Here is a 113236-nt window from a genome sequence, read left to right on the forward strand (position 1 = left end):
TTGGCGACCTCTTCGGCCGTCACCCGCCGCCCGATCTTCACCCCGGTCCTTCCGCTGCTCTTGTGTGCCCTGGGTCACCGGAAGTATAGTGACTACTAGCGGGCGCTAGTACAGGTCAGAGGCCATTTTTGAATGTCGTGACACGAGGGAGTGGCGATCATGGCGGATCGCGTCTCGGCCTCGTTCGCGCGACGGTCACCAGGTGAGCAGCGCGGCCTCGGCGGGCTCGTCCTCGGGTGTCGGCACCGCCTTGAGCGGGCGGCGCTTCGTGGACTCGCCGACCAGGCGTGGCGAGGGGGCGATGCCCCACAGATCGTCGATGAGTCCGCGCAGCGCTTCACGGCGCAACCGGTAGAAGTAGTTCCGGCCGTGCTTGCGCACCTCGATCAACCCGGCCTGGGTGAGGATCTTGGTGTGGTAGGAGATCGTCGGTTTGGACACCGGGAGGGTGTCCTCCAGCGTGCTGCACGCCAGCTCGTCCACGTCGGCGATCTGCTGGACGATGCTCCAGCGGATCGGATCGCCTAACGCTTTGAAGACTTCCGCCGTGCTGATCGGCTCGTGAGGCATGGCAGGTCCCTCCTGTCCGACCGAGGTCGACCTTTCGCTAATTATCAACCTACCGTACGGTTTCGTCGATACGGGATGCGATCCGGCGCACGCGGGCGGTGTGCCGGTTCGACGCGTATGCTGCCGTTTTCACCTGGTGCGAAAGGAGCGCGGGATGGCGGCAGGTTCCGGCGACGCGGTGCTGGTGACCGAGCCCGCCGCCGGCGTGCGGCTGCTGACGCTCAACCGGCCCGGCGTGCGCAACGCGATGACCGGCGAGATGACCGCGGCCTGGGACAAGGCCATCGACGCGATCGCGGACGACCGTGAGACGCGGGTGCTGGTGGTGACCGGTGAAGGCAGCTCGTTCTGTTCGGGCGCGGATCTCTCGTGGCTGGACCAGGGTGCGGCCCAGGACCTGACGGCCGACCGGCTGCGGGACCGGATGCTGCCGTTCTACCGGAGCTGGCTGCGGCCGCGGTCGCTGCCGTTCCCGGTGATCGCCGCGGTGAACGGGCCCGCCGTCGGTGCCGGGGTGTGCCTCGCGCTGGCCTGCGATCTGCGGCACGCGAGCACGGACGCGCGGTTCAGCACGCCGTTCATCTACCTGGGAACGCACGGTGGGCTTGGCGCCACCTGGCTGCTGCCCGAGGCGATCGGTGTCTCCAGGGCGCGTGAAATGCTTTACACCGGGCGGGAAGTGGCGCCGGAGGAGGCGCTGAACTGGGGCCTGGTCACGGCCGTGGCCGATGAAAACATCGTCGAGTACTCCGTCGAGGTCGCCACCCGGATGGCCGAGGCCGCGCCGATCGCGTTGCGGCTGACCAAGACCGGCCTCGAACAGGCGGCGGCGGGCCTCGAGGCGGCGCTGCAGTGGGAGGCCGTGGCGCAGCCGATCACGATGACGACGGCCGACCTGCACGAAGGCATCCAGGCGAAGCGGCAGCATCGCGCGCCTCGCTTCGAAGGACGCTGATTCCCGGTCGCCGCGTTCGTGGCCGAGCCGAAAGCTGCCGAGCCGCCGAGCCGCGAGCCGCGAGCCGCGAGCCGCGCCGATTTCGCCCCAAGCTCCGTCTCCGGCACTGTTGAGTGCTGCCCGGTTTCCCCCTAAACTGCTCACGATACGAGAAGTTTAAAAATATGGATTGGTGGCGGCGAGTGCGCGGCAACGGGGACACGCTTTTCATCGACGGCGCATGGTGCGGGGCCGACGACGGTGGCACGTTCGAGGTCACCGATCCCAGCCGCGGCACGGTGATCGGCCACGCCGCGGACGCCGGCGCCGCCGAGACCGGCCGCGCGATCGAGGCGGCCGCGAAGGCGTTCACCACCTGGAGCCGCGAGACGGCGTACGGCCGGGCGGCCGTCCTGCGCAAGGCGCACGCGCTGATGCTCGAACGCCACGAGGAACTGGCCCGGTTGATGACCCGCGAACAAGGCAAACCGCTCAAGGCGGCGCGCAACGAGGTCCGCTACGCCGCCGACTTCCTCGAATGGTTCGCCGAGGAGGCCAAGCGTGTCTACGGCAGCACGATTCCCTCGGCGCGCGCCGACCAGCGCTTCGTCGTCATGCGCCAGCCGGCCGGTGTGGTCGCCGCGATCACGCCCTGGAACTACCCGATCTCGATGATCACCCGCAAGGTCGCCCCCGCCATCGCGGCCGGCTGCGCGATCGTGCTCAAACCCGCGGAACAGACGCCACTGTGTGCCGCCGCGGTGTTCGAGATCCTCGCCGAGGCCGGCCTGCCCGCGGGCGTCGCCAACCTGGTCACCACGAACCGGCCGGAGCCGGTGGGGGACCGGCTGGTCGGGTCACCGGTGGTCCGCAAACTCACCTTCACCGGCTCGACCGAGGTCGGCAAGATGCTCGGCGGCCGCGCGACCGCTTCGACGATGAAACGGATCTCGATGGAACTGGGCGGGCACGCGCCGTTCCTGGTCTTCCCCGACGCCGATCCCGAGCACGCCGCCAAGGGTGCGGCGCTGGTCAAGTTCCTCAACACCGGCCAGGCCTGCATCTGCCCCAACCGGATCTACGTGCACCGCTCGATCATGGGCCCGTTCGCCGACGCGCTGGTGGCCAGGGTGAAGCGGATGCGTGTCGGCCCCGGTGACGAGGACGGCGTCCAGATCGGCCCGCTGGTCGACGACGCCGCGCTGGCGAAGGTGGGCGACCAGGTCGAGGACGCGGTCGGCAAGGGCGCCCGGCTACTGGCGGGTGGCGAGCGCGTGACCGGCGGCGAACTGGGCAACGGCCGGTTCTTCGCGCCGACCGTGCTCGCCGACGTCACCCCGGACATGCTCATCTACCGCGAGGAAACCTTCGGGCCGGTGGCCGCGCTCATCCCGTTCGACGAGGAGGACGAGGTGATCGAGGCGGCCAACGACACCGAGTACGGCCTCGCTTCCTACGTCTACACCCACGATCTCGGCCGCGCGGTCCGTGTCGCCGAGGCGCTGCGGTTCGGCATCGTCGGCATCAACGACATCAACCCCACGGCCGCGGCCGCGCCGTTCGGCGGCGTCGGGGTGAGCGGCACCGGGCGCGAGGGCGGCGCCGAGGGAATCGAGGAATACCTCGACGTCAAGCTTGTCGGGCTCGCGGTGCGCTGAATTTCCGCGCGGAAGGAACGATTCCATGAAATTGACGGCGGGACAGAACCTGGTGAGCCTCGTCGACAGCACGTCGGTGATCGTCGTACGGGCACCGGCGGGCGAGGTGCGGATCACCTGCGGTGGCCGGGAGATGGTGCCGCAGGGCAGCACCGCGGTCTCGGTGCTCTCACCTGTGCCGGGACAAGGCGGCGCGCAGCTGGGAAAGCGTTACGCCGACGAGGAACTGGGGCTGGAACTGTTGTGCGTCAAGGGCGGTAGCGAACAGCTGGCGGCCGACGGAGCTCCGCTGGCGCCGAAAACGGCGAAACCGCTGCCCGCGTCCGACTGAAATATCGAATTATTTACAAGTATAAACGCCGGGCGTAGGCTGACCTCGAACGTGCTGGGCGTTCGCCTAGCACGTTTTTCCCGAGCCTGGCCGGAATCCGAGCGCACCGCGAGGAGACAGCGTGAAGAAGGTCGTCAGGAAGACGGGCGATCACGGGATCGGCCAGATGGTCCACGTCGTGCACATGACCGACGACGTGCCGGAGCTGCAGGCGTTCTACGAGAACGTCTTCGGCGGTTTCGTCTACCTGGGGGTGGACGAACCGACCTACCTCGACGTCGAGGACCGCTACGCGTCGTTGCTCATGATCGGCGACCTGTGCGTCGAGGTGATGGCGCCGAAGCCGCCCGTCAACGCCACCAAACCGGTCGGCAAGTTCTACACGAAGTACGGGCGGCACCTGCATTCGGTGGGCTACAAGGTCGACGACCTTCCCGGACTGGCGTACCGGCTGATCGAGAAGGGCGTCTACGTCGCCAAACCGGGCGGCGGCAGGCTGGAAAACCCCGACGCCGAGACGATGTACTTCTTTCCCAGCCCGCGCGACACCGCGGGCCTGATGGTCGAGCTGACGAAATTCGACATGCCCGGCGACCCGCGTATCGAGGCCACCTGGTCCTCGCTGGCGAAACTGTGGCGCACGCATCCGCTGACGATCAAGCGGTTCTCCTCGGTCACCCTCGGTGTGCGAGACCTCGACTCGGCCGTGAAAACCTACGCCGACATCATGCAGGGCGAACCACTGCGGTCCGGTGTGGACAGTGAGCTGGACGCCGAGTACATCACGCTCCGCCTCGGCGACTGCCTGCTCCGCATCGCCGAACCACGCGACGAGTCCTCCGACCTCGGTAAACACGTCGCGCGGTGGGGCAACATGATCTACAGCCTGCATTTCCAGGTCGCCGACCTCGGCTCGGCCTCGTCCTGGCTCGATCGCCACGACGTTCGCACCCGGCGCATCAGTGCCAGGACCATCGTCACCGACGAGCGGGACACCTTCGGCGCACCCATCTACTTCAGCACCGCGGACACGAGGGAGAACGGTGATGGAGCCTGAGCTCTCGTCCGACCGGAAACTGTTCCAGGCGACGGCAAGAGAGTTCCTGGACAAGGAATACCCGCTCGAACGGATCCGCGGGATGGAGGGCAGCGGGCCTGCCTTCGACCGGGGCTGGTGGCGGCAGGCGGCGGAACTGGGCTGGACGTCGCTGCTCGTGCCCGAGGAACTGGGCGGCGGCAGCGTGTCCGGCCGGTCGGTCTCCGACCTGACGCTGCTCGCCGAGGTGCTCGGCGCCGGCGTCGCGCCCGGCCCGATGCTGCCGGTGAACGTGGTACTGGCCGGTCTGGTCGAGGTGACCGGACACGAGGACCTGATCGCGGCGCTCGTCTCGGGGGAGCGGCTGGCCACCTGGGCGGTGTACGAGCCGGGGCGGCCGTGGGAACCGCTCGCACCGGCCTTGACCGCCACACCCGTCGACGGCGGTTTCCGGCTCGACGGGGACAAGGACCGCGTCGAGTCCATTGGGGAATGCGATCTGCTGCTGGTCAGCGCCATGACGCCGGACGGTGTCGCCCAGTTCCTGGTGCCCGCCGACGCAGGCGGGGTGTCAGTGACTCCACAATGGAGCTTCGACCTTTCGCGCCGGTTCGGTGCGGTTCGTTTCGACGGAGTCCAGGTCGGCGCCCACGACATCGTGCGCGGGGCGGCGGTACTACGGCGGCAGGCGCAGATCGCGCAGCTGATCCAGTGTGCCGAGGTCTGCGGCGGGCTCGACCGGGTCGTCGCGTTCACCACGCAGTGGGCTTTCGACCGCTACAGCTTCGGCCGTCCCATCGCGTCCTACCAGGCGCTCAAGCACCGGTTCGCCGACATGCGGACCTGGCTCGAAGCGTGTTACGCGACCACCGCCGCGGCCGCCGACGCCGTGCAGGACCGTGCGCCGGACGCGGCGGAGCTGGTCAGTGTCGCGAAATCGTTCGTCGGTGACCATTCGGTGCGGATTCTCCAGGACTGTGTGCAGATCCACGGCGGCATCGGCGTCACCTGGGAGCACGATCTGCACCTGTTCCTGCGCCGCGCCACGCTGAACCAGTCGCTGTACGGGACGCCGCAGGACCACCGCCTGCGGCTGGCCGAACTGGCCGGAGTCTGAAAGAGACCACGATGACCGAAACCGTCGAAGAGTTCCGGCGCCGCGCCAGAACCTGGCTCGCCGCGACCATGCCGCGGCTCGAGGACGCGCACTCCACCGACGACGACGAAGCGCACTGGCGGCGGGCACGGGAACTGCAGCGCATGCTCTACGCGGGCGGCTTCGCGGGCATCTGTTTCCCGCAGGAGTACGGCGGTCTCGGGCTCGGCCCGGAGTACCAGCGGGCGTTCACCGAGGAGTCGGCAGGCTATGAGATGCCGCTCAACCTCAACATCCCGACGTTCAGTATCTGCGCGCCGACGCTGCTGGACATGGGCAGCGAGGACCAGAAGCGCACGCACCTGCCCGCGGTGATCCGCGGCGACGAGATCCTGTGCCAGTTCCTGTCCGAGCCCAGCGGCGGCTCCGACCTCGCCGGGCTGCTCACCAGGGCCGAACGCGACGGCGACACCTGGATCCTCAACGGGGCGAAGACGTGGAGCTCGTCGGCCTACGCCGCGGACTACGCGCTGTGCCTTGCCCGGACCGATCCGGAGGTGCCCAAGCACGAGGGGCTGACGATGTTCCTGGTGCCGACGAAGGCGCCGGGCATCACGCTGAACCGGATCCGGATGGTCAACGGATCGACCGAGTTCTGCGAGGAGTTCTTCGACAACGTGGTGCTTCCGGCGGAGGCCGTCGTCGGGGAGGTCAACGGCGGCTGGGCGGTGGCGTCGCGCCAGCTCTACCACGAACGCAACGCGGTCGGCGGTGGTTCGCCCTACGTCAGCGGCCGCGGCCTGCCCCCGACGACGGTGTACTCCACGCCGGTCGAGGTCGCGCGCGCCACCGGAAGCGGCGCCGATCCGCTTGTGCGGGAGCGGATCGGCGAATGGCTCGCCACGTCGAAGGTGCTGGATCAGCTCGTGGCGCGGGTGTCGCACGGGGTCGCGGCGGGTCATCTGCCGCCCACGGCGACTTCGCTGCTGCGCCTGCTCAACGCGCAGGCCTCGCAGTTGTCCGCCGACCTGGCGATGCGGATCGCCGGTGGATACGCCGCGGTCGGCCAGGGCCCGCAGATGGGCACCACCGGCCGCGCGGCCGTGGGCTACCTGATGCGGCAGAGCGCGAGCCTCGGTGGCGGCAGCACCGAGATGTCCCGCAACGTGATCAGCGAACGGATGCTCGGGATGCCACGGGAGTACGCGGCCGACAGGGGAGTGCCGTTCAAGGACATCAGCCGGACACGGGGAGCGCGATGAACCTGGCCATGATTCTCGACATGGTCGCCGAGGGCATGCCGGAACGGGTGCTCATCGGGGACAAACGCGACGGGCTGACCGCGGCCGCAGTGCGCGCCAAGGCGATCGCCGGAGCCGAGCGGGTGCAGGCCGCCGGCGCCGACCGGCTCGTCCATCTCGGCCCCAACGGCCCGGGCTTTCCCCTCGCGCTGTTCTCGGCGGTGTTCGCCGGCGTGCCGTTCCTGCCGGTGAACTACCGGCTCAGCGAGGACCAGCTCGGCGACATCCTGTCGCGTTCGGACAATCCGCTGGTCGTCACGGACACGCCGGAGCGGGTCGCGGGCGGGACCGTGCTCGGGCTGGACGAGTTCCTCGCACTGTCGCCTTCGGACAGTGAATCCGCCGCGGCACACACCGTCGATCCGGATTCGGTCGCCGTGCTGCTCATGACCAGCGGGACGACGGCGGCGCCGAAGAGCGCGGTCCTGCGGCACCGCAACCTCGCGTCCTACCTGTTCGGCTCGGTCGAGTTCGCCTCGGCCGAACCGGATGACGCGACACTGGTGAGCGTGCCGCCCTACCACATCGCGGCCGTGGCCAACATCCTGTCGAACCTCTACGCCGGCCGCCGCATCGTCTACCTGGACCGGTTCACCGCGCCCGGCTGGCTGGATCTCGTTGCCGGGCAGGGCATCACGCACGCGATGGTGGTGCCGACGATGCTGGTCCGCATCGTCGGTGAACTGAAATCGCGTGGCACGCGAGGACCGGCGAGCCTGCGCTCGATCTCCTACGGAGGGGCGAAGATCTCGGCGGCGATCGTCGAGGACGCGCTGCGCCTGCTGCCCTCGGCGGGATTCGTCAACGCCTACGGGCTCACCGAGACCGCGTCCTCGGTCGCGGTGCTCGGCCCGGAAGACCACCGGGAGGCGCTGGCCGCCACCGATCCCGCCGTGCGGGCCAGGCTGGGCTCGGTGGGCCGGGCGTTGCCCTCGGTGGAGATCGAGGTGCACGACGAGGACGGGAAACCGGTCGAGCCCGGCGTCGTCGGGGAGATCGTCGTGCGTGGCCCCCAGGTCTCCGGTGAGTACGTGGAAAAGGGCACCCAGGTCCGGCCGGACGGCTGGTTTCCCACGCGCGATCAGGGATATCTGGACGAGGAGGGCTATCTGTTCGTGCGCGGCCGCGCCGACGACACGATCATCCGGGGCGGCGAGAACATCGCACCGGCCGAGATCGAGGAAGTCCTCGCCGGGCATCCCGCGGTGCTCGACTGCGTCGTCGCGGGGATTCCCGACATCGAGTGGGGGCACCGCATCGGCGCGTTCATCGTGCTACGGCAAGGAGAAACGGCCGAGCCGGACGTGCTGCGCACCTGGGTCCGCGAGCGCCTTCGCGGATCGAAGACGCCGGAGGAGATCGTGTTCGTCGACGAGCTGCCGACCTCGGCGACGGGCAAGGTGCTGCGCCGTGAACTGATCGCCGCGCATCAGGCGGCACACGGCCAAAAGTCCAGGTAGATCAACTGAGAACGGCTTGAGGTTCGATAGATTTACATCTACTATCCCCACTGGGCTCTCAATGAGGAGAGGTTCGTCGCATGGTCAAGCCGATGCAAGGTGTGCGGGTCCTCGAGGTCGCGCAGTTCACCTTCGTTCCCTCCGCGGGCGCGGTTCTCGCCGACTGGGGCGCGGAGGTCATCAAGATCGAGCACGCCGAGAAGGGCGACGCGCAGCGCGGCCTGGTCAAGGCGCTCGGCCATGACGTGATCTCGCAGGGATCGTCGTTCGCGCCCATCATGGAGGGTCCCAACCGGGGAAAGCGCAGTCTCGGCCTGGCATTGGAAAAGGACGAGGCGAAAGGGGTGCTGCGCGAACTGGTGCGCCGCAGCGATGTCTTCCTGACGAACTTCCTGCCCGGCGCGCGGGCGAAACTCGGCATCGACGTCGAGGACATCCGCAAGATCAACCCCGACATCATCTACACACTGGGCACCGGTTTCGGGCACAGCGGGCCGGAAGCGGACAAGGGTGGCTACGACATGACGGCCTTCTGGGCCCGTGGCGGCAGCGGCGACTCGTCGACCCCGCCGGGCGCGCAGTGGCTGACCCCGATGCCCACCGGCGCCTACGGCGACTCGATCGGCGGGATGACGATCGCGTGCGGCATCTGCGCGGCGCTCTTCTCCCGCGCGCAGACCGGGCACGCCGCCACGGTCGACGTGTCGTTGCTCGGCGTCGGGGCCTGGGCGACGCAGCTCAACGTCAACCTCGCGCTGATGGCGGGTGGCCCGCTGCCCAAGTTTCCGCCGGGAAAGCGCGCCCCCACGGGCAATCCGCTGACCTCGACTTATGTGACCGCGGACGACCGGTGGCTCGTGCTCAACATGCTCCAGCCCGGCCGGTACTGGCCCGAGTTCTGCCGGGTCGTCGGCCGTCCCGAGCTGATCGACGATCCGCGTTTCGACTCCGCGGAGACGCTGATGGCCAACGCGGGTGAGGCGGCCGAGATCGTCGCGGACATCATTTCCGGTCGCACCAAGGACGAATGGACCGCCGCCTTCGCCGGCATGGAAGGGCAGTGGTCGGTCGTCCAGGACACCTGGGAAGTCGGTAACGACGAATCGCTCACCGCGATCGGGCAGATCGCGGCGCTGACCGACGCCGAGGGCGTGCCGCGCAAGCTGGTCGGCACACCCGTGCAGTTCGACCGTGAACCGGCCTCGCTGACGCGTGCGCCGCAGTTCGCCGAGCACACCGACGACATCCTGCGCGAGCTGGGGTTGTCCGACGAGGAGCTGCTCAACCTCAAGATCTCCGGCGCGGTCACCTGAACTCGAACAAAAAGTTGGGAGGCACTGACATGTTGCCAGCGGACGCCAAGGTCATTTCCGTCGATGACCATGTGATCGAACACCCGCGAGTATGGCTGGACCGGCTGCCGTCGAAGTACGCCGACGACGCGCCGCGGATCGAGACGTTGCCCGACGGCAACGACACGTGGATCTACGAGGGCAAACCCGCCGGCAACTTCGCGCTCAACGCGGTGGCGGGCAAGCATCCTCGCGAGTTCGGCATGGACCCGCGCAGCTACCAGGACATGCGGCCCGGCTGCCACGACGTCGCCGAGCGCATCAGGGACATGGACGCCGAGGGCGTCTGGGCGCAACTCGGCTTCCCGAACATGGGCGGGTTCGCGGGCAGCACCTTCTACCAGGGCACCGACCGCGCGCTGGCCGCGGAATGCGTCCGCGCCTACAACGACTTCATCCTCGACGAGTGGTGCGCCTACGCGCCGGACCGGCTCATCCCGCTGGTCATGGTGCCGTTCTGGGACGTCGAGGCCTCGGTGAAGGAGGTCGAGCGGACGGCCGCCAAGGGCGCGCGCTCGGTCAGCTTCCTGGAAGCGCCGCACCGGTTCGGCCTGCCCTCCTACCACACCGACCACTGGGACCCGCTGCTGCGCGTGTGCGAGGAAGCCGGGCTGCCGTTGTCGGTCCACTTCGGATCGGGCGGGGTGCCGCAGGGGCTGGCGCCCGACGGCGACATGTTCATCATGATCGCGCTGTTCGGCGTCAACTCGATGCAGGCCACGGTGGATCTGCTGATGTCGCCGGTGTTCTACAAGTTCCCCAACCTCAAGTTCGTCCTCTCCGAAGGCGGGATCGGCTGGATCCCCTATCTTCTGGAGCGCACGGACTACTCCTGGGAGCGGCACCGGTACTGGTGCGACATCAACGCCGAGCAGCGGCCCTCGGAGCTGTTCGACGACCACATCTTCGGCTGCTTCATCGCCGACCACGCAGGCCTCGAGCTGCGGCATCGCATCGGTGTGAACAATATTCTGTTCGAGAGTGACTACCCGCATTCGGACTCGAACTGGCCGCATACGAGGAAGATGCTGGCCGAGGCGATGACCGACGTCCCCGACGACGAGGCCCGGCTCATCGTCGAGGGCAACGCCCGGCGGATCTTCAACTTCCCGGCCTGACCATGCGCGCGGGATTCGTGGGTGCCGGCCGGATGGGCCGCCCGGTGGTGCGCCGGCGGGAGGTCGCGGCGGGGCCGAGGCGGGCGAGGCGCGCGGGCTGCTCGTCGTGGACGCGCCGGTGAGCGGCGGGCCGGAGCACGGGGCCGCCGGTGAGCTGACCCTGTTCGCCGGTGGCATGGACACCGTGCAGGCCGGGCTGCTGCCGCAACGAGTCTGAACACACCTTGGGAGACGGAGGCCGAGATGGTATTGGGTGAGCGCATGCTCGTGGACGGCGAGCTGGTGACCGCGGGCAACGGCCGTAGCTTCGACAACGTCAACCCGGCGACGGAGCAGACCATCGGCTCGGTTCCGGACGCGGACGCCGCCGACATGGAACGCGCGATCGGCGCCGCCCGGCGCGCGTTCGACACCACGAGCTGGTCCACCGACACCGCGTTCCGGCAGCACTGTCTGCGCCAGTTGCGCGACGCGCTGCGCGAGCACGCCGAAGAACTCCGTCCGATGATCGTCGCCGAGGCGGGCACCCCGGTCGCGCTCACCGCGGCGATCCAGCTCGACGGGCCGATCGGGTATCTCGACCACTACATCGATCTGCTGGCGGGCTACGAGTTCGAGCACGCACTGCCGGACAAGGAGGTCTACGGCGTGCGAACCGAACGCATCGTGCGCCGCGAGGCCGCCGGCGTGGTCGGCGCGATCACGCCGTGGAACTATCCGCTCTATCTCAATCTGTGCAAGACCAGCGCCGCGCTCGCGGCCGGCTGCACCGTGGTGCTCAAACCGGCGCCCGACACCCCGGCCAACGCGCTGGCGCTGGGCGAGATCGTCCGCGAGCACACCGACATCCCGCCCGGCGTGTTCAACGTCGTGACCACCAGCGACAACGGCGTCGCCCAGCTGCTGGCGACGCATCCGGACGTGGACGCCGTCACGCTCACCGGCTCCACCGGCACCGGGCGCAAGGTCATGGCCGCGGCGGCGGGCACCGTGAAGCGGGTGACGCTGGAACTCGGCGGCAAGTCGGCCGCCGTGGTGCTCGACGACGCCGACCTGTCCTCGATCCTGCCCGGCATGGCCATGCAGATCTGCGTCCACGCCGGGCAGGGCTGCGCGACACTGACCAGGTTGCTCGTGCCGAGGTCCACAGTGGACGACGCCGTGGAGATCCTCAAGGACGGCATGTCCGGTATCCCGTGGGGTGATCCGGCCGATCCGGGCAACCTCATGGGGCCGGTCATCAACGCACAGCAGCGCGACAAGGTGCTGTGGTACTACGAGTCGGCGCGCAACGACGGCCAGATCGTGCTCGGCGGGCGGCCCACGACGCGGTTCGAGCGCGGCTACTACGTGGAGCCCACGCTCATCACCGGCGTCGGCCCGAAGTCCCCGGTCGCGCAGGACGAGGTCTTCGGGCCCGCGCTGGTGGTGCTGCCCTTCGACGATGACGACGACGCCGTGCGGATCGCCGACAGCACGATCTACGGCCTGTCCTCGGCGGTCTACAGCGCCGACCGCGAGCGCGCGATGGGCATCGCGCGCCGCTTCCGCGCCGGGACCGTCGGCGTCAACGGCGGGTCGTGGTTCGACACCGACGCCCCGTTCGGCGGCTACAAGCAGAGCGGGCTCGGCCGCGAATGGGGCACCGAGGGCCTCGAAGAATTCCTCGAGACCAAGACGATCGCCATCCCAGCCAAGTGAGAGGTCGAACATGGGACGCGTAGCAGGCAAGGTCGCTTTCATCACCGGTGCGGGCCGCGGCCAGGGCCGCAGCCACGCGGTACGGCTGGCCGAGGAGGGTGCCGACATCATCGCGGTGGACATCTGCCGTGACTTCGAAACGGTCGGCTACCCGATGTCCACACCGGACGATCTCAAGGAGACGGTCAAACTGGTCGAGGACAGAGGCAGACGCATCGTCGCCGTCGAGGCCGACGTGCGCGAGCGGGGCCAGATCATCGACGCGATGGACCGGGGCATCGGGGAACTGGGCAGGCTGGACGTGGTCGTGTCCCAGGCGGGTATCGCGGCGCTGGGTGGCGAGCCCGCGCTGCAGGCGTGGGCGGACGGTGTGGACACCATGCTCGTCGGGACGATCAACACGCTGCACGCGGCCATGTCGCGGGTCGGTGAGGGCGCCTCGCTCATCGCGACCGGGTCCGCGGCGGTGTTCATGGGCACCGGGGGTGTCGCGGAGCCGGGCGCGGATCCCGGCGGGGCCGGGTACGCCTACGCCAAGCGCGCATTGTCGGATTTCGTGCACGAACTGGCCCGTAACCTCGCGCCGCGCAACATCCGGGTCAATGCCGTGCACCCCACCAACTGCAACACCGCGATGCTGCAGAGCCCGGGAATGTACAAGGCTTTCCGGCCGGATCTGGAGAACCCGACACGGGAGGACGCGGAGCCGGCGTTCCCGGCCCAGCAGGCGATGCCGGTGCCGTGGATCGACCCGGTCGACGTCAGCAACGCCGTCGTCTATCTCGCCTCCGACGAGGCCCGCTATGTGACCGGTATGCAGCTGCGGGTCGACGCCGGATCGTATTTGAAGTTCCAGGATTTCCACGCCTGAGGGAGGTTCGGAGATGACGACGGTCGATGACGAGGACCGCAAGGCACACCGGATCGACTTCGACCGGCACTCGAGCACCTACCGGACCGAGTTCGAGTCGATCGCCACCGAACTGCACGCGAAGTGCCCGATCGCGTGGACCGACAAGCACGACGGATACTGGATCGCCAGCGGCAACCGGCAGGTGTTCGACCTCGCCCGCAGCGCGGAGTACCTGTCCAACGACAACGACGTGGAGGGACAGAAGCGCGGCTACCGGGGCATCAGCATTCCCGGCCCGCCGCGCACCACGGGGCAGCCGCGGGGCGGGTTCCTCGAAATGGACCCGCCCGAGCAGCGGCACTACCGGCAGGCGCTGAACCCGTACCTCTCGCCCGCCGCGGTCGACCGCTGGCGGCCGGTGATCGACGAGCTGGCGCGGGCCTGTCTCAATGAGAAGATCGAAAGCGGGCGCATCGACTTCGTCGACGATCTGGCCAACATCGTGCCCGCGGTGCTCACCATGGCGATGCTCGGGATGCGGCTGGAACACTGGTCGGTGCACTGCGAATCCGCGCACGCCAGCGTGTACACGCCACCGGACTCGCCCGACATGCCCCGCGTGATCGGGTTGCTCATCGCGTCGCGGCAGCACCAGGCCGAGCAGATCGCGCAGATCAGGGCCAACCCGCGGCCCGGGCTGATCAACGGGCTCATCAACGCCGAGATCAACGGCGAGAAACCCAGTGATCTCGACGTGCTCGGTGCGGTGGGGCTGCTCATCGGCGGCGGTTTCGACACCACCACCGCGCTCACCGCGCACGCACTGGAATGGCTGTCGGACCATCCTGAGGAGCGGGAGCGGCTCTCGCGGGAACGGGACACGCTGCTGGATCCGGCCACGGAGGAGTTCCTGCGCTTCTTCACTCCGGCGGTCGGCGACGGCCGCACCATCTCCGCCGACTGCGAGATCGCGGGCACCCGGTTCAAGGAAGGCGAGCGGCTGTGGCTGTCCTGGGCGATGGCCAACCGGGACGCCGAGGTGTTCGAGGATCCGCACCGGATCAAACTGGACCGCAAGGGAAACCGGCATGCCAGCTTCGGGCTGGGCGTGCACCGCTGCATCGGGTCGAACGTGGCGCGCGCGACGTTCAAGACGATGCTCACGCACGTGCTGGACCGGATGCCGGACTTCGCCTGCGATTCCGGGCACGCCTCGCACTACCCGACGACCGGCGTGATCAACGGGATGCGCGGCCTGCCCGCGACGTTCACACCGGGCAAGCGGATCGGGCCGGGGCTGGCGGAGACGATCCAGATGCTGCAGGACGTGTGCGACGAGCAGCGGCTCGCCGAACCGGTGACGGTGCGCAAGGCAAGGGCGAAGGTCAAACGTTGATCACGGATGAGATGCGGGCGGCCCAGGGCGCGGAGCTGAGCCGGACGGTGAGTTTCCCGGTGTCCGAATCGGACATCCGCCGGTGGGCGATCGCGGTCTATTTCCCGGAACCGCCACCGCCGATGTTCTGGGACGCGACCGCGGCGGAGCGCACTATCCACAAAGGAATTGTGGCGCCGGAGGAATTCAACCCGTTCGCGTGGATGAGCGCGGACGGGCCCGCGGTTCCCGACGACGGCGGATACGACCCGGACAGCACCGAGAAGGGGCTGGGGCTGCGGCCGCCCGGGTTGCGCAACATGCTCAACGGCGGGGTGGAGGTGGAGTACGGGGTGCGGATGCGGCCCGGTGACGTGATCACGTCGGTGCGCAGGCTCGGTGCGTACTCGGAACGAACAGGAAGGCTGGGCACGATGCTGATGACGGTGTTCGAGGACACCTGGACGAATCAACGGGACGAACGGGTGAAGCTGTCCACGATGACCCTCATCAGGTACTGACCATGACACCTCGAGTTGGTGACGAGATTCCCCCGTTCACCCGCAAGACCGGCTTCGCGAACTGGAACCGGTACGCGGCCGTCAACGATGAGTTCATCCCGATCCACATGGACGACGAGGCCGGGCGGGCGGCGGGCCAGCCCGGTGCTTTCGGCATGGGAAACCTGCAGCTTTCCTACCTGCACACTGTTTTGCGTGACTGGATCGGCCCCGAGGGGACGATCTTGCGGGTAGGATGCGAGTTCCGTGCGCTCAACACCAGGGACATGGTCGTCACGGCACGTGGCCTGGTGACAGGGGTGTCGCGGGAGGACGGACGGACCGTGGTCGACCTCGACGTGTGGACCGAAGCCGAGGACGGCACGCGGCTCGCGCCAGGAACGGCGCGTGTCGCGCTCGCGTGAAGGGAGAGCTTTGGTGGCGGGAAAGGATCTGGCGCGGCTGTTGTTGCGCACGGTCGTCGGTGGCACGATGATCGCGCACGGTGTGAAGCACGGCCGGTCGCTCGAAGGAACCGCGGGCTGGTTCGGTTCGATCGGGTTCAAGCAGCCACGGTTACAGGCCCAGGCGAGCGCGGTCGTCGAGGTCGGTGCCGGTGCGGCGCTGGTGGCTGGTGCGGCGACCCCGCTGGCGGCGTCCGCGGTCGTGGGCACCATGGCCGTGGCCGCGAAGACCGTGCACCAGCCGAACGGGTTCTTCATCACCGCCGAGGGGTACGAGTACGTGCTCAACCTCGCCACCGCCAGCGTCGCACTGGCCGCGCTGGGCCCAGGCCGGTTCAGCGTCGACCGAGTGGTGGGCGCGGACCGCTTCAAGGGACCGAAGGCGGCCGCGCTGGCCGCGGGCCTGGGCGTCGCCGCGGCGGCGGCCCAGCTCAAGACCTTCTGGACCAAACCGCAAGACAAGTAAGCCGGTTCCATCGTCGGCTGGGGGAGGGTCTGGGCTTTGCTTCGCTTCGCCATCGACGCCGGGTACCTTCCGGCCGCGCGGCTCAGCCCGGCTACCCGGCCGCGTGCCGGGCCGCGATGTAGCCGAACGCCATCGTGTTCGCGATGCTCGCGCCGGCGCCGGGGTACGTCCGGCCCATGACCGTCGCCGTCATGTTGCCCGTCGCGTACAGGCCCGGGATCGGCGCACCCGACTCGTCCAGCACTTGTGCGTGTTCGTTCGTGATGACGCCGCCCGAGGTTCCGACATCGCCCGGCACGATCTCCGTCGCGTAGAACGGGGCGGTGTCGATCGGGCCGAGTGCGGGATTCGGTTTGTTCCCGGGGTCGCCGAGCACGTGGTTGTACCGCGACACGCCACGGCCGAACTCGGGATCCTCACCGCGTGCCGCATGCTCGTTGAAGCGGCGGACGGTTTCCGCGAGCGTGGCCGGGTCTGCCCCGATGAGCGGCGCCAAGTCCTCGATCGTGCCGACGGTCTTGATCTTCCCGTCCTTCAGCAGGTGTGCGGGCATCCGCCCCGGCAGGACGGACGCGAGGTCGCGGAGCCGGGGCAGCCCCTGGCCCCACGGATAGCGGCGACGGTATTCGTCGTCGAAGATCAGCCACGCGGGCACGGCGTCATTGGCGTACATCGCGCGGCCGACCTCCACATAGGAGTTCGACTCGTTGCAGAAACGCTTCCCCTGCCTGTTCACGAAAATCGTGCGCGGATACTGCCGGGCGACCGACAACGCGGACGCGCCGAGATCCGCACGCGGGCCGGGGTTCCACACGGCCTCGTCCATGTAGTCGGTCTTCGCGCCCAAGGCGATCACCGCCGCGAGTACCTCCCCGGTGTTTCCCGGGTTGCCGACGGTCCACTCGGCCTCATTCGGTTGCGTCGCGGCCGAGTACTTGCGGCGCATCTCCGCGTTGCGCTCGAAACCGCCCGCCGCGAGCAGCACGCCCCGCTTGCCGCGTACCACTACCGAAGCCCCGTCCCGCTCGGCGCGCACACCGGTCACGCGACCGTCTTCGAGGGCCGAGGGCCGGTTCGTGCCGGTGGGCGGCATGTGGGTCGAGTCGGACACGAACCTGCCCGGTGGCGAGGCGCTGGCGAGACAGTTCGTCCACGGCAAGGGTTTCTTCCTGCGCGAATTCGGTTACGAGCCCGATGACGTGTGGCTGCCCGACTCGTTCGGCTACACCGCGGCGCTGCCGCAGATCGCCCGCGCGGCCGGTTCGCACACGTTCCTGACACAGAAGATCTCGTGGAACGAGACAAACCGGATGCCGCACCACACGTTTTGGTGGGAGGGCATCGACGGCAGCCGGGTGTTCACGCACTTCCCGCCGACCGACACCTACAACTCCGATCTCTCCGGCGCGGATCTGGCGCGCGCCCAACGGCAGTACGCGGAGAAGGGCGTCTCGAACGTCTCGCTGGCGCCGTTCGGGTTCGGCGACGGGGGAGGGGGCCCGACCCGCGAGATGATGGAGGCCGCCGCGCGCACCCGGTCGCTGGAGGGCTCGCCGACGGTCGAGGTCGGCACGCCGAAGCGGTTCTTCGACCTCGCCCGGGCGACGCATCCCGCGCCGAGCACCTGGTCGGGCGAGATGTACCTCGAACTGCACCGCGGCACCTACACCTCGCAGGCGAAGACCAAGCAGGGCAACCGGCGCAGTGAGCACCTGCTGCGCGAGACCGAGTTGTGGAGCGCGACCGCGGCCTGGCGCGGGCTCGCGGACTACCCCTACGATGCGCTCGACGAGGCGTGGCAAACCGTTCTGCTGCAACAGTTCCACGACATCCTGCCGGGTTCCTCGATCGCGTGGGTGCACCAGGAAGCGGAACGCAACTACGCCGCCGTCGCCGCGTCGCTGACCCCGCTGATCGAGCAGGCGCAGCGTGCGCTCGCCGGCCCCGGCACGACGCCGGTCGTGTTCAACGCGGCCCCGGTCGCGGCAGGCGAGGTCCCGGCTCTCGGTGCGGCCGCGGGTTCCCCGGCGCGATCGGTGGCCCCGGTCGCTTCGGAATCCGGGTGGGTGCTCGACAACGGGATCGTGCGCGCCTCCTTCGACGGTGCGGGGCTTCTGATGTCCTTTGTGGATACCGCGAGTGGACGTGAGCTGATCGCGGAGGGTGAGGCGGCGGCGCTGGTGCAGGTGTGCCGCGACACCCCGAACCAATGGGACGCCTGGGACATCAACGAGCATTACCGGCACAACATCACCGAACTGCGCGAGGCCGATGCCGTCGAGACCGGGGACGCGCTCGTGGTGCGGCGCTCGTTCCAGGAGTCGGTGTTCACCCAGACCTTCCGGCTCGCGCAGGGTGCGCCGGAACTGGAGATCGAGACCAGGATCGACTGGCGCGAACAGGAAAAGCTGGTCAAGCTCGCGTTCCCGATCGCGGTGCACGCCGACCGGGCGTCCTCGGAAATCCAGTTCGGGCACGTGCAGCGGCCCACGCACGCGAACACGTCCTGGGACATGGCGCGGTTCGAGACCGCGGCGCACCGCTGGGTGCACGTCGGCGAACCCGGCTTCGGCGCGGCGGTCGCCAACGACTCGACCTACGGGCACGACATCACGCGCCGCTGGGGCTCCTGCGGCAGCACGTTCACGCTCGTGCGCCAGTCGCTGCTGCGGGCGCCCCGGTTCCCGGACCCGCACGCCGACCAGGGCGAGCACGTGCTGCGCACCGCCCTGCGCCCGGCGCCCACCGTGCTGGAGGCGCTGGACACCGGATACCGGCTCAACCTTCCGGTGCGCACCGTGACCGGCGGTGGTCAGGTGGCGCCGCTGGTCACGGTGTCCGCGCCGGAGGTCGTGGTGGAAGCGGTCAAGCTGGCGGAGGACCGCTCCGGTGATCTGATCGTGCGGCTGTACGAGGCGCGCGGCGGCAGGGCGCGGGCGCGGATCGCGGTGTCCGAGCCGGTGGCCCGCGCCTGGACGACCGACCTGCTGGAACGCGAATCCGCCGATCCCGCCGTCCAGTCGTCGGCCTGGGCGGCGGGTGAGCCGATCGACATCGCGTTCCGGCCGTTCGAGATCGTGACGCTGCGGCTGCGCCGGGGATGAACGGCGAAAGGTCACCGGAAAGCGAACCGAACATGTTGCTTGTTCACCATCCCTAGGTTAACGTGACCTAGGTGTGGATCGAGGTCCTGCTGCTGGCGAAGCTCGCGCGCGGGCCCATGCACGGCTACGAGCTGCGCAAGGACATCGAGGCCTCGACCGGTCGTTCCCTGTCGAAGAATTCGCTGTATCCCACGCTGCGCCGCTTCGTCGAGGCGGGCGCGGTGTCGCGCAGCGCGGAGGAGCAGCAGGCCAAACCACCACGGCACGTCTACACGATCACCGAGGTGGGCCGGGAGTTCCTGCACGACATGCTCGCCGACCTGCCCGAGGAGCTCGCGGGCGACGACCGGGAGTTCTACGCACGCGTGGCGAACTTCGGCTGGCTGCGCCCGGACGAGCAGCTCGCCGTGCTCGCCGCCCGCGACAGGGCACTCGAACGTGAACGGGACCGGCTCGCGGCGCTGGCCTCGGCGCAGGCCGATCCCTGGAGTCGCCTGGTACTCGAGGAAGTCGGCCGGGGGCTGGACAGCGCCCGCGCGTGGGCCGCGGGGATCCGGGCGCGCATCACTGATCGAAACGAGTGAGGAGACCGATGACCAGCACCCTGACGTCCGCGCCGAAGATGCCCTTCCCACGGCCGAACGTGCTCGACGTGGCGCCGGTCTACGACGTGCTGCGCCGCGAGGGCCCGCTGGTGCGGGTCACGACGCCGGCCGGTGATCCGGCGTGGCTGGTGACGGCTTTCGCGCAGGCGCGCGAGTTGTTCGCCGACCGCAGGCTCGTGCGCTCCCACCCTGATCCCGGCCGCGCGCCCAAAATGTCGCGCGCCGCGATCCAGGCGGGCCCGTCCGGCACTCCCGAGGAGGAGGAACGCAACCACACCCGGCTGCGGCGGCTGCTGACTCCCGCCTTTTCGGCGAAACGCATGCGGCTTCTCGGCGACCGCATCGAGGAACTGACGCGGCGCTGCCTCGACGACATGCAGGCGGCACACGACCGGAACCCCGGCGACCCGGTGAACCTGCACGAGCTGCTCGCGTTTCCGTTGCCGGTACTGGTGATCTGCGAACTGCTCGGCGTGCCCTACGCCGACCGCGCGCACTTCCGCGACCTGTCGGACCGGATCGGCGTGCTCGACGGCGGGGACGACGCGCAGCGCGCGATGGACGATTTCAAGGCGTACATGGGCGGGCTCGCGGCGGCCAAGCGTGCCGAGCCGGGACAGGACGTCGTGTCGGATCTCGTCGCGGCGCAAGAAGACGACCCGACGTTCAGCGACGACGAGCTGACCCGGCTCGCGGCCGGGCTGCTGTTCGCGGGGCACGAGACCACGTCGAACCGGATCGACCTCGGCGTGCTGTTCCTGCTCAGCGACCCGAGCCGGCGCGACCGGTTCGCGGCCGATCCCGGCGGGCTCGCGCAGCAGACCGTCGAAGAGATCCTGCGGATGTCGGCGCCGGGTGGGCTGGGGCTTTTGCGTTACGCCAGCGAGGACATCGAGGTCGGCGACGTGCGTATCGAGCGCGGCGAGGCGGTGGTCATCTCCGCGGGCGCGGCCAACCGCGACGGTTCGGTGTTCCCCGATCCGGACGCGTTCGACCTGGAACGCAAGCCGAACATCCACCTCGCGTTCGGGCACGGCGGTCACTTCTGCGTCGGGGCGAGCCTGGCGCGCACCGAGTTGCGTACCGTGTTCCCCGCGCTGTTCCGGCGCTTCCCCCGCCTGCGGCTCGCCGCCGGCATCGACGACATCGAGGTCCGGTCGAACCGGCTCACCGGCGGCGTGGAGAACGTGCCCGTCGTGTGGTGACGCGGGGCAGGCCCACCAGGTCGGCCAGCCGGGTGCGGTCCACCTTGCCCATCGCGTTGACCGGCAGGGCATCGACCTGGGACCAGATCTCCGGCACCTTGTACGCCGCCAGCTCCCGGCGGCACAGCTCGCTCAGGGCGGGTTCGTCGAGCGGGGGACCGGCGGTCTCGACGACGGCGGCGACTCGCTGCCCGAGCCGGTCGTCGGGCACCGGGCACACCGCGACCTTCGCGACGTGCGGGTGCTTCGCGATGACCCGTTCGACCTCCAGCGGATAGACGTTCGCCCCGCCGCGGACGATCACCAGCTTCTTGCGGTCCAGCACCGTCAGCCAGCCGTCCGCGTCCACGGTTCCGATGTCACCGGTGGCGATCGGGCCGGGTCCGGCCGGGTGTACTCGGCCCCGCTCCCAGTGTCCGAGCATCGGCGTCCACGCCCAGGGCACCGCCCCGGCCAGCCGCAGTTCCCCGAGTTCGCCCGGCCGAAGGCGAGTGCCCGAATCGTCGTAGGCGGCGACGTCGTACTGCGGCAGTACCCGCCCGCTCGCACCGGGACGGGACAGCGTGCCCGGCGGATCGATCGACACGACAGTGGGCGCCTCGGTCAGGCCGTAGGTGAGGCGAGGCACCAGCCCGTGCGCGGCCGCGAAATCCCGGCACACCGTCTCCGGGGTGTCACCACCACCGCTCCAGACTTCGCACAGCGAACCGAGATCGAGCCCGGGATGTCGCGCGAGGTCGTAGAGCTGGGCCGGTGCGCCGTTCCACACGCTGACCCGCCGCGAGGCGATCCAGTCCGCGACGCCGTGTGTGTCCCGGCGGTCCATCACCACGGCGCAACCCCCGGCCTGCGCGGTGAGCAAAGTGGACAGAACCAGGAGGTTGAGGATCGTCAGCGGGAAACTGTCGCCCTTGCGCAGGTCCGGCCCCCAGCGGCGGGTGGCGACGAGCACCGCGCCCGGCAGGAGCAGGTTGCGCTGGCTGTGCACCACGGCCTTCGGACGTCCGGAAGTGCCGCTGGTGAAAGCGATTCCGGCCGGTGCGTCCGGGTTCAGCCGGATCGGCGGGCGAGGACGAGCGGAGGCGACGAGCGCGGCCCAGCGATCCGGATCGACGCGCCCGGGGGAATGGATGTGGCAGCGTGGCCCGGCGAGCACCACTTTCGGTGCGCACAGATCGTGCAGCGCCTGCTGTTCGGCCGGTGCGAGCGCCTCGCCGATCCCGGCCCAGATCGCGCCGATCCGCTGTGCGCCATGAAAAGCCGCGACGATGGGTAGGTCGTTGGGCAGGCACGCCGCGACGCGATCGCCGGGCCGCACGCCCAGCGACCACAACGCACCGGCCGCCGCGCGCGCCCGCTCGTCGAGTCCGGCGTAGGTCCAGACGCCGGAGGCCGCCTCGATCGCCGGTTCGTGCGGACGCGCTGCCAGCGCCTTGTCGAGCACTCCGGCAATGGTGCTGCTCACGTCGTCTTTGGTACCACCGTGGCTCTATCCTTGTAAACATTGTTCGTATAGGCTCGCCGCGTGCTGGACAGGTTCGGTCTCGACGGCAGGGTGGCGATCGTGACCGGTGCGTCGTCGGGTCTCGGCGCCTCGGTGGCCCGGGCGCTGGCCGCGGCCGGCGCGCGCGTCGCGGTGGTGGCCCGCAGAAAGGACCGCCTGGCGCGGCTGGCCGAGGAGATCGACGGGTTCCCCGTCGCGTGCGATCTCGTGGATCTCGACGGGCTCGGTGCCGCGGTGGAATCGGTGGCAGGGGAGCTGGGACATTCGGAGATCCTGGTCAACGCGGCCGGTTCCATGTTCACCGAGGAGCGCGCCGAAGCCGAACCGCTGGAGGCGATGCGCCGGACGATGGAGCTCAACCTGCTGGCGCCGTTCCGGCTCGCCCAAGGCGTTTTCCCGCACATGCTCAAGGCCGGCCGCGGCTCGATCGTCAACATCTCCTCGATCAGCGGCCGCGTCGGCATACCCGGCATCCCGCAGGCGTCCTACGCGGCGAGCAAGGCCGCGCTGTCGGGGCTGACCGCCGAACTCGCGGTGCAGTGGGCGCGGCATTCGATCCGGGTCAACACGGTGGCGCCCGGGTTCTTCCGCAGCGAGATCACCGCCCCGCTGTATGACAACGAGCGCTCGCGTGAGTACCTCAGGCGCAACACACCACTGCCGGTACAGGGCAGCGCCGAGGACGTCGTCGGCGCCGTGTTGTGGCTCGCGGGCGATGCGGGTTCCTACGTCACGGGCCAGACCATCGTGGTCGACGGCGGGTGGACAGCGCGATGACGACCGCCCCGCACGCGCGCGTCACGCAGCGCCGCATCGCCGAGACCGTCGCGGAGGAACTGCGTGCGCGGATCCTCGCCGCCGCCGACGACTACCGGCTGCCCACGCAGGACCAGCTCGTCAAGGAGTTCGGCGTCAGCTACCCCTCGGTCCGCGAAGCGTTGCGGATCCTGGAAACCGAGGGCCTGGTCACGGTCCGGCGCGGCAACGTCGGAGGCGCGGAGGTGCACCGGCCCACCGAGGCGTCCGCGGCCTACCACCTCGGTCTCGCACTCGAAGGCGCCCGCGTCACGCTCGCCGATCTGGCGGAAAGCCTGCGGAAGCTGGAGCCGATGTGCGCCGCGGACTGCGCCCGGCGGGAGGACCGTGCGGAGGTCGTCGTCCCGGCGCTGACCGCCAACGTCGAGGCGTGCGCCGAAGTCGCCGGGGACGGCGTGGCCTTCACCCGGACCGCGCGGGAATTCCACGATCTCGTCGTGTCGTTCACGCCGACGACCACGATCCGGTACGTGGTGAGCAGTCTGGTGACGCTGTGGTCGGCGCAGGAGCAGGCCTGGGCGGAGACACGCACCCGGCGCGGCGAGTATCCCTCCGAAGCCGAGGCGCGGGAGGCGGTGCGCACGCACCGGCGGATCGTCACCGAGATCGCCGCGGGCCGTGCGGCGAGGGCGGAACGGCTCTACCGCGTCCATCTCGCGGCCACCCAAGCCTTCGTGCTCGACCGGTTCGACGACGCGATCGTCAACGCCTCGATGTCGCGTCAGGCAATGCAGTCTGGGCAGCGGTTTCACATCTGATCGCAGAACCCGCGACGGCACTCGCTACGTTGCGGCCGACGGGGACGGCAGCGTGCCGGATTCGCTGTGGAACCCCACAACGCGGCGGCCAGGACGCGGTGGTCGCGCGCACGCACGCGCCCTAGCGTCGGCGCCATGACCTGGGATTTCTCGATCGAACCCGACTATGCGGCCAAACTGGACTGGGCGCGGGACTTCGTGCGGGAGCGGATTTACCCGCTCGAGGTGCTCGACCTCGATCACGCCTCGTTCCGGAAGCAGGCGGCGCCGCTGCAGGACGAGGTCAAGGCGCACGGGCTGTGGGCCGCGCACCTCGGGCCGGAGCTGGGCGGGCAGGGCTACGGGCAACTGCGCCTGGGCCTGCTGCACGAGATCCTCGGCCGCAGCGAACTGGCCCCGTACGTCTTCGGCTGCCAGGCGCCGGACTCCGGCAACGCCGAGCTGATCGCGATCGCGGGCACCGAGGACCAGCGCGAACGCTGGATGAAGCCACTGCTCGACGGGAGACTGCTCAGCGCGTTCTCGATGACCGAACAAGGCACTGGCTCCGACCCGCGTCAGTTCACCACCCGCGCCGAACTCGACGGCGACGAGTGGGTGCTCAACGGGCGGAAATGGTTCGTGGGCAACGCATCCCGCGCCGACTTCCACATCGTCATGGCCGTCACCGAACCGGACGCGTCGCCACGGGAGCGGATGTCGATGCTCATCGTGCCTGCCGGGACCCCCGGCATCTCGACGCGCGAGCTGGGCCTGATGAACGATCCCGACCACCGCAACCCGGTGTGGTCGCACTGCGAGGTCGGCTACGAGGACGTACGTGTGCCCGCCGAGAACCTGCTCGGCGGCCGTGGGGAGGCGTTCGTGCTCGCGCAGAAACGGCTCGGGCCAGGGCGGATCCACCACTGCATGCGCTGGATCGGCGTATGCCGCCGCGCGTTCGACATGTTGTGCGAGCGCGCGGTCAGTGTCAGCGTGCACGGCGGGCCGCTCGCGCAGAAGCAGACCGTGCAGAACTGGGTCGCCGACTGCGCGGCCGCGATCGAGTCGGCGCGGCTGCTGACGCTGCACACCGCATGGAAGATCGACCAGGTCGGCGCCGAGAACGCGCGCACCGAGATCGCGATGATCAAATACCACGGCGCGACCGTGCTGCACGACGTGATCGACAAAGCCATCCAGGTACACGGCTCGCTCGGCTTCTCCACCGACATGCCGCTGGAGCAGATGTACCGGTGGGCGCGCGCGGCGCGCATCTACGACGGGCCGGACGAGGTGCACCGGGTGACCGTGGCCCGCCGCCTGCTCGCACAGTACGAACCGGTCGACGTGCCCACCGAGCACATCCCGACCCGCCGCGCCGCCGCGGAGGCCGCCCGGTGACCGCGTCGCTGACCGGCTGGCTCGCCGAACGCACCGGCAACCCCGGGCCGTGGACCACGCGGCGCCTGACCGGCGGAAACTCCAACGAGACCTGCCTGGTCTCGACCGGCGAGGTGACGTACGTGCTGCGCCGCCCGCCCGCCCACTCGCTGTCCGCGTCGGCGCACAGCGTCAGCCGCGAGCACCGGCTGCTGACCGCGCTCGACCCCACCGAGGTGCCGGTGCCACATCCGGTCGCGCTGTCCGAGGACCCACCCGCACTCGTCATGGAACACATCCCGGACGCCGTGTCGCTCACCAGCGAGCTACCGGCCACCTACGGCGAGGACGCCGTGACGCGGGTGGCCGACCAGGTGGTCGACGCGCTCGCGGCCGTCCACACGCTCGACTGGCGCGCTGCCGGGCTGACCGGTTTCGGCCGCCCGGAAGGCTTTCTGGAACGGCAGCCGGAACGCTGGTACAAGCAGTGGCGCTCCATCGCCCGCAGGCCGCTGCCGACGCTGGAGCGGCTCGCCGAGTGGCTGGAGCGCGAACGCCGGGAAGGCGGCCCGCCCGCGCTGCTGCATGGAGATTTCCACGTCGACAACTGCCTGTTCTCGGCGCGGGAGCCGAAGCTGCTCGCGGTGATCGACTGGGAGATGGCGACCATCGGTGACCCGCTGCTGGACCTGGGCCTGCTCCTCGCCCTCTGGGGGCAACATCAGGGCATGGCGTGGATCCAGGGCTTTTCCCGCGCCCCGGGCGCGCCGCCCCGCGAGCACCTGCTCGCCCGCTACGAGGACGCGACCGGGCGCCGGGTCCGCGACATCCGCTACTACCAGTGCCTGGCCCTGTTCAAGCTGGCCGCGATCGTCGAGGCGGCATGGTCGCAGTACCTCGACGGGCAACTGGACACCGAATACGCGGCCGGGCTCGAACACGACGTGCCTGCGCTGCTGGCCGACGCGGCCGCGCTCGCCGGTTTGTAGTTCTCCACAACCGGACGCGATTCGCGCTCTGGCCAGACCACCACCGGCCTGGGCACGCTCTGAACCGGCAGCCCGAGCGTCGACAAAGGAGACGGCGTGAGCGAACAGGAACGCACCTTCGGCCTGTGGTACGACTTCCGCAATCCGGCCCAGTGGCACCGCCCGTTCAGCAGGCTTTACCGGGAGGCGCTGGACCAGATCGAGTGGGCGGAGAGCATCGGCTTCGGCTCGGTCTGGCTGACCGAGCATCACTTCTGCGACGACGGCTATACCCCGTCCCCGTTCACCCTCGCCGCGGCGATCGGGGAGCGGACCAGCACGATGCGCATCGGGACCAACCTCATCGTCGCCCCGCTGCACAACCCGGTGCGGCTCGCCGAGGACGCCGCGACGGTCTCGCTGCTCACGGGCGGCCGCTTCGATCTCGGTCTCGGCCAGGGCTACTGGGCGCCCGAATTCGCCGCGTTCGGGCGGAACCTGAAGCACCGGCCCAGCCTGCTGGAGGAAAGCGTCGCGTTGATCCGCAGCGCGTGGTCCGGCTCGGCGGAACCGTTCCAGGGCAAGCGGTTCAGCCTGCCCTCCACCCGCATCACGCCGCTGCCGGAGAGCACCCCGAAGCTGCTCGTCGGCGCGATGGCCGATCCGGCGATCGAGCGCGCCGCCCGTATCGCCGACGGCTTCCTCAGCACCCAGAACGCGCACCAGCAGTCCTATCTGGACGCTTTGGGACGGGTGGGCAAGTCCGCTTCGGACGGTGAGATCTACGCCGGCCAGTGGGCCGTGATCGCCGAGGACCCGGAACGCGAATGGGCCCGCATCGGCGAGCACGCGCTGTACCAGCTCAACAACTACATCGCCTGGGGCGCGTTCGGCCCGCCCGAGGACGTGCCGCAGTTCACCGACGCGGGCCAGATCCTGGCGGCGGGCGCGTTCCAGCTGTGGGAACCGGCGACCGCGATCGACGAGCTGACCGCGCTGCTGAAGGACCGGCCGCAGGTCAAGGACGTGCACTTCTGGGCGCAGCTGCCCGGAGAAACCGTGGACAGCGGTTCCGCGCGGCTGGAACTGCTCGCGAACAAGGTCATCCCCGCCGTACGAGAGCGACTGGCGGTCGAGGTGGCGCGGTGAACTCCCCGCTGCTGCTCACCGATTTCCTCGACCGGGCAAGGGAACTGTTCCCCGGCAAGGAAATCGCGCAGTACACCGACGGGGCGCTCGTGCACCGGTACACCTACCGCGACTACCACGACCGGGTGCTGCGGCTCGCGGGCGCTTTGCGTGAACTGGGCGTGCGGCCCGGCGATCGCGTCGCGACGCTGGCGTGGAACCACTACCGGCACCTCGAGCTGTACTTCGCGGTGCCACTGGCCGGGGCGGTACTGCACACGGTCAACCTGCGGCTCGAACCGGGCGAGATCGGCTACATTCTCGACCACGCCGACGACCGCCTGATCTTCGCCGACACCTCGCTGCTGCCCTCGGTCGAACCCGTTCGACGGCACCGGCCGGTGATCGACGAGGCCGGATACGAGGCGCTGATCGCCTCCGCCGAGCCGTTGACCGAACGCCCGTCGCGGCACGAGGACGACCTGGCCGCGCTGTGCTACACCTCCGGCACCACCGGGCCGCCCAAGGGCGTGGCCTACTCGCACCGGTCGCTGTACCTGCACACGTTCGCGGCCTGCCTCGCCGACGGGCACGCGATCAGCGAACGCGACACCGTGCTGCACGTCGTGCCCATGTTCCACGCCAACGCGTGGGGCATCCCGTTCGCGGCGGCCATGACCGGCGCCAACCAGGTGCTGCCCGGTCCGCATCCGGTGCCCGCCGGGATCGCGCGCATCATCGAGGCCGAGCGCGTCACCTACACCGGCATGGTGCCCACCGTCGCCGTCGACCTGGTGCGCGAGGCCGCGAAGGCCGACCTGAGCAGCCTGCGGGCACTGGTACTCGGCGGTTCGCCGCCCGGCGAGGACCTGGTGCGCGACATCGAGGAACGCCTCGGCGTGCCCGCGTTCCAGGGCTGGGGCATGACCGAAATCTCCCCGATGGGCACGTTCTCCCGTCCGCTGCCCTCGGCCGAGGGCGATCCCGCCGCGCGCCGCCGCTACATCCGCAAACAGGGCAGGCTGCTGCCCGGCCTGCGCTGGCGGCTGGCCGACGACGAGGGCCGCGACGTGCCGCACGACGGCGTAGCCCGCGGCGAACTGCTCATCAAGGGGCCGTGGGTGGCCACCCGCTACTACCGCGACGAGCATCCCGGATGTTTCCACGACGGCTGGCTGCACACCGGCGACATCGCCACCATCGATCCCGACGGATACCTCGAGATCGTCGACCGCGCCAAGGACCTGATCAAAAGCGGCGGCGAGTGGATCAGTTCCGTCGCGCTGGAGCACGCGCTGATGGCCAACCCGGCCGTCGCCGAGGCGGCCGTGATCGCGGTCCCGCACGAACGCTGGCAGGAACGCCCGCTGGCGCTGGTGGTTCTCGACAAACCCGTCGACACCGCCGAACTGCTCGCCGGGCTCGACGTGCCGCGGTGGTGGCTGCCCGACGACGTGGTGGTCGTCGACCAGTTGCCGAGGACCAGCGTCGGCAAGATCGACAAGAGGGCCTTGCGGGAGCGCGCGTACGAGCGGAGGCCCGCATGAGATTCGGCCTGTTCTATGTGCTCGAATGCCCCGACCACGACTTCCGCCGCGCCTACCGCGAGATGCTGGCGCAGATCGGCTACGCCGAACGGCTCGGGTTCGACGAGGTGTGGCTGGCCGAGCACCACGGCAGCGACTACGGTTCGATGCCCTCGCCCCAGGTCGCCGCGGCGGCCGTCGCCGAACGCACCAGCCGGATGCGGATCGGCATCGCGGTCAGCAACCTCACCTTCGACTGGCCGGTGCGCGTCGCCGAGGACTACGCGATGGTCGACGTGCTCTCCGGCGGCAGGCTCGACTTCGGCGCGGGCCGCGGATACCAGCCGGGCGAGTTCCGCAACATGGGCGTCGGGGACCGGCAGGACGTCAGCCGCGCGGTGTTCACCGAGGCGCTGGAGATCATCCGCGGGCTGTGGAGCAAACCGGTGGGGGAGCGGTTTTCCTACCACGGCGAGCATTTCCATATCGACGCGGTGGACTGCAGGCCCGCCCCGGTACAGAAGCCGACCCCGCCGATCTACGTCGCCTCCATCAGCCCGCAGACCTTCGAACTCGCGCAACGCGACAATCTGCTCATCACGCCGACCCTGATGACGCTGCCGGAGCTCAACCGGCTGGTGGTCGGGTTCAAACGCGACCTCATCACGGGCGGCCGCGATCCGCTGTCGCTGGATTTCCCGATGAACTGGCAGATCCACCTCGCCGAGACCGAAGGCCAGGCGCTGGCCGACGTCGCCGGCCCGCTGTCCTGGTACTACCGCAACGTGCTCGACCTCGTGCCGCACGGGCCGCGGGTGCCACGCACGTACGAGCGCTACGCCGAACTCGTCGCCGCGTCCGAGGAAGCGGGCGGGCTGACGCTGGAAGGCCTGCGGGAAAGCGGGGTCGTCTATGCCGGTGACCCCGCGGGGCTGATCGCCGAGATCGAAAACCTGTACCAGGAAACCGGTTTGCAGCACCTCATCTGCTGGATGCGCTTCGGCGGGCTGGCACACGAGAAGGTGCTCAGGTCCATGGAGTTGTTCGCCGAGCACGTCATGCCCAGATTCCGCGACCGCCCGCCCGTCGTGCCCCGGGCACTGCGCGCGGAGGCCGCCGCGATCAGCTGAGAAGTCCCACGCACAGGAAGGCAGTCCACGATGGCATATCTGGAAACCGAGGGAAGCAGGCGCGTCTACTTCGAGCACTACAGCGGTCAGGGCAGGCCCATCGTGCTCGTGCACGGCTGGTGCGCCAACGCGCGCTGCTGGGACACGGTCGCGCCGGCGCTGCGTGCCAACGGAAACGAGGTCGTGCTCATCGACCTGCGGACGTGCGGGCGGTCGGACAACGACTTCGACGACGCCTCCATCGACGCGCTCGGCTCCGACGTGGTCGCCCTGTGCACGCGGCTCGGCCTGCGCTCCCCGGTGATCAACGGGTGGTCGCTCGGCGGGGCCGTCGCGGTCGACGCCGTCGCGAAGCTCGGCGCCGGTGCCGGTGGTCTCGTGCTCACCGGCGGCGCCACCCCGCGCTACACGTCCACATCGGACTGGCCGCACGGCGGCACCACCGAGGACGTGGAAGGCGTGCTCGCCGGGCTGGCCGCCGACCGGGCCACCACGCTGAAGGGCGTGGCGGACGCGGTGTGCGCCAAGCCCGTCAGCCCGGAGGTCGTCGCGTGGATGTGGGGCATGTTCTGCGAAATGGGGCCCGGTGGCGACGCGTCGCTGCGTGACCTCGCCGGTATCGACCAGCGCAAGGCGCTCGGCTCGCTCGCGCTGCCGGTGCTGTTCCTGCACGGCGACCAGGACGGGTTCGTGCCGTTCAGCGGCGCGCAGGCCGCGGCGGAGCTGTGCGTGGACGCCACACTCGTGCCGTTCCCCGGCTGCGGGCACGCGCCGTTTCTGGAGGACCGCGAAACCTACCTCGCCGAACTGACCGCCTTCCTCGCACGATGAGCACCTGGCTGGTCACCGGCGGATCGCGCGGCATCGGCCGGGCGGTGGTCTCCTACGTCGCCGAGGCGGGGGAGAACGTCGCCGCGTTGTCCCGCTCGCCCGCCTCGGAGTTCGGCGAGCGGGTGCTGGAGGTCAAGGCGGACGTGACCGACCCCGAGTCCATCGGCCGCGGGATCGACGCCGTGGTGGACCATTTCGGCTCGCTCGACGTCGTGGTCAACGTCGCCGGCGTGCACCGGGGCGGCCGGATCGACGGGCTGGAGCGGGGTGCGTGGGACGAGGTGCTGTCCACCAACCTCACCGGAGCCTACGAGGTGTGCCGCGCGGCGGTACCGGTGCTGCCCTCCGGCGGCGCGGTCGTGAACGTCGGCGCGGTCGTGGGCCTGCGTGGTTTTCCCGGCGACGTCGCCTACGGCTCGGCGAAGGCGGGACTGAGCGGGCTTACCCAGGTGCTCGCGGTGGAACTCGCGCCACGCGGCATCCGGGTGAACCTCGTGGTGCCGGGCTTTGTGGACACCGACATGACCGCGGGGCTGAGCGAGCGCGCGCGGCAGCGGGTTCTCGACACGATCCCGGCCGGGCGTACCGGAACTCCGCGCGAGATCGCGGAGGTCATCGTCGCGGTGGCCCGCTCGACGTACATGACGGGCGCGACGGTGCCGGTGGACGGCGGGCTGCTCGCCACGTTCGGGGGCGGCAGGTGATGCCGTCGTCGTGACGAGGAGCCGCTTGTTTACCACTTCGTGTTCGCGGTGTGCGACGCACACCAGGCCCATTTTCCTAGCCCCCTTGAGTAACGACAGAGAAGGAGTTCATCCATGGACGTCGGCATGCTGCTCGTCTTCCAGAACTGGTTCGACAACGTCAGCGACGAAGAGGTGTTCACCCGCGAGCTGAAAATGGGGGTGGCGGCCGAGCAGTACGGGTTCGATTCGGTGTGGTCGGCTGAGCACCATTTCGACGACTACTCGATGTGCCCGGACAACCTGCAGATCATGGCCTGGATCGCGGGTCAGACCTCGCGGATCAAACTGGGCACCGGTGCGGTCATCCTGCCGTGGAACGATCCGCTGCGGGTCGTGGAGAAGGTCCAGATGCTCGACCACATGTCCGGTGGCCGGGTGCTGTTCGGCATGGGCCGCGGCCTGGCGAAGATGGAGTACGAAGGCTTCCGCACCGACATGAACGAATCGCGCGGACGATTCGACGAGGCCGCGGAGATGATCATCCGCGGGCTGCGCAACGGATACGTCGAGAACGACGGCCCGTACTACAAGCAGCCGCGGGTCAACGTGCGGCCCGGCCCGAACGGGCGGTCCTGGGACGGGCGGCTGTTCGGCGTCGCGATGTCGCCGGACTCCATCCCGGCGGTCGCCCACCTCGGCGCCCAGATGATGACGTTCATGCAGTACGACTTCCCGCAGCACGCCGAGGCACTCAACCGCTGGCGTGCCCTGCACCGGGAGGAGCACGGCACCGAGCCGGGACCGGCGCTGATCCAGGACTTCGTGTACTGCCACGAGGATCCCGACGAGGCGAAGGCGATCGCGCACGAGCACATCTCGCGGTACTTCCTCTCGGTCATCAAGCACTACGACTTCGCCGGTTCGCACTGGCGGGAGACGAGGGGATACGAGGCCTACCAGGCCGGTGCGGACATGATCCGCGAGGCGGGTATGGAGGCCGCGGCCAGCGCGTACGTCGAGGCCAACGTCTACGGCACGCCCGAGCAGATCGTCGAGAAGTACGCCGAGCGCAGGGAGATCGGCGGGGACTTCATGGCCAACGTCGCGTTCTGTTTCGGCGGCCTGCCGCTGGAGCGGGCCGAGGCCAGCCAGAAGCTCTTCGGCGAGAAGGTCGTGCCGGAACTGCACAAGATGACCGCCCGTACCCCGGCCGCGGTGTGACGAGGAGCCTGTGGTCCCCGGCCCGGGCCGGGGACCACAGGCGGGGAAGGCAGGGACCATGTCGGCGTTGACGGAGAACTTCCGTGACGTCATGGCCGGGGTGTGCACGCCCGTCTCGGTGGTGACCACAATGGACGGAGCGCGACCGCACGGCACCACGGTGAGCGCGTTCTCCTCGCTGTCGATGCGGCCGCCGATGGTGCTCGTCGCGCTGGACCGCGCCTCGGCCCTGCTCGCGCTCGTGCGGGAAACCGGCCGGTTCGGGCTCAACGTGCTCGCCTGCGGCCAGGCCGGACTGGCGAAACGGTTCGCGGGCAAGGGAAACGACAAGTTCGACGGCGTCGACTGGGCACCGGCGAACGGGCTGCCCCGGCTTCCCGGGGTGGCGGGATGGCTCGCCTGTCAGGTCTCCAGCGTGGTCGACGGCGGCGACCACATGGTCGTGATGGGCGCGGTCGAGGCGGCGCAGCGCACGGTCGCGCCACCACTGACCTACCACGCCCGCTCGTTCGGAACACACTGGAGGGGCGAGGAGATCGCGGGCTGAGGTGCGGCTTTGCCCGATCGGGGGCATGGACGTGAGCAGGGGCGGTCAGGCACAGTGGGACCGGCCTGCGTTCACCGGTGAAGGCGGTTTCGATGCGCGACTCGACGATGAGTGTGCCCACATCGCGCGAGGGGCAGTGGCGCGCGCACCGGGAGCGCGAGGTCATCGCGGCGTTCGCCGAAATCACCACCGAGGCGCTGACCACCACGCCGCTGGAGAACCTGCTGGGCCTGCTCGGCAAGCAGCTGTGCCACCTGCTCGGGGTAACCCGCTGCTCGGTGTACCTGCGCGGCGAGGACAACCGGTTCCGCGGCGCGGCCGGGTACTGCGAGCAGGACGGCGACATCTCCGCGGCGGTGCAGGCGCAGGAGGCGGGCATCCCCGGCGACCGGTTCAGCCGCGAGGTGATCGAATCCGCCGCGCCGGTGCTCATCAACGACGTGGCCAGGGACCCGCGCCCGCACCGGCGCACCATGGAGTACTGGCACGTGCGCGCGATGCTCGGCGTGCCGCTGGTGTTCGACGGCAAGGTCATCGGCCTGATCTTCGTGGACAACGTCGAGCAGGACCACGTGTACTCCGACGAGGACGTCGCGCTCGCCGAACTGTTCGCCAGACTCGGTGCGATCTTCCTGCGGCAGGCGATGCTCAACGCGCATCTCAAGCGCAAGGCCGCGCAGGTCGTGCGGCAGAAGAACATGCTCGCCTACCTCGCCGACGTGCACCAGAAGCTCACCAACGCGGTGCTCGACGGCGCGAGCATCCAGACCGTCGTGACGTTGCTCGGCGAGCTGTCCGCGAAACCGGTGGTGCTCTACGACGAGGACTTCCGGGTGCTCGCGTGGGCCGCGCCCCCGGGGCTGAAGATGGCCGAGGCGCCCGCGCTCGCGCCGCGCGTGCGCGAGCTGCCCTCGGTCAAGGAGACGCTGGCGACGCTGAGCGCGAGCCGCCCGTCGGCCGTCGTGCCGCACACGCTGGCGGTCGGGCTCGGCCGCCGGCATCTGATGTGCCGTCTGGTCATCGAGGGGCAGCCCAGCGGGTATCTCGGCATCGTCGAGGTCGGGCGGAGCCTGGAACACCGCGACAGCAAACTCGCCGAGCACGGGGCCACCGTCCTGTCGCTGCAGATCCTCTCGGAGCGCCGCCAGGCCGAGGCCGAGGGCCAGGCGCGTGAGGACTATCTGTCCGATCTGCTGCACAGCACGCGCGACGCGGAGCAACTCGCCCGGCGGGGCCCGCAGTTCGGGGTGGACCTGTCCCGGCCGCACGTGCTGGTGCGGTTCGTCCTCGACGCGGGGTCGCAGAACGTGAGCGTGTCCGCGGGCCGGAAGCTGGTGATCCGGCGGCTCGCCGCGGCTCCCGGCCTGGCGAACCCGGCGGCGGTGAGCCTGCCCGGTGCGGTCATCGCGTTGCTGCGGCTGCCGGAGGGCGGCGGCCCGGAAGACCTGCGGGAAACGATCGGGCAGGTGCGTTCGTCATTGTCGCCACGGCTGCACATTCACACGGCGGTGATTTCGGCGGTGTGCCGGGCGGCGGAGGACTTCCCGCTGGCACACCGGGAATTGCGCGAGATCGACGAGCTGGCCCGATCCTTCGGCTGGCGCGGCGGGGTGCTGACCGCGGACGAACTGGGCCTGTTCCGGGTGATCGCCTCCAGCGGCCGGGTCAAGGAAGCGGTGCATTTCGCCCACGGCTTCCTCGAATCCCTGCGCAGTGATCAGGATGACACGCTACTGGACACCTGGCGGGCGTTCGTGCAGGCAGAGGGCCGCGTGCAGGCCACGGCGACAGAACTGGGCGTGCACGAGAACACCATCCGATACCGCCTCGGCAAGATCAAACGTCTGATCGGGCGTGATCCCTCAGGCCTGGACTGCCTGCTGCAGGCGCGGATGGCGTTTCAGATCCTCGACCTCGCCGGCTGGTGACGAGTTCGCTCGAGAACATTGTTCAAAATAGTTGCGTGAATTACGAGGGCTTGTATTTCGCGGGAATGTTTTGTCACGATGCCGGAGCCTCGATGAGTTGATGCAGGAGGGGAGCTCGCGATGGCGAAGCACCGGATCGACGACCAGTCGAAGAACGGAAGATGGGGAGGCCCCGAACTGGTCCGCCCGGGCGACGACCGCCCGGCGGCCCAGCAGCACCCGGCGCGGCACGACCGCGACCGCGACCGGCGGGATTCCGGGCAGGTGGAGCAGGCCGTCGCGGAGGACGTGACGGCGGGCTGACACAATCTGGGTCCGTCCCGTCACGATCGGTGGGCAGGCACGTCTCGTGGGTGGCCAGACCGCCAGTCGGGGAGGGATCCGGTGACCATCAACGGCGAGCACAGCGGTGATCCGCTCGGGGTGCTCTACCGTCTGCACACCCAGTTACGGCTGCTCACGCCCGTACTGACCGTCGCTCCGGACACCCGTGAGGTGGCGGCCATGCTCGACGGGCTGGCGGAGACCACGGCGGCGGCCAGAACGCTGCTGGCCGCCGCCGAGCCGGCCGCGCTGGCGGCGCTGCAGCGCGCGTTCGTCCATGCCCGCGCGGGCCGGCACAACGAAACGGCCTCGGAGCTGGTTGCCGCCCACGGGCGGTTGTCGGTGCTGCTGCGTCGCGACCGGCCCCGCCGCGCGGGCGCCGCCGACGAGTCCACCAAGCGCTGGCGGCTGGAGGGCTGACCGCCCGGCGCTGGGCATCGCCCAGTGCGGCCTCCCCCGGAGAGAGGGTCCCATCGGTGAGTTTTCGCCGGGGGAGGGGTCTCTATCCGTATGACGACCACACACACCCTCCGCACGGCCGAGGCCGACCTCGTGTACGACGTGCGGGGCAACGCGGGCGGGCGCCCGCTGTTCATGATCGGCCAGCCGATGGACGCCGGCGGGTTCACGACGCTGGCCTCGTATTTCGAAGATCGCACCGTGATCACCTATGACCCGCGCGGCCTCGGCCGCAGCGAGCGCAAGGACGGCCGGGTCGATCACGTGCCCGAGGTACAGGCACGCGACGTGCACGCCATCATCGAGGCACTGGACGCCGGCGCGGTGGACATGTTCGCCAGCAGCGGCGGCGCGGTGACCTCGCTCGCGCTCGTGGCCGCGTATCCGCGGGACGTGAACACGCTCGTGGCGCACGAACCGCCGCTGCTGCGCGTGCTGCCCGACGCCGCGGCCGCCGAGCGCGCGTTCGCCGGTGTCCGCAGCGCCTACGACGCCAAGGGTTTCGGCGCTGGCCTGGCCGCCTTCATCGCGATGACCTCCTGGCAGGGCGAGTTCACCGACGACTATTTCGCCCAGCCGCCGGCCGATCCCGCGATGTTCGGCCTGCCCACCGGTGACGACGGCACGCGGGAGGATCCGCTGCTGTCGGACCGGTCCGACGCCGTCAGCGCCTACCGCCCCGACCTCGGCGCACTGGCCGCCGCGCCGACGCGGATCGTGATCGCCGTGGGCGAGGAGTCGGCGGGCACCCTGACCGGCCGCACCTCGGTGGCCATGGCGGAGCTGCTCGGCCGGCAGGCGACGGTGTTCCCGAGCCACCACGGCGGTTTCCACAACCTTCAGCCCGGCCACCCCGGCCAGCCCGAGGCGTTCGCCCGGAAGCTACGCGAAGTGCTGGGCTGACTTCCGCCGCTCGGGCGGGACGAGCGCGGGAAACCAGATGTCGCTGAGTACCACGGCCGCCTCGTCGGCCGTGGACTCGATCGTGCCCTGCACCGCCCAGCGGGTGAAGAACCGTTCGAGCTGGCTGACCAGCAGCTCGATGCGCAGGTGTGCTTCGTGCCGCCGGCCGGGACCCCAGCTCGCCAGGTAGCGGGGCATCGCGGCGGGCAGTTCGGCCACCGCCTGCCGGGCGATCGCCTTGAAGTCCGGTTCCAGTGCGACCGCCTCGTCCCACGCGGGCAGGATGTCCTGGTTCGCCTCGAACCACGCCACGGCACGGCGCATCCAGCGCGTGAACTCGGCGGGGGAGCCGGAGCCGAGCACCTCGTCGAGATCGGCGTAGACGGCGACCGCGCGCTGCGCCATGGTCTCCGCGCCGATCTTCTGCAGGATGTCGGGTTTGCCGGAGAAGTGCAGGTAGAACGTGGCCCGGCTGCATCCGGTCGCGGCGGTGATGTCGTCGATCGTGACGGCGGCGTACCCGCGCTCGACGAACAGGGTCTTGGCGCATTCCAGCAGGCTGCGACGGGTCTGCTGCTTCTGCCGGTCCCGCAGTGTCATAACGCCAAGCGTACTCACTAGACACAGCGTCAGCGAACGTGTCACAGTGGCGGGGCGCACCGTAGCGAGTGAGGAGGCACATGTGAGTGTCTGCATCATCGGCGCCGGCTGCTCCGGTTTCACCACGGCGAAGCGCCTGCGGGATCACGGCATCCCCTTCGACTGCTTCGAGGAATCGGACGACGTCGGCGGCAACTGGTACTTCGGCAATCCCAACGGCCGCTCCGCCTGTTACGAATCGCTGCACATCGACACCTCCACGACCCGGCTGCAGTTCGAGGACTTCCCGGCGGGCCGGGACTGGCCGCATTTTCCGCACCATTCCCTGATCCACCAGTACTTCCGCGACTATGTCGACCACTTCGGACTCCGCGAATCGATCACGTTCGGCACCGCGGTCCAACACACCGCCCCTCGTCCCGACGGCACCTGGGAAGTCACGCTCAGCACGGGCGAGACCCGCGGCTACGACGCGCTCGTGGTCGCCAACGGACACCACTGGAACCCGCGCTGGCCCGAGTACCCCGGCACGTTCCACGGCACCATGCTGCACAGTCACTCCTACCGCAGCCCCTTCGATCCGGTGGACATGCGGGGCAAACGCGTCGTGGTGGTGGGCATGGGCAACTCGGCGCTGGACATCGCCTCGGAGCTGTCGCACCGCTCGATCGCCCGCCACGTCTGGGTTTCCGCGCGCCGTGGCGTGTGGGTGCTGTCGAAGTACCGCGGCGGCCAGCCCGCCGACAAGATGATGATGCCGCCGTGGATGCCGAAGAAGCTCGGACTCGCGCTGTCCCGCCGCGCCATCAAGAAGATCCTCGGCAACATGGAGGACTACGGGCTGCCGAAACCCGACCACGAGCCGCTGTCCGCGCATCCCTCGGTCAGCGTCGACTTCCTCGCCAAGGCCGGATCCGGTGACCTCTCGTGTGTCGGCGAGATCGAGCGGCTGGACGGCGATGCCGTGGTGTGCAAGGACGGCAGGCGGATCGAGGCCGACGTGATCGTCTGCGCGACCGGCTACCAGATGTCGTTCCCGTTCTTCGACGATCCGGCGTTGCTGCCCGACGCCGAGCACCGGTTCCCGCTGTTCAAACGGATCATCAAGCCCGGCATCGACAATCTCTACTTCGCGGGGCTTGCGCAGGCCTCGCCGACGATCGTCAACCTGGCCGAGCAGCAGAGCAAGCTCATCGCCGAGCACCTGTCCGGACGCTACACGCTGCCCGGCGCCGAGGAGATGAACGCGATCATCGCCAGGGACGAGCAGAAGCATCTCGGGCAGTACTACAGTTCGCGGCGGCACACCATTCAGGTGGATTTCGCCCGCTACGTCAGGGATCTGCACAAGGAGATCCAGGCGGGAGAGAAGCGCGCCGCCGCGAGAACGGCCGCGTGATGGGCGCCTCGGAAGGCGGCTGCGAGCCCCGGTTCGCTCCCGTCCGCGAACTGCTGGACCGCAGGCTGCGCGACGGCGACGAGGTGGGTGCGTCGGTGTGCGTCATCCAGGACGGCGCGACGGTGGTGGACCTGTGGGGTGGTGTCGCGGATCAGGACTCCGGCCGCGCCTGGACTCCGGACACGCTGGTCACCACGTATTCGCTGACCAAGACCATGGCGGCGCTGGTCGTACTGCTGCTCATCGACCGCGGGGCGCTGGACCCGGATGCGCCGGTGGCCCGGTACTGGCCGGAGTTCCGCGCGAAAGACGTGCTTCTGCGTCATGTTCTCGGGCACACGTCGGGTCTGTGCGGCTGGGACGAGACCGTCACGCTGGACGACCTCTACGACACCGCAAGGGCGGCGGCGCTGCTCGCGGGGCAGGAGCCGTGGTGGACACCGGGTGAGGGATCCGGCTATCAGGCGGTCAGCCACGGTCATCTCCTCGGCGAGATCGTGCGGCGCGTGACCGGGAAGTCCCTGGGCACGGTGCTGCGTGCCGAATTCCCCGGCGCGGACTACTGGATCGGCGCGCCCGCGAGTGTGGATTCCCGTGTCGCCACGCTGGTTCCGCCACGAACGTCCGGTGTGGACCACACGGCGCTCGATCCGGTCGCCGTGCGCACCCTGACCAACCCGCTCATACCGCCAGCGGTCACGACGACAAGGCCGTTCCTCGCCGCCGAACTCGGCGGGCTGAACGGTCAGGGCAACGCGCGCTCGGTCGCCCGTCTGCAGTCGGTCGTCTCGCACGGACTGCTGTCCACTGTGGACCAGGTCTTCGATGTGCAGTCCGACGGGGTGGACCGGGTGCTGGGCACGCACGTCCGTTTCGGGCTCGGCTATGCGCTGCCGAGCCCGCGGACTCCGGTGTCCATCCCGGACGGCCGGATCTGCTGGTGGAGCGGCTTCGGCGGATCGATGGTGGTCAACGACCTGGACCGCCGGCTGACGTTCGCCTACGTGATGAACAGGATGGAGCCGGGACTCATCGGCGCCGCCAACGCCAACGCCTACACCGAGGCGCTCTATTCCTGTGTGGACGGTTAGACGGCCCCGGCGATGCGGTCCAGTTCCTCACGGAGGGCGTGCGTCAGTGCGTCCGGGTCCGGGAACCGGTGCGGGTCGGCGATCACCGTGATCGTGACGGTGCCCGCGTAGGTGAACACTTCGAAGTAGACGGTGATGTTGCTGTCGCTGCTCACCCCGATCGGGATGGCCGACCGGACCGGCCGGCCGCCGAAAGTGATCTGCTCGCCGGGGCCGCGGACGTGGCTGACCAGCGTGTGCAGGCGATGCTGGTGATTCATGTACCAGTGATAGGCGCCCAGCGCGGCCAGCGGCCGGAATGCCCAGCCGAGCAACGCGATCGGTGGCGGACCCTGAGCCGACGACTTGTGTGCGCGTACCGCCGCCGCGGTCCGCCGCAGCCGGTCCGCCGTGTCACCGGCGACCGGAACGGACACCAGCAGGGGGCTGACCATGTTGCCACGGGCGGCTTCTCCGGTTTCGTGACCGGAGACGGGTACGCCGATCGCCACGCTGTCGAGCGACTCGCCGTCCTCGAGCAGGGCCCGGTTCAGCGCCGCGGCCACCGCCACCAGTAGCGCGTCGTTGACGGTGGCGTCGTAGCGGTGCGCTGCCGCCCGCAGCGCCGCCGCGGGGAACCGGACGACCGCCAGTCTGCTGCGTCCTCCGGCCGGTCGCAGGAGTGAGCACGACGCCGCGCGGGGCGGGTGCACCCCACCGGCGGCCGTCATCGAAGCGCGCAGCGATCGCAGAGCGGGACCGGCCCGGCGCAGTGCGCGGATCCGGGCGCGCAGCGCGTCGGCGGCCAGCTGTCCTGCGGCCGGGCGTGGCCGGGGAAACGGCACCGGAGGCGTGGGCGCGCCGGGGTCGACCAGGCCCGCCAGGATGGCGAGCCCGCCGACCCCGTCCGCGAGCACGTGATGCAACACGATCACGAGCGCGACCCCGCCGTCGGCGAGCCCGGTGACGAACACCGCCGTCCATCGGGGGCCGGTGCGCGGCAGCGGAGTCCCGATGAGGGATTGCGCGAGGTCGAGCAGTGCGCGTTCGTCCCCGGGTTCCGGGCATCGCGTCGTGTGGAGCCGGTCGGCGACCTCCGATGCCTCGTCGTCGACCCAGATCGGGCCGCCGCAGCCGGGTGGTGTCCGGACCAGCAGCTGCCGGAGCCGGGGGATGGCGGCCGCCCGTTCGGCGAGCAGCCGCAGGGCCCGGGCCAGGTCGAACCCGTCGGTCGCGCCGAAGAGGAGTATCACCCCGAAATGCTCGGGGGCCTTCGCCGAATCCATCGCGAGAAACGCGCGATCCGTCGGGCTCGCCCGGTCGATCACCGGCCCTCCGGCCGCCCCGGCTTCGGCTTGGATCCGCGACGTCATCGCTCCAGCAGACGCCGAACACGGGCGGGCGGAGTAGTGTCCAAAGCCCCCGAATCGTGGCCGTGCTCAGGGAACCAGAACGGTCTTGCCCGGCAGCCGGCCCGACGCGGCGTCGTCGTGCACCGCGGCGAGGTCGGCCAGCGGCCGCCGCTCGGCGACGTGAATCCGCAGTTCTCCCTCGTCGACACGAGCGACGAGCCCGGCCAGCTGACCGGCGTCGCCGTGCAGGAAGACCCGTGCGGTCCGCACGCCGCGATCCGCGGTCTCCGGCGGCGGCGTGGTGGTGCTAGCCAGCACTCCGCCGTCGTTCACCAGATCCAACAGCCCTCCGGTCTCCTCGGGCGAGGTGGTGACCAGGTTGAGCACGACGTCGAACCGTTCGCCGAGGTCGCCGACCGCGGTCGTGGTGTAGTCGACGATCCGGTCGGCGCCGTACTCGCGCAGGCGCTGGGCGCTGCGCGCGCTCGCCGTCGCGGTGACCGTCGCCCCGGCCTGCTTCGCGAGCTGGACCGCGTAGCCGCCGACGGCGCCACCGGCACCGTTGATCAGAATCGACTGCCCTGCCTGGAGCCCGGCGTTCTCGAACAGCGCCTGCCAGGCCGTGAGCCCGGCCGCGGGCAGCGCCGCCGCGTCGGCAGGCTCGCCCGTGCGCGGGGCGGCGGCCAGCGCCTCGGCCGGGACGGTCACGTATTCGGCGGTGGCCCCGGCGCTGGTCATCGGCAGGAGCGCCACGACGGCGGCACCCTCCCGCCAGCCCTCGACCCCGGCGCCGACACCGGCGATCGTGCCCGCGACGTCGATGCCCGGCACGGCAGGGAACGTCTGCGGGAACACCTCATGCAGGAAACCGGCCCGGATCGCTGCGTCGACCGGGTTGAACGAGGTGCCCACCACCTTGACGAGCACCTCACCCGCGCCGGGCACGGGCTGCTCGGCCTCTTCGTAGTTCAGAACCTCACTGCCGCCGTACTGGTGGTAGCGCACTGCCTTCATCGAGTCCTCCTCGGGTAGTGCTTCGATCTCGAAGCACTTTCGAGCGTAGAACATGCTTCGAGATCGAAGCAAACCGTTCCCCTGTGAAGGCAGTCACGTCGTTACGAAGTCGAAGCATCTACGATCGGGACATGGAGGATGCGCTGGGCCCGGAACAGCTGGCCACGTACTTCGCGCTCACGGAGGCGACCGATCTGCTGCACCACGCGGTCGAACAGCATCTGCGCGCCGACGGCGATCTGAGCTACGTGCAGTTCCAGCTGCTGGCCCGGCTCGCGGGCACGAATGGCCGGCTGACGATGACCGAGCTCGCCGACGGCGTCGTCTACAGCCGCAGCGGCCTGACCCACCAGGCCGGTCTGCTGGAGAAGGCGGGACTGGTCACCCGCGGCCCCTGCCCGGACGATCAGCGCGCCACCGTCGTCACCATCACCGAAGCCGGGCGCGCGCTGGTGGACAAGGTGCTGCCGGGGCACGTGCGGGTGGTCAGCAGCCTGCTGTTCGAGCCTCTGTCCACTCAGGACATCGATGCGCTCGGTGAGATCATGACGCGGCTTCGCGATCACATGCGGAGCCTGCCGCCCCGCTCGGCGGCCCCGCGCAAACGCCGTCCGCGAAGCTGACCCCGGCCAGTTCGGCGAACGCGATGGCCGTGCGGTCGGCCAGGTGCGGCGCCACGACCTGAAGGCCGACCGGAAGCCCGTCGCGGGTCAGGCCCGCCGGGACGACCACGGACGGCAAGCCCAGCACGCTGAACAGACCGCACCAGCCGATCGTGCTCATGTGCGGCCGCGGCTCGCCGTCGACATCGATCACCCGGGTGCCGATGTCGCCGGCGTGATCGTGGGGGAAGGCGGGCATCGCGGTGACCGGGCACAGCAGCACGTCGTAGTCGGCGAACCAGCGAGCCCACGCCGCCCGGGCCCGCGCGCGATCCTCGGAGCGGGCCAGCCAGCCGCGGTGCGTCGCCGTCGCCGGTGGCAGCGCCTCGTCGGGCAGGTTGTACGCCACGGCCGCGAGCACCATGTCCAGGTGCAGCTGCCACAGCTGTTCGAACGGCACCGGCGGCCGCGGGCGCGCGAGCCGCACCCCGGCCGCGCCCAGCGCGGCGACCGCTTCCTCCAGTACGGCGGCGGTGTCGCTGCCGACGGGGCACGCGGGATCGTCCAGCCACACCGCGGCGCGGAACTCGCGCCGGGCAGGCGGCCCGGGTGACCCGGTGAGTACGTCGAGCACGAGCCCGAGATCTTCCGCGCGACGGCAGATCGGGCCCAGCACGTTGCCGTCCGCCGCGACGAGGCCGCCGCCCACGTGATCGATGTAGCCCTCGCCCGGCACGAGCCCCGCCGACGGTTTCAGCCCGTACACCCCGCAGAAATGCGCCGGAATCCGGATGGAGCCCGCGATGTCGGAGGCGAGGTCGAACGCGCACAACCCGTCCGCGACCGCGGCCGCGCTGCCACCCGACGAGCCGCCGGGTGTGCGCGTGCGGTCCCACGGGTTGTGCGTGACACCGAAGACCTCGTTGTAGGTCTGGATGTCCCCGCACCAGGTGGGCGTGTTCGTCTTGCCCAGCACGACCGCGCCCGCGGCCCGCAACCGTGCCACCGCGGGCGCGTCCTCGGCCGGCACGTGCGTGGCCAGCTCGGGCGATCCGCACGTCGTGCGCAGTCCCGCCGTCGCGATCGCGTCCTTGACCGTGATCGGTACCCCGTGCAGGGGCCCCCTCGGCCCGGTCCGCTCGTCCGCTCTCGCCGCGTCCGCGAGTGCCCGCTCCGCGTCGAGCGTGACCACCGCGTTGAGGTCCGACGCGGCGATGCGGTCGAGGTAGTAGCGGACCAGCTCGCGGCTGGACACGGACGACGCGGAGATCGCCCGTGCCAGCTCGCGAGCACCGGCCCGAGCCGGGTCCATCAGCTGCCGCCCTTGGCCTTCGGCCAGTTGCCGAGCTTGCCGCCGTTGTCGATCAACGGTCCGGCGGGCTCGAAATGCCCGGTCGCGGCCGGGGTCGCGCCTGTGTAGGTGTACATCCGCCCGGCCTCGAAGGGATAGGCGTCCTCGACACCGCTGACCTTGCCCTCCACACCCTGGATCATGAGCGGGTAGGTCGAGGCGTAGGAGTGCACCGCGACGTTGATGTTGGCGCGGTTCAGCCCGCCCTTCATCGTCGAGGCGTCCTGCAGTGCCTGCACGATGTACCAGGCCCAGAACCAGCCGTTGGCGATCTGCGCGTTCTTCGGGTCGAGCCCGGCCGCCGACACGGTGTCGGTGTAGAGCTTCGCGAACTGGGTGTTGGGGTTGTCCGGGTCGCTCGGCGCGTAGTAGTAGCGCACGACGTTCGTGCCGTTGCCGGTCAGGCCCTGCTTGCCCAGTGGCGCGTAGGTGGTCTGGATCTGTGCGCACGGCTGGGCCGCGACCACCTGCGGTTTCCACGCGCTCTTCTCGATCGCGGCGATGGCCTGCGTGCAGAACGTGCCGGCCTCGGCCAGCACCACGACGTCCGCGTTGGACGCCGCGGCGCTGGTCACCTCATTGTCCACATTGGGCGCGCTGACGTCGTTGGTCTGCTCGTTGACGATGGTGATGCCCGGGGTCTGTGCCACCGCGCGCTTGAACCCGTTGATGTAGGAGTGTCCGAGCGCGTTGCCGATGGAGATCGTGGCCACCTTCGCGCCCTGCGGGAACTTCTGCTTGATCCAGGAGGCCCAGATCCCGCTCTCGTTGTAGTAGTCGAGGCCGAAGCCCGACGTCCACGGATGGTTCTGCGGATCGCCGAACTCGTCGTCGGAGGCGGCGACCATGAACTGACCCATGCAGGACTGGTTCATGTAATCGATCAGGTTGAGGTTGTTGGGCGAGCCCAGCACCGCGAAACTGCCGGCGTAGGCGCCGGACTGCACCGCCGCCTCGACGTTCTTGCGGGTCTGGTCGGGCTGGTACTGGTCGTCCTTGACGTCGATGCTGACGCGCCTGCCCTGCACGCCGCCGTGCGCGTTGACGTAATCGATGTAGGTCTTGATGCCGTCGCTGATCGCGCCGTAGGCCGCCAGCGGGCCGGAGTGCGGCATGCTGGTGAACAGCTTGATCTCGTCGGCGGTGATGCCGGCGTTGTTGTCCCAGGTCGCCGGGCAGGAGGACAGGTCGAGCTTGAAGCCGCCCGGTCCGGTGTAGACACAGCTGCCGTCGGCGGAACGGCCCCAGTTCTTGCTGTCCGGGTTGGCGGCCGGGATCGAGCCGTCCGAGGGCGCCGTGCCGGACGCCTTGGGGGCGGTCGCCGAGGCGCCGCATTTCTTGTCCTGTGCGGCCTGCTTGGCCGCTTCGTGCGAGCACGCGGTCGCACTCGCGCCGACGACAGTGGCGATGACCAGCGTCGCGAGGCGTCGTTGCCAGGTGGAACGGGTCATGGTTCAGCCCTTTCTAAGGCCGGTTGGCCGGACTGGGAGCGCACCGCGAACCGGTGGGCCTCCCAGCCGAGTGGGGAGCGGGGGACGATCTGGAGCACCCGGCGGCGCAGGCGGCCGAGGCCGTCGATCACCCCGCCGGGCAGCAGGAACACGAACGCGATGAGCAATGCGCCGGAGGCGATGCCGACGATCTGCCCGCCATCGGGGCGGCCGCCGAGCAGGTTCAGCGACTGCGCCCAGTCGGCCATGTAGGTGCGGAGGACGACGAAGATGATGGCGCCGGGAACGGCGCCCGCGATCGAGGCGCTGCCTCCGGCGATCAGCGCGACGAGCAGGAAGATGGACAGGTACAGATCGAACCGGGAACCGGACACCGCCGGCACCTGGATGACCAGCAACGATCCGGCGACGCCCGCGAAGGCGGCGCTGACGGCGAACGCGAAGATCTTCACCCGTGCCACCCGCACGCCCGAGGCAGCCGCCGACAGCGGCGCGTCCCGTACGGCGTGCATGGCACGGCCGACCCGGCTGCGTACGACGTTGCGCGCGATGAGGAACATCAATGCCGCCACGGCGAGCACCGCGTAGTAGTCATCGGTCGGCGGCCCGGCCGGGGTGTAGGGATTGACGAAGAACCAGTCCGGTGCCGCCATCTCCTGCGGCGCGAACTTGCCGTTGGGCCCGCCGGTGAAGCTCGGGAACTTGTCGATCAGGACGGGGAACAGGGCGGCGACGGCGAGGGTGACCGTCGCCAGATACAGCCCGCGGATACGCAGCGCCGGGATGCCGACGAGCGCGCCCGCGAGCAGGCACACGACCACGGCCACGGGAATCGTGGCCAGGTAGGGCCAGCCGTGGTCGGCGACGAGGATGATCGTGGTGTAGCCACCGATCCCGACGAACGCGCTGTGGCCGAGGGAGATCTGTCCACAGTGGCCGGTGAGCAGGCCGAGCCCGAGAATGGCGACGCTGTAGGCGACCATCTGGGTCAGTGTCTCGATCTGCGCGACCTCGCTGATCAGCAGCGGCAGCACGATCAGCACCACCGCGGCCGCCGCCGCGCCGCCCCACCGGAGTGTGCGGTGGGCGCGGCTGCCCTCGTGCACGGTGAACGCGGCCATCACACACGCTCCTGGGTCCGGCGGCCGAGCAGGCCCGCGGGTTTGAACTGCAGCACCGCGACGATCACGAAGAACGCGCAGCCCAGCCCGAACTGCCCGCCCAGCGCCGGGATGTAGCCGGTGAGCAGCGCGATCGACAGGCCGACCACGATGCCGCCGACCAGTGCGCCCGCGATGCTGTCCAGACCGCCGAGGGTGGCCGCCGCGAACGCGTAGACCAAGATCTTGTCCATGAACGTCGGGTCGAGGTAGGTCGTGGGCGCGGCCAGGCAGCCGGCGAGCGTGCCGACCGCGGCCGCCAGCGCCCAGCTGCTCTGCACCGTCCGTCCGATGTGGATACCCAGTAGCCGGGACGGTTCCACCCCGGCGGACACGCAGCGGAACGCGAGGCCGAGCTTGGTCCGTGACAGCGACAACTGCAGCACCACGACGACGGCGACCACGAGCAGTGCGGTGCCGAGGCTGGTGTAGTACAGCCGGGCGCCGCCGATGGTGATGAAATCGTCGGGCCCGGTGGGGAACAGCGTCGGGAAGCCACGCGGATCGAAACCCCACAGCAGCGCGGCGAGCGCGTTGAGGGCCAGGTACAGGGCGAGGGTCACGATCGTGATCGCGAGGTGATTGGCCGGATCGAACGGCCGGATCAGCACCCGTTCGATCCCGGCGGCGGCCGCCGCGGAGACCACCATTCCGGCGATGATCGCCACGACGAGCGGCAGCGCCCATTTCTCCGCCGCGGTGAACGCCAGGTAGGTGCCGACCATCGCCATCGCGCCCTGCGCGAAGTTGATGACACCGGTGGCCTTGAACACCAGCACGAGTGCGAGCGCCACCATGCCGTAGAGGACGCCGTTGCCCACGCCGTCGAGAACGCGTTGCAGGTACAGGGTGGGGCCGCCGTCGATGATCGCGTAGACCGAGAACAGCGCCAGCAGCCCGGCGACGACACCGAGACCGGTGGTCGCCGATCGCCGGCGGCTCGCGGCGAGCACGTCGCCGTCACGAGGTCGCGCGGTGGCCCGGCCGGTAGTAGGGATCGCCACTGGAGAACACCCTCCTTTGGGTGAGCGTGGTCAGTAACCGAGATAAGCGCGCCGCACCGACTCGTCGTCGCGCAGCCGCGCCGCCGGGCCGGTGATCGCGACCGAGCCCGCTTCCAGCACGTAGCCCCGCTGTGCCATGTCGAGCGCCAGCGCGGCGTTCTGCTCGACGATGACCATGGCGACCGCGCGTTCCTCGCACACCCGCGCGAGGACACCGAACAGCTGCCGCACGACGATGGGCGCGAGGCCGAGCGAGGGTTCGTCGAGCAACAGCAGCCGCGGCCTGCTCATCAGCGCCCGCGTGATCGCCAGCATCTGCTGCTCGCCGCCACTGAGGCTGCCCGCCGACGTGGTCCGTCGCTGCGCCAGGCGCGGGAAAACGTCGTACCAGTAGGCGATATCGGTCTTGAGCTGCTTGTCGCGCCGCACGAAACCACCCGCGCGGATGTTGTCCTCGACGCTGAGGTCGGCGAGCGTGCCCCGGCCCTGCGGGACCATCGACACCCCGAGGCGCACCACGTCGTAGGTCGACTTCCCGCCGATCGGCTCGCCCGCCAGCAGGAGCTCGCCGTCGGTGCGCACCAGACGGCAGATCGACCGCAGCAGCGTGGTCTTGCCGGCTCCGTTCGCGCCCAGTACCACCACGACCTCGCCGTCCGCGACGGTCAGGTCGACGCCGTGCAGGCATTCGACGTCGCCGTAGTACGCGCGGACATCGCGCAGCTCCAGCAGGTTTTCCCGTCGCGAGGCCTGGGTGGTGCCGTCGGCCTCGGCGGCCTGGGCGGTCATACCGGCGTCCCGAGGTAGGCCTCGACCAGCTCCGGGGAGTCCCGCAGCTCGGCAGGGGTGCCGGCGACGAGGTTGCGCCCGAAGTCGAGTGCGAACACGTAGTCGGAGATCGACATGACGAACTGCATGTGGTGCTCCACGAGTAGAAGCGTGATCCCGCGTTCTTCGCGCAGCCGCAGCAGCAGCTCGCCCAGTTCGCGGACGTCGCCGTGCGTCAGCCCGCCCGCGGGCTCGTCGAGCAGGAGCAGCCGCGGGTCGCTGATCAGCGCCCTGGCCAGCTCGACGCGTTTGAGCGTTCCGTACGGCAGGCCCGTGCACTCGCGGTGAGCCACATCGGTGATCTCGAAGTAGTCGAGCATCGCGTACGCGCGCGCCCGCAGCGCCCGGTCCTCGCGCGCGGCGGGCCAGCCCAGCACCGAGGCCGCGAAGCCGACGCGGCCGCGGGCGTGCCGTCCCACCATCACGTTCTCGAGCACGCTCATACCGGGCCAGAGTGCGAGGTTCTGGAAAGTCCGGGCGATGCCGAGCCCGGCGAGGTCGGCCGGATGGGTGGAGAGCAGATTCCCTCCGCCGAAGGTGATCCGGCCCGACGCGGGCTTCACCAGACGGCTGATGGCGTTGAAGGCGGTGGTCTTCCCGGCGCCGTTCGGGCCGATGAGGGCACAGATCTGTCCTTCGTGGACGGTGAGCGAGACGGCGTCGAGTGCGGTCACGCCGCCGAAGCGGACGGTGACCTTGTCGAGGGTGAGCAGCTCGGTCATAACACGCCGTCCGCTCTGAGCCGGGCCAGCCGCTCGCCGTCGGCGACCGCGCTGAGCACGGCATCGGTGTCGGCACCGAGCGCGGGGCCGGTGCGGTCGATCTCGCCGGGGGTGCGGGAGAACTTCGGGACGACGCCGTTCATGGGCAGCTCCGTGCCGTTTCCGTTGCGCCGCCAGAGGATCATCTCGCGCGCGGCGAAATGCGGATCGGTCAGGATCGAGGCGGCGGTGTTGATCCGGCCGACCGGGACACCGTGCTCGCGCAACTGCTCGATGAGCTCGCCGCTCTTGCGGGTCGCAGTCCACGCCGAGATGAGCGCGTCCAGTTCGGCCATCCGTGCCCCACGGCCCTGGTGGGTGGCGTAGCGCTCGTCGCGCGCCAGCTCCGGGCGGCCCATCGCCTCGGCGAGGCGGGTGAAGACCGAATCGGCGTTCGCGGCGATGACGACCTCGGCGTCGTCCGCAGTGGGGTACACATTGGACGGTGCGACACCGGCGAGCACGCTGCCGCTGCGCCGGCGCAGCACACCACCGGCGTGGTAGTCGGCGAGCGTGGACTCCATCAGCGCGAAGACCGCCTCGTAGATCGCGACGTCCACCTCCTGGCCGGCGCCGCTGGAGGACCGTTCGGTCAGCGCGGCGAGCGTGCCGATGACGGCGAACAGCGAGGCCAGCGAGTCGCCCAGGCTGATGCCCGTGCGCGCCGGACGGTCGCCGGGAGATCCCGTGGTGTAACGGATCCCGCCGACCGCCTCGGCGACGCTGCCGAAACCCGCCTCGCTGGAGTTCGGGCCCGTCTGCCCGAAACCGGAGACGTGGACCATGATGATGCCGGGGTTGTCACCGCGCAGCGTCTCGTAGTCCAGGCCCCAGCGGGCCATCGTGCCAGGGCGGAAGTTCTCCAGCACCACGTCGCAGGAGGCCGCGAGCTCGCGCACCAGCCGCTGGCCGCGTTCGTCGCGCAGATCGATGGTCACCGACTTCTTGTTGCGGCCGATCGCGGGCCACCACAACGATTCCCCGTCCTGGGTGATGCCCCAGCGGCGCATGGGATCGCCGGCCTGCGGCGGTTCGATCTTGATGACCTCGGCGCCGTAATCGGCCAGCAGCTGGCCGGCGAACGGCCCGGCGATGAAGCTGCCGAGCTCCAGAACTCTGATTCCGTGCAGGGGACCCAACGGTGCGCCGCCTCTCGAATCGACAGTGGACACATATTGCACACAATCCGGATCGGGGTACAAGGGTGCGTCAACACTTTTGTAGATTTTCGTGTCCGAATCGTTCGTTCCGCGCGCAGCCGGTGACTCTGCGCGTACCCTCTACTCCCGAGCGAGACGAACAGGGGGCGCCAGCCGATGGCCACCAGCGCTGAGGACACGAACACGGTCGCCGTCGCCTACGGTGGTGGCCCGATGCCGGAGCGGGGCATGTCCGGGCCGGCGCTGGCCTACAGCTCGATCCGGTCCTGGATCGTGGAAGGGAAGCTGCGGCCCGGCGAACGGCTCATCGAGCAGCGCATCGCGGCCGAGCTGAACCTCTCGCGGACGCCCGTGCGCGAAGCGGTGCGCATGCTCGCCGCCGACGGTCTCGTGGTGACCGAACGCAATCGCGGCGCCGTCGTGCGCACGCTGGGCCGGCAGGACGTGCTCGACCTGTACGAACTGCGCGCGCGGCTGGAGTCCTACGCGTGCGAGCTCGCCGCCTCGCGTGCGACGCCGGACGATCTGGAGGCCATCGACGCGGGGATCCGCGACTTCGGCAAGGCGTTGCGGCGCAGGGATCTGGACCGCCTGGAGCGCACCCGGCTGATCGGCGAGGCGAACCGGCACGTACACGCGGCGATCATCACGGCCAGCCGGCACAGCAGGCTCGCCCACCTGCTCAGCAGTGCGGTGGACGCCCCGCTGGTCTTCGAGGCGTTACGGGAATTCTCGAACCGTCAGCTGGAACGGTCGAATCTGTTCCACCAGCTGATCAGGGACACCATCGCCAAGGGTGAACCGGTGCGCGCCGCGCAGTTGATGCACGAGCACATCATGCTCGGCCGCGACCAGATCCTGGCGGACCTCAACCGCGGGTAGTTGTGGTCGCCGCCTTCCTTCGGGCATCTTGATTGCATACAATCAACTTCTTCGCCGCCGAGAAGCCGGAGGGCTCATGCTCGCGCAGGACGACTTCACCCGGATCCGGATCGAGGTTCGCGACGACGGGATCGCGACGCTGGTCCTCAACCGCCCGGAGCACGGCAACGCCGTCGACGATGCCATGCATTCGGAACTCACCACCGTCTTTTCCCGTGCCCGCGCCGATTCCCGCGTGAAGGCCGTGGTACTCACCGGGGCGGGCACGACGTTCTGCCGGGGCGGTGACAGCAGTCCGTCGCGCACGTTCACCACGATCACCGGCCTGGCTCCGGTCCAGGAGGCAAGGCTCATCGTGGAAACGTTGCTGGACCTGGAAAAACCCGTCATCGCCGCGGTCAACGGCGACGCACTGGGGCTCGGCGCGATACTGGCCACGCTGGCGGACGTCGCGTTCGTGGCCAGGACGGCGAGCATCGGCGACCGGCACGTTCTCGGTGGGGTGACGGCGGGCAACGGCAGCGCCGCGCTGTGGCCGCTGATCGTCGGCGTGAACCGCGCGAAGTACCTGCTGCTGGGCGGCGAGGTGCTCACCGCGGATGAGGCCGTCGGCATCGGTCTCGCGCACGAAGTGGTCGATGATCCGGTGGCCTCGGCGACCGCGCTGGCCCAGCGGTGGGCCCGGCTGCCGCAATTCGCGCTGCGGACGACGAAATCGGTGCTCAACGTCCATCTCAAGGCCGCCGCGGGCCAGGCGCTGGAATACGGGCTCGCACTGGAGGAACAGGCGATGGCGGGACCGGAGTTCGCGGCCGTGCTCGCCGGCCGCCGCGGAAACTCGACGAGGGAGAACTGATGCTGGACTTCACCGGGCGCGTCGCGATCGTGACCGGCGCGGGACACGGCCTCGGCCGTCGGTACGCGCTCGACCTGGCGCGCCGCGGCGCGCGCGTGATCGCCAACGACATCGACGCCGCCGAGGGCGTGGTCGCCGAAATCGCGGCGGCCGGGGGAGTGGCGGTGGCCGAGTCCACCAGCGTCGCCACGCCCGAGGGCGGACAGGCCATTGTGGACAGGGCGATGGCCGAGTTCGGGCGCCTGGACGTGCTCGTCAACAACGCGGGCATCGCCCGCACCAACGAGTTCGCCGGGATCGTCTACGACGACGTGCTGGCGTCGCTGCGGGTCCACCTGCTCGGCGCCTTCCATCTGCTGCTGCCGGCCTGGCGGGTGTTCCGCGACCAGGGCGGCGGGCGGGTGGTCAACACGACCTCCGCGGTGGGCGTGTTCGGCCAGCGGCGTTCCAGTGTGTACGCCGCCGGGAAGATGGGGATCGTGGGCCTGACGCGGGTGCTCGCCTTGGAGGGCGAGCCGGACGATATCCGGGTCAACGCGATCGCGCCGGTGGCGCAGTCGCGAATGGCCGGGGACGTGTACGGCCGGCTGGACCCCAAACTCGATCCGGCGTACGTGTCGGCGGTCGTGCTCGCGCTGGCGCATCACTCCTCCACGGTGACCGGCGAGGTGGTCTCGGCCGGTGGCGGACGCGTTTCGCGACTGCTGCTGGCCGCCACCGAGGGAATCTTCGAACCGGAACTGAACGACGACGTGGCGGCGGCGCGGCTGAACGAGGTGTGCGCCGACGAACGTGTGGTCGCCGTCCCCGGCTGCGCGATGGACGAAATCGACCTCATCCGCGCCAGTTTCCCCGAACTCGCCGACTTCCGCATGGCGCCCCGCTGACGGACAATGCCCGGCCGCCCCGGGGAAAGGGGCGGCCGGGCCCGGTCAGGCGGGCGAGTCGATCACGCAGAGCAGGTCGCGCACCTCGATCACGTCCCCGCTTTCGCCCCGCAGTTCGCTGACCACGCCCGCGTGCGGCGCGACGATCATCTGGCGGGCCTTCTCCGCCTCGATCTCGACCAGATCGGCGTCCTTGGCGACTTCCTCGCCTTCCTCGACGTACCAGTCGATGATCTCCGCGTCGCTCATGCCCATCGACAGCTGGGGCAGCCGGACCTCGTGCCGTGCCATGTTCACTCCGCCTCGTTCAGTGTGCGCCGCACCGCGGCGACGACCTTGTCCTTCGTGGGATAGATCTGCTTCTCCAGCGCCGGGCTGAACGGCACGTGGGTGTCGTCGGTGGTGACTCGTACGACCGGGCCGCGCAGCGAACCGAAGCAGTCCTCGGCCACGCGCGCCGCGATCTCGCTGGCCGCGCTGCAGGTGCGGTTCGCGGGATCGACCACGACACAACGCCCGGTGCGGCCGACCGACTCCAGAATCGTCGGCCAGTCCATCGGCACGAGCGTGCGCGGATCGATCACCTCGGCGCTGATCCCGTCCTCGGCCAGCTCGCGGGCGGCGTCGGTCGCCAGCACGCAGCCGAGCCCGATCCCGATGATCGTGACGTCGGTGCCGCGCTGCCGGACGGCGGCCGAACCGAGCGGCACCAGGTGGTCCTCGGCCTCCGGGATCGGCCCGCGTCCCTTGCGGCCCCACAGGTTCGCGTCCTCGAAGCACAGCACCGGGTTGTCGTCGCGGATGGCGGATTTGAGCAGGCCCAGCAGATCCGGCGCCGTCGACGGCAGGATGATCTTCAGTCCGGGCACGTTCATGAACATCGGGTACGGCCGGTCGGCGTGATGTCCCGCGGTGCCGCCGTGGTAGTACAGCGCCGCGCGCACCACGACGGGCAGCGTGGCCTGACCGCCGAACATGTAGCGCGCCTTGGCCAGTTGCGAGACGAACTGGTCCATCGCGCCGAACACGAAACTCGCCACGGTCAGGTCGACGATCGGGCGCAGCCCCGCCATCGCGGCGCCCGCGGCCACCCCGATCGACCCGGCCTCGGCCAGCGGCAGGTCGCGCACGCGCGCGGGCCCGAACGACTCCAACGCTCCCGCGGCGGCGCCGAAGACGTTGGCGCGCAGGTCCTGGCCCATGAGGATCACCCGCTCGTCGCGCGTCATCTCCTCGCGCTGCGCCTGGTTGATCGCCTGCAGGAAACCGAGCTGCTTGGCACGCGTGGACGCGGTCTTCACGCGCTCACCTCCGAGTAGATGTCGGTGTAGGCCGCCTCGGGCGGCGGGAACGGCGACCGGCGGGCGAACTCGACCGCGGCGTCCACTTCGGACTGGACCTCGTCGCGGAGTGCCTGAAGCCGGGCCTCGGTCGCGACCTTCCAGTCCAGCAGCCGCCGGTGGAACAGCGTGATCGGGTCGACGGTGTCGAACCAGCTCTCGACCACCTTCTGGTCGCGGTAGGGCTGCGGCACGACGAGCCCGTACGCGTGCTCGTGGAAGCGATACGTCTTCGCCTCCACCAGGCTCGGCCCGTCCCCGGCACGCGCGCGCCGCACGGCGTCCCGCGTCGCGCGGTAGACCGCCAGCACGTCCTGTCCGTCCACAACGGTGCCCGGCATGGAGTATCCCGCCGCGCGGATCGCGACGTCGGGCACCGACAGGGATTCGCTCGCCTCGACGCTGACCGCGTAACCGTTGTTCTCGCAGAAGTAGATGACCGGCAGCTTCCAGATCGAGGCGATGTTCATCGACTCGTGCAGCACGCCCTCGCTCGCCGCGCCGTCGCCGAAGAAGCACAGCGCCACCTGGCCGGACCCGCGCACCTGCGCGGCGAGGCCGGCCCCGGTCGCGACGGGGATCGCGGAGCCGACGATGCCGGACTCGCCGAGGCTGCCCACGGAGAAGTCGGCGAGGTGCATGCTGCCGCCCTTGCCGCCGCAGACACCCGTTTCCTTGCCCAGCAGCTCGGCCATCAGCGCGCCGAGACCGGCGCCCTTGGCGATGGGATGGCCGTGCGAGCGATGGTTGCCGGTCATGTAGTCCGACGTCTCGGTCGCGACGCACGCGCCGACGACCGCCGCCTCCTGCCCGATCGACAAATGCACCATCGCGGGCAGTTCCCCGGCGTGGAACAGCGCGATGGTGGCTTCCTCGAACAGGCGGACGCGCAGCATCCGGCGCATCATCTCGATCGCGAGCTCGTGGCCCGCGTCGTCGGCGAACTCTTCGGGTGGAGCGGTCATGAAGGAGCACCCCTGTCGTCACTGACTGCGAAAAGCGTTGCCCCAATTTAGAGTCCGGCCTCCGCAAAGAGCAATAGTCAACGTAAACGTTGACGTAGGAATTTCGAGGGGCTAACGTCATCGTCAACACAAGCGATGACGCAAGGAGCGGCGCGAATGGTAGGCAAGCTGCACGACGCGCTCGACGCCGTGGCTCGTGGTGAGTTCGTCGTCGTGACGGACGCGGCGGATCGCGAGAACGAGGCGGACCTCGTGCTTCCCGCCGCGGACATGACGCCGGAGAAGATGGCGTTCCTGCTGCGGCACTGCTCGGGAATCGTCTGCGTGCCCATGCCCGCGGACCGTGCCGACGCGCTGGGGCTGCCGCTGATGGTCACGGACAACACCGAACGCCACGGCACCGCGTTCACCGTCACCGTGGACGCGCTCGACCGCACGACGACCGGGATCTCGGCGGCCGACCGTTCGGTGACGGCCCGCCTGCTGGCGGATCCGGCCGCCCGGCCGGAGGACTTCTCCCGGCCAGGGCACATGTTCCCGCTGCGGGCGCACCCGGACGGCGTGCTGGGCCGGCCGGGACACACCGAGGCCTCGGTCGATCTGGGCAGGCTCGCCGGGATCGACCCGGTGATGGTGATCTGCGAACTGACCCGGCCGGACGGCGAGATGGCCAGGGGTGAGGACGTGCTGCGGTTCGCGCGGCGCTACGACCTCCCGGTCGTCGGCATCAAGGACGTGATCGAGGCGCGGCGGGACACGCCGGACGCGCCCGCGGTTCCGCTGCCGACGCCCTACGGCGAGTTCACCGCGCGGCTGGTGGCCGACGAAGGGGAGCACCTCGTGCTCTCGCTGGGCGATCTCGACGGCGACGAACCCGTCCTGACCAGGGTGCACTCGGAGTGCGCGACCGGTGACCTGTTCGGATCGTTGCGCTGCGACTGCGGTGGGCAACTGCGCGCGGGGCTGACGGCGATCGCCGAGGCCGGGCGCGGCGTGCTGATCTACGAGCGCGGGCACGAGGGACGCGGCATCGGGCTAGCCGACAAGTTCCGGGCCTACGCGCTGCAGGACCGGGGTGCGGACACGGTCGACGCGAACCTGCGCCTCGGCCATCCGGCGGACGCGCGGGACTTCGCGCCCGCCGCGCGGGTGCTGTCGCGGCTCGGGCTGCGCGAGGTCACCCTGCTGACCAACAACCCGGAGAAGGTCGAGGCGCTGCGGGAAGCCGGTTTGCGGGTGACCGCGCGGCCGCTGCGCACGGCACCCGCGCCGCAGAACGTCCGCTACCTGCGCACGAAACAGACCCGGCTCGGCCACGACCTGGCCCTGACCGGCACCGAGGACGGGCGGGAGGCATGGTGACCGGAACGAAAGAGGTGACCCCGGAGAAGTTCCGGGACGTCCTGCGGCACGTGCCCACCGGGGTCACGGTCGTGTCGGCACTGGCGCCGGACGGTCCGGTCGGGCTGGCCGTCGGATCGTTCGTCTCGGTCTCGCTCGAACCACCGCTGGTCGGCTTCTTCGTCGCCAAAACGTCCACCACCTGGCCGAGAATCGAGCCACTGGGCCGGTTCTGCGTCAACGTACTCGGCGAGGACGGCGAGGCCGTCTCCCGCGCGTTCGCGGTCTCCGGCGGCGACAAGTTCGCCGGCCTGGACTGGCGGCACTCGCCGATGGGCTCACCGGTGCTCGACGGCGCGCTCGCGTGGTTCGACTGCACCGCCCACCAAGTCAGCGAAGCCGGCGACCACGTGTTCGTCCTCGCCGACGTCCACGATCTGTCGGTACGCCCCGCCGGGCGGCCGCTCGTCTTCTGCCACGGCACCTATCAGCGACTCGTCACACGAAAGGCCTGAACCTCGATGCGCGTCGGATACACGACCATTTTCCAGGGCGGCGGGGACGCACGCGACGACCAGCGCGTCTACGCGGACGAGCTGCGCCTGTGCGAACTCGCCGAACCGCTCGGTTTCGAGATGCTCTGGGGCGTGGAGCACCACTTCACGTCCTACACGATGTGCCCGGACCCGGTGCAGTTCCTGTCCTACATGGCCGGGCGCACCAAGAACATCCTGCTCGGTTCCGGCGCGGTGATCCTGCCCTGGCACGATCCCGTGCGCGTCGCCGAAAAGGTCACGATGCTCGATTTGATGTCGGGCGGCCGGTTCATCTTCGGCATGGGCCGCGGCCTCGGGCGCATCGAGTTCGAAGGCCTGCGCATCCCGATGGACGAATCGCGTGAACGGTTCGTCGAATCGGCCGAAATCGTGTTGCGGGCACTGGAAACCGGGGTGATCGAGGCCGACGGCAAGTACTACCGGATCCCGCGCCGCGATCTGCGTCCCCGGCCGGTGAAGTCCTTCCGCGACCGGCTCTACGCCGCGGCGGTCTCGCCCGAGTCGGTGCGCATCATGGCCGACGTCGGCGCCGGCATCCTCATCAACCCCCAGAAGGACTGGGAGGAGGTTTCGGCGGACATGCGCAAGTACCGCGAGCAGTTCCGCGAGCTCAAGGGCGCCGAGGCGCCCGCGCCGATGGTCACCGGCTGGGTGTGCTGCGACAAGGACCCGGTCAAGGCGCGCGACATGGCGCAGGAATACATCGGCGGCTACTACGAATCCGTGATGTCGCACTACGAACTGGGCGGCAGGCACTTCGAGAGCACGCACGGCTACGAGTACTACAAGCGGCTGGCGTCGTTCATCCAGAACAAGGGCTCCGAGCGGGTCGTCGACAACTTCATCGAACTGCAGATCTACGGCACGCCCGAGCAGTGCTACGAAAGGATCGTCGACATCCGGTCCAAAGTGGGCAATGACGGCTTCAACGCGGTGTGCTCGTTCTCCGGCATGAGCTACGAGACGGCCGAGGCCAACATGCGCCTGTTCGCGAGCGAGGTCATGCCGCGCGTGAAGGAACTGCCCCCGGTGGACTTCGCCGAACTCGAGGTGGCGGCGTCATGACGGCGGCACCGGCCCTCGTCGCGACCGGGCTGCGGTTCCCGGAGGGGCCGAGCTATCTCGGCGAGGGTGCCGTCGCGGTGGTCGAGATGAAGGGCGAGGCACTCAGCCGCGTGGCACCGGACGGCACGGTCACGCCGCTCGGAGACTGTGGCGGTGCGCCCAACGGCAGGGTGCTCGGCGCGGGCGGTGAGCTCTACGTCGCCAACAACGGCGGGCTGTCCATCGAGGGCAGGGGGTACTGGCACGCGCCGAGGCAGTTCGACGGCCACGTGCAGCGTGTCGACGCCGACGGCACGGTCACCGCGGTCGGTGGCACGCTGCCCGGTCCCGCGCCGCACCGGCCCAACGATCTGTGCTTCGGCCCCGACGGCACGCTCTACGTGACCGACAGCGGCAACTGGGAGGACATGCGCAACATCCGGCCCGGCACCGTCGTCGCGATCGGGCCGGACGGAACGCAACTCGGATCCGCCGAGGTACCCGCGATGCCCAACGGTGTCGCGTTCGGACCGGACGGAAGGCTCTACCTGGCCCAGTCGCTGACCCGCAAGGTACTGGCCTTCGACGTCACGGGCGGAGACTTCGGCGATCCCGAGACCGTGCTCACACTGCCCACCGGATCGCCGGACGGCATCTGCTTCGACGGCGACGGCACGCTCTACGTGTGCGGCAGCGTCGGCAACGCGATCTTCGTCTACTCCGGCGCCGAGCTGAAGGAAACCATCGAAACCGGGGCGGGCACGCAGCCCACGAACTGCTGTACCGGCGACGACGGCCGGCTGTACGTGACTTTCTCGCTCACCGGGCAGCTCGTCGCCTTCGACCTCGGCCTCACCCCACTCGAACCGCACACCGGAACCATCACCGCACGGGAGGACTCGTGAAACTCGCCCTCATCTACGAGTTGCCCGTACCGCGGCCCTGGGGCCCGGACAGCGCGCACACGGCGTTCGAGAACGCGCTGACGCAGATCGAGCTGGCCGACCGGCTCGGTTTCCACAGTGTCTGGACGGTGGAACACCACTTCCTCGACGAGTACTCGTTCTCCTCCGCGCCGGGCGTGTTCTACGGCGCCGTCGCGGCCAGGACGCAGAACATCCGCATCGGGCACGGCGTGCGGCTGCTGCCGTTCCCCTACAACCATCCGGTGCGCGCCGCCGAGGCCGCCGCGACCGTGGACGTGCTGTCGAAGGGCCGCCTGGAGTTCGGCACCGGGCGTTCGGGCACCCGCATCGAGATCGAGGGCTTCGGCATCAGCCCTCCCGAGACGCGCCCGATGTGGGAGGAGGCGCTCGACGTCATCGTCGGCTGCTGGACCGAGGACGAGTTCAGCTGGGACGGCAAGTACTTCAAGCTGCCGCCGCGCGGTGTGGTGCCCAAGCCCTACCAGCAGCCGCATCCGCCGATCTGGGGCGCGACCTCCAGTGCGGAAAGCCACGAGATCGTGGGGCGCAAGGGGATCGGGCTGCTGTCGTTCTCGGTGGCGATCCCGCCGGAGGCGCTGACCAAGCGGATCAGCCGCTACCGTGAGGGCCTGGAGCAGGTCAAGCCGGTCGGCAAGTTCGTCAACGACCGGGTCGCGACCTTCGCCCAGGCACACTGCGCCGAGACCACCGCCGAGGCGCACGCGGATGCCAAGGAGGCGTTCCCGTGGTACATCCAGTCCTCGCTGAAGACGATCGCCGAACTCGGTGCCTGGCAGGAGGGCACGAACCTGGGCAGCTACGAGTACGCCCGCAAGCTGCTCGGCGGCATGCAGCTGACCGATCTGACGTTCGACTACCTGGTACAGAACGAAACCGTGCTCTGCGGTGACCCCGACCATTTCCTGTCGATGTGCCGGCGCTACGAGGCCGTGGGCGTCGACGTTCTGCTCCTTCTCGTGCAGTCCTACAACATTCCCCACGAGAAGGTCATGCGCTCGATCGAGCTGATCGGCACCGAGGTTCTGCCTAAGCTGTCGTGACCCATTGCTGCACATAGGAGTGCGCGTGACCGTCCAGCCGAACTCCCGTATCGCGGACTGGATCCGCATCAACGCGGGCACCGTTCCCCACCGGGCCTGCTTCGTCACCGACACCACCAGCTACACGTTCCGCGAGGTCAACAGCCGGGTGAACCGGATCGCGTGCGCGTTGCGCCGGATGGGCGTCGGCAAGGGCGACCGGGTGGCGCTGTTCGCCACCGACTCGCCGCAGTACGTCGAAACCCTGCTGGCCTGCATGAAACTCGGCGCGGTGTACGTGCCGCTGAACTTCCGGCTCGCGCTGCCGGAGTTGCAGATGCTGCTGCGCACGGCCGAGGCGAAGGTGCTGTTCTTCAGTGACCGCTACGCCGGGATGGTGCGGGCGCTGGACGTGCCCGGCCTGAAGGCCGTGATCAGCTACGACTCCACGGCCGGCGACGAGTCCTACGAGCGGCTCGTCGCCGAAGGCGAGGACGAGGAGATCGACACCCCGGTCGCCGACGACGAACTGGTGTGCCTGGCCTTCACCAGCGGCACCACGGCGCTGCCGAAGGGGGTCATGCACTCGCAGCGGATGGCCAAGCACATGGTCATGCAGTGCATCGTGGAACGGCGCATGACCAATCTGTCGTTTCACTACTCGGCGGCGCCGCTGTTCCACGTCGGCGGGATGCTCTACACGCTCGCCGGTGTCGCACGTGGACACACCTCGCTCGTACTGCCCGCGTTCGACGCGCCGACCGTGGCGCAGTGGATGGCCCGTGGCGGGCTGGACGGCGTGTTCCTGGTGCCCACGATGATCGACACACTGCTGCACGAACCGGCCGTGCTCGAGGGCGACTTCTCCAAGCTCGGGTCGATCGGATACGGCGCCGCGCCCATGTCGCCGTCGCTGCTGCGGCGGGCGATGGACCGGTTCCACTGCGATTTCATGAACATGTTCGGCGCGGGCACCGAGGCGGGCCTGCAGACCGTGCTCACCCCGGAGGATCACCGCCGGGCGCTGGCCGGCGACGAGCATCTGCTCGGCTCCATCGGTAAGGCGGGCATGGGCGTGGTGCTGCGGCTGTGCGACGACGACCTCAACGACGTGCCCGACGGCGAGGTCGGCGAGATCGTCACCCGCGCCGACGCGGTGATGTCGGGATACCTCGACCAGCCGGAGGAGACCGCGAAGGTGCTCGTGGACGGCTGGTTCCGCGGCGGTGACCTCGCGTGGCGGGACAAGGAGGGCTACCTCTACCTCAACGGCCGCAAGAAGGACATGATCATCCGTGGCGGCGAGAACATCTACCCGGTCGAGATCGAGGACGTGCTCGGCCGGTATCCCGGGGTGCGCGAGGTGGCCGTGGTCGGCGTGGCCGACGAGCACTGGGGCGAGATCGTGCGGGCGCACGTCGTCATGGAGGACGGCACGCGGCTGGACGTGGACGCGGTGCGCGCGCACTGCCGCACCCATCTCGCGGGGTACAAGGTGCCCGCCCTGTTCGTGGTCGAAACCGGCCTGCCGCGCAACGCCAGCGGGAAGGTCCTCAAACGCGAACTGCGCGCGGTCTAAGGTGGGACCGTTGAAACACCGATGGCGAGGGGGTTCGATCGCTAGTGGCCGCGCCACGTCGACGCCGTACCGCGGCGGCAGAACCGGCGAGCGACATCGCCCGGCGGCGGATGGAACGCCGCCAGGCCAGTGGCCGGCGCTCGGACGCCCGCTGGGCGGAGATCCTCGCCGGGGCCGGCCGGGTGTTCGCGCGGCTCGGCTACGGGCAGTCGACTTTGGAGGATGTGGCCGGCGAGGTCGGCATCAGCAGGGCGACCCTCTACTACTACGTCGGCACCAAGGAGGAACTGCTGGTCGGGTTGCTGCACGACCCGATCCAGCTGATGCGCACCCGGCTGGACGAGGTCGCGGCGCTGCCCATGACGGCCCCGGAACGGCTCGAGGCCGCGCTGCGCGAGTACGTCCGCACGATGTCCGAACTGCCCGAGTTGTTCATTTTCCTCAGCGAGAACGTGCATCAGGTGATGTCCGGGCCGGAGGCCGACCACATCCGGGAGAACGCCGACAAGTACGGGCGGACGCTGGCCAAGGTCATCGCCTCCGGGGCGAAGGCCGGGGAGTTCCGCTCCGACATCGACCCCACGACCGCGGTGCTCGGCATCATCGGCATGTTCAACTGGATGCACCGCTGGTACAACCCCAAGGGCAAGAAGAGCCTGGCCGACTTCGGCGACGTGTTCATCGAGATGGCGCTCTCGGCGCTGGCACCGAAGAACTGACCCGGAGGCGGCCGTGAGCGGCCGTGTCGCGCTGGTGACCGGCGGCGGCCGGGGCATCGGCGCCGCCGTCGCGCGGCGGCTGGCGCGCGAGGGCGTGGCGGTGGCGGTCATCGACCGCGACGTGCGCGACGCTCCGGGCGGGCTCGCGATCGAGGCCGACGTGTCCCGGCCGGACGAGGTGTCCGAGGCGGTCGACCGTGCCGCCGGCTGGGGCGGGGGACTGCATTTCGCGTACAACAACGCGGGTGTGACCGGTGTGCGCGCCGGGCTCGCGGACTATCCCGACGACGTGTTCTGGCGGGTGCAGCACGTCAACGTCGGTGGGGTGCTCGCGTGCATGCGGGCCGAACTGCGGCACATGCTCGCCGCGGGCGGCGGGTCGATCGTGAACGCCGCGTCCGGGGCGGCGCTGGCCGGGGTGCCCTTCTCCGGCGCCTACGCGGCGTCCAAGCACGCGATCGCCGGGCTGACCAAGACCGCCGCCGTCGAGTACGCGGCACGCGGTGTCCGGGTCAACGCCGTGGCGCCGGGACTGGTGCGCACCGACCTGGTGCGCGGGCTGGATCAGGAGACGTTCGTGGCCGCGCATCCCGCGGGAAGGGCGGCCGAACCCGAGGAGGTGGCCGAGGCCGTGTGGTGGTTGCTGAGCGCGGAATCGTTCGTCACCGGGGTGGTGCTCCCGGTCGACGGCGGGCTGCTGGCGCGAGTTCCGGGGTTGTCGTGACGGCGGCGCCGCGACCGTCACCGGAGGAGTGCAAGGTGCTGCCCGCCGGGGCGCTGCGGGACCGGTTCGCGGTGGTCACCGGGGCCGGGTCGGGCATCGGGCGCGCGGTCACGCTGCGACTGGTGGAGCTGGGCGCGTCGGTGATGGGCGTGGGGCGGCGGGCCGAGCGGCTCGCCGAGACCGCCGCGCTCGCCGGGCACCGGTTCACCTACCGGGCGCTCGACATCCGGCACGAGCCCCCCGATTTCCTCGCGGAGCTGGCAGAGCTGGACCTGCTCGTGAACAACGCGGGCGGCCAGTTCATCGCGCCCGCCGCCGAGATCTCGCGCCGCGGTTTCGACGCCGTGCTGGATCTGAACCTCACCGCGCAGGCGGCGCTGCTGCAGGCGGCGCGGCCGGGACTCGCGGCGCGGGGCGGCCGGGTGGTGAACCTGTCGTTGTCCGCACCCGACCGCGGAATCCCCGGACTGGTGCACTCGGCGGCGGCCCGCGCGGGAATCGCGGCGCTGACGCGGTCGCTGGCCCGGCAGTGGCCCGCCATCAAGCTGTTCTGCCTCGCGCCCGGAACGGTGCTGACCGCGGGCGTCGGGGAAGAACTGCCGCCGGAGGAACTGGCCGGGATCGTGGAGCGGACCCCGCTCGGCCGGGACACGTCGCTGGACGAGGTGGCCGAATGGGTGGCCGCGCTCGGGTGCGGGATCGCGGACGCGGTCAGCGGCGCTCTGATCGAAGTGGACGGTGGCTCGGGCCTGGTGGCGGCCGCGGCCCTTGCCGGATAGGAGAAAGCCATGCGCGTTGAGATCGTGGAAGTGTCGCCGCGCGACGGGCTGCAGAACGAGCGGCGCGTGCTGCCGACCGAGGCGAAGCTGGAGCTGATCGAACGTGCCGCCCGCACCGGGGTGCGGCGCATCGAGGTCACGTCGTTCGTGCGACCCGACCGGATCCCGCAGCTGGCGGACGCGGCCGAGGTCGCCACCGCGCTGGCGGACAACGGGATCGGCTACAGCGCGCTCGTGCTGAACATGCGCGGCTACGAGCGCGCCCTCGCGGCCGGGATCCGCGAGATGACCACGCTCGTGCTCGCCAGCGACACCTTCAGCCAACGCAACCAGGGCATGACCACCAACGAGGCGGTCGAGGTGGTGCGCGCGATCCGGCGGCGCGGCACGGCGGACGGGGTGCGGGTCGCGGTCACGATCGGTGCCGCCTTCGGCTGCCCCTTCGAGGGCGAGGTGAGCGAGGACCGGTTCACATCGGTCGCGGCGGCGGTCGCGGAGCTCGACGCGGACGAGATCAGCCTCGCCGACACCATCGGCGTCGCGGTGCCCTCGGACATGGAGACGCGTTTCGGGATGCTGCGGGAGCTGTCGCCGACGGTGCCGATGCGGGTGCACCTGCACGACACGCGCAACACCGGCGTGGCCAACGCGGTGGCGGCCGTGCGCAGCGGCGTGCGCGCGCTCGACGCGAGCCTGGGCGGCATCGGTGGCTGCCCGTTCGCCCCGGGCGCCTCGGGCAACGTCGCGACCGAGGACGTCGTGTACACGTTGCACCGCATGGGATTCGACACCGGACTCGATCTGGACCGCACCATCGAGCACGCGAAGTGGGTGACCGGTCAGCTGGAGGTGCCGGTGTCGGGTCGGCTGGCCAAGGTCGGCGGCTTCCCGCGATGAGCGTGCACGCGCTGCTCATCCCCAACGCCGCCTGGCCGGAGCTGCTCGAGCGCGCCCGGCGACTGGAGGACCTGGGCGTGGCGACGGTGTGGGTCGACGATCACCTGCTCAACCCCGCCAAGCCGGCGCAGCCGTGGCTCGATGCGTGGAGCGTGCTGCCCGCGCTGGCCGCTGCCACCTCGCGGGTGCGGATCGGGCCGCTCGTGGCCAACGGTGTGCTGCGCCCGGCGGCGACGCTGGTGCGGCACGCGCTCTCGGTCGATCACATCTCCGGCGGGCGGCTCGAACTCGGTATCGGCGCAGGCTATGCCGCCGCCGACCACGCGGCCGGGGCACCCGCGGACCTCGCCGGGCTGGCGGCGACCGTGCACGACGGCCTGGCGGGCCGCCCGGTGCTCGACGGGTTTCCCGGGCTGGCCCCGGCGCCCGAGCGGCGTGTGCCGTTGACGATCGCCGCGCACGGCAGGAAGGCGCTGGAGGTCGCCGCGAGGTATGGCGACCGGTGGGTGTCCTACGGCGGATTCGGTCTCAGCGCGGCCGAGCACCTCGCCCTGACGCGGCGCCGGATCGCCTACCTGGAGCAGGCCCGCGAGCGGCCGGTGCGGCGGATGCTGCTCGCGGGCAGCCCGGCCGTCACGGCGGAACCGATCTGGTCGTCGGTGGCCGCGGTCGAGGACTTCACCGGGCGCTATCGCGAGGCGGGGATCGAGGAGTTCACCTTCTACTACCCACCTGGTCCGATGTGGACCGACGAGAACGCGGACAAGGTCTTCGAGGACTACCTGAGCTGATCCCACAGCGCCGCGGGGACCGGCGCGGCCATCAGCGCGGCGTTCTCGCGCACCTCCCCGGGCGAGCGCATCCCGGCCACGACACGGGAGACCGCGGGATGCCGCAGGGGAAACCGAAGCGCGGCCTGGGGGAGGCGCACCCCGTGCGCGCGGCAGATCCGCGCCATGTCCCGCACGCGCGCGAGCACCTCACCCGACGGCGCGCGGTAGAGGTAGCTCGCGGTTTCGCCGGGCTCGTCACAGGCCAGCAGGCCGGAATCGAACGGCGCGGCCGCCAGCACATCCACGCCCGCGGCGGCGCAGTCGTCGAGCAGCGGGGCCGCGTCGCGGCGGGTCAGGCTCCACGCGCCCGCGATCATCACCACGTCGACCGCGCCGAGCCCGACGAGGTGCCGCGCCGCGTCCACCGACGTCGTGCCGACCCCGACCGCCCGCACCGCGCTCATCCGGCGCAGCGCCGGGAAGGTCTCGCGCACCGCGAGGTCGAGGTCGTTTTCCGGATCGTGCACCAGCACCAGATCGAGATGGCCGAGGCCGAGCCGGGCGAGGCTGGTGGCGACCGAGGCCTCGGCCGCCCGCGCGGTGAAATCGAACAACGGTTCCCGGCGCGGCCCGTCCGGGGCGCCGTAGGGGTCGGCGACGGCCATCCGTACCCGGCCGACCTTTGTGGACACCGTGACCTCGGCACGCGGCCACTCGCGCAACGCCAGCCCCAGGAACTCCTCGCCGGCGCCGTCGCCGTAACTCGGCGCGGTGTCGAAATGCCGGATGCCGCTGTCCCACGCGGCCGCCAGCGTCGCGAGTGCCTGGTCGCGGTCGGCGAGGCCGCCGATGGGGCCGCAGCCGAACGCGAGCGTCATCCGATCCGCCGCAGCTCGGCGTCGTACTCCCGCGCCTGGCGCGGGGTGGACCGGGCGGCCACGCGCAGCGACCGGACCAGCGACGCCACCGACGGGTCGCCGAGGCGCGCGATCGCCGCGGGCGCCTGGGCCGCGGGACGGGCGAGTCCACATTCGACCAGCGCCGCGGCGTCCAGCGGCCCGGCGCCCAGCAGCAGCGAACGTGCGGGGGCGGCACCGATCGCGGCGGGCAGCGAGGCCGTCAGCCCGAAGGCGAGCACCGTATCGGCGTCCAGCGAGACCGCGAGGTCCTCGGCGACGAAACCCAGGCTCACGGCGGCCAGCAGTGCCAGCGCGCTCGCGTCACAGTCGCCGCCGACCGTCGCGACCGTCGGCAGCGCGACGGATTCCAGGCGTGCCGGGAAATCCGCGCCACGCAGGCCGCCGGAGGCGTCGATGTGCACGACTGTCGTCGCCGGATCGCGCACGACGTCGCGCAGCGCTTTCCCGTCGCCGGGCTTGAGGGTTACCACCCCGGATCTCCTATCGTCCCGTGAACCGCGGCGCGCGTTTGTCCAGCAGCGCCGTGATTCCCTCGATGTGGTCATCGCTGGAGAGCAGCAGAAGCAGTTGCTGCCGCTCGAATTCCAGTGCCGCCGCCAGCGGAAGCTCTTCGGCGCGGCGCACCGCGGTGCGTGCCGCCTGCACCGCGAGCGGCCCGTTCGCCGCGATTCCCGCGGCGACCTCGACGGCGGCGGCGACCAGCCGCTCGGCGGGCACGATCCGGTGCACAAGGCCGAGCTCGCGGGCCTCGAAGGCGTCCACGGTGGCGCCGGTGAGCACGACTGCCGCGGCGGCGTAGCGCCCAGCGGCCCGCGCCCACCGCTGGGTGCCGCCCGCTCCCGGAACGAGCCCGAGCTTCACCTTGGGCTGGCCGAAGACGGCGGTGTCGGCCGCGACGACGAGATCGGCCGCGAGCGCCAGTTCGCAGCCGCCGCCCAGCGCGTGCCCCGCGACCGCGGCGACGAGCACGGTGTCCACCGCGCCGAAGCGGCGCCAGCTCGCCCCGCGTGGCGACGCCGCGTACTCGACCGGCGAGATGTCCCGCAGCTGCCGGACATCGGCACCGGAGGCGAACATCGTGGCGCCGCCGGTGAGCACGATCGCGCGCACGGCCGGATCCGCGTCGAGTTCGTCCAGTGTGTCCGCGAGCGCGACGAGCATCTCGGTGGACAGGGCGTTGCGGTTCTCCGGTGCGTCCAGCGTGACGACGGCAACGGCCTCGCACCTGTCGACGGTGACTTTCCCCATTCGCGGTCCCTTGACTTCGGTTGACCCCCGAGTACCTTTGTCAGCATCTACGTCAACGTTGATTTTGGCAAGAGGAGTCGCGGTCATGACGGTGTTGTGGGAACCGGTTCTGGACGACGAAGCCACGCACTGGCGGGACCTCGCGCGCAAGCTGGCCACCGAACGCTTCGCCCCGCTTGCCGAGGAACTCGACCGCGAGCAGCGGTATCCCGACGAGCACATCGCGACCTTCGTGGAAACCGGGCTGTCGGGCATGCTCGTGCCCGCGGAGTACGGCGGCGCCGGGCTGTCGATGACCGCGATCTGTGCCGTCATCGAGGAGATCTCGGCGGCCTGCGCCTCCACCGGCGCCATCCTGGCCGCACACACCCTGGGCGCGGTGCCGGTGCGGCTGGCCGGTACCGAGGCGCAACGCCGGGACGTGCTCGGCCCGCTGACCGGCGGCACCGCGATCAGCTTCGCGCTCACCGAGGAAGGCGCGGGCAGTGACGCGGCGGCGCTGCGCTCGCGCGCCGAGGCCGACGGCGAGGGATACCGCCTCTACGGCGAGAAGATCTACATCGGCAACGGCAGCGTCTCCTCGCGCTACGTCGTGTTCGCGAAGACCGATCCGGACGCCGGCGCCCGCGGGATCACCGCGTTCATCGTGGACGCCGACGCGCCCGGGGTCACGATCGACCGCATCGAGGACAAAATGGGCATCCGCGGCACCCGCACGAGCAACCTCAAGCTCGACGGCGTGCGGGCCGGGGTGGACGCCGTCCTGGGCGAGGTGGGCCGCGGCCTGAAGCTGGCGTTGCGGACGCTGGACCTCGGCCGGGTGTCGGTCGCGGCGCAGGGACTGGGCCTCGCACTGGCCGCCTACCGGCTCGCCGCGGCGGAAGCCGTTCGCCGCCGGACGTTCGGCACACCGCTGATCGAAAACCAGGGCATCGGGTTCCGGCTGGCCGACGTCGCGGTCGAGTTGTCCGCGGCGCGCATGCTCACCTACGAGGCCGCCCGCGCCTACGACGCCGGCGAGCCGGTGTCGATGCCGGGCGCGATGGCGAAGCTGTACACCAGCGAGGTCGCGCACCGGGCGGTGGACCTCGCGGTGCAGGTGTTCGGCGGCGCCGGGTTCTGCAAGCCGTGCCCGGCCGAGCGGCTCTACCGCGATCAGCGCGTGCTGGAGATCTACGAGGGCTCCTCGGAGATCCAGCGGCTGGTGCTGTCCCGCGCGATCGCGGCCGAGGCGTGACGATGGCCGAACAGGTCGTCGTGCCGGTGTCCGGGAAAGCCGGGCTGGCGCAGGCCGCGTCCGGCGAGGTGAGCGCTCTGCTCGGTGACGCCTTCGCCGAGGCACGCGACGCCGTGCTGCGGCTGGACCCCGGCGGCGCGGTGCTCCTGCGCTGCGAGCCGGGCCAGGACGGCGCGGTGCTGGTCGGCGCGGTCACCTCGTTGTGCCGCACCCTCGCGCGCGAGGCCGCGCCGCGTGGTGTCCGGGTCAACGCCGTCGTCGCACGTCCGGGCGCCGACGTCGCCGCCCTGATCGAGTTCCTCGGCAGCGCGGCGAGCGTGATGTGCACCGGTGCGGTCCTCAAGGCGGTCTGAAGTGGACACTCTCGACGATTGCGAGACCTGGCCGGCCGAACGACTGCGGGAGCACCGGCTTTCCCTGCTGCGCCGCCAGCTCGCGCGGGTCGCCGGGTCGAGCGCGTACTACCGGCAGCAGTGGCGTGAGCTGGGCTGGGATCCGCGGGATCCGTGCGACTTCACCGATCTGCCGTTCACGACGAAGGCCGACTACCAGCGCTCGCTGGAAACCGCGCCGCCCTACGGCGAGTTCCTCGCCGTGCCGGGCGAGCAGCTCGCCCGGCTGCACTTTTCCTCCGGTACCACGGGCTCGCCGACCCCGGTCGGCTGGACGCGCGCCGATCTCGACCGCTGGGCCGGCCTGTACGCGCGGGCCGCCTACAGCCAGGGCGTGCGGCCGGGCGACGTCTACCAGTGCCTGTTCGGTTTCGCCTGGTTCGTCGGCGGTCTCGGCGGCACGCTGGGCTACACCAGGCTGGGCGCGACGGTCATCCCGGGCGGATCCGGGGACACCGAACGGCAGATCGACACGATCTTCCGGTTCGGCACGAGTGCCGTCGGCGGCACGCCGTCGTTCCTGCTGCACCTGGCCGCGCGGGCCCGCGAACTGGGCCGTCCGCTGGCCGGCTCGGCGGTGCGGCACGTCATGGTCGGCGGCGAACCCGGCGGCGCCGTGCCGGCGACCCGCGCGCTGATCGAACGCGAATGGGGCGCGCGCTGCTACGACGGCTACGGCTGCCTGGAGTTCCAGCCGATCGCGTGGGAATGCGCGGCGCAGACCGGAGGCCATCTGGCCGAGGACTTCGTGCACGCCGAGGTCGTCGACCCGGTCGCGCGCACCCCGGTGCCGGACGGGCAGCCCGGTGTCCTCGTCCTGACGCATCTGGACAAGCGGGCGTGCCCGCTGGTGCGGTGGTGGACCGGCGACGTGGTCGTGCTCGACCGCACCCCGTGCGCGTGTGGCCGCACCCACGCGCGTCTCGCGGGCGGTGTGCGGGGCCGCGCCGACGACATGCTCGTCGTGCGCGGGGTCAACGTGTTCCCCTCGGCGGTGGAGAACGTGGTCCGCCGCTGCGCCGGCGACCTCGCCGAGTTCCGGATCGTTCTCGACCCGGCGCTGGAGGATCCGGTCACCGGCTACCCGACCGCGCTGCGGGTGCAGATCGAGGCGGCCGCGGAGGGCGAACTGCCCGCGCGGCTGTCCGCCGCGCTGCGGGCGGAACTGCAGGTGCGCGCGGTCGTCGACGTTGTCCCGCCGGGGGAACTGCCCCGCACGACGCACAAGGCGCGGCGGGTGGTCCGCGCTTCCGACTCCGATCGAGAGGTGTCCCATCGTGTCCCGTGACGTCATGCTGCTCGGCGCCGTGCGCACGCCCAACGGGCGATACGGCGGCGCGCTGCGCCAGACGAGCGCCGTCGACCTGGGGGTGCTCGCCGCCCGCGAGGCGGTCGCCCGCGCCGGCATCGCGCCCGAACTCGTCGAGGACGTGGTGCTCGCGAACTGCCGCCAGGCAGGCAACGGCCCCAACCCCGGACGGCAGGTCGCGCTGCGTGCCGGTTTCGGCGAGAACACGACCGCGCAGACCATCAACATGGCGTGCGCGTCCGGGCTCAAGGCGATCCGGCTCGCGCATCAGGCGGTCAGCTCGGGCGAGGCCGAGATCGCCGTCGCGGTCGCCGCCGAGTCGATGAGCACGATGCCCTATCTCGCACCCTCGGGACTGCGCTGGGGCGGGGTGCGCCGCGGCGACATCGTGCTCGTCGACGGCTGGCGCGACGGCGGCACGGATCCCGTCTGCGGCCTGAACATGGGCCAGACGGCGGAACGGATCGCCGACCGGTTCGAGGTGTCGCGTGTGGACCAGGACGCGTGGGCGCTGCGTTCGCACCAGCGTGTCGCGGCGGCGTGGGAGAACGGGTATTTCGCCGGCCAGGTGGTGGACGTGCCGCTGGCCGACGGCGACGTGTTCGATCGCGACGAGGGTTTCCGCACCGACACCACACCGGAGCGGCTCGCCCGGTTGAAGCCGTCCTTCCAGGAAGGCGGCACCGTCACCGCGGGCAACGCGAGCCAGATGGCGGACGGGGCGGCGGCGCTCGTCGTCGCGAGTGCCGAAGCGGTGAAAGCACACGGCCTTACCCCACAAGGGAAAATGCGGTCGTTCAGCGCGGTCGGGGTCGATCCGGCCGTGATGGGCATCGGCCCGGCGTTCGCCATCCCGCGCGCGCTGGACGCGGCCGGGGTGAAGATCGCCGATCTGGACCTGACCGAGATCAACGAGGCGTTCGCGGCGCAGATCGTCCACAATGTACGGACGCTGGGTCTGGACGAGGACAGGGTGAACGTCAACGGCGGCGGGATCGCGCTCGGTCACCCGACCGGGCAGAGCGGCTGCCGTCTGGTCGTGTCGCTGCTGCACGAACTCGCCCGGCGCGACGAGACGCTCGGCGTGGCCAGCCTGTGTGTCGGCGGCGGGCAGGGCGTCGCCGCGGTGATCGAGCGGGTGGCGTGATGGGGGAGCTTTCGCAGTTGCGGGTCGCCGTCGCCGGGCTCGGCCCGATGGGGCGCGGCATCGCGCGGGTCTTCGCGCAGGCCGGGGCGGCCGTCGTGGTGGTCGACGCCGACGAGGAGACCACGGCGCGCGGGCACGCGCGGCTGATCGAGGAGGCCGCCGGCGCGCCGGTCGAGGTCGCCACGGCCGGTAGTGTCGCCGACGCCGCGCGCGAGGCGGATCTGTTCGTCGAGGCCATCGTGGAGCGGTTCGAGGTGAAGCGGACACTGCTGGAACAGCTACGCGCAGCGGGCAACGAGAAGCTGGTGGTCGCGTCGAACACCTCGTCGCTGAGCATCGGCGAGATGGGCACCGCCTACGGCGACCCGGCGCGCGTGGTCGGCATGCACTTCTTCAACCCGCCCACCAAGATGCGCCTGGTCGAGATCATCCGTGGGCCGCGCACCGATCCCGCCGTCGTGGAACTGGCCAGGCAGTGGGCGAGCGCGCTGGGCAAGACCGCCGTGCTGTGCGCCGATTCCCCGAACTTCATCGTCAACCGCGTGTGCCGCCCGCTGTACTACGAATCGCAGCTGCTGGTGACGCAGGGCATGACGCCCCCGGCGATCGACGCGGTGGTGCGGGGCGCGCTGGGGCACCGGATGGGGCCGCTGGAACTGCTCGACTTCACGGGTCTGGTGACGCATCTCGGCTCATCGGAAACCGCTTTCCGCGAGTTCGGCGATCCCCGCTACCGGCCGATTCCGCTCACCCGGCAACTGGTGCGCGCCGGAACCACCGGGCGCGCCGCCGGACGCGGCTACTACGACTACAGCGAGGGCAAGCCACGCGAGGAGCAGGCCAGGCTTGTGCGCGAGCCGCGCGAGTCCGGCGCCGACGTCGTGATCCACCGCGCGGTCGGCTGCACCGACGAGGACATCGCCACGGTGCGCGAGCTGTCCGCGAGCGGGCGGGTCGTCGTCGACTCCTCGCACGGCGGGTGGGCCGAGCACCTGCCGCCCGGCGCGGGCTGGGTGCGGGTGCACGGCGGCTTCGCGGAGGTGGTGGACGATCCGGTCGCCGGAATCGAGCCCGCCTACGACGCGGCGGACGCGCTGGGCGTCGCCTCGGTGCCGGTGCTCGCGCTGCCGGGGCTGGTCGCCGACCGGCTGATGCACAGCCTGGTCAACGAGGCCGTCACCGTCGTGGAGGAGGGCACCGCGACCGCCGAGGACGTCAACCTCGCGCTGCGGCTGGGCATGAACCATCCCGTCGGGCCGCTGGAGTATCTCGACGAGACCGGCGCCGTGGAGGTGCTGACCGGTTTGCGCGGCATGCTCGACGGCTTCGGCGATCCCCGCTACCGCCCGGCGCAACTGCTCGTGCGCCGCGCGGCGGGGAGCCGGCGGTGACGGACCTGGCCGGTGCCGTCGCGGGTGTCCGTCCCGGGGACACGGTGTGGCTGGGCAATTTCGGTGCCCAGTTGTTCGCGGTGGGCGAGGAACTGGTGCGGCAGCGGGTGCGGGAGCTGCACGTGGTGATCGGGTCGGGCGGACTGGTGCTGGACCGGCTGATCGCGGCGGGAGCCGTGGCGGAGGTGACGTTCGCGCACTGCTGGAGCGCGGTCGGTCCGGCGCCGACGCGGCACTTCCGCCGGGCCTGGCAGGACGGCGCGGACATCCGGTGGCACGAACTGCCGCTCGGTGCGCTCTCGGCGGCGCTGGGCGCGGCCGCGGCGGGCGTCCCGTTCGCCGCGGTGCCGGTGCGTCCGGAGACGGGCTACCTGGAGTGGTCCGGGGGCTTGCTGTCCGAAGTGGACTCGCCGTTCGGCGCGGCGGTCGTGGTCCGCGCGCTGCCGGTGGACGTGGCGTTCGTGCACGCGAGCCTCGCCGCGCCCGCCGGCGACTGCTGGTTCGGCGCACCCGCGGGCGAGGCGGTGGCCGCGGCGCAGGCCGCACGCCGGGTCGTCGTGGTGGCCGAACGCATCGGCGAGCCGCCGGTGGTCGACCTGCCAGGGCTCGTGGTCGACGAGGTCGTCGAGGTGCCCGGTGCGGTGCGGCCGGACGGCGTTCCCGGGCACTATCCGCGAGACGTCGCCGCCTACCAGGCGTACGGGAGGAGCGCGTGAACGCCGAAGTCGTCGCCTTCCTGGTGCGGGCGGCACGGGAGTTCCGCGACGCGGGCTGGGTGTTCACCGGATTCCACTGGCCGGTGCTCGCCGGCGAGGTCGCCGCACGGCTGGACGCATCCGGTTTCCGGCAGCTGTTCGAGGCCGGTTTCGCCACCGCGGGACCGGCGGACGAACTGCCCACCTCGACCACGGATTTCGCCGCGTTCGGCTCGGCCGTCCGGTGGCGGGGCAGCACCGGTGAGGTCCTCGGCGGCCTCGTGCGGCGCGCCGGTCTCGTCGTGCTCGACGCGGCGAACGTCGATCTGGCGGGCCGGGTCAACTCGACCGCGATCGGCGGCTACCACGCGCCCACGGTGCGGCTGCCCGGCGGCGGGGGAGCGGCCGATGCCGCCGGGGCGGCCCGTGACCTGCTGCTTCTGCACGGCGGTGCGGATCCCGCGCGGCTGGTCCGGGCCGTCGAGCACGTCACCGCCGCCCCGGCGCCGGACGCACGCGTGCGCCTGCTCACCAGATGGGGCACTATGCGGCTCGGGGCGCGCCCGTGTCTGCTCACCGCGGTGGGCGACGGCGGCCCGCTGGCCGGGCGCCTGCGGGAGCTGGGTGTGGAAACCGGGAGCGCCGGACAGGAGAAACCGCCGTCTGACGAGGAGAAGACGATGGCCGCGCGAGTGCTGGAGGAAGCGGCCGTGCGCGGATACGTCGTGGCTCGGGAGGCCCTGGGTGTATGAGGAAGTGGACGGCCTGCGCCGCACGGTGCGGGAACTGGTGGCCGGGTGGGAGTTCACGCCGCGCTGCGACTCGTGGATGCGCGGCTACGATCCCGCGTTCAGCGCCGAACTGGCGCGCCGCGGCCTGATCGGGATGACCTGGCCCGCCGCGGCCGGTGGCGCCGGACGGTCCAATGTGGAACGCCTGGTGGTCACCGAGGAACTGTTGCGGGCGGGGGCGCCGGTCGCGGCGCACTGGATCGGTGACCGGCAGATCGGTCCCGCGATCCTGCGCAACGGCTCCACCGGACTGCAGGAGGCGATCCTGCCCGGCATCGCGGCCGCGCGCATCACGTTCTGCCTCGGCATGAGCGAACCGGACTCCGGCTCGGATCTGGCGTCGGTGCGCACCCGCGCCGTGCGCGACGGCGCGGGCTGGCGCATCACCGGGCGCAAGATCTGGACCACCGGGGCGCATCACGCGACGCATGCCTACGTGCTGGCCCGCACCGGCGGCGGCGGGGACAAACACGACGGGCTCACCGAGTTCGTCGTGGACATGAACTCGCCCGGGGTGACCGTGCGGCCCATCGAGGACCTCGGCGGTGAACACCACTTCAACGAGGTCACCTTCGACGACGTGCCCGTGTCCGGCGAGCGGGTGATCGGCGCCGAGGGCGCGGGCTGGAAACAGGTCACCGAGCAACTGGCGTTCGAACGCGGCGGAATGGAACGGGTGCTCTCGACGTATCCGCTGTTCGCGGCGCTGCTCGGGCGTGACGTGGACGCGTCCGCGGCGGGTGGCCTGCTCGCGCGGCTGATGACGTTGCGCGAACTGGCCTGCCGCGTGGCGGAGGCCATGGACGGTGGGCAGGCACCGGCCGCGGCCGCCGCTGTGCTCAAGTTCCTCGGCACCACCTTCGAACGGGAGGTCGTGGATGTCGCGCGCACGACCAGCGAGGTGGTGCCCGCACGCGGCGAGGAGTCCTTCGCCGGGCTGCTCGCGCAGGCACAGCTCGCGGCGCCGGGGTTCTCGATCCGCGGCGGCACCGACGAGATGCTGCTGACGATCGTGTCGCGGCAGGCGCCCGTGCCGGACCGTGACGAGATCGGGCGGATGGCCGACGACGTGCTGGGCGGAAATCCGGGCGACGTCTGGGAAACCGTGACCGGGCTCGGCTGGACGTCGGTGGGTGTGCCCGAGTCCGAGGGCGGTTCGGGCGGCACGTTCGCCGATCTGGCGTCGCTGGTGCGCGCCACCGGCCGCCATGCACAGGCGATTCCGCTGGCGGAAGTCGCGGTCGCACGGTCGTTGTCGCCGATCCCGGCGGTGGCCGCGCCGGCGGAGGACCTCGTGCTCGACGGCGGGCTGGTCTCGGGGACCGCCGACGTCCCGGACGTCCCCGGCCGAGTGCTGCTGCTGGGCCGCGGGAACGCCGCGGCCGTAGAGACCGCCGCCGGCGAACGCCGGGCCGATCTCGCGGGCAGGCCGCGCCTGCGCCTGGAATGCCGCAACACGCCCGCCGAAATCGTGCCCGTTCCGGCCGGTTCCGATCCGGTGAGCCGCCTGGTCGTGTTGCGCCTGCACGCGGCGCTCGGCGCGGTCGAAGGAGCCTGCCGCCTCACGCGCGAGCACGTGACGACCCGCGAGCAGTTCGGGCGCCCGCTGTCCCGGCTGCAGGCGGTCGCCCACCGGCTCGCCGAAATGGACTGCGCGCGGGTTCTGCTGGAGACCGCCGTGTCCGCGGCGCTGGGGCTGGAACCGGCCCGCGTGGCCGCCGCCGCGGCGCTGCTCGATCCGGTCGCCACGACGGTCGCGCGGCTCGCGCACCAGTTGCACGGCGCGATGGGCATCACGCGAGAAAGCCCGCTGCACCGGTACACAACCCTGTTGTGGTCCCTGCGCGACGAGTGCGGCCCGGCCCGGCGATGGGCGGCCCGGCTGGCGGAACTGGCCGGTGGCGACGAGAACACGGTGTGGTCGCTGGTCACGACGCGCCCGGAAGGACGGTGAGCGGCGATGTCGCTGGTATCGCTGGAAGAACGCCCGGGCGGGGTCCGGCTGCTGCGGCTGGACGATCCGGACCGGCGCAACGCGATCTCCCCACGCCTGCAGGACGATCTGTGCGCGGCCGTGGACGCCGTGGCCGCCGACCTGCGGGCGCGCACGCTCGTGATCACCGGCAACGGCACCGCGTTCTGCGCCGGCGCGGATCTCGTCGCCTCCTTCGGCGACACCGGCCGCACCGTGCGGCAGGTGCGCGAGGATCTGCGCGCCACGTACGACAGTTTCCTGCGGGTGCGCCGGCTCGAGATACCGACGATCGCGGCGGTGCAGGGCCCGGCCGTCGGCGCGGGGGTCAATCTCGCGCTGTCGTGCGACGTCCGGATCGCGGGCCCGCAGGCGAAGTTCGGCATCACGTTCTCCCGGCTCGGGCTGCATCCCGGCGGCGGATGCACCTACTTCCTCGTGCGCGCGCTGGGCACGCAGCGCGCGCTGAGCCTGTTGCTGGACGGCGCGACCCTGACGGCGGAGGAGGCCGTGGCGACGGGGCTGGTGCGCGAGGTCGCCGACGATCCGCTCGCCGAGGCGCTCGCCGTCGCGACGCGCTGGGCCGCGCTCGACACCGGACTGGTCGCCGACATCAAACGCGCCGTCGCGCTCGCGACGACCGGCGGCTTCGAGGAAGTGCTGGAGTTCGAGGCGTGGGCACAGGCCTCCTCGGCGGGCAGCCCCGCGGTCGCGAAGGCCGTCGAGGCACGGCGGAAGGCGAAGTCATGACGCTGCTGGCGGGGCGGGCCGTGATCGTGACCGGCGGCGGACGGGGCCTCGGCCGTGCCTACGCGCGGGATCTCGCGGCACACGGCGCGTCCGTGCTCGTCAACGACATCGACGTCGCCGAGGCCGAATCCGTGGCCGCCGGGCTCGGCGGCGCGGTCGCCGATGGGCACGACATCAGCCAGCCGGCCGGAGCCCGTGCGCTCATCGCGCGCTGTGTGAACGAATTCGGGCGGCTCGACGGGCTGGTCAACAACGCCGGCCTGTACCACGAGGCGGCGCCGTGGGAGGAGCGCGCCGAGGCGATCCAGCGCGCGGTGTCGGTGAACGTGCTCGGCGCGATGCTGTGCCAGGCGGAGGCCAGCGCGGTGATGCGGGAACTCGGCGGCGGATCCATTGTGAACGCCTCCTCCGGTGGTATGTTCGGCTTTCCCAACGTGTCCACCTACGCCGCCACGAAGGGCGCACTCGCGGCACTGACGTTCAGCTCGGCACTCGACCTCGAAGCCGCCGGAATCCGCGTGAACGCCATCTCTCCCAAGGCTTTCACCAGAATGACCCGCAACGCACTCGGGCGCAGTCTCATCGCGTCCACAGAGGACACGCCACCGCTGGCCGGTATCGAGGACAACCTCCCGGAGCGGGTGGCGCCGCTGGTGACCTTCCTGCTCAGCGATCTCGCCGAGGGCATCACCGGGCAGTTCTTCCGTTTTGACGGGAAACAGCTGTCGGTGGTCACCACGAACGCGTTCGGCGATCATCCGTCCGTCACCGCGGACGGCTGGGACGCGTCCGCGATCGCACGCGCCTTCGACGGCGCGCTCCGCGCTCATCTCCAGCCCTACGGCGTCGAGCGGCGCAAGCCGCCGAAGACACGCGCCCCGGCATGTTGACGGGCGGACAGTGACGTTGCTAGCGTCCTGAGTGCATCAACGAAGACGTTGATGCGGCTGGTCCACTGAGGACCGCCACGACGCGACCGAGGCTCGAGTCGACTGCAGAGAGGCAGATCGATGACGGATATCCGGTTAAGCACCGTTGTCGCACCCGTCGGTGGGTTCTACCGGATGTCCGCGGAGACCTTCCGGCTCGGCTTCCGGCGGCCGTTCAAGGTCCGCGAACTCGCCGAGCAGGCCTGGTTCATCGCGAGCGTGTCCGTCGCGCCCACCCTGATGATGGCGATCCCGTTCTGCGTGATCGTCGTGTTCCAGCTCAACCAGTTGCTCATCGAACTCGGCGCGACCGACCTCGCCGGTGCCGGCGCGGGACTGGCCGTGGTGCGCGAGATCGGGCCGATGGTGAGCGTGCTCGTGATCGCCGGTGGCGGCGGCACCGCGATCTGCGCCGATCTGGGGGCCCGCAAGATCCGCGAGGAGATCGACGCGCTGCGCGTCATGGGCATCAACCCGGTGCAGCGCCTCGTCGTGCCGCGCGTGCTCGCCTCGGCCGTCGTGGCGCTGGCGCTCAACGCGCTGGTCACATTCGTCGGGCTGGGCGGAAGTTTCCTGTTCTCGGTGCTGGTGCAGAAAGCCAGCCCCGGCCTGTTCGTGGCGAACCTGACGCTGCTGACCGGCGTCGCGGACCTGGCGGTCAGCGAGTTCAAGGCGCTGGTCTTCGGGCTGCTCGCCGGACTGGTCGCGTGCTATCTGGGGCTGGGCGCCAAGGGCGGCCCGAAAGGTGTCGGCGACGCCGTCAACCAGACCGTCGTGTTCAGCTTCATCCTGCTCTTCCTCGCGAATTCGATCATCACCGCGGTGTTCCTGCAGGTGAGGGGGTAGCGCGATGCCGGGCAATCTCGTGGGCACGAGGGCGGCGCTGGGCCGGGCGCTGCTCGGCCCGGTGCGCCGCCTCGACAGCCTGGGGCGGCAGGCCGCCTTCCACTCCCGCGTCTACGCGCTGATCCCGCGTGCGGTGCTGCGCTACAAACGCGAGGTCGTGCGGCTGATCGCCGAGGTGAGCCTCGGCACCGGCGGGCTGGCGATCATCGGCGGCACCGTCACCGTCGTGGTGTTCATGACCGCGGCGACCGGTGTCGAGATCGGACTCCAGGGCTACTCGTCGCTGTCGAACATCGGCGTGGAGGCCTTGTCCGGCTTCGTGTCCTCCTACGCCAACACGCGCGAGGCGGCGCCGGTGATCGCGGGGATCGCCCTCGTCGCGACCGTCGGCGCCGGGTTCACGGCACAGCTGGGTGCGATGCGGGTGAGCGAGGAGATCGACGCGCTGGAGGTCATGGCCGTTCCGTCGCTGCCGTTCCTCGTCACGACCCGGATCATCGCGGGCTTCGTCGCGGTGATCCCGCTGTACTCGCTGGCCGTGCTCGGCTCCTACGCGGCCACCCGCGTCGTCGTGACAGTCCTGTTCGGACAGTCCGGTGGCACCTACGACCACTACTTCAGCGTGTTCCTGGTGCCTTCGGATCTGCTGTGGTCGTTTCTCAAGGCGCTGGTCATGTCGCTGGTGGTGATGTCGGTGCACTGTTATCACGGGTTCACCGCCGGGGGCGGCCCCGCCGGGGTCGGGCGTTCGGTCGGGCAGGCGGTGCGCAGCGCGCTCATCGGCGTGATGCTGGTGGACCTCGTGCTCGACCTCGCCATCTACGGGTCCGTGTCGTCCGTGCACATCTCGGGGTGAGGCCGTGCCGAGCTGGAAGTACACCACGATCGGTGCCGCGGTGCTCGCGGTCGCCGTGCTCGTGGTGGCGCTCGCCGTCGCCCAGTACAACCGGGCCTTCGACAGCATCGTGCCGATCACGATCAACGCCGATCGCTCGGGGCTGCTGATGGATCCCGGCGCCGCGGTCAAGCTCAGCGGCGTGCGGGTCGGTTCGGTCTCCGCCGTGACCACCGACGGCAACGGCGCGCGGCTGTCGGTCGATCTCGACCCCGCCCAGATCGGGCACATACCCGCCGCGTTGTCCGCGAACCTGGTGCCCACCACGGTTTTCGGGGCGAAATACGTCGAACTCCGGCGGGCCGCGCCGACGCCGGGACACGTCACCGCCGGCGCCGTGATCGACCGGGCCAACGTCACCGTCGAACTGGACAACACCTTCGACGCCGTGCTCAAGACGCTGCAAGCGGTGTCCCCGGCCCAGCTCAACAGCGCGCTCACCGCGGTCGCCGACGCGCTGCGCGGTCGCGGTGCCGAGGCCGGTCAGGTCATCGGCCAGCTCGACGACTACCTGCGCAAGCTCAACCCGAGCCTGCCCCAGCTGTCCCAGCGCCTTCCGCAGATCACCGCCGTGGCAGGCGACTACCGTGACATCGTCGACCCACTCGCCGACACGCTCGCCAACCTCGGCGCCACCGCGACGACGCTGGTCCAGCAACGGCAGCAGTTCGCCGCGTTCCTGACCTCGCTGCGCACGGCCGGGGACGCGACCAGCCAGTTCCTGGAACGCGACGGCGACGGCCTGGTGACCACACTGGACACCTTGCGGCCGACCGCGCGCCTGCTGGCCCGCTACTCGCCGGTGCTGCCGTGCTTCCTCGGCGGCGTCGTGTACAACACCCAGTTCCTGCGTGCCATCATGGGCGGCCCGGAACTCGGTGGCATTCACCAGAACGTCCAGGTGACGATCAGCGGCCTGCCCGGCACCACGCCGTACAAGTACCCGCAGGACCTGCCCAAGACCGGAGTGGACACCGGGCCCGACTGCCACGGACTGCCCGTGGTGAACGGGATCCCGCCCTACGTCCACTACGACACCGGTGCCGATCCCTATCCAGGCCACGACGAAACCACGACGCTCAACCCGCAGCCGCTGGCGCTGTACCTGTTCGGCCCGCTCTCCCCGGTGGGAGGCGGCCGATGAAGACGGGCACGCTCGCGCTGAAACTGGGCGTTTTCTTCGCCGTGACCGGCCTGGCACTGGCCTATCTCGGTGTGCTGCTCGGCGGCGGGACCGGCGGGGGCGCTGAGGTGCAGGTGGCCGCGGTGTTCACCAACGTGTCGTTCCTCAAGCCGGGCGACGAGGTGCGGATCGCCGGCGTGCACGTCGGGCGGGTGGACACGATCGGCATGCGCCCCGACTCGACCGTCTCCGTCGCGATGTCGGTGTCCGGCGCGCCCCAGCTCACCGACGGCACCGCGGCGGCGATCAGGTACAAGAACCTCAGCGGCGACCGCTACGTCGAGCTCTCCGACGGACCGGGAACCGGACGGCCGCTGACCGCGAACGACACGATCCCGGTCTCGCGCACCACGCCGGCACTCGATCTCGACGTGCTCGTCGGCGGCTTCGAACCGCTGTTCCAGGCGCTGTCCCCGGACCAGGTCAACCAGCTTTCCGGTTCGCTGATCCAGGTCCTGCAAGGCCAAGCCGGCGCGCTGAGCGCCTTTCTGGCCGCGGTGTCCTCGGCCACGTCCGCACTCGCCGATCGCGACCAGCTCATCGGCAGCGTGATCGACAACCTCGACGCGACGCTGCGCACGTTCGACCAGCACAGCGCGCAGGTGGCGGATCTGCTGGTGCAGGCGCGGGATCTGGTCAGCGGGCTGGCCGCGGACCGGAACACGATCACCGGCGCGCTGAGTCACCTCAACGACCTCAGCGGCACCGCGGCGGCGCTGCTGCCGGTGCTGCGGCCCGATCTCAACGCCGACATCCGCGATCTCGGGCAGGTCTCGCAGACGCTGGATAACCACCAGGGTGAGGTGGATGCCGCGCTGCGCGAGCTGCCCGACGCCTATCGCGCGGTGGCCAGGATCGGCGTGCACGGCAGTTTCTTCAACGCCTACCTGTGCAGCGTGCGGGTGCGGATGACCGGCGCCGACGGACAGCCGGTCTACACACCGTTCATCGACAGTTCCGCGCCGCGGTGCCAGGACGGATCGGGGAACTGACATGGCGGGACCAGCAGACCAGGTGCGCCGCGACACACGGCTCGGCGTGCTCGGCACCGTGCTCGCCGTCCTGGTGGTCGCGGTGTGCGTGCGCGCGGACGCGATCTCCTCGGCGCTCGCGGGCCGGACGCTGCACGCGGTCTTCGCCGAGGCGGGCGGGCTCGCCGGCGGCGATCCGGTGGTGGTGTCCGGCATGGCGGTCGGCAAGGTCTCCGACGTGCAACTGCGCGACACCGACGTGCGGATCACCTTCACGCTCACCGAGGACGGCGTGCACCTGGGCACGCTCACCAGGGCCGGCATCAAATCCCGGAACATGCTGGGCCAGAAGGTGCTCGACCTCGCCCCCGCAGGTCCCGGCGAGATGGCCGACGAGGCGGAGATCGCGCTGGAGCGCACCACGGCCCCCTACGACATCACGCAAGCCCTGCAGGGAATCACCGACGAGGTGTCCCAAGTGGACACCGGGCAGCTCGCGGCCGCGATGAACACGGTCGCCGACGCGTTCGCGGGCACCCCGCAGAGCGTGCCGGGTGCCATCGACGGCCTGCGCCGTCTGGCCACCAGTGTGAACAGCCGCGACGCCGAACTGCGCGACCTGCTGCGGCACGCCGACGACGCCACCGCGCTGCTCGCACGGCACGACGGCGATCTGCGGACGCTGTTCGACCAGGGCACGAGCCTGCTGACCGCACTCAACGAACGGCAGGCGGTGATACAGCAACTGCTGACCAACGCGCAGGCGATGGCCGATCAGCTGACCGGGCTGGCCAAGGACAACGACGCGGTGCTCGGGCCCGCGCTCGGCGAACTGCGCGCGGTGCTGACGGTGCTGCAGCGCAACCGGGACAACATCACCGCGGCGCTCGCGAACGCGGTGCCGCTGCTGCGGGAACTGGGCGAGGTGGTCGCGAGCGAGCCCACTTTGGACGCCTACCTGGCGAACGTGCCGCCCACCAACTTCGTGCCCACGTTGCCGCAACTACTGGGGGCCGGGCGATGAAGACGAAACTGTCCTACCGCCTGCTCGCCGCGCTGGTCGTGCTCGCACTGGCCGGGGGCGGTGCGTACCTGTTCTTCGCGCCCGCCGCGCAGAAAAATGCGACGGCCTACTTCGACACGGCGGCGGGCATCCACCCCGGTGACGACGTGCGTGTGCTCGGCGTGCGGGTCGGCAAGGTCGATGACGTGACGCCCGACGGGACACAGGTCAAGGTGAGCTTCCACTACGACGCCACACGGACCCTGCCCGCCGACGCGGGTGTGGCGCTCGTCGCGCCGAACCTCGTCGGCGGCCGCTACCTGCAGCTCGCCCCCGTCTACCGGGGTGGGCCCGTACTGGCCGACGGCGCGGAGATCCCCAAGCAGCGCACGGTCGAACCGGCCTCCTGGGACCAGGTCAGCGCCGAGCTGACCCAGCTGTCCGACGCGCTCGGCCCGAACGGCGCCAACCGGCAGGGCGCGCTCTCGCGTGTGCTGCAGGCCGGTGCGGCGAACCTCGGCGGCAACGGCGCCGACTTTTCGCAGCTGCTGCACCAGCTTTCCGGCGCGTCCGCGACGCTCGCCGGCGGCAGCGGCGACCTGTTCGCCACGATCCGCAACCTCAACGACTTCACCACGGCGCTCAACGCGAGCCAGCAGCAGACCCGCACCTTCGCCACTCAGCTGGCCTCGCTCAGCACACTCGCCAACGACAACCGGGCACAACTGGCGAGCGCACTGTCCTCCGCGGACCGCGCGCTGACCACGATCACCGACTTCGTGGCCAAGCACAAGGCGGAACTGGGCGACACGGTGGGCGCGCTCACCGACGTCGCCGGGACGCTCGCGCGCAGCCGGGACGATCTCGCCAACGTGCTGCACGCCGCCCCGCAGACGCTGGCGAACCTCTACAACATCTACGAACCGTCGACGGGCTCGGCGAGTACCCGGTTCGTGGTGCCCTACACCAGTTCGCTGTCCAGCCTGGTGTGCCAGGCGATCTACTCGGTCGGCGGCACGATCGACACCTGCCGCAGCGCGCTGCAGCCGCTGCTCGGCCCGCTCAGCACGCCGTACCCGCCGGTCGGGGTCAGCCCGCTCGTGCGGCCGGGCACCAGCCAGCAGCAGGGGAGCGGACGATGAGACGGCTTCGTGCGCTCGCGGCCGGGTTGGCCTGCTGCCTCGCCGTGACCGCGTGCAGCGTGAACAGCGCGGATCTGGTGCCCATTCCGGGCGGTCCCGGCACGGGGGCCGGCTCCTACAGCGTGTTCGCGGAGTTCGCGAACATCGGCAACCTCGTGCCCCACGCCGAAGTGAAGGTCGACAACGTCACGGTAGGCACGGTACGCAGCGTCGGACTGCGCGGCTGGCACGCGTGGCTGGAGCTGCGCCTGTCGCCCAGCGCGGCGCTGCCCGCCAACGCGACCGCCGCCATCGGCCAGAAGAGCCTGCTCGGCGCCCAGTACGTCGAGTTGTCCCCACCGGCGGACCCGTCAGGCAGCCTGCGCGACGGCGACGTCATCCCGCTGGAGCGCACGAACCGCTATCCCGGCACCGAGGAACTGCTGTCCGCGTTGTCGCTGTGGCTCAACGGCGGCGGCCTGCGGCAGGTGCGCACGATCACCGGCGAGCTCAACGCGGCGCTGTCGGGCAACGAGCAGCAGGCGCGGGACCTCATCGGCAGGCTGGGCACGTTGGCGTCCACTGTGGACGAGCAGAAGGGCCAGATCATCGCCGCGATCGGCGCCGTCGACGGGCTCACCGCCAAACTGCGCGACAACGCGGCCAAGCTGGGCGACGCCATCGACCAGCTCGGCCCCGGGCTGCGGGTGCTCAACGAGCAGCGCGGCGAGCTGACCGGCGCGCTGGATTCGGTGTCGCGGCTTGGTGCGGTCGGCACGGACGTGCTCGACCGGTCCCGCGACGACCTGCTGGCCACGGTGCGGGATCTGCAGCCGACGCTGGCCGGGCTCGTGCGTGCGGGAGACGACGTGCCGAAATCGCTGGACACCCTCGGCACGCTGCTGTTCCCGCTGTCGGCCTACAAGAAGGCGGTCAAGGGTGACTTCGTGAACCTGTCGGCGACGCTGGATCTCACCGTGCAGGGCCTGCAGGACGGGATGCTCGCGGGCACGCCGCTGGAGACGGTGCTCAACGCCGCGCGCACCGCCCTGCAGGCCGGGGACCCGTTGCGCACCCCGCTCAGCCCGCCCACGCCGGAACCCGCGCCCACCACGCCGGCGCCCGCGATCCTCACGCCGCCGGCGCCGTCGTCCGCTCCGGCGCCGGACATTCTGGGCGGTCTGCTCGGCGGCGTGCTGGGAGGTGGCTGACGTGCTGGTCAAACGGATCCGCCTGCAACTGCTCGTGTTCGCGGTGCTCGCCGCGTTCGGCGTGGGCACGATCCTGGTCAACTACCTCGACCTGCGCCAGCTGTTCGGGTTCGGCCAGTACGAGATCTCCGTGGAGTTCACCGACGCGACCGGGCTGTATCCGGGCGCGATGGTGACCTACCGGGGCGTCGAGATCGGCAAGGTCCGGTCGGTGGATCTGGGCGGTCCCGGCGCGGTGGTCACACTCGGCATCAACGAAAGCGTGCGGATCCCGGACCATTCGCACGTCGCGATCCGCAGTGCCTCCGCGATCGGGGAGAACTCCGTCGACCTGACGCCCGGCCATGCGGGCGCGCCGTGGCTGGAGCCGGGCGCGCGGATCGCCGCCGCCGACACCTCGACCCTGCCGCGCGCCGACCACCTGATCAGCAGCCTGCACGATCTGGCGGCCTCGGTGCCGCCGGACGCCCTGCGCACGGTGTTGCAGGAGCTCACGACGGGACTGAGCGGGCGGGGCCAGGACGTGGGCACCCTGCTCGACTCGGCGCGCACGATCCTGCGCGAGGCAGGCCTGAACCTCGAACCCACGGTCGGGCTGATACAGCAGCTCGGCCCGTTCCTGGACACCCAGCACGACATCCGCGACCAGACGCATTCGCTCGCCGGTGACCTCGACTCGTTCACCGGCCAGTTGCGGCGCAGCGACCAGGATCTGCGGACCCTGCTCGCCGCGGTGCCACCGGCGGCCAACGAGGTGACCGATCTGGAGAACCGGCTCGGCCCGGTGCTGCCGCAACTGCTCACCGACCTGACCTCGACCGGCCAGGTGATCCGGGCGCAACTGCCCGGTGTTTCGCAGATCTTCGTGCTGTACCCGGCGATCGTGTCGGCGCTGCAACGCGTCATCCAGCAGCCGGGCGCCGCACCCGGGACCGCGCATCTCGGCGTGCGGCTCAGCGTCAACGACGTCCCGCCCTGTTACGAAGGGTTCGTGCCGATGGACCAGCAGCGCTCCTTCGAGGACACCTCACCGGCCCCGATCCCCGGTGACCAGTACTGCAAGGTCCCGCCCAGCGACCCGCGCGCGGTGCGCGGCGCGCGGAACACACCGTGCGCCACCGATCAAACCGTGCGGACCGCGCGGGCCGAGGACTGCCCGGACGGCGGCGGCACGCTGGTCGGCACGTACGACCCCGCCACCGGCAACGCGGCACTACCCGACGGCCGGGTGTTCGCACTCGGTGGCACAACCGGAAAGGAGCCGGCGACGTGGCAGGAATTGCTCGTCAAATGAGAGTCAGGGCCGTGCTGGCCTATCTGGTCGTCGCGCTGCTGATCGTCGGTCTCGGCGTGGTGGGCGGCCTGTACTACCAGCACGTGCGGGCAGGCGAGCAACGCGACGCCGACCGCGAGGCCGCGCTGGCCTCGGCCCGGCAGGTGGTGCTCGACCTGGTCGAGATCGACCCGAAGACGGTCGAGCAGACCGTGCAGCGGCTGCGCGACAGCGCGACCGGGGCGTTCCAGCCGGAGCTGGCCCAGCAGGCCGACGCGATCAAGCAGGTCGTGTCACAGTCGCAGGTGAGCTCGCACGGTTCCGTCGTCGAGGCGGCACTGTCCAGTTCGGACGGTGACAACGCGGTCGCGCTGGCCGCCGTGCAGGCGACGGTGACCAACGCGGCCGCCCCGCAGGGTGAGCAACGGCAGTACCGCTTCCGTGTTTCCCTCCAGCGGGCCAACGCGAAATGGCTCGTGTCCAACCTGGAGTTCGTGGCATGACCGAGAAGACGATGACCGTGCCCAGTCCGGTCCGCAGGCCCAGCCCGGTGCCGCGCGACCCGGCCCCGAGCCCGGTGCCGCGTGACGTGACGCCGAGTCCGGTCCAGCCTGAGAGCAAGCGGCGTTCGCTGCTGCGGCGGATCCCGCTCACCGCGGTGATCGCGGCCGTGCTGGTGCTCGCCGCGGGCGCGGCGGCCCTGGTGCTGCAGGGACGCGCGAGCCAGGCCGACCGCGTCGAAGCGGCGCGGAGCGCGGCGCTGCAGGCCGCGCGGCAGCACGTGCCCGAGGTGCTCAGCTACAACGCGGACACTGTGGACAAGGATCTCGCCGCCGCGGTGAGCGCGACGACCGGTCAGTTCCGCGCCGAGCTGAGCGATCTGCAGCGCACCGTGATCCGGCCGTCGGCGACGGCCGACAAGATCAGCACCAGGACCACCGTCTCCGACGCCGGTGTGGTGCGCGCCGCCGAGCACGAGGTGGTCGTCCTGCTGTTCATCAATCAGCTGACCAGCAGCCAGAAACAGACCACGCCCCGCGTCGACGGGGCGCGCGTGCGGGTGACCATGCAGGACGTGAACGGCGACTGGCTCGTCTCGGCGCTGCAACCGGTCTGAATGGACCGCTCAGCCGCGCCGGGTGGACAGCCGTTGCGAGAGCCGGGGCAGGCTTTCGGTCGTGGTGAGGGCGAATTCGGTACAGATGGTGACGAGTTCGTCGCGGTCGCAGTCGATCCCGCCGTCGAGCCAGACCAGCACCAGTTCGGCGAAACCGCCGGTGAGCACCAGCGACACCGCCTGCAACAGGCGCTCGCGCTCACCGGGAAGGTCGACAAGACCGCGGATCTGGCCGACCATCGCCTCGGCGACGGCGCGCATCGCGGTGAAGCGGCGGCGCATCAGCACCTCGCTGCCGTGTGCCTCGCTGAAGGTGACCCGGGCCCGCCGCGGATCGTCGGTCAGGTCGGCGATGATGGTTTCCAGCGCCGCGTGGGTCTTGGCCTCGAGATCGTCGGGGGCCTCGGCGACGGCGGCCAGCGTGCGGGTCAGCGCGGTTTCCACGATCTCGTCGTGCACGGCGGCGGCGAGCGCGTTCATGTCCTCGAAGCTCTCGTAGAAGAACCGCGGCCCGACGTGCGCCTCCTCGCACACGGCGCGCACGGTCGCCGCCGCCCAGCCCTGGGTGCCGATGACCTCCAGCGCCGCGTCCAGCAGGCGACGCCGGCGCTCGGCACGCCGCTCGTCGGCGGTGGCGCCCCGGTAGATCCCGCTCAGTGTCCGTGTCACCCGATCAGTCTGTCACACCAATCAGGAATCAAACGTTTACGGATAAAAGTGTTTCCTGTTATGGTCGGAGTCGTTCGCACCGTGGCGAAGAGAGGTACGCGATCATGGCTACCGCACTCGCGGACAGGCTGGGCTCGGCTCTGGGCAAGCTCAGCACCAAGGCACCCTCACCGAGCAGGCCGCTGGCCGTACCACCACCCGGGTCCGGCCTGCGCCCGGTGCCCGGTGACTTCGGGCTCCCCTTCATCGGGCACACCCTGGACCGGCTGAGCAACCTGCTCGAAGCCTCGCGCGGCCGCTACGAGCGGTACGGGCCGGTGGAGTGGGGCGGCATGCTCGGCACCAAGATTGTCGGCGTGTACGGGCCGGAGGCCACCGAGGTGGTCGTGTCCAACAAGGACAAGGCGTTCGCCAACGGCGGCATCTACGAGTACCTGATCGGCCCGTTCTTCCACCGTGGCCTGCTGCTGCTCGACTTCGGCGAGCACCTGCATCACCGGCGGATCATGGCCAAGGCGTTCACCCGGCCACGGCTGGCCGGCTACCTCACGGCGATGAACCCGCGGATCGAGCGCACGCTCGACGGCTGGCAGCCGCGTAACGGGTTCCCGGTGTACTCCGCGGCCAAGCAGATGACCCTCGACATCGCCACCGAGGTGTTCGTCGGCGAGACCTCGGGCAGCGACCACCGTAAGATCGAGAAGGCGTTCGTCGACGCCGTCCACGGTGGACAGGCCATCCTGCGGTTCCCGGTCCCCGGCGGGATCTGGGCCCGCGGGCTACGGGGACGCCGGCTGCTGGAGGACTACTTCCGCTCCCGGCTGCCCGCCCGGCGCGACGGTGACGGGGACGACCTGTTCAGCGTGCTGTGCCGCGCCGAAAGCGAGGACGGGCACCGGTTCAGTGACGAGGACATCGTCAACCACATGATCTTCGCGCTGATGGCGGCCCACGACACGAGCACCATCACGCTGGCGATGATGGCCTACTACCTCGGCGGGCATCCGGAATGGCAGGAGCGGGCGCGCAGCGAGTCGATCGCGCTCGGCAAGGCCACGGTCGACCACGACGACCTGGAGAAACTGCCCACCCTGGACAAGGTCTTCAAGGAGACGCTGCGGATCAACGCCCCGGTGGGCGCGCTGTTCCGGCAGGCGGTCAAGGACACCGAGATCCTGGGCTTCTACATCCCGAAGGGCACCAAGCTCGCCGTGTCCACCTACGCCTCGCACCGGATCGCGGAGTGGTGGCCCAATCCGGACGTGTTCGATCCCGAACGCTTCTCCGAGGAGCGCCGTGAGGACAAATCGCACAAGTTCACGTGGGCACCGTTCGGCGGTGGCGCGCACATGTGCATCGGGCAGTTCTTCGGTGCCATGGAAGTGAAAGCGGTCATGCACCAGATGCTGCGGCGGTTCTCCTGGACCGTGCCGGCGGGCTACGAACCGCCCATCCGCTACGGCACCGGGCCCATGCCGACCGACGGGCTGCCCGTCGACCTGCGTGCGCTGGACATCGCGTGACCGCCGTCGTCAGCCGCATCCGGGACCGGCTGGCGCCGGCGCCCGAGGACGTGGGGCCGGCCACCCGGCGGGCCCGCGAGGCGCAGCCGGCGTGGGCCGCGCGGCCGGTCCGGCAGCGGGCCGCGATCGCGTTGCGGTTCCACGATCTTCTGCTGGAGAACGAGGACGAGATCCTCGACCTGCTGCAGTGGGAGGTCGGCAAGGCGCGGATCCACGCGCTGCAGGAGGTCGCGGCCGTGGCCGGGGTGGCCAGGCACTACGGCCGCCGCGCCGCGCACTACCTGCGTGACCGCCGCCGTCGCGGCGCGGTGCCGTTGCTGACCCACGTCACCGAGGTCCGTCATCCCAAGGGGGTCGTCGGCATCGTCGGACCGTGGAACTATCCGCTGTTCCTGTCCATCGGCGACGCGCTGCCCGCCCTGCTCGCGGGCAACGCGGTGGTGATCAAGGCCGACGAGAAGACCCCGCTGTCGGTGCTGTGGGCGGCGGAACTGCTGGCGCGCGCCGGGCTGCCGCCGGGGCTGCTGCACGTGGTCACCGGCGACGGCCCGGTGGTCGGTGCCGCCCTGATCGACCAGGTCGACTACGTGTGCTTCACCGGTTCGACGCGCACCGGCCGCGTCGTCGGGAAGCAGGCCGCGGGCCGCCTCATCGGCTGTTCGCTCGAACTCGGCGGCAAGAACCCGATGATCGTCCGCGCCGACGCCGACCTCGACCGCGCGGTCGAAGGCGCGGTCCAGGCGTGCTTCTCCAACGGCGGCCAGCTCTGCCTGTCGGTCGAGCGGATCTACGTGCACGAACGGATCGCCGAGGAGTTCACCCGCCGCTTCGCCGACCGCGCCGCCCGGATGCGGCTGGGCGCGCACTACGACTACACCGACGACATGGGACCGCTGGTGTCCCAGCGGCACCTGCGCACCGTCGAAGAGCACGTCGAGGACGCGCGGCGCAAAGGTGCCACGGTCCGCGCCGGCGGGCGGGCACGCCCGGACATCAGCCCGCTGTGTTACGAGCCGACCGTGCTCACCGGTGTCACGGCCGAGATGACGGTGCACGCCGAGGAGACGTTCGGTCCGGTCGTCTCGGTGTATCCGGTGTCCTCCGACGAGCAGGCCGTCGCGCTGGCGAACTCGGGCAGCTACGGGCTGAGCGCGAGCGTGTGGACGAAGGACACCGAACGCGGGCGGGCGCTCGCGCGGCGGATCATCGCGGGCGCGGTGAACGTCAACGACGGCTTCGGTGCGGCCATCGGCAGCGTGGACGCCCTGATGGGCGGGATGCGCGAGTCGGGCGTCGGCCGCAGGCACGGCGCCGAGGGCATGCTCAAGTACACCGAGGCGCAGACCATCGCCGTGCAGCGGCTCGTCCCGATGCCGCCGCAGCCCGGCGTCGGGCTGGCCCGCAACGCGACGCTGATCAACGCGAGCCTGGCGATGATGCGCAGGCTCCGGCTCCGCTGACCCCGAGGAGACATCGTGATCGAATGGTCCGACACCGACATCATGGCCCGCGACGCGATCCGGGCGTTCGTCGACAAGGAGGTGCGCCCGAAGGTCGACGAACTCGAACACGGTGAGCTGCTGCCGTACACGGTCATCCGCAAGCTCTTCCGCGAGTTCGGCATGGACAAGATGGCCCGCGAGGGCTTCGAGAGGGAGATCTCGGGCGAGCGCGGCGGCGGCTCGGGCTCGGCGATGTCCTCGTCGATGGGCATGATCATGGCGGCGGAGCTGTCCGGGGTCAGCATGGGCGTGCTCACCGCGATGGGTGTCAGCCTCGGCCTGGCCGCGTCGACCATCCGGGCGCGCGGCACGGTCGAGCAGAAGAAGCGCTGGCTGCTGGATCTGCTCACGTTCGACAAGGTCGGCGCGTGGGCGATCACCGAGCCCGACTCGGGTTCGGACGCGTTCGGTGGCATGAAGACCAGGGTGCGCCGCGACGGCGACACCTATGTCCTCAATGGACGAAAGACGTTCATCACGAACGGCCCGTACGCCGACACCGTTGTGGTGTACGCGAAACTCGACGACGGCAGCGACGTCGACCCCCGCGACCGGCCGGTGCTGACCTTCGTGCTCGACTCGGGCATGCCGGGGTTCACCCAGTCCACACCGTTGCGCAAGATGGGGATTCACTCGTCCCCGACGGGCGAGCTGTCGTTCGACAACGTCCGCCTCGAACCGGACCGGCTGCTCGAAGGCGGGCAGGGCGACGGCAAGGACAGCGCGCGGTCGAGCTTCGCGATGGAGCGCATCGGGGTCGCGGCGATGGCGCTCGGCGTGATCGAGGAATGCCTGCGGCTGTGCACGGCCTACGCCAAGGAACGTGAGCTGTGGGGGCAGAAGATCGGCTCGTTCCAGCTCATCCAGCTCAAGCTGGCGAAGATGGAGGTGGCCCGGCTCAACGTGCAGAACCTGGTGTTCCGCACGATCGAGACGTTCCAGGCGGGCAAGACGCCGAGCCTGGCCGAGGCCTCGGCGTTCAAGCTGTACGCCTCCCAGGCGGCCACCGAGGTCGCGATGGACGCGGTGCAGTTGTTCGGCGGCAACGGCTACATGTCCGAATACCGCGTCGAACAGCTCGCGCGCGACGCCAAATCGCTGGAGATCTACGCCGGCAGCAACGAAATCCAGATCACCCACATCGCGAAGGAAGTCCTGCGCCGTTGAACTCCTGGGTCCCCACCCCAGTGCTCGGCCGAACCGTGCGTGGCCACGGCCGCCAGGCAGGGCGCGGAAACGGTCGTGGTCCTCCAGGCGACCGTATCGATGCGGCGCCGCCGGTGCCGGACCGGTTGCTCGAAGGCCGGTGCCGGATGACCCCGGCAGCGAGGGACTTTCGTTTCTGGTGACCACGCCGCCGCAGCGGGGAGCGTCGCACTCAGCAGACGTGAGGAGGCGCCGATGAGTTCCCCGAGTTCCTATCCCGTGCGCATCGAGGGCGACCTGGACCCCTCGGTGTCGCGAGGGCTGTGGCTGGTGAAATGGCTACTGGTTTTCCCGCACCTCGTGGTGCTGGCCCTGTTGTGGCCGGCGTTCTTCGTGCTGAGCATCGCCGCGTTCTTCGCGATACTGGTGACCGGCCGGTATCCGCGGTCGATCTTCGAGTTCAACGTCGGGGTGATGCGCTGGACCTGGCGCGTGCACTTCTATTCCTACGCCGCGCTGGGCACCGATGCCTATCCGCCGTTCACCCTCGCCGACGTGCCCACCTATCCCGCCCGCCTCGAGGTCGACTATCCGGAACGGCTGTCGCGGGGTCTGGTGCTGGTGAAGTGGTGGCTGCTCGCGATACCGCACTACGTGATCATCGGCTTCTTCGCCGGCGGTGGCCTGTGGGCGCTGCGTTACAGCAGCGAACGCGGCTTCACCTGGGGTGGCGGTGGCCTGATCGGCATTCTGGTGCTCGTCGCCGGGGTGGTGCTGCTGTTCACCGGGCGCTATCCCCGGTCGATCTTCGACTTCGTGCTCGGCATGGACCGCTGGGTGCTGCGCGTCGGCGCCTACGCGGCACTGATGACCGACGAGTACCCGCCGTTCCGGTTCGACGCCGGTGGCCACGACCCTTCGGGGCCCGTGCAGGACTCCGCCGAGACGTGGCAGCCCTCCGACCACCACTGGACCGGTGGCCGCGTCGCCTCGGTGATCGTGGGCGCGGTGCTCGTGCTCACGGCGATGGGGCTGCTCACCGGCGGCGGCACGCTGCTGTGGGCGGACCGGGCCCAGCGTGACGCCGACGGGTTCGTGTCGACCTCGCGCACCCTGACCTCCGACGGCTACGCGATCGCGAGCGAGAACCTCGAGCTCACCGGTACCTCGGCGAACGCGAACTGGATCACCGGAACGGTCGGTGACATCCGGGTTCGGGTGACCTCCGCGGACCCGGCGACCCCGGTGTTCGTGGGTATCGCGCCGACTTCGGCCGCCATGACCTATCTCGCCGGAACCCAGTACACGACGTTGCGCGACTGGGCGGGCGCGGTGACCCAGAACCCGGGCAACCGCACGCTCGCCGCGCCGCAGACCGCGGGCATCTGGGTCCTGCAGGCGGGCGGGACCGGCACGCAAGGTTTCGTCGCGCCCCTGCAGAACGGTGACTGGACGGTGGTCATCGCCAACGCCAACGGCGCACCGGGCGTGAACGTCCGCGCCGAGGTCGGGGCGACGCTGCCGTCGCTGGGCACGATCGCCTACAGCGTGCTGGCCGTCGGGCTGGTGCTGCTGGGCGGCGGTGTGGCGCTCATCGTGGTGCCGGTGCGCCTGGCCGCGCGCCGTCCCGCCGAGATCTCGTCCTGATCCCGGCACGAGACGTCCACATCGGACTACTGCCCGCCGGCGTCGACGTTCACCTCGAGCGGGACGACGTCACTGCGCACCCACGTGTCGTAGACGTCGCAGCGTTGCCCGCTCGCCGTCCAGGACGTGGACCGGATGTGCAGGACCGGGGTGGTGGCGGTCACCGCCAGCGCCGCGGCGATATCCGGCTCGGGCGCCACCGCGTGGATCGCGCGGTGCGCGCCCGCGAGGGTGTACCCGGCGCCGGCGAGCAGTTCGCTCAGCGAGGCTTTCCCTCCAGCACGTCGTGCGCCGCGGCCACCACCGGCACGAGCGCGGGCGGGCTGTAGTTGACGCTGTAGAGCGCCGGGACACCGTCGAGCGAGCGCAGCCGGACCAATTCGAAGCCCGCGGTGTTCTCCGGCACCCGCAGAGCCCGGCAGACGTGCTCGGGCAGGATCGCCGGGCCGTGGCGCAGCACCTTGGTGGCTCGATCGCACCGCCGGCCAGCCGGCGCACGGTCACCTGGTTCGGCTGCGTGATGTGTGCGGTGGGCGCGCTGCTGTTGTACTACGTGCCGAAACTGACCGGCCCGAACTTCACCGTCACGCTGCTGTGCTGGGCCGTGTTCGGCATCGGGCTGGCCGGGTTCGTGCCGCTGACCGCGCTCATGCCGGGCGTGGTCGGCAAGTCCGACAGCGGCAGCGCGCTGGCCATCTACACGCTTGCGGCCGGGCTGTCCGCGTTCGTGGGACCGGCGATCGTCGGGCTGCTCGGCGGCAGCGCGCACATGGGCAGCGCGATCTGGACGTTCGTGGTGCTCTACCTGCTGGCGGCGGTGGCGAGTCTGGTGCTCAAGTCCGAAGTGGACCCGGGAGTGGCGCGGCGCGAGGCTCGCGCCACGGTGGCCTCGCCCGGCGCATAAACTGCGCGCGTGGCTGCGGCGAGGGACTTCCAGCGGATGGTGAACGCGCTCGCGGAGGTCGAGCGCGCGCAGGGCAGCGAGTACACCTCGTTCAGCGTGCGCGGCAAGCGGTTCGGATACCACTGGCCGCGCACGCGGACGGTCGGGTTGAAGCAGCTGCTGTCCGAACAGCAGGCGCTGGTGGCCGAACGGCCGGAGGCCTTCGAGGAACAGTTCACCGCGGGCGGGTTCGGCTGGGTGGTCGTCTACCTGGACAAGGTGGACGTGGCCGAGCTGTCCGAACTGGTTTACGAGGCGTGGCGGCTGTCCGCACCGGAGGAACTCGTCGCGCAGGTCCCGTTTCCGTGGTGACGCGTCATGCCGCCGGCGCGGTCCGGGCGGCGAGGATCACGATCACCGCGCTCGACGCGAGCGCGGTGCCCAGCTGCCCTCGCCGTCCGGTGAACGCGCGGCCCAGGACGGCGCCGCCGCCGGCCAGGGCGAGTTGCCAGCTCGCCGACGCGGCGAACGCGGCCACCGCGAACGCCGAACGCTCCGGCACGGTGTTCGCGAGACCGGCCGAACCGCCGAGGACCACCGCGACGAAGTAGACGATCGTGGTGGGGTTGACCAAGGTCATCCCCACGAGCATCGCGTACGCGCGGCCGGGCCGCATCGGCGGTGGCGCCGACGGCGTGCGGTAGCGGCGAAGCGCCCCGAAGGTGGTGCGTGCGGCCACGGCGATCAGCGCCGCGGCCGCGATCCACCGCAGCGGTGCCGCGACCGGCACCAGCGCCCGGACCAGCGCGCTCCCGCCGAGCGCGGCACTCAGCGCGTACACCCCGTCCACCGTCGCGATGCCCAGCGCCGCGGCCGCGCCGACGCGCAGCGAGGTATGCGCGGTCAGGGCGATGAGATATGCGCCGACGGCTCCGACCGGGATCGCGATCCCGTATCCGGCCAGCAGTCCCGCGACGATCGCGGCCGTCACGGCACGAGCGTGACGCGCCTCCCCGGCGGCGCCGGCTGCTGCTTGGCGGCCGCGGACGTGGCGGCGACCGGCAGGACAGCGAGAACCAGGATCGGTGTCATGGCGGGATCATCGCCGCTGCCGCGCCGGGACGGCAAACGAATTTCAGCCGTCCAGGCGCCGGATCAGCGCGTCGCCCTCCAGCGCGGACGGGTAGCGGTGCGACACGGCGGGATCGTGACCGGGAATGACGTGCTCCGGTGAAGCAGCGAGCCGGTCCAGGGTTTCGGAGGTGTCGCAGTAGTCGTCGGCACGCACGATGACCGAGAACGGGGCACCGCCGTCACGTTCGCCGCCGACGCGGTTGTCCAGATAGTGCCGTGCATCGGACGCGAGCACCATGTGCCCGCGTGCGGTCGGTACCCGTACCGCCTGGCAGCCCGGGGTGTGCCCGGCCGCGGGATGCACCTCGATACCCGGCCCGACTTCGTAGCTGCCCTCACGCAGCCGCACCCGGCCCTGGTACAGCAGGGAAATCACCTCCGACACCTTGTCCACATCGTACGGTCGCCGCAGGAACCGGTGCTGCATCGACGGACCGGTCGCATAGGCCAGCTCTGCCCGGCGCAGGTGGAAGGTCGCGTTGGGAAAGGCCGCCATGTTCCCGGCGTGGTCCCAGTGCAGGTGGGTCAGCACGACGTCGTGCACGGACTCGGGGTCGATGCCCAGCGCACGCAGCGAATCCGCCGGGTTGCGCTCGTAGCTCACACCGCGGCCCCGCGCGGTCGGCTCGTCCGCGCCCACGTCCACCAGCACCGTGTGCTGCCCGGAGACCGCGAGCCAGCAGAAGCAGTGCAGCGACTGGTCGGTGTCCGGGTACTCGAATCCCGGTGTGGGCGCGTAGTTCTCGCACGCCGTGCGGCTGTGGTTGATGCCGTAGCGGATGGCGTAGAGCCGGTAGTTCACCGGCGACCTCCTCAGCGCAGGGCCGGATCGACGACGATCCGGCCGGGAAACCCGTGATGCAGCCGCGCCATGCCGTCGCCGATCTCACCGAGGCCGATCGCCGCGGCCGGCGCGAGCCGGTCCACGGGCAGCCGCCCCGCGCGATGCAGTTCGACGAACCGCGGGATGTCACGCACCGGCACGCTCGAACCCAGATAGCTGCCGCACAGCGTGATGTCGTTCGCGACCAGCGCCGCCGGTGGCACCTCCCACCGGGCCGCCGGATTGGGCAGCCCGACCATGGTGAGCTTGCCGCCGCGCCGCAGGCTGGCGTAACCGGAGGCGATCGCGGGCACGGCGCCGGCGGCGTCGAACGCGTGATGCACCCCGCCGCCGGTCAGGCGCCGGATCTCCTCGGCGGCGTCCTCACCCGCGGGGAGCACGATGTCGGCGCCCAGTTCCTTGGCGCGGCCGAGGTTCTCCGGGCGCAGATCGACGGCGATGATCGGTGCCGCGCCCACGGCCCGCAGGCCGAGAATCGCGGCGAGTCCGACCCCGCCGCAGCCGAACACCGCGGCCGACCGGCCGAGCCCGACCTTGGCGGCGTTGAGCACCGCACCCACGCCGGTGCTCACCGCGCATCCGAACAACGCCGCCGTGCGCAGGTCCATTTCGGACGGCAGTGGCACGACCGACGCCGCGTCGACCACGGCCTGCTGTGCGAACGCCGAGATTCCCAGGTGGTGGTGGACGGTTTCGCCGTGCCGGTCCCGCAACCGGTGCCCGCCGGAGGACAGTTCACCCGCGCTGTTGCCCGCGTGCGCGCGCGAGCACAGCACCGGCCTGCCGTCGCGGCAGTATCCGCACCGGCCGCACGCCGCGACGTAGGTGAACACCACGGGATCGCCCGGCCGCACCGTGTCGACGGCGCGTCCCACCTCCCGCACGATCCCGCTGGCCTCGTGCCCGAGCACCATCGGCAGCGGGCGTGGCCGGTCACCGGTGAGCACCGACAGGTCCGAATGGCACAACGAGGCGAACCGGATGTCGACGAGGATCTCGCCATCGCCCGGACCGTCGAGTTCCACCTCCTCGACGGCGATGCGGGAGAAGTCCGGTTCGGTTCCGCCCTTCGGGGCGCGGAGCACGGCGGCTTCGATCGTCCTGGTCATGCGCGCTGCGCCGTCAGAGCCGTCGAGCTGGGTGTACTCGCAGTTCCGCACGTCGAGCACGCCACCGGGCCCGGCGAGCAGATCGGGCCTGCTGTTCTCGTACAGGGTGTGCGCGGCCACCGACAACGGCGTGCATCGCTGTTCCGGGCCCATCGGGGCGAGGTCGAACGAGTCCGCCCGCACGGTCGCCATCGCCCCGCCGCCCTTCGGCTCGGCGCACACGCCGCCGCATTCCAGGATCTTGCCGACGTGCCAGGCGATGGCCGGATCGATCCCGCGTGGCACGAGGAAGGCCGCGTACGGCGCCGGATCGTAGGCGCGGCCCGCGACCACGACGTCCACCGGTTGCGACAGGGCCGTTTCGAACGGCTCGGCACCGATCTGCGCCACGATCGCCGTCGCGGCGTCCACATCGGACTGCGTGCACAGCTCACCACGCACGTTCGGCTCGATCAGCCCGTCGGCCAGCTTTCGCCGCACCACGTCCTTCGACAGTCCGGAGTAGACGGCGGCGATCCGCAGGTCGATGTTCTCCTCGGTGGCGAGCCGGTCGAGCAGCCCGACCATCCAGTCCACCTGCTCGTCGGTGCCGGCACCGCCCGCCGAACCGATGAGCAGCGGAATCCGATGCTCGTGTACCGCGCGCACCATCGGCCGCAGATCGCGCAGGTAGGACTCCTCGGTGACCAGGGTGTCGCCGAGACCCAGCATCGACGGCCCCGGGTCGGTGGAGCCGGAGTCCACCACGATCGCGTCGACCCCCTCGCGCACACAGGCGTCGAAGTCGGCCTCGCGGTAGCCGTAGCCGAGCATGCCGACCGGGGACAGGATCCGGAACTCGGCGGTCATGCCGCGTCCCGTGTCTCGCCGGCCGGGGGCAGGCCCAGGTTCTCGCGCAGGGTCGACGCCTCATAGCGGTCGGGCAGCAGGCCGCGTTTCCTGAGCACGGGGCTGACCAGGCGAGAGAAATCGTCGTAGGTGCCCGGAACCGAGGCGGCGGCGAGCACGAACCCGTCCGCGCAGGTGCCGTGCAGTTCTTCCAGCTGGTCGGCCACCTTGTCCGGGGTGCCCGCGATGATCTTCGCCTCGCGCAGCTTGCCGCGCCCGGAGAACTCGACGAAATCACGCACCGACGGGTTTTCCTTGCCGCTCAGGGTGATCACCCGGTCTCGCAGGCCCTGGTAGGACATCGCGCGCAGTTCGGTGTCGGTGAACGGCTCGTCGTAGGGGCGGGTGCCGAAGTCGGTGTTGAGCGCCTCGCACAGCAGCGCCAGCGCGTCCTCGTCGCGGGCGAGCCCTTCGAGCATCGCCTGTTTCCGCTCGACCAGTTCGGGGGTCTCGGCGGTGACCACGTTGATCAACGGCGCGATCACGACCGAGGCCGGGTCACGTCCGGCGTCCTCGATTCCCTGGCGCAGCTTGACGTAGGTGCGCGTACCGGATTCGACGTTCGCGAAATGTGTGAAGATCACGTCGGCCCAGTTCGCGGCGAAGGCCATGCCGCGCCCGCTGGCGCCCGCCTGCAACAGCACCGGCCTGCCCTGTGGCGACGGCGGCACCGGGAACGTGCCGTGCGAGGTGAAGAACTTGCCGTCGTGCTCCAGCCGGTGAACCTTCGCCGGGTCGGCGAAGAACCCGGTTTCCTTGTCCACCACCAGCGCGTCCGGCTCCCATGTCGCCCACATCCGGGTGACGATGTCGACGAACTCGTCGGCGCGGTCGTAGCGCAGATCGTGTTCGAGGTGCTCGCCGCGGCCGAAGTTCGCGGCCTCGGAGTCGTTGAGCGAGGTCACGACGTTCCACGCGGCGCGCCCGCCGGTCATCAGGTCGAGTGTCGCGAAGTGCCGGGCCACGTGGAAAGGTTCGTAGTAGGTCGTGGAATAGGTGGAAGCCACACCGAGGTGGCGGGTGGCCATCGCCATCACGGTCATCACCACGGTCGGGTCCATTTTGACCGATCGGATTCCGTGCCGGACGGCCAGTTCGTGGCTGTTGTCGTAGATGTCGGGCATCGCCAGCCGGTCGTCGAAGAAGGCCATGTCGAACCGGCCGTCTTCGAGAGTGCGCGCGATGCGGGCGAAGTACTCGGCGGTCAGGAAGTCGCTCGCCGAAGCAGGGGCCCGCCACGAGCCGACGTAGTTGGAGCAGTTCTGCGCCTGCAGGAACGCGATCAGCGCCATGGTCCGCGGTGAGCTCGTCATCGAATCTCCTGTCGTGAAGCCGTGTTCACAGATTCGGCAAACCGTGGCAGGATCACCAAGCGGAGTTACAACTACTGCAACCAACGAGGGTGGGATGGCCGAGGAGCTGGCCGGGCCGGCGCGGATCCTGCACGTGCTCGAAGCGCTCGCCGGGCTGGAACAGCCCGCGAACCTGCCGGTCATCGCGGCGAAAGCGGGGCTGGGCAAGGCCAAGGCGTACCGCTCGCTGCGGGTACTGCAGGAGGAGGGCTACGTGGACCACGTCGGCCGCACCGGCTACCGCATCGGCAGCAGGGCTCTGGCGCTCGCGTCCCTGATGGGCCCGCGGCCGGCGCTGCTCCGGCTTGCGCGGCCGACCTTGGCGCGGCTGGCGGCGCACGCGGCGGAGACCACGCATCTGCACCTGCGCAGTGGAACGCACCGGATCGTGATGCTGTCGGAGGATCCGCCGAACAACCCGGAACGTCTCGGCAGCACGGTCGGCGAACGCTCACCGCTGACCTCGGGCTGCGGCGGGACTTCGATACTGGCGTTCCTGCCCGCGGACCAGGCACGCGAAGTGCTCCGCCGGGACGGCACGAAACGGCGCGGTATCAACGCTTTGCTCACCCGGGTGCGCCGCAACGGATACGCCTTGTCCTTCAGCGACAATCACCCGGAGCTGAACGGGATCGCGGCCCCGCTGCTGGATCCGGACAGCGGGCACGCGATCGGTTCGATCTCGATAGCGGGTCACGAACGCCGCCTGCCCGAGCCCGTCCTGCTGCGGCTGCGGGGACCGCTCATGGCGGCCTGTGCGGAGCTGGGCCCGCGGCTGGCGACCTTCCTCGGGCCCAACTCCACCGCACACCTGGAATCACTGGACGTGACGGTGCGCAACCTGCTCGCGTGAGCGCACGTCAGCTCGTGAATTCGGCGAACGTGCCGCGCTCGTAGGAACCGCCCTTCTGGCGCAGGATCACGCCCATCCGGTTGGCCGCGTTGATCAGCGCGACGAGCGAGACGAGTGCCGCGACTTCGTTGTCGTCGAAGTGTTTGCGCACCTGCGCCCAGGTCTCGTCGGACACGCCCTGGTGCGCGTCGGCCAGCCGGGTGCCCTCCTCGGCCAGCGCCAGCGCGGCCTGCTCGGCTTCGCTGAACACGTTGGTCTCGCGCCAGACCGCGACGAGGTTGAGCCGTGTCGCGGTTTCGCCCTCGGCCGCCGCCTCCTTGGTGTGGAAGTCGACGCACCAGCCGCAGCCGTTGATCTGGCTGGCACGCAGCGCCACCAGTTCCTGCATCGTCTTCGTCAGACTCGACTGTGCCAGTACCGTGTTCAGGCCCGCGAACCGCTTGGTGAACTTGGCTCCGAGCTCGTTCTCGAACATGTTGAAACGCGTTTCCATGGCTGGGTTCTCCTTGCCGGTCTTGCGTGGACGAACACAAGACACCGGCGTTCCCGCGCGTGTGACGTGACCTGCGCCACGCGCGCGATCAGCGGCCGCGCCGCAGCGCCGCCGCGAGTCCCTGTTTGGTCGCGACCAATCCGGTGTAGCGATGCACCCACCTCACGAGTGCGGTTCCTAACCGGAAGGGTCCTCCGGTTAGCCTGCGACTCTGGCCGGGTAGGTGCGGAAACGGCCGCGGCGGCCCATAATCCCGCTATGGTCTACGACCGCGTGCTGGCGGACCGGATCCGGGAGCTCCTCGGTGGCGAGGAGGGGCTCGGCGAGCACGCGATGTTCGGCGGACTGGCCTTCCTCGTGTGCGGCAACATGGCGGTGGCCGCCAGCGGGCAGGGCGGCCTGATGGTGCGCGTGCCGCCCCAGGACTGCGACGAGCTGACCGGCTCGCACGTGCGGCCGATGGTGATGCGCGGCCGTGAGATGCGTGGCTGGCTCCGGGTGGACGCCGAGGCCGTGCGCTCCGCGAAGGCGCTCGAACGCTGGGTGAGCAGGGGCGTGGCATTCGCGCGCTCCCTGCCGGCCAAGGCAGGCCATGGCTGAGCTGCGGGCCGCGGTGGTCCTGTTCGTCGCCTGGGGGCTGACGATCATCGCCGTGGTCTCGGTGCCGCTGATTCTGGAGGCGGGCGGTACCGCCTACCGGTGGGGCGTGCTCGGCGGGTCCGTCGTGCTCGCCGCCGTGTGCTGGACCGCGGTCGCTCGCCGCCCGCGTTAGCCGCGACGGCGCGGTTTGCCGCGTTTGCCGCCGCGCGGCGTGCCCTGGCGGCGGGTCTTGCCGGTGGCCGGCTTGCGCGGTTCGGGCTCGGGGCGTTTCCGCGTCGCCGGCGCCTGCGCCAGGCGGCCGCGGGTGCTGTTGACCGTGCGGCCGCGGACGATCCCGATGAACTGCTCCATCAGGTCGGAGGTCTCCTCCTCGGGCCAGGACAGCGCCACGCGCGAGGCCGGGACGCCGGACAGCGGCCGGTAGATCAGGTCGCGGCGGTGATGCAGCCGCGCCAGCGACTGCGGCACCACCAGCAGCCCGACGCCCGCCGCGACCAGCTGGATCGCATCGCCCGTGGTGGCCGGCCGTTCGATCGCGGGACGACCCGGCGGCCGCGCCCAGTCGAGCGTGTCGTCCAGCGGATGCAGCACGACGTCCTCGGCCAGATCGGCGGGGGAGACCTCGTCGGCGGCGGCGATCAGATGGTCCTTCGGGGCCACGACCACGGTGGTCTCGGTGTAGAGCGGGATGGCGTGCAGCCCGGTGCGGTCGGTGGGCAGCCGCAGCAGCACCGCCTCGGCGCCGCCGTCCCGCACGAGGCCGGCCGCCTCGGCGGCCGGTACCTGCATCAGCTCCAGCGCGACCCCGGGGACCCGCTCGGCCCACATGCGCACCCACTTGCCGGGCGTGACGCCGGGAACGTACGCGAGCCTGAAGGTCACCGGCCCAGGTTACCGGCCGTGACTTATCCTGGACCGCATGACGTCGCGCAAGACCTCCCAGACCATGAAGCCCGCGACCGCGGCGAAGAAGCTGGGTGTGTACCTCCAGGCCGCCCCGGCCGAGTTCCAGGAGGGCGTCATCTCGCGCGACGAGCTCAACGCGTTGCAGGCCGACCCGCCCGAATGGCTGCGCGAGCTGCGCCGCAACGGGCCGCACCCGAGGCCGGTCGTCGCGGCGAAGCTGGGCGTGTCCATCAGCGGACTGGCGCGCGGCGGGATCACCGAACCACTGACCACCGAGCAGATCAACGAGCTCAAGGACGCGAACCCGGACTGGCTGCGACGCGAACGCGAGACGCAGGCCGAAGTGCGCCGGGAGAACGCGCGGCTGAAGGATCAGGGCTCCGAGTAGACCGGGTACGGCCCAGCCGCGGCCGTGGGAAGCGCGTGCTCGGCTTAGCCTTGCGCGAGATACCTCGCCAAATGCGCGCTGAGCTCACCGGCGTCCGCATCGGCCCCATCGATGAGACTCGACCGGCGGCGGCGTAGGAACGGCATCCCCAGCAGGTACAGCCCCGGCCACGCCGTCACTCCGCCGTCGTGGCGGACGCGGCCCTTCCGGTCCAGCACGGGCACATCGAGCCACGACAAATCCGGCCGGAACCCGGTGGCCCACACGATCGAGCGGATCTCGCCGCCGTCAAGGTCCACGGTGAGCGGCGGCTTTCCTGGCAGCTCCGTCGCGGGGAAACGCTCCGGCGGGCCGCAGTCGGTGAAGCCGGAATCCGCCGCCCACGTGTCGAAGGTGTCGAGCAGGCGGCCCAGTTTGAGATCGGCCAAGGCACAGACATTGGGCAGCGAACCCGAGAACTGCGCCCGCCCGTCCCGCACGCCCGCGAACTTGCCCGCCAGCCGGACACCGATGCCGGTCAGCGCATTCAGGTCCACGGTGACCCGCTCCGGAGTGCCCACGAGCTGCATCGAGGGCAGGTTCCGGGCCCGCGTCAGGTCGGGCACCTCGTCGTAGCGCTCGTCGAACACGCCCGCCGCGTCCATCCACCACAACACGTCCCGGCCACGGTAAACCCGCGGCATTCGCACGTGCTCGCCCACCGCCAGTGTCACCGGCCTGCCCGAGGAGTGCACCTCCCGCGCGATCTGGACGCCCGTGGACGACGCGCCGACCACGAGCACTCCGCCATCGGGCAGCTGCCCCGGCTCCCGGTAGCCGAGCGCCGTCAGCGTCGTGATGTCCGCGGGCACGGCGCCGGCGACCGGTGGCAGGTTCGCGACGTTGTGCGCACCGGACGCGAGCACCACCGTGCGTGCTCGCCAGGTGTCCTGGTCGGTGCGCACCAGGAAACCGTCGCCGCCGGGCCGCACGGACTCCACGGTCGTGTTCGCCCGTACGGGCGCGCCGGTCACCTTCGCGTAGTCGCCGATGAGACGGGCCAGCTCGGAAGCCGTCTGGTAGCCGTCGGGATCGTCGCCGGAGTAAGCGAAATCGGGTAGCCGGGTCATCCAGTTCGGCGTGAGCAACCGGAACGAGTCCCACCGCTGTGTGCGCCACGAGTGGGCCACCTCGCCGCGTTCGAGGACCACGTGGTCGATCGAGCGCTCGGCGAGGTGGCGGCTCATGGCGAGACCGCAGTGGCCCGCACCGACGACGAGTGTCGTCACCTTCGGCACGGTCTTAGTTGACTTCCACCGTGACGTTGGTGGGGTTGGTGAGGATGTCGTAGACCGCGGAACGCTTCTGCGACTGTGCGACAAGAGCCTTGACGTCTTCCGGACCGGCGTCGGCCTCGATGTCGTAGGACACCCGCACGTCGCTGAAACCGTTGCGCACGTCGGGATCGGCGCCGAGGATGCCGTGAATGTCGAAGTCCGCCTCGATCGTGGCCTTGACCGAGCGCAGCTGGATCTGCCGCTGCTGCGCGACGGCCGCGACGCCCGCGGTGAGGCAGCTGCCCAGCGCCACCAGCACGAACTCGACGGGCGTGATCCCGTTGTCCTCGGCGGCGAACACCTCGGGGTGGTCGGCGTCGAACTCGTAGCGGGCCTTGTGCCGGTGCTCGGCGCCGAGCCCGTAGAAGGTCTCCACGCTGGAGTGGCTCTGGGTGCCCTTGACCCAGGTGTTCACTGTGCGCCAGGTGAACTTCGCGATGTCCGGCGCATCACCCAGCGCCTCGCGGGCACCCAGCAGCGCCTCGACGTTGACGCCGTTGTCCACCGGCAGATCGGTCGCGGTCATGAGTTTGGTCCTCCCCGGAAACGGGCTGTGTCGTGATGACTCCGAAGTCTGGGGGAGCGGGCGCGCGAGCACGACCCTTCTCACGACGTGGACACGAGGCCGACACGCCCACATCTTTGGATCTGAAGAAGGAGAAGAACTTCTTCGAGACCAGGGTCACCGACTACCAGACCGGCGGCTCTCTCGACTGGGACTGATCACGGCGTGCACCGGCGCGGGCCCGCTTCCGAGCCCGCGTCACGCGGCGCTGTGCGCGTTCGCCGGCCTGGCGAGTCCGAGGTTTTCGCGCAACGTCGTGCCGCTGTAGGTGCTCCGGAACACCCCGCGTTTGCGCAGCTCCGGCACCGCGAGCCGGACGAAGTCCTCGAACGCGCCCGGCAGGTGGGTGGCAGCGATGACGAAACCGTCGCACGAACGGGATTCGAACCAGTCCTGCATCTGGTCGGCCACCTGCGCGCCGGTGCCCACGAAACGCGGGCCCTGCAACAGCGTCGCCCGGTGCCCGGCCAGCGTGCGCAGGGTCAGCGGCTGCTCGCCGACGTGCCGTTTGACGCCCTGGACCAGGCCGCGCATCCCGGACACCGAGTTGATCAGCTCGTCGGTGATCACGTCGTCGAGGGAATGGCCGGAGAAGTCGTAGTTCATCAGCTCCGAGAGCAGGGTGAGCGAGGCCATCGGATGCACGAGCTGGTCGAGGAACATCGCCTCTTTCTCCTTGGCGATCGTCTCGGTCTCGCCGACGATCGTGTAGGCCATCGGCAGCAGCCGCACTTTCTGTGCGTCGCGGCCTTCGGCGGTCACGAGATCCTTCTGCTCGCGGTAGTGATCGAGCGCGATCTCGCGGTCCGGATCGGCGGTGAAGATCAGATCCGCCCACCGAGCCGCGAACTTCCGCCCGCGCGGGGACTGCCCGGCCTGGATGATCGGTGGCCTGCCCTGCGGCGGCCGCGGCACGGTCAGCGGGCCTTGTACCGAGAAGTAGCGACCCTGGTGATCGAGCTCGTGCACCTTGTCCGGGTCGCCGAAGATCCCGGCGTCGCGGTCGCCGATGATCGCCCCGTCCTCCCACGAGTCCCAGAGCTTGGCGACCACGTCGATGAACTCCTCGGCGCGGTCGTAGCGTTCGTCGTGGCCCAGGTGTTCGGAGATGCCGTAGTTGCGCGCCTCCGAGTCGTTCACCGACGTGACGACGTTCCACGCGGCACGTCCGCCGCTGAGGTGATCGAGCGTCGCGAAGGCGCGCGCGACGTGGAACGGCGGGTAGTACGTCGTCGAGTACGTGGCGCCCAGCCCCAGATGCGAGGTCGCCGCGCCGGCCGCGCCGAGCACGGCGGTCAGATCCAGCTTGATCGGGCGGGCACCGTAACGCACCGCCTCACCGGGGGAGCCGGCGTAGATCGCGGGCATCGCCAGCCGGTCGTCGAAGAACATCAGATCGAACGTGCCCTCTTCCAGCACCCGCGCGATCCGCTGGTAGTAACGCAGATCGAGATAGTCCTCGGTGGCGCTCGGATAGCGCCACGATCCCGAGTAGACGGTCACATTGGACGCTTGCATGAAGCCGACCAGCGTCATCTGGTCGGCGCGTTTTCCGGACATGATTGTCTCCTCTCGAAGAAGTCTTGCCAGCCCAACTCATTCGCTGCTCAGAACCATGAACTCGCGCGCCTGGAACGCCCGGCTCGGGCGCCTGGAACGCTCGACTCGGGCACTCGGAATGCTCGACTCGAGCGCTGGGAATGCTCGACTCGGCCGCCCGGGATGCTCGACTCGAGCGCTGGGAATGCCCAACTCGCGCACCCGGAACCCGCGACTCGGGCACTCGGAACCCTCGACTCGGGCACTCGGAACCCTCGACTCGGGCGCTCGGAAACCTCAACTCGCGCACCAGGTGGGTTAGAGGTTCAGGAGGTCGGCGGTGCGGGTTACGGTCGCCGCGTGGCGCAGGTGCGCGGCGTCGACGAGCATCCCGTCCAGCCCGGTCGCGCCCCGGCCCTGCGCCTCCGCCTCCCGGTAGGCGGCGACCAGCCGGCGCGCATGCTCGATTTCGGCCGGGGTTGGTGCGAACGCCGAGTTCGCCACCTCCACCTGCGCCGGGTGGATGGCCCACTTTCCGACGTACCCCATCGCGGCCGCGCGGTCGCACGCCGTGCGGTAAGCCCCGGTGTCCCTGTAGTTCGGGAACGGCGCGTCGATCGCGTCGATCCCCGCCGAGCGCGCCGCGACGATCACGCGGGCGCGCGCGTAGTGCCACAGATCGCCCGGATAGTCGACCAACGGATCGAAGTTGGTGTCCACCCGCGCGCCCTGGGACGCGGAGAAGTCCCCGGCGCCGAAGATCACCGCCTCCAGCCGGTCGCTCGCGCGCACGATCTCGCCGACGTTCTCCAGCCCCTCGGTCTCCTCGATGAGCACCTCGAGCCCGATCCGCTCGTCCAGCCCGAGCGTCTGTTCCAGCTGGGTCAGCAGCACATCGACCCACCACACGTCCCTGGCCTTGCGGACCTTCGGCACGATGATCACGTCCAGCGCCTCCCGCGCCTCGGTGACCACCTCGATGACGTCGCCATACGCCCAGCGCGTGTCGACGCCGTTCATCCGGATGGCCCGCGTGGTGCGGCCCCAGTCCAGTTCCCGCAACGCACGCGCCGCCTTGCCCCGCGCCTTTTCCCGTTCGGCCGGGGCGCAGGCGTCCTCCAGGTCGAGGAACACAAGATCCGCCCCGGCCGCCGCGGATTTGGCGAACATCCAGTCGTTGCTCGCGGGGGTGGCGAGTTCGGACCGCCTCGGCCGCACCGGCCTGGCCATCAGATCACTCCTTTCGCGGTCAGCTCACCGATCTCGTCGTCACCGAGACCGAGCAGGCCGCGGTAGACCTCGTCGTTGTGCTCGCCGACGCGGGGGCCGAGGTGGTCGATGCGGCCCGGCGTCGCCGAAAATCGCGGCACCGGTGCCTGCACGCGCATCGAGCCCAGTTCGTCGTCCGCGATGCGGGGGAACGTGCCGCGAGCGGCCAGATGCTCGTCGGCGACGAGCTGTTCGGCGTTGTACACCGGCGCGGCGGCGACCTCGGCCTCCTCGAACACGGTCATCGCGTCGTCGAGGGTGCGCTCGGCGACCCAGTCCGCGACCACCTTGTCGATCTCGGCCGCGTTGCGCAGCCGTTGCTGGGCCTCGGCGAAGCGGGGATCCTCGGTGAGATCGGCGCGGCCCACGGCGCGCAGCGCCCGCATCGCGATGGTGGGGGCGCTGCCCGACATCGCGAGCCAGTGCCCGTCCTTCGTGCGGTACACGTTGCGGGGAGCGCTGATGTCCCACCGGTTCCCGGTGCGGCCCGGCACCCTGCCGAGCTGGTCGTAGGTCAGCACGGGCTGCTCGATCAGCCTCGCCAGCGGTTCGACCAGGTTCACGTCGATCAGCTGGCCCGGTCCCTTGTGGACGTCGCGGTGGTAGAGCGCCATCATCACCGCGAACGTCGCGTTCAGTGCGGCCACCCCGTCGGCGAGCATGAACGAGGGCAGCGTGGGCGGGCCGTCGGGTTCGCCGGTGAGATGGGCGAACCCGCTCATCGCCTCGCCCAACGTGCCGAACCCCGGCCGGTCGCTCTTCGGGCCGCCCGCGCCGTAGCCGGTGACGTGCACCATGACCAGCCGCGGGTTGATCCGGGCCAAGCTGGGATGGTCCAGCTCCCATCTGGCCAATGTGGACTGACGGAGATTGATGACCAGTACGTCCGCGTCCGCCGCCATCCGCCGCAGCAGCGCGCGACCTTCGGGAAGCCGGAAATTCAGGGTGACCGACTTCTTGTTGCGGCCAAGGCTCTTCCACATCAGGCCCACGCCGTCGCGCTGCGCGCCCCATTGGCGCACCGGATCGCCCGGCCCCGGTTGTTCGATCTTGATCACGTCGGCGCCGAACTCGCCGAGCCAGGTCGCGACCAGCGGCCCGGCCGCGAGCGTCGCGGCGTCGATCACCTTGAGCCCGGCCAGCGGGCCGGTATCACCTGTCATTGCCACCCTCCACCACTGCGTTGGCCCGTGCCGGTCCCGCCACCTGGACGCGCGGGGCGCTGCGCATCCCGATGCCCCACGCCAGCGCCCCGATCAGCGCGAGCCCGGCGGCCAGCGCGAGCGGGGCGAAGAACGAACCGGTGGCGTAGGCGACGGCGCCCGTCACGATCGGCCCGAGAATGCCGCCGACGTTGCCCAGCGCGTTGACGAAACCCGTCGCCGATCCCGTCAGGTTCAGCGCGCGCATGATGTCCTGGGTGGCCGCCCACACCGCGCCGTTCGCTGTGATGATCCCCGCGGTCGAGACCGACAGGCACACGATCGCGACCGCGGCCGACGAGGCGAGGGCGGTGCCGATGATCGCCAGCGCGGCGACCATCCCGCCCACCAGCACGAGCTTGCGCGCGTTCAAAGTGGACACTCCCCGGCGCAGCGCGAGATCGGACAGCCGTCCGCCCAGGATCCCGCACACGAACGCCACGGCCCACGGGATCGAGGTCGCGAAGCCGGAACCGAGCACGGTCATGTGCCGGTCCTGCACGAGATAACTCGGCAGCCAGGTGATGAACGTGTAGAGGATGTAGAGCAGGCAGAAGTATCCGGCGGTGATCGCCCAGATGTCACGGTGCCGCACGATTTCGCTCCACCGTGCGCGGCCGTCCTGCTTCGGTGGTTCCTGGTCGCGCAGGATGAGCTGCCGCTCGCGATCGCTGAGCCGGGTGTCGTCGAGCGGATGCCGGTACCACGCGTACCAGATCGCCGCGACCAGCAGGGACAGCACACCGGTGGCGATGAAGGCGGCCTGCCAGCCGAACCCGCTCACCAGGTAGGCCAATCCCGGTGGGCCGACGGCCGAACCGAGCGCGACGCCGGAGATGAACATACTGCTGCCGGTCGCGCGTTCGGATTTCGGCAGCCAGTCCGCGAGCGTGCGGATCGCCGCCGGGGCGAACGGCGCCTCGCCGATGCCGAGCAGCAGCCGCGGGCCGAACAGGGCGCCGGCCGAGCGCACGAGTGTGGTGAGCAAGCTCGACACCGCCCACACCAGCAGCGCCAGCGAGTACAGCACCCGGATCCGGATGCGGTCCACGAGCATGCCGGCGGGCAGGTTGAGCAGGGTGTAGGTCCAGGTGAAACTGGACAGCAGCAGTCCCATCACCGCGGCGTTGGTGTGGAACTCCTTGGTGAGCACCGGTGCGGCGATGGAGAGGTTGACCCGGTCGATGTAGGCGATGGCGGTGATGATCAGGACGAACGTCGCGACCAGCCATCGACGTCGATCTTTCACTGTTTCCTCCTCACACTTCGTTGTGCCGGACGGGTTTTCGTTCAGGATCGAGGCGGTGCGGTCGAACCGGCGGGGAGCAGGTGCGGGGTGACGAGGTGGGCTCCGGGGCGCGGTCCGGCTTTTCCGGAGTGGCGGGAATCCAGGCCCTTGATCAGGAGTTCGGCCGCGCGGCGGGCGAGGCCGGCATAGTCCACCTGGATCGTGGTCAGCGGCGGATTGGCCAGCGCGAACCACTGCGGATCGCCGTAGACCACCAGCGACAGGTCCTCGGGCACCCGGCGCCCGTCGGCCCAGACCGCCTGCGCGGCGCCGACCGACAGCGAACCACCGCCGACGACGAGCGCGGTGACGTCGGTGGCGAGCAGTTCCCGCGCGGCCGCCTGGCCGTTTTCCCTGGTGGGTTCCCGTAACCGGATCTCCATGGCGGACGGGTCGAGACCGGCCAGCGTCATGCCGCGCCGGACACCGCGCAACCGGACGGCGCCGTTGGACAGCTCCTCGGGTGTGCCCAGGTAGCCGATCGCGGTGTGCCCGAGGGCCGCGAGGTGCAGCACGCTCTCGACCATCACCTGCTCGTCGTCGCTGAACACGCCCGGCGCCTCGATGCCGGAGGCGCGGTGCAGTTCCACCACGGGCAGTTCGCCGAGCAGGCGCCGGGTCTCGTCGAGCACGCCGGTGGTGGGGGAGATGACCAGTCCCGCGATCCGGCTGGCGACCAGCTCCCGCAACTGGCGCAGTTCCTGCCGGGGATCGTTGCCGGTGACGGTGAGGATCATCTGGGTGCCGTCCGCCGACAGCAGCCGGGCGCATTCGGCGGCGACGGCGGAGTAGGCGGGTGTGTCCACGTAGGGGATCACGAAGCCGACGAACGCGCGGCTGGTGTTGGCCGAAAGCGCCCTGGCGATCCGGTTCGCGACGTAACCACGGGACTCGGCGTGCGCCCGGATCCGCTCGGCCAGCTCCGGCCGCACGGCGGAACTGCCGTTGAGGGCACGGGACACCGTCGCCGTGGAGACGCCGAGTTCCCGGGCGAGGTCGACGACACCGACGGAGGCGGCACGGCCGGTGGAGTTGCCGCGTTGGGTGGTCGCGGTGGTGCGCCGCCGGGATTGTTCGGCCATGATCAAGCCTCCGCCGTTTTGAAAACGTTTTCACGGGGAAATGTAAGCGTTTACAGTGTCCGATATTTCGATTCTGGCATTCGCCGAGGTGGCCGGTCAACAGGCGCGCTTGGTTCGCCGGAAGATGACCACGTGTTATGCGGCGGCCGGTATGCGGTCGCGGCAGAGCGCCGATGGGTTCGTGGGCGATGGCCGCGGAGTGGCGGTGTGCCCGACCGCGGCGGGCCGCGGCCGCGGAGTGGCGGTGTGCCCGGGCATCGGCCCCGGGAAGCGCCGATGCCCGGTGCGCGGTTGTCGGGAGGACGCCCGGCGGGCTCGGCGCGACAGCCGCGGAGTGGCGGTGTGCCCGGGCATCG

At 70.4% G+C, this 113236-nt stretch carries 118 protein-coding genes (1 of these 118 only partly in view); 82 read left to right on the forward strand and 36 right to left on the reverse strand.

The window, feature by feature from the left end; genetic code table 11:
- Both HFP15_RS43760 and HFP15_RS01690 read right to left on the reverse strand, forming a co-directional pair.
- Positions 1–41, reverse strand: the start of a protein-coding gene (locus tag HFP15_RS43760) for a LacI family DNA-binding transcriptional regulator (protein ID WP_168510605.1). Its footprint begins 970 nt before the window's first position; only the first 41 of its 1011 coding nucleotides appear in the window; the start codon lies at positions 39–41; its stop codon lies off the left edge, out of view.
- 154 nt (positions 42–195) lie between these two features.
- Entirely contained in the window at positions 196–570 is a 375-nt protein-coding gene (locus HFP15_RS01690; RefSeq protein WP_168510607.1) for an ArsR/SmtB family transcription factor, read from the reverse strand.
- A gap of 154 nt (positions 571–724) precedes the next feature.
- Between HFP15_RS01690 and HFP15_RS01695 the strand changes: the two genes are divergently transcribed.
- The 16 genes from HFP15_RS01695 (at position 725) to HFP15_RS01770 (ending at position 16215) form a co-directional block, all read left to right on the forward strand.
- Entirely contained in the window at positions 725–1525 is an 801-nt protein-coding gene (locus HFP15_RS01695) for an enoyl-CoA hydratase/isomerase family protein (protein ID WP_168510609.1), read from the forward strand.
- Positions 1526–1689: 164 nt separating this feature from the next.
- Positions 1690–3162 (forward strand): NAD-dependent succinate-semialdehyde dehydrogenase, encoded by a 1473-nt coding sequence (locus tag HFP15_RS01700; RefSeq protein WP_168510611.1) that lies wholly within the window; start codon positions 1690–1692, stop codon positions 3160–3162.
- Between the two features lie 25 nt (positions 3163–3187).
- Positions 3188–3493 carry a hypothetical protein gene (locus tag HFP15_RS01705; RefSeq protein WP_168510613.1) on the forward strand — a complete coding sequence of 102 codons (306 nt, stop codon included), beginning with the start codon at positions 3188–3190 and terminating at the stop codon, positions 3491–3493.
- Positions 3494–3614: 121 nt separating this feature from the next.
- Positions 3615–4550 (forward strand): VOC family protein, encoded by a 936-nt coding sequence (locus HFP15_RS01710; RefSeq protein WP_168510615.1) that lies wholly within the window; start codon positions 3615–3617, stop codon positions 4548–4550.
- Complete coding sequence (locus HFP15_RS01715) at positions 4540–5646, forward strand: acyl-CoA dehydrogenase family protein (protein WP_168510617.1); 1107 nt, start codon at positions 4540–4542, stop codon at positions 5644–5646. The genes HFP15_RS01710 and HFP15_RS01715 overlap by 11 nt, the downstream gene beginning before the upstream one ends.
- An 11-nt stretch (positions 5647–5657) precedes the next feature.
- Positions 5658–6887, forward strand: coding sequence for an acyl-CoA dehydrogenase family protein (locus HFP15_RS01720; RefSeq protein ID WP_210716603.1), 1230 nt, complete (start codon positions 5658–5660; stop codon positions 6885–6887).
- On the forward strand, positions 6884–8386 hold the full coding sequence (locus HFP15_RS01725) for a class I adenylate-forming enzyme family protein (RefSeq protein WP_168510619.1): 1503 nt from the start codon (positions 6884–6886) through the stop codon (positions 8384–8386). Before HFP15_RS01720 ends, HFP15_RS01725 begins: the two co-directional genes overlap by 4 nt.
- 80 nt (positions 8387–8466) lie before the next feature.
- Positions 8467–9699, forward strand: a complete 1233-nt coding sequence (locus tag HFP15_RS01730) for a CaiB/BaiF CoA transferase family protein (protein ID WP_168510621.1) — start codon at positions 8467–8469, stop codon at positions 9697–9699.
- A gap of 29 nt (positions 9700–9728) precedes the next feature.
- The gene (locus HFP15_RS01735) at positions 9729–10856 is read left to right on the forward strand and encodes an amidohydrolase family protein (protein ID WP_168510623.1); all 1128 of its coding nucleotides are present in this window, start codon (positions 9729–9731) and stop codon (positions 10854–10856) included.
- A 13-nt stretch (positions 10857–10869) separates the two neighbouring features.
- Entirely contained in the window at positions 10870–11073 is a 204-nt protein-coding gene (locus HFP15_RS43765) for an NAD(P)-binding domain-containing protein (RefSeq protein WP_168511255.1), read from the forward strand.
- A gap of 26 nt (positions 11074–11099) precedes the next feature.
- Complete coding sequence (locus HFP15_RS01745; RefSeq protein ID WP_168510625.1) at positions 11100–12557, forward strand: aldehyde dehydrogenase family protein; 1458 nt, start codon at positions 11100–11102, stop codon at positions 12555–12557.
- A gap of 10 nt (positions 12558–12567) precedes the next feature.
- On the forward strand, positions 12568–13428 hold the full coding sequence (locus HFP15_RS01750) for a mycofactocin-coupled SDR family oxidoreductase (RefSeq protein ID WP_168510627.1): 861 nt from the start codon (positions 12568–12570) through the stop codon (positions 13426–13428).
- A 13-nt stretch (positions 13429–13441) separates the two neighbouring features.
- Entirely contained in the window at positions 13442–14806 is a 1365-nt protein-coding gene (locus tag HFP15_RS01755; protein ID WP_168510629.1) for a cytochrome P450, read from the forward strand.
- Positions 14803–15306, forward strand: a complete 504-nt coding sequence (locus HFP15_RS01760; protein ID WP_210716605.1) for an FAS1-like dehydratase domain-containing protein — start codon at positions 14803–14805, stop codon at positions 15304–15306. The genes HFP15_RS01755 and HFP15_RS01760 overlap by 4 nt, the downstream gene beginning before the upstream one ends.
- 2 nt (positions 15307–15308) lie before the next feature.
- A complete protein-coding gene (locus HFP15_RS01765) occupies positions 15309–15710 on the forward strand; it encodes a hotdog family protein (protein ID WP_168510631.1) in 402 nt (133 codons plus the stop codon).
- 13 nt (positions 15711–15723) lie between these two features.
- Positions 15724–16215 carry a DoxX family protein gene (locus tag HFP15_RS01770; RefSeq protein WP_168510633.1) on the forward strand — a complete coding sequence of 164 codons (492 nt, stop codon included), beginning with the start codon at positions 15724–15726 and terminating at the stop codon, positions 16213–16215.
- A 91-nt stretch (positions 16216–16306) separates the two neighbouring features.
- Here HFP15_RS01770 and HFP15_RS01775 read toward each other — a convergent pair whose 3' ends face one another.
- On the reverse strand, positions 16307–17326 hold the full coding sequence (locus tag HFP15_RS01775) for an FAD-binding protein (RefSeq protein WP_210716606.1): 1020 nt from the start codon (positions 17324–17326) through the stop codon (positions 16307–16309).
- Here HFP15_RS01775 and HFP15_RS01780 point away from each other — a divergent pair.
- The 3 genes from HFP15_RS01780 (at position 17307) to HFP15_RS01790 (ending at position 21129) form a co-directional block, all read left to right on the forward strand.
- Positions 17307–19319, forward strand: coding sequence for an alpha-mannosidase (locus HFP15_RS01780; protein WP_168510635.1), 2013 nt, complete (start codon positions 17307–17309; stop codon positions 19317–19319). The genes HFP15_RS01775 and HFP15_RS01780 overlap by 20 nt on opposite strands.
- 71 nt (positions 19320–19390) lie before the next feature.
- Positions 19391–19903, forward strand: coding sequence for a PadR family transcriptional regulator (locus HFP15_RS01785; RefSeq protein ID WP_168510637.1), 513 nt, complete (start codon positions 19391–19393; stop codon positions 19901–19903).
- An 8-nt stretch (positions 19904–19911) separates the two neighbouring features.
- Entirely contained in the window at positions 19912–21129 is a 1218-nt protein-coding gene (locus HFP15_RS01790) for a cytochrome P450 (RefSeq protein ID WP_168510639.1), read from the forward strand.
- On the opposite strand, the gene HFP15_RS01795 is transcribed toward HFP15_RS01790, so the two are convergent.
- On the reverse strand, positions 21092–22594 hold the full coding sequence (locus tag HFP15_RS01795) for a class I adenylate-forming enzyme family protein (protein WP_210716607.1): 1503 nt from the start codon (positions 22592–22594) through the stop codon (positions 21092–21094). The two genes, HFP15_RS01790 and HFP15_RS01795, sit on opposite strands and share 38 nt — an antisense overlap.
- Before the next feature lie 60 nt (positions 22595–22654).
- On the opposite strand from HFP15_RS01795, the gene HFP15_RS01800 reads away from it, so the two are divergent.
- The 15 genes from HFP15_RS01800 to HFP15_RS01870 all read left to right on the forward strand — a co-directional run bounded on the left by HFP15_RS01800 (position 22655) and on the right by HFP15_RS01870 (position 37220).
- A complete protein-coding gene (locus HFP15_RS01800; RefSeq protein ID WP_168510641.1) occupies positions 22655–23410 on the forward strand; it encodes an SDR family NAD(P)-dependent oxidoreductase in 756 nt (251 codons plus the stop codon).
- Positions 23407–24207: a FadR/GntR family transcriptional regulator gene (locus HFP15_RS01805; protein WP_168510643.1), complete on the forward strand. Its 801-nt coding sequence runs from the start codon at positions 23407–23409 to the stop codon at positions 24205–24207. The genes HFP15_RS01800 and HFP15_RS01805 overlap by 4 nt, the downstream gene beginning before the upstream one ends.
- A 135-nt stretch (positions 24208–24342) precedes the next feature.
- Positions 24343–25590, forward strand: a complete 1248-nt coding sequence (locus HFP15_RS01810) for an acyl-CoA dehydrogenase family protein (RefSeq protein ID WP_168510645.1) — start codon at positions 24343–24345, stop codon at positions 25588–25590.
- A complete protein-coding gene (locus HFP15_RS01815; protein ID WP_168510647.1) occupies positions 25587–26558 on the forward strand; it encodes a phosphotransferase family protein in 972 nt (323 codons plus the stop codon). Before HFP15_RS01810 ends, HFP15_RS01815 begins: the two co-directional genes overlap by 4 nt.
- A 96-nt stretch (positions 26559–26654) precedes the next feature.
- Positions 26655–27686: an LLM class flavin-dependent oxidoreductase gene (locus HFP15_RS01820; RefSeq protein WP_168510649.1), complete on the forward strand. Its 1032-nt coding sequence runs from the start codon at positions 26655–26657 to the stop codon at positions 27684–27686.
- Positions 27683–29212, forward strand: coding sequence for a long-chain fatty acid--CoA ligase (locus HFP15_RS01825; protein WP_168510651.1), 1530 nt, complete (start codon positions 27683–27685; stop codon positions 29210–29212). Before HFP15_RS01820 ends, HFP15_RS01825 begins: the two co-directional genes overlap by 4 nt.
- The gene (locus tag HFP15_RS01830; RefSeq protein WP_168510653.1) at positions 29209–30321 is read left to right on the forward strand and encodes an LLM class flavin-dependent oxidoreductase; all 1113 of its coding nucleotides are present in this window, start codon (positions 29209–29211) and stop codon (positions 30319–30321) included. The genes HFP15_RS01825 and HFP15_RS01830 overlap by 4 nt, the downstream gene beginning before the upstream one ends.
- Before the next feature lie 30 nt (positions 30322–30351).
- Positions 30352–31152: an alpha/beta fold hydrolase gene (locus HFP15_RS01835; RefSeq protein ID WP_168510655.1), complete on the forward strand. Its 801-nt coding sequence runs from the start codon at positions 30352–30354 to the stop codon at positions 31150–31152.
- Positions 31149–31856 (forward strand): SDR family NAD(P)-dependent oxidoreductase, encoded by a 708-nt coding sequence (locus HFP15_RS01840; RefSeq protein ID WP_168510657.1) that lies wholly within the window; start codon positions 31149–31151, stop codon positions 31854–31856. The genes HFP15_RS01835 and HFP15_RS01840 overlap by 4 nt, the downstream gene beginning before the upstream one ends.
- 114 nt (positions 31857–31970) lie before the next feature.
- On the forward strand, positions 31971–33059 hold the full coding sequence (locus HFP15_RS01845; RefSeq protein WP_168510659.1) for an LLM class flavin-dependent oxidoreductase: 1089 nt from the start codon (positions 31971–31973) through the stop codon (positions 33057–33059).
- A gap of 58 nt (positions 33060–33117) precedes the next feature.
- Entirely contained in the window at positions 33118–33606 is a 489-nt protein-coding gene (locus HFP15_RS01850; protein ID WP_168510661.1) for a flavin reductase family protein, read from the forward strand.
- Positions 33607–33698: 92 nt separating this feature from the next.
- Positions 33699–35534: a GAF domain-containing protein gene (locus HFP15_RS01855; protein WP_168510663.1), complete on the forward strand. Its 1836-nt coding sequence runs from the start codon at positions 33699–33701 to the stop codon at positions 35532–35534.
- Positions 35535–35654: 120 nt separating this feature from the next.
- Positions 35655–35837 carry a hypothetical protein gene (locus HFP15_RS01860; RefSeq protein WP_168510665.1) on the forward strand — a complete coding sequence of 61 codons (183 nt, stop codon included), beginning with the start codon at positions 35655–35657 and terminating at the stop codon, positions 35835–35837.
- 81 nt (positions 35838–35918) lie between these two features.
- Positions 35919–36278 (forward strand): hypothetical protein, encoded by a 360-nt coding sequence (locus HFP15_RS01865; RefSeq protein ID WP_168510667.1) that lies wholly within the window; start codon positions 35919–35921, stop codon positions 36276–36278.
- A 90-nt stretch (positions 36279–36368) separates the two neighbouring features.
- Complete coding sequence (locus HFP15_RS01870; protein WP_168510669.1) at positions 36369–37220, forward strand: alpha/beta fold hydrolase; 852 nt, start codon at positions 36369–36371, stop codon at positions 37218–37220.
- On the opposite strand, the gene HFP15_RS01875 is transcribed toward HFP15_RS01870, so the two are convergent.
- Positions 37200–37820 carry a TetR/AcrR family transcriptional regulator gene (locus tag HFP15_RS01875; protein ID WP_168510670.1) on the reverse strand — a complete coding sequence of 207 codons (621 nt, stop codon included), beginning with the start codon at positions 37818–37820 and terminating at the stop codon, positions 37200–37202. The two genes, HFP15_RS01870 and HFP15_RS01875, sit on opposite strands and share 21 nt — an antisense overlap.
- 82 nt (positions 37821–37902) lie before the next feature.
- Here HFP15_RS01875 and HFP15_RS01880 point away from each other — a divergent pair, with 82 nt between their 5' ends.
- Together HFP15_RS01880 and HFP15_RS01885 are read left to right on the forward strand one after the other, a co-directional pair.
- Positions 37903–39219 carry a flavin-containing monooxygenase gene (locus tag HFP15_RS01880; RefSeq protein ID WP_168510672.1) on the forward strand — a complete coding sequence of 439 codons (1317 nt, stop codon included), beginning with the start codon at positions 37903–37905 and terminating at the stop codon, positions 39217–39219.
- Positions 39219–40310, forward strand: a complete 1092-nt coding sequence (locus HFP15_RS01885) for a serine hydrolase domain-containing protein (RefSeq protein WP_168510674.1) — start codon at positions 39219–39221, stop codon at positions 40308–40310. The genes HFP15_RS01880 and HFP15_RS01885 overlap by 1 nt, the downstream gene beginning before the upstream one ends.
- On the opposite strand, the gene HFP15_RS01890 is transcribed toward HFP15_RS01885, so the two are convergent.
- Complete coding sequence (locus HFP15_RS01890; RefSeq protein ID WP_168510676.1) at positions 40307–41662, reverse strand: wax ester/triacylglycerol synthase domain-containing protein; 1356 nt, start codon at positions 41660–41662, stop codon at positions 40307–40309. The two genes, HFP15_RS01885 and HFP15_RS01890, sit on opposite strands and share 4 nt — an antisense overlap.
- Positions 41663–41728: 66 nt before the next feature.
- Positions 41729–42655, reverse strand: a complete 927-nt coding sequence (locus HFP15_RS01895; protein WP_168510678.1) for an NADP-dependent oxidoreductase — start codon at positions 42653–42655, stop codon at positions 41729–41731.
- A 131-nt stretch (positions 42656–42786) separates the two neighbouring features.
- Between HFP15_RS01895 and HFP15_RS01900 the strand changes: the two genes are divergently transcribed.
- Positions 42787–43278, forward strand: coding sequence for a MarR family winged helix-turn-helix transcriptional regulator (locus tag HFP15_RS01900; RefSeq protein WP_168510680.1), 492 nt, complete (start codon positions 42787–42789; stop codon positions 43276–43278).
- Here the strand turns inward: HFP15_RS01900 and HFP15_RS01905 are convergent.
- From HFP15_RS01905 to HFP15_RS01935, 7 genes are read right to left on the reverse strand one after another with little or no spacing between them, the layout of a single operon-like run.
- A complete protein-coding gene (locus HFP15_RS01905; protein WP_168510682.1) occupies positions 43199–44569 on the reverse strand; it encodes an amidase family protein in 1371 nt (456 codons plus the stop codon). The genes HFP15_RS01900 and HFP15_RS01905 overlap by 80 nt on opposite strands.
- Positions 44569–46059 (reverse strand): ABC transporter substrate-binding protein, encoded by a 1491-nt coding sequence (locus HFP15_RS01910; RefSeq protein ID WP_168510684.1) that lies wholly within the window; start codon positions 46057–46059, stop codon positions 44569–44571. The genes HFP15_RS01905 and HFP15_RS01910 overlap by 1 nt, the downstream gene beginning before the upstream one ends.
- The gene (locus tag HFP15_RS01915; protein ID WP_168510686.1) at positions 46056–47180 is read right to left on the reverse strand and encodes a branched-chain amino acid ABC transporter permease; all 1125 of its coding nucleotides are present in this window, start codon (positions 47178–47180) and stop codon (positions 46056–46058) included. The genes HFP15_RS01910 and HFP15_RS01915 overlap by 4 nt, the downstream gene beginning before the upstream one ends.
- Positions 47180–48223 carry a branched-chain amino acid ABC transporter permease gene (locus HFP15_RS01920; protein WP_168510688.1) on the reverse strand — a complete coding sequence of 348 codons (1044 nt, stop codon included), beginning with the start codon at positions 48221–48223 and terminating at the stop codon, positions 47180–47182. The genes HFP15_RS01915 and HFP15_RS01920 overlap by 1 nt, the downstream gene beginning before the upstream one ends.
- Positions 48224–48253: 30 nt before the next feature.
- Complete coding sequence (locus HFP15_RS01925) at positions 48254–49012, reverse strand: ABC transporter ATP-binding protein (protein ID WP_168510690.1); 759 nt, start codon at positions 49010–49012, stop codon at positions 48254–48256.
- The gene (locus HFP15_RS01930; protein ID WP_168510692.1) at positions 49009–49773 is read right to left on the reverse strand and encodes an ABC transporter ATP-binding protein; all 765 of its coding nucleotides are present in this window, start codon (positions 49771–49773) and stop codon (positions 49009–49011) included. The genes HFP15_RS01925 and HFP15_RS01930 overlap by 4 nt, the downstream gene beginning before the upstream one ends.
- The gene (locus HFP15_RS01935; protein WP_210716608.1) at positions 49770–50951 is read right to left on the reverse strand and encodes a CaiB/BaiF CoA transferase family protein; all 1182 of its coding nucleotides are present in this window, start codon (positions 50949–50951) and stop codon (positions 49770–49772) included. The genes HFP15_RS01930 and HFP15_RS01935 overlap by 4 nt, the downstream gene beginning before the upstream one ends.
- Positions 50952–51128: 177 nt before the next feature.
- Here HFP15_RS01935 and HFP15_RS01940 point away from each other — a divergent pair, with 177 nt between their 5' ends.
- From HFP15_RS01940 to HFP15_RS01950, 3 genes are all read left to right on the forward strand, one after another.
- Positions 51129–51854: a GntR family transcriptional regulator gene (locus HFP15_RS01940; RefSeq protein ID WP_168510696.1), complete on the forward strand. Its 726-nt coding sequence runs from the start codon at positions 51129–51131 to the stop codon at positions 51852–51854.
- 76 nt (positions 51855–51930) lie between these two features.
- A complete protein-coding gene (locus HFP15_RS01945) occupies positions 51931–52710 on the forward strand; it encodes an enoyl-CoA hydratase/isomerase family protein (RefSeq protein WP_168510698.1) in 780 nt (259 codons plus the stop codon).
- A complete protein-coding gene (locus tag HFP15_RS01950) occupies positions 52710–53597 on the forward strand; it encodes an SDR family NAD(P)-dependent oxidoreductase (RefSeq protein ID WP_168510700.1) in 888 nt (295 codons plus the stop codon). Before HFP15_RS01945 ends, HFP15_RS01950 begins: the two co-directional genes overlap by 1 nt.
- A gap of 45 nt (positions 53598–53642) precedes the next feature.
- On the opposite strand, the gene HFP15_RS01955 is transcribed toward HFP15_RS01950, so the two are convergent.
- From HFP15_RS01955 to HFP15_RS01965, 3 genes are read right to left on the reverse strand one after another with little or no spacing between them, the layout of a single operon-like run.
- Positions 53643–53888, reverse strand: coding sequence for a biotin/lipoyl-containing protein (locus HFP15_RS01955; RefSeq protein WP_168510703.1), 246 nt, complete (start codon positions 53886–53888; stop codon positions 53643–53645).
- Between the two features lie 2 nt (positions 53889–53890).
- Positions 53891–54898: an alpha-ketoacid dehydrogenase subunit beta gene (locus tag HFP15_RS01960; protein WP_210716609.1), complete on the reverse strand. Its 1008-nt coding sequence runs from the start codon at positions 54896–54898 to the stop codon at positions 53891–53893.
- The gene (locus HFP15_RS01965) at positions 54895–55902 is read right to left on the reverse strand and encodes a thiamine pyrophosphate-dependent dehydrogenase E1 component subunit alpha (protein ID WP_210716610.1); all 1008 of its coding nucleotides are present in this window, start codon (positions 55900–55902) and stop codon (positions 54895–54897) included. The genes HFP15_RS01960 and HFP15_RS01965 overlap by 4 nt, the downstream gene beginning before the upstream one ends.
- A gap of 156 nt (positions 55903–56058) precedes the next feature.
- Here HFP15_RS01965 and ribB point away from each other — a divergent pair, with 156 nt between their 5' ends.
- From ribB to HFP15_RS02020, 11 genes are read left to right on the forward strand one after another with little or no spacing between them, the layout of a single operon-like run.
- Positions 56059–57264 (forward strand): 3,4-dihydroxy-2-butanone-4-phosphate synthase, encoded by a 1206-nt coding sequence (gene ribB / locus HFP15_RS01970; RefSeq protein ID WP_210716611.1) that lies wholly within the window; start codon positions 56059–56061, stop codon positions 57262–57264.
- Positions 57261–57758 (forward strand): flavin reductase family protein, encoded by a 498-nt coding sequence (locus tag HFP15_RS01975; protein WP_312871390.1) that lies wholly within the window; start codon positions 57261–57263, stop codon positions 57756–57758. The genes ribB and HFP15_RS01975 overlap by 4 nt, the downstream gene beginning before the upstream one ends.
- 6 nt (positions 57759–57764) lie before the next feature.
- Positions 57765–58865, forward strand: a complete 1101-nt coding sequence (locus HFP15_RS01980; protein WP_168510709.1) for an LLM class flavin-dependent oxidoreductase — start codon at positions 57765–57767, stop codon at positions 58863–58865.
- Positions 58862–59749 carry an SMP-30/gluconolactonase/LRE family protein gene (locus tag HFP15_RS01985; protein WP_168510711.1) on the forward strand — a complete coding sequence of 296 codons (888 nt, stop codon included), beginning with the start codon at positions 58862–58864 and terminating at the stop codon, positions 59747–59749. The genes HFP15_RS01980 and HFP15_RS01985 overlap by 4 nt, the downstream gene beginning before the upstream one ends.
- Positions 59746–60831, forward strand: a complete 1086-nt coding sequence (locus HFP15_RS01990; RefSeq protein ID WP_168510713.1) for an LLM class flavin-dependent oxidoreductase — start codon at positions 59746–59748, stop codon at positions 60829–60831. Before HFP15_RS01985 ends, HFP15_RS01990 begins: the two co-directional genes overlap by 4 nt.
- Positions 60832–60856: 25 nt before the next feature.
- Positions 60857–62389, forward strand: coding sequence for a class I adenylate-forming enzyme family protein (locus HFP15_RS01995; protein ID WP_168510715.1), 1533 nt, complete (start codon positions 60857–60859; stop codon positions 62387–62389).
- A gap of 44 nt (positions 62390–62433) precedes the next feature.
- Positions 62434–63108, forward strand: a complete 675-nt coding sequence (locus tag HFP15_RS02000) for a TetR/AcrR family transcriptional regulator (RefSeq protein ID WP_210716612.1) — start codon at positions 62434–62436, stop codon at positions 63106–63108.
- Between the two features lie 13 nt (positions 63109–63121).
- A complete protein-coding gene (locus tag HFP15_RS02005; protein ID WP_168510717.1) occupies positions 63122–63832 on the forward strand; it encodes an SDR family NAD(P)-dependent oxidoreductase in 711 nt (236 codons plus the stop codon).
- A 35-nt stretch (positions 63833–63867) separates the two neighbouring features.
- Positions 63868–64611: an SDR family NAD(P)-dependent oxidoreductase gene (locus HFP15_RS02010; RefSeq protein WP_210716613.1), complete on the forward strand. Its 744-nt coding sequence runs from the start codon at positions 63868–63870 to the stop codon at positions 64609–64611.
- A gap of 9 nt (positions 64612–64620) precedes the next feature.
- Positions 64621–65508, forward strand: coding sequence for a hydroxymethylglutaryl-CoA lyase (locus HFP15_RS02015; protein WP_168510721.1), 888 nt, complete (start codon positions 64621–64623; stop codon positions 65506–65508).
- Positions 65505–66299 (forward strand): LLM class flavin-dependent oxidoreductase, encoded by a 795-nt coding sequence (locus tag HFP15_RS02020; protein WP_168510723.1) that lies wholly within the window; start codon positions 65505–65507, stop codon positions 66297–66299. The genes HFP15_RS02015 and HFP15_RS02020 overlap by 4 nt, the downstream gene beginning before the upstream one ends.
- Here the strand turns inward: HFP15_RS02020 and HFP15_RS02025 are convergent.
- Genes HFP15_RS02025 through HFP15_RS02035 form a run of 3 tightly spaced genes read right to left on the reverse strand, consistent with a single transcriptional unit; the run spans position 66287 to position 68449 of the window.
- Positions 66287–67159 carry an aldo/keto reductase gene (locus HFP15_RS02025; protein ID WP_168510725.1) on the reverse strand — a complete coding sequence of 291 codons (873 nt, stop codon included), beginning with the start codon at positions 67157–67159 and terminating at the stop codon, positions 66287–66289. The two genes, HFP15_RS02020 and HFP15_RS02025, sit on opposite strands and share 13 nt — an antisense overlap.
- Complete coding sequence (locus tag HFP15_RS02030; RefSeq protein WP_168510727.1) at positions 67156–67671, reverse strand: hypothetical protein; 516 nt, start codon at positions 67669–67671, stop codon at positions 67156–67158. Before HFP15_RS02030 ends, HFP15_RS02025 begins: the two co-directional genes overlap by 4 nt.
- 10 nt (positions 67672–67681) lie before the next feature.
- Positions 67682–68449 carry an enoyl-CoA hydratase-related protein gene (locus HFP15_RS02035; RefSeq protein ID WP_168510729.1) on the reverse strand — a complete coding sequence of 256 codons (768 nt, stop codon included), beginning with the start codon at positions 68447–68449 and terminating at the stop codon, positions 67682–67684.
- An 85-nt stretch (positions 68450–68534) separates the two neighbouring features.
- On the opposite strand from HFP15_RS02035, the gene HFP15_RS02040 reads away from it, so the two are divergent.
- The 20 genes from HFP15_RS02040 (at position 68535) to HFP15_RS02135 (ending at position 88682) form a co-directional block, all read left to right on the forward strand.
- Complete coding sequence (locus HFP15_RS02040) at positions 68535–69686, forward strand: acyl-CoA dehydrogenase family protein (protein WP_168510731.1); 1152 nt, start codon at positions 68535–68537, stop codon at positions 69684–69686.
- Between the two features lie 2 nt (positions 69687–69688).
- A complete protein-coding gene (locus HFP15_RS02045) occupies positions 69689–70039 on the forward strand; it encodes a Rossmann fold domain-containing protein (RefSeq protein WP_168510733.1) in 351 nt (116 codons plus the stop codon).
- A 1-nt stretch (position 70040) separates the two neighbouring features.
- Positions 70041–71366, forward strand: a complete 1326-nt coding sequence (locus tag HFP15_RS02050; protein ID WP_168510735.1) for a phenylacetate--CoA ligase family protein — start codon at positions 70041–70043, stop codon at positions 71364–71366.
- Positions 71356–72534, forward strand: coding sequence for a thiolase family protein (locus HFP15_RS02055; RefSeq protein WP_210716614.1), 1179 nt, complete (start codon positions 71356–71358; stop codon positions 72532–72534). Before HFP15_RS02050 ends, HFP15_RS02055 begins: the two co-directional genes overlap by 11 nt.
- Positions 72534–73925, forward strand: coding sequence for a 3-hydroxyacyl-CoA dehydrogenase NAD-binding domain-containing protein (locus HFP15_RS02060; RefSeq protein WP_210716615.1), 1392 nt, complete (start codon positions 72534–72536; stop codon positions 73923–73925). The genes HFP15_RS02055 and HFP15_RS02060 overlap by 1 nt, the downstream gene beginning before the upstream one ends.
- Positions 73922–74641: a CoA-transferase gene (locus HFP15_RS02065; RefSeq protein ID WP_168510737.1), complete on the forward strand. Its 720-nt coding sequence runs from the start codon at positions 73922–73924 to the stop codon at positions 74639–74641. The genes HFP15_RS02060 and HFP15_RS02065 overlap by 4 nt, the downstream gene beginning before the upstream one ends.
- A complete protein-coding gene (locus tag HFP15_RS43770; protein ID WP_168510739.1) occupies positions 74638–75372 on the forward strand; it encodes a co-chaperone HscB in 735 nt (244 codons plus the stop codon). Before HFP15_RS02065 ends, HFP15_RS43770 begins: the two co-directional genes overlap by 4 nt.
- The gene (locus HFP15_RS02075) at positions 75365–77365 is read left to right on the forward strand and encodes an acyl-CoA dehydrogenase family protein (RefSeq protein ID WP_168510741.1); all 2001 of its coding nucleotides are present in this window, start codon (positions 75365–75367) and stop codon (positions 77363–77365) included. Before HFP15_RS43770 ends, HFP15_RS02075 begins: the two co-directional genes overlap by 8 nt.
- 6 nt (positions 77366–77371) lie before the next feature.
- Complete coding sequence (locus HFP15_RS02080) at positions 77372–78133, forward strand: enoyl-CoA hydratase (RefSeq protein ID WP_168510743.1); 762 nt, start codon at positions 77372–77374, stop codon at positions 78131–78133.
- Entirely contained in the window at positions 78130–79023 is an 894-nt protein-coding gene (locus tag HFP15_RS02085) for an SDR family NAD(P)-dependent oxidoreductase (RefSeq protein WP_168510745.1), read from the forward strand. The genes HFP15_RS02080 and HFP15_RS02085 overlap by 4 nt, the downstream gene beginning before the upstream one ends.
- A 174-nt stretch (positions 79024–79197) precedes the next feature.
- Complete coding sequence (locus tag HFP15_RS02090) at positions 79198–79908, forward strand: MlaE family ABC transporter permease (RefSeq protein ID WP_246271251.1); 711 nt, start codon at positions 79198–79200, stop codon at positions 79906–79908.
- A 4-nt stretch (positions 79909–79912) separates the two neighbouring features.
- Positions 79913–80764: an MlaE family ABC transporter permease gene (locus tag HFP15_RS02095; protein ID WP_168510749.1), complete on the forward strand. Its 852-nt coding sequence runs from the start codon at positions 79913–79915 to the stop codon at positions 80762–80764.
- A 4-nt stretch (positions 80765–80768) separates the two neighbouring features.
- The gene (locus HFP15_RS02100) at positions 80769–81947 is read left to right on the forward strand and encodes an MCE family protein (RefSeq protein ID WP_168510751.1); all 1179 of its coding nucleotides are present in this window, start codon (positions 80769–80771) and stop codon (positions 81945–81947) included.
- On the forward strand, positions 81944–82978 hold the full coding sequence (locus tag HFP15_RS02105; RefSeq protein WP_168510753.1) for an MCE family protein: 1035 nt from the start codon (positions 81944–81946) through the stop codon (positions 82976–82978). Before HFP15_RS02100 ends, HFP15_RS02105 begins: the two co-directional genes overlap by 4 nt.
- 1 nt (position 82979) lies before the next feature.
- Complete coding sequence (locus HFP15_RS02110; RefSeq protein ID WP_168510755.1) at positions 82980–83981, forward strand: MCE family protein; 1002 nt, start codon at positions 82980–82982, stop codon at positions 83979–83981.
- Positions 83978–85102, forward strand: coding sequence for an MCE family protein (locus HFP15_RS02115; protein ID WP_168510757.1), 1125 nt, complete (start codon positions 83978–83980; stop codon positions 85100–85102). The genes HFP15_RS02110 and HFP15_RS02115 overlap by 4 nt, the downstream gene beginning before the upstream one ends.
- Positions 85099–86292, forward strand: a complete 1194-nt coding sequence (locus HFP15_RS02120; protein WP_168510759.1) for an MCE family protein — start codon at positions 85099–85101, stop codon at positions 86290–86292. The genes HFP15_RS02115 and HFP15_RS02120 overlap by 4 nt, the downstream gene beginning before the upstream one ends.
- A gap of 1 nt (position 86293) precedes the next feature.
- On the forward strand, positions 86294–87586 hold the full coding sequence (locus HFP15_RS02125) for an MCE family protein (RefSeq protein ID WP_168510761.1): 1293 nt from the start codon (positions 86294–86296) through the stop codon (positions 87584–87586).
- The gene (locus HFP15_RS02130; protein WP_168510763.1) at positions 87583–88068 is read left to right on the forward strand and encodes an Rv1363c family protein; all 486 of its coding nucleotides are present in this window, start codon (positions 87583–87585) and stop codon (positions 88066–88068) included. Before HFP15_RS02125 ends, HFP15_RS02130 begins: the two co-directional genes overlap by 4 nt.
- The gene (locus HFP15_RS02135) at positions 88065–88682 is read left to right on the forward strand and encodes an Rv1363c family protein (RefSeq protein WP_168510765.1); all 618 of its coding nucleotides are present in this window, start codon (positions 88065–88067) and stop codon (positions 88680–88682) included. The genes HFP15_RS02130 and HFP15_RS02135 overlap by 4 nt, the downstream gene beginning before the upstream one ends.
- 9 nt (positions 88683–88691) lie before the next feature.
- On the opposite strand, the gene HFP15_RS02140 is transcribed toward HFP15_RS02135, so the two are convergent.
- A complete protein-coding gene (locus HFP15_RS02140; RefSeq protein ID WP_168510767.1) occupies positions 88692–89351 on the reverse strand; it encodes a TetR/AcrR family transcriptional regulator in 660 nt (219 codons plus the stop codon).
- A 104-nt stretch (positions 89352–89455) separates the two neighbouring features.
- Between HFP15_RS02140 and HFP15_RS02145 the strand changes: the two genes are divergently transcribed.
- The 4 genes from HFP15_RS02145 to HFP15_RS02160 all read left to right on the forward strand — a co-directional run bounded on the left by HFP15_RS02145 (position 89456) and on the right by HFP15_RS02160 (position 95169).
- Complete coding sequence (locus HFP15_RS02145) at positions 89456–90874, forward strand: cytochrome P450 (RefSeq protein WP_168510769.1); 1419 nt, start codon at positions 89456–89458, stop codon at positions 90872–90874.
- Positions 90871–92334, forward strand: coding sequence for a succinic semialdehyde dehydrogenase (locus HFP15_RS02150; RefSeq protein WP_312871397.1), 1464 nt, complete (start codon positions 90871–90873; stop codon positions 92332–92334). The genes HFP15_RS02145 and HFP15_RS02150 overlap by 4 nt, the downstream gene beginning before the upstream one ends.
- 15 nt (positions 92335–92349) lie before the next feature.
- On the forward strand, positions 92350–93543 hold the full coding sequence (locus HFP15_RS02155) for an acyl-CoA dehydrogenase family protein (RefSeq protein WP_168510771.1): 1194 nt from the start codon (positions 92350–92352) through the stop codon (positions 93541–93543).
- A gap of 234 nt (positions 93544–93777) precedes the next feature.
- A complete protein-coding gene (locus tag HFP15_RS02160) occupies positions 93778–95169 on the forward strand; it encodes a DUF4389 domain-containing protein (protein WP_168510773.1) in 1392 nt (463 codons plus the stop codon).
- Positions 95170–95195: 26 nt separating this feature from the next.
- Here the strand turns inward: HFP15_RS02160 and HFP15_RS43350 are convergent, their stop codons facing one another.
- Complete coding sequence (locus tag HFP15_RS43350; protein ID WP_312871437.1) at positions 95196–95432, reverse strand: UTRA domain-containing protein; 237 nt, start codon at positions 95430–95432, stop codon at positions 95196–95198.
- Positions 95429–95629 carry a UTRA domain-containing protein gene (locus tag HFP15_RS43355; RefSeq protein ID WP_168510775.1) on the reverse strand — a complete coding sequence of 67 codons (201 nt, stop codon included), beginning with the start codon at positions 95627–95629 and terminating at the stop codon, positions 95429–95431. Before HFP15_RS43355 ends, HFP15_RS43350 begins: the two co-directional genes overlap by 4 nt.
- Here HFP15_RS43355 and HFP15_RS02175 point away from each other — a divergent pair.
- Together HFP15_RS02175 and HFP15_RS02180 are read left to right on the forward strand one after the other, a co-directional pair.
- A complete protein-coding gene (locus HFP15_RS02175; RefSeq protein WP_168510777.1) occupies positions 95618–96073 on the forward strand; it encodes an MFS transporter in 456 nt (151 codons plus the stop codon). The two genes, HFP15_RS43355 and HFP15_RS02175, sit on opposite strands and share 12 nt — an antisense overlap.
- Before the next feature lie 36 nt (positions 96074–96109).
- The gene (locus HFP15_RS02180) at positions 96110–96424 is read left to right on the forward strand and encodes an MmcQ/YjbR family DNA-binding protein (protein WP_168511275.1); all 315 of its coding nucleotides are present in this window, start codon (positions 96110–96112) and stop codon (positions 96422–96424) included.
- 4 nt (positions 96425–96428) lie between these two features.
- Here HFP15_RS02180 and HFP15_RS02185 read toward each other — a convergent pair whose 3' ends face one another.
- The 4 genes from HFP15_RS02185 to HFP15_RS02205 all read right to left on the reverse strand — a co-directional run bounded on the left by HFP15_RS02185 (position 96429) and on the right by HFP15_RS02205 (position 101340).
- Positions 96429–97043 (reverse strand): LysE family transporter, encoded by a 615-nt coding sequence (locus HFP15_RS02185; RefSeq protein WP_168510779.1) that lies wholly within the window; start codon positions 97041–97043, stop codon positions 96429–96431.
- Between the two features lie 144 nt (positions 97044–97187).
- The gene (locus tag HFP15_RS02190; protein ID WP_168510780.1) at positions 97188–97988 is read right to left on the reverse strand and encodes an N-acyl homoserine lactonase family protein; all 801 of its coding nucleotides are present in this window, start codon (positions 97986–97988) and stop codon (positions 97188–97190) included.
- An 11-nt stretch (positions 97989–97999) separates the two neighbouring features.
- Entirely contained in the window at positions 98000–99988 is a 1989-nt protein-coding gene (locus tag HFP15_RS42105) for a zinc-binding dehydrogenase (RefSeq protein ID WP_210716616.1), read from the reverse strand.
- The gene (locus tag HFP15_RS02205; protein WP_210716617.1) at positions 99985–101340 is read right to left on the reverse strand and encodes an NtaA/DmoA family FMN-dependent monooxygenase; all 1356 of its coding nucleotides are present in this window, start codon (positions 101338–101340) and stop codon (positions 99985–99987) included. Before HFP15_RS02205 ends, HFP15_RS42105 begins: the two co-directional genes overlap by 4 nt.
- Before the next feature lie 94 nt (positions 101341–101434).
- Between HFP15_RS02205 and HFP15_RS02210 the strand changes: the two genes are divergently transcribed.
- Complete coding sequence (locus tag HFP15_RS02210; RefSeq protein ID WP_168510782.1) at positions 101435–102232, forward strand: IclR family transcriptional regulator; 798 nt, start codon at positions 101435–101437, stop codon at positions 102230–102232.
- A 7-nt stretch (positions 102233–102239) separates the two neighbouring features.
- Here the strand turns inward: HFP15_RS02210 and HFP15_RS02215 are convergent, their stop codons facing one another.
- Complete coding sequence (locus HFP15_RS02215; RefSeq protein ID WP_168510784.1) at positions 102240–102725, reverse strand: carboxymuconolactone decarboxylase family protein; 486 nt, start codon at positions 102723–102725, stop codon at positions 102240–102242.
- Between the two features lie 258 nt (positions 102726–102983).
- Between HFP15_RS02215 and HFP15_RS02220 the strand changes: the two genes are divergently transcribed.
- Positions 102984–103325 carry a TfoX/Sxy family protein gene (locus HFP15_RS02220; protein ID WP_168510786.1) on the forward strand — a complete coding sequence of 114 codons (342 nt, stop codon included), beginning with the start codon at positions 102984–102986 and terminating at the stop codon, positions 103323–103325.
- Entirely contained in the window at positions 103318–103497 is a 180-nt protein-coding gene (locus HFP15_RS02225) for a hypothetical protein (protein ID WP_168510788.1), read from the forward strand. Before HFP15_RS02220 ends, HFP15_RS02225 begins: the two co-directional genes overlap by 8 nt.
- Here HFP15_RS02225 and HFP15_RS02230 read toward each other — a convergent pair.
- Positions 103494–104153, reverse strand: coding sequence for a LysR family transcriptional regulator substrate-binding protein (locus HFP15_RS02230; RefSeq protein ID WP_168511281.1), 660 nt, complete (start codon positions 104151–104153; stop codon positions 103494–103496). The genes HFP15_RS02225 and HFP15_RS02230 overlap by 4 nt on opposite strands.
- 91 nt (positions 104154–104244) lie before the next feature.
- On the opposite strand from HFP15_RS02230, the gene HFP15_RS02235 reads away from it, so the two are divergent.
- Entirely contained in the window at positions 104245–104619 is a 375-nt protein-coding gene (locus HFP15_RS02235; RefSeq protein ID WP_168510790.1) for a DUF5997 family protein, read from the forward strand.
- A gap of 44 nt (positions 104620–104663) precedes the next feature.
- Here HFP15_RS02235 and HFP15_RS02240 read toward each other — a convergent pair whose 3' ends face one another.
- The gene (locus HFP15_RS02240; RefSeq protein WP_210716618.1) at positions 104664–105887 is read right to left on the reverse strand and encodes an NAD(P)-binding domain-containing protein; all 1224 of its coding nucleotides are present in this window, start codon (positions 105885–105887) and stop codon (positions 104664–104666) included.
- 13 nt (positions 105888–105900) lie between these two features.
- On the reverse strand, positions 105901–106461 hold the full coding sequence (locus HFP15_RS02245; RefSeq protein ID WP_168510794.1) for an OsmC family protein: 561 nt from the start codon (positions 106459–106461) through the stop codon (positions 105901–105903).
- A 35-nt stretch (positions 106462–106496) separates the two neighbouring features.
- On the opposite strand from HFP15_RS02245, the gene HFP15_RS02250 reads away from it, so the two are divergent.
- The gene (locus HFP15_RS02250) at positions 106497–106658 is read left to right on the forward strand and encodes a hypothetical protein (protein WP_168510011.1); all 162 of its coding nucleotides are present in this window, start codon (positions 106497–106499) and stop codon (positions 106656–106658) included.
- A 40-nt stretch (positions 106659–106698) separates the two neighbouring features.
- Here HFP15_RS02250 and HFP15_RS02255 read toward each other — a convergent pair whose 3' ends face one another.
- From HFP15_RS02255 to HFP15_RS02275, 5 genes are all read right to left on the reverse strand, one after another.
- Positions 106699–108060: an LLM class flavin-dependent oxidoreductase gene (locus tag HFP15_RS02255; RefSeq protein ID WP_246271252.1), complete on the reverse strand. Its 1362-nt coding sequence runs from the start codon at positions 108058–108060 to the stop codon at positions 106699–106701.
- Positions 108061–108357: 297 nt separating this feature from the next.
- Positions 108358–109269 (reverse strand): HpcH/HpaI aldolase/citrate lyase family protein, encoded by a 912-nt coding sequence (locus tag HFP15_RS02260; protein WP_168510796.1) that lies wholly within the window; start codon positions 109267–109269, stop codon positions 108358–108360.
- Positions 109269–110471 (reverse strand): CaiB/BaiF CoA transferase family protein, encoded by a 1203-nt coding sequence (locus HFP15_RS02265; RefSeq protein WP_168510798.1) that lies wholly within the window; start codon positions 110469–110471, stop codon positions 109269–109271. The genes HFP15_RS02260 and HFP15_RS02265 overlap by 1 nt, the downstream gene beginning before the upstream one ends.
- The gene (locus HFP15_RS02270; RefSeq protein ID WP_168510800.1) at positions 110461–111759 is read right to left on the reverse strand and encodes an MFS transporter; all 1299 of its coding nucleotides are present in this window, start codon (positions 111757–111759) and stop codon (positions 110461–110463) included. The genes HFP15_RS02265 and HFP15_RS02270 overlap by 11 nt, the downstream gene beginning before the upstream one ends.
- Before the next feature lie 41 nt (positions 111760–111800).
- Complete coding sequence (locus HFP15_RS02275) at positions 111801–112880, reverse strand: LacI family DNA-binding transcriptional regulator (RefSeq protein WP_168510802.1); 1080 nt, start codon at positions 112878–112880, stop codon at positions 111801–111803.
- Positions 112881–113236 lie beyond the last annotated feature (356 nt).

The sequence above is a fragment of the Amycolatopsis acididurans genome, from assembly GCF_012328925.1.
GTDB classification, from domain to species: domain Bacteria; phylum Actinomycetota; class Actinomycetes; order Mycobacteriales; family Pseudonocardiaceae; genus Amycolatopsis_E; species Amycolatopsis_E acididurans.

Coding starts and splice junctions, on each gene's coding strand:
- HFP15_RS02255 (WP_246271252.1), bottom strand. CDS start 108,060: ATGTCCGGAAAACGCGCCGACCAGATGACGCTGGTCGGCTTCATGCAA.
- HFP15_RS02205 (WP_210716617.1), bottom strand. CDS start 101,340: ATGACGAGCTCACCGCGGACCATGGCGCTGATCGCGTTCCTGCAGGCG.
- HFP15_RS01835 (WP_168510655.1), top strand. CDS start 30,352: ATGGCATATCTGGAAACCGAGGGAAGCAGGCGCGTCTACTTCGAGCAC.
- HFP15_RS01875 (WP_168510670.1), bottom strand. CDS start 37,820: ATGACACTGCGGGACCGGCAGAAGCAGCAGACCCGTCGCAGCCTGCTG.
- HFP15_RS01950 (WP_168510700.1), top strand. CDS start 52,710: ATGCTGGACTTCACCGGGCGCGTCGCGATCGTGACCGGCGCGGGACAC.
- HFP15_RS02095 (WP_168510749.1), top strand. CDS start 79,913: ATGCCGGGCAATCTCGTGGGCACGAGGGCGGCGCTGGGCCGGGCGCTG.
- HFP15_RS01705 (WP_168510613.1), top strand. CDS start 3,188: ATGAAATTGACGGCGGGACAGAACCTGGTGAGCCTCGTCGACAGCACG.
- HFP15_RS02120 (WP_168510759.1), top strand. CDS start 85,099: ATGAGACGGCTTCGTGCGCTCGCGGCCGGGTTGGCCTGCTGCCTCGCC.
- ribB (WP_210716611.1), top strand. CDS start 56,059: ATGGTAGGCAAGCTGCACGACGCGCTCGACGCCGTGGCTCGTGGTGAG.
- HFP15_RS02275 (WP_168510802.1), bottom strand. CDS start 112,880: ATGGCCGAACAATCCCGGCGGCGCACCACCGCGACCACCCAACGCGGC.
- HFP15_RS02180 (WP_168511275.1), top strand. CDS start 96,110: ATGGTGAACGCGCTCGCGGAGGTCGAGCGCGCGCAGGGCAGCGAGTAC.
- HFP15_RS01855 (WP_168510663.1), top strand. CDS start 33,699: ATGCGCGACTCGACGATGAGTGTGCCCACATCGCGCGAGGGGCAGTGG.
- HFP15_RS01850 (WP_168510661.1), top strand. CDS start 33,118: ATGTCGGCGTTGACGGAGAACTTCCGTGACGTCATGGCCGGGGTGTGC.
- HFP15_RS02080 (WP_168510743.1), top strand. CDS start 77,372: ATGTCGCTGGTATCGCTGGAAGAACGCCCGGGCGGGGTCCGGCTGCTG.
- HFP15_RS01870 (WP_168510669.1), top strand. CDS start 36,369: ATGACGACCACACACACCCTCCGCACGGCCGAGGCCGACCTCGTGTAC.
- HFP15_RS42105 (WP_210716616.1), bottom strand. CDS start 99,988: ATGACCGCCGAGTTCCGGATCCTGTCCCCGGTCGGCATGCTCGGCTAC.
- HFP15_RS02215 (WP_168510784.1), bottom strand. CDS start 102,725: ATGGAAACGCGTTTCAACATGTTCGAGAACGAGCTCGGAGCCAAGTTC.
- HFP15_RS02015 (WP_168510721.1), top strand. CDS start 64,621: ATGCGCGTTGAGATCGTGGAAGTGTCGCCGCGCGACGGGCTGCAGAAC.
- HFP15_RS02250 (WP_168510011.1), top strand. CDS start 106,497: ATGACTCCGAAGTCTGGGGGAGCGGGCGCGCGAGCACGACCCTTCTCA.
- HFP15_RS01790 (WP_168510639.1), top strand. CDS start 19,912: ATGACCAGCACCCTGACGTCCGCGCCGAAGATGCCCTTCCCACGGCCG.
- HFP15_RS01750 (WP_168510627.1), top strand. CDS start 12,568: ATGGGACGCGTAGCAGGCAAGGTCGCTTTCATCACCGGTGCGGGCCGC.
- HFP15_RS01940 (WP_168510696.1), top strand. CDS start 51,129: ATGGCCACCAGCGCTGAGGACACGAACACGGTCGCCGTCGCCTACGGT.
- HFP15_RS01840 (WP_168510657.1), top strand. CDS start 31,149: ATGAGCACCTGGCTGGTCACCGGCGGATCGCGCGGCATCGGCCGGGCG.
- HFP15_RS02020 (WP_168510723.1), top strand. CDS start 65,505: ATGAGCGTGCACGCGCTGCTCATCCCCAACGCCGCCTGGCCGGAGCTG.
- HFP15_RS01945 (WP_168510698.1), top strand. CDS start 51,931: ATGCTCGCGCAGGACGACTTCACCCGGATCCGGATCGAGGTTCGCGAC.
- HFP15_RS02060 (WP_210716615.1), top strand. CDS start 72,534: ATGGGGGAGCTTTCGCAGTTGCGGGTCGCCGTCGCCGGGCTCGGCCCG.
- HFP15_RS02115 (WP_168510757.1), top strand. CDS start 83,978: ATGAAGACGAAACTGTCCTACCGCCTGCTCGCCGCGCTGGTCGTGCTC.
- HFP15_RS01735 (WP_168510623.1), top strand. CDS start 9,729: ATGTTGCCAGCGGACGCCAAGGTCATTTCCGTCGATGACCATGTGATC.
- HFP15_RS01885 (WP_168510674.1), top strand. CDS start 39,219: ATGGGCGCCTCGGAAGGCGGCTGCGAGCCCCGGTTCGCTCCCGTCCGC.
- HFP15_RS02130 (WP_168510763.1), top strand. CDS start 87,583: ATGAGAGTCAGGGCCGTGCTGGCCTATCTGGTCGTCGCGCTGCTGATC.
- HFP15_RS01900 (WP_168510680.1), top strand. CDS start 42,787: ATGGAGGATGCGCTGGGCCCGGAACAGCTGGCCACGTACTTCGCGCTC.
- HFP15_RS02235 (WP_168510790.1), top strand. CDS start 104,245: ATGACGTCGCGCAAGACCTCCCAGACCATGAAGCCCGCGACCGCGGCG.
- HFP15_RS01805 (WP_168510643.1), top strand. CDS start 23,407: ATGACGACCGCCCCGCACGCGCGCGTCACGCAGCGCCGCATCGCCGAG.
- HFP15_RS01845 (WP_168510659.1), top strand. CDS start 31,971: ATGGACGTCGGCATGCTGCTCGTCTTCCAGAACTGGTTCGACAACGTC.
- HFP15_RS01715 (WP_168510617.1), top strand. CDS start 4,540: ATGGAGCCTGAGCTCTCGTCCGACCGGAAACTGTTCCAGGCGACGGCA.
- HFP15_RS01745 (WP_168510625.1), top strand. CDS start 11,100: ATGGTATTGGGTGAGCGCATGCTCGTGGACGGCGAGCTGGTGACCGCG.
- HFP15_RS02025 (WP_168510725.1), bottom strand. CDS start 67,159: ATGACGCTCGCGTTCGGCTGCGGCCCCATCGGCGGCCTCGCCGACCGC.
- HFP15_RS02210 (WP_168510782.1), top strand. CDS start 101,435: ATGGCCGAGGAGCTGGCCGGGCCGGCGCGGATCCTGCACGTGCTCGAA.
- HFP15_RS01695 (WP_168510609.1), top strand. CDS start 725: ATGGCGGCAGGTTCCGGCGACGCGGTGCTGGTGACCGAGCCCGCCGCC.
- HFP15_RS02085 (WP_168510745.1), top strand. CDS start 78,130: ATGACGCTGCTGGCGGGGCGGGCCGTGATCGTGACCGGCGGCGGACGG.
- HFP15_RS01910 (WP_168510684.1), bottom strand. CDS start 46,059: ATGACCCGTTCCACCTGGCAACGACGCCTCGCGACGCTGGTCATCGCC.
- HFP15_RS01905 (WP_168510682.1), bottom strand. CDS start 44,569: ATGGACCCGGCTCGGGCCGGTGCTCGCGAGCTGGCACGGGCGATCTCC.
- HFP15_RS02245 (WP_168510794.1), bottom strand. CDS start 106,461: ATGACCGCGACCGATCTGCCGGTGGACAACGGCGTCAACGTCGAGGCG.
- HFP15_RS02145 (WP_168510769.1), top strand. CDS start 89,456: ATGGCTACCGCACTCGCGGACAGGCTGGGCTCGGCTCTGGGCAAGCTC.
- HFP15_RS02040 (WP_168510731.1), top strand. CDS start 68,535: ATGACGGTGTTGTGGGAACCGGTTCTGGACGACGAAGCCACGCACTGG.
- HFP15_RS01810 (WP_168510645.1), top strand. CDS start 24,343: ATGACCTGGGATTTCTCGATCGAACCCGACTATGCGGCCAAACTGGAC.
- HFP15_RS01860 (WP_168510665.1), top strand. CDS start 35,655: ATGGCGAAGCACCGGATCGACGACCAGTCGAAGAACGGAAGATGGGGA.
- HFP15_RS02265 (WP_168510798.1), bottom strand. CDS start 110,471: ATGACAGGTGATACCGGCCCGCTGGCCGGGCTCAAGGTGATCGACGCC.
- HFP15_RS02135 (WP_168510765.1), top strand. CDS start 88,065: ATGACCGAGAAGACGATGACCGTGCCCAGTCCGGTCCGCAGGCCCAGC.
- HFP15_RS01700 (WP_168510611.1), top strand. CDS start 1,690: ATGGATTGGTGGCGGCGAGTGCGCGGCAACGGGGACACGCTTTTCATC.
- HFP15_RS01720 (WP_210716603.1), top strand. CDS start 5,658: ATGACCGAAACCGTCGAAGAGTTCCGGCGCCGCGCCAGAACCTGGCTC.
- HFP15_RS02090 (WP_246271251.1), top strand. CDS start 79,198: ATGTCCGCGGAGACCTTCCGGCTCGGCTTCCGGCGGCCGTTCAAGGTC.
- HFP15_RS01725 (WP_168510619.1), top strand. CDS start 6,884: ATGAACCTGGCCATGATTCTCGACATGGTCGCCGAGGGCATGCCGGAA.
- HFP15_RS01890 (WP_168510676.1), bottom strand. CDS start 41,662: ATGACGTCGCGGATCCAAGCCGAAGCCGGGGCGGCCGGAGGGCCGGTG.
- HFP15_RS02105 (WP_168510753.1), top strand. CDS start 81,944: ATGAAGACGGGCACGCTCGCGCTGAAACTGGGCGTTTTCTTCGCCGTG.
- HFP15_RS01925 (WP_168510690.1), bottom strand. CDS start 49,012: ATGACCGCCCAGGCCGCCGAGGCCGACGGCACCACCCAGGCCTCGCGA.
- HFP15_RS01765 (WP_168510631.1), top strand. CDS start 15,309: ATGACACCTCGAGTTGGTGACGAGATTCCCCCGTTCACCCGCAAGACC.
- HFP15_RS01895 (WP_168510678.1), bottom strand. CDS start 42,655: ATGAAGGCAGTGCGCTACCACCAGTACGGCGGCAGTGAGGTTCTGAAC.
- HFP15_RS01830 (WP_168510653.1), top strand. CDS start 29,209: ATGAGATTCGGCCTGTTCTATGTGCTCGAATGCCCCGACCACGACTTC.
- HFP15_RS02110 (WP_168510755.1), top strand. CDS start 82,980: ATGGCGGGACCAGCAGACCAGGTGCGCCGCGACACACGGCTCGGCGTG.
- HFP15_RS01755 (WP_168510629.1), top strand. CDS start 13,442: ATGACGACGGTCGATGACGAGGACCGCAAGGCACACCGGATCGACTTC.
- HFP15_RS01965 (WP_210716610.1), bottom strand. CDS start 55,902: ATGACCGCTCCACCCGAAGAGTTCGCCGACGACGCGGGCCACGAGCTC.
- HFP15_RS02035 (WP_168510729.1), bottom strand. CDS start 68,449: ATGGGGAAAGTCACCGTCGACAGGTGCGAGGCCGTTGCCGTCGTCACG.
- HFP15_RS01930 (WP_168510692.1), bottom strand. CDS start 49,773: ATGACCGAGCTGCTCACCCTCGACAAGGTCACCGTCCGCTTCGGCGGC.
- HFP15_RS02045 (WP_168510733.1), top strand. CDS start 69,689: ATGGCCGAACAGGTCGTCGTGCCGGTGTCCGGGAAAGCCGGGCTGGCG.
- HFP15_RS01730 (WP_168510621.1), top strand. CDS start 8,467: ATGGTCAAGCCGATGCAAGGTGTGCGGGTCCTCGAGGTCGCGCAGTTC.
- HFP15_RS02220 (WP_168510786.1), top strand. CDS start 102,984: ATGGTCTACGACCGCGTGCTGGCGGACCGGATCCGGGAGCTCCTCGGT.
- HFP15_RS01955 (WP_168510703.1), bottom strand. CDS start 53,888: ATGGCACGGCACGAGGTCCGGCTGCCCCAGCTGTCGATGGGCATGAGC.
- HFP15_RS01980 (WP_168510709.1), top strand. CDS start 57,765: ATGCGCGTCGGATACACGACCATTTTCCAGGGCGGCGGGGACGCACGC.
- HFP15_RS01985 (WP_168510711.1), top strand. CDS start 58,862: ATGACGGCGGCACCGGCCCTCGTCGCGACCGGGCTGCGGTTCCCGGAG.
- HFP15_RS02260 (WP_168510796.1), bottom strand. CDS start 109,269: ATGGCCAGGCCGGTGCGGCCGAGGCGGTCCGAACTCGCCACCCCCGCG.
- HFP15_RS02160 (WP_168510773.1), top strand. CDS start 93,778: ATGAGTTCCCCGAGTTCCTATCCCGTGCGCATCGAGGGCGACCTGGAC.
- HFP15_RS02230 (WP_168511281.1), bottom strand. CDS start 104,153: ATGTGGGCCGAGCGGGTCCCCGGGGTCGCGCTGGAGCTGATGCAGGTA.
- HFP15_RS01690 (WP_168510607.1), bottom strand. CDS start 570: ATGCCTCACGAGCCGATCAGCACGGCGGAAGTCTTCAAAGCGTTAGGC.
- HFP15_RS01780 (WP_168510635.1), top strand. CDS start 17,307: ATGTGGGTCGAGTCGGACACGAACCTGCCCGGTGGCGAGGCGCTGGCG.
- HFP15_RS01915 (WP_168510686.1), bottom strand. CDS start 47,180: ATGGCCGCGTTCACCGTGCACGAGGGCAGCCGCGCCCACCGCACACTC.
- HFP15_RS02225 (WP_168510788.1), top strand. CDS start 103,318: ATGGCTGAGCTGCGGGCCGCGGTGGTCCTGTTCGTCGCCTGGGGGCTG.